Annotated in this window: 110 protein-coding genes and 1 pseudogene (1 of these 111 cut by a window edge); 75 read left to right on the forward strand and 36 right to left on the reverse strand. The window is 56.1% G+C overall.

What is annotated here, in order from left to right:
- Window positions 1-143: 143 nt before the first annotated feature.
- From Q1B21_RS15515 to Q1B21_RS15535, 5 genes are read right to left on the reverse strand one after another with little or no spacing between them, the layout of a single operon-like run.
- Entirely contained in the window at window positions 144-2,774 is a 2,631-nt protein-coding gene (locus tag Q1B21_RS15515) for a phosphoenolpyruvate carboxylase (RefSeq protein WP_298936171.1), read from the reverse strand.
- Complete coding sequence (locus Q1B21_RS15520) at window positions 2,774-3,745, reverse strand: D-glycerate dehydrogenase (RefSeq protein ID WP_299890708.1); 972 nt, start codon at window positions 3,743-3,745, stop codon at window positions 2,774-2,776. The genes Q1B21_RS15515 and Q1B21_RS15520 overlap by 1 nt, the downstream gene beginning before the upstream one ends.
- The gene (gene sucD / locus Q1B21_RS15525) at window positions 3,745-4,635 is read right to left on the reverse strand and encodes a succinate--CoA ligase subunit alpha (RefSeq protein WP_299081796.1); all 891 of its coding nucleotides are present in this window, start codon (window positions 4,633-4,635) and stop codon (window positions 3,745-3,747) included. Before sucD ends, Q1B21_RS15520 begins: the two co-directional genes overlap by 1 nt.
- A complete protein-coding gene (locus tag Q1B21_RS15530; protein WP_299081793.1) occupies window positions 4,635-5,831 on the reverse strand; it encodes a malate--CoA ligase subunit beta in 1,197 nt (398 codons plus the stop codon). The genes sucD and Q1B21_RS15530 overlap by 1 nt, the downstream gene beginning before the upstream one ends.
- Before the next feature lie 28 nt (window positions 5,832-5,859).
- Window positions 5,860-7,101, reverse strand: a complete 1,242-nt coding sequence (locus Q1B21_RS15535; RefSeq protein ID WP_299890711.1) for an aminotransferase class V-fold PLP-dependent enzyme — start codon at window positions 7,099-7,101, stop codon at window positions 5,860-5,862.
- Window positions 7,102-7,321: 220 nt separating this feature from the next.
- On the opposite strand from Q1B21_RS15535, the gene Q1B21_RS15540 reads away from it, so the two are divergent.
- Window positions 7,322-7,951, forward strand: a complete 630-nt coding sequence (locus Q1B21_RS15540) for a response regulator transcription factor (RefSeq protein WP_298936175.1) — start codon at window positions 7,322-7,324, stop codon at window positions 7,949-7,951.
- Window positions 7,952-8,089: 138 nt separating this feature from the next.
- Here the strand turns inward: Q1B21_RS15540 and Q1B21_RS15545 are convergent, their stop codons facing one another.
- Genes Q1B21_RS15545 through Q1B21_RS15560 form a run of 4 tightly spaced genes read right to left on the reverse strand, consistent with a single transcriptional unit; the run spans window position 8,090 to window position 13,213 of the window.
- Window positions 8,090-9,037 carry an ABC transporter substrate-binding protein gene (locus Q1B21_RS15545; RefSeq protein WP_299890713.1) on the reverse strand — a complete coding sequence of 316 codons (948 nt, stop codon included), beginning with the start codon at window positions 9,035-9,037 and terminating at the stop codon, window positions 8,090-8,092.
- A gap of 47 nt (window positions 9,038-9,084) precedes the next feature.
- Window positions 9,085-10,092, reverse strand: a complete 1,008-nt coding sequence (locus tag Q1B21_RS15550) for an ABC transporter permease (protein WP_299890715.1) — start codon at window positions 10,090-10,092, stop codon at window positions 9,085-9,087.
- On the reverse strand, window positions 10,092-11,615 hold the full coding sequence (locus tag Q1B21_RS15555; protein WP_299890717.1) for a sugar ABC transporter ATP-binding protein: 1,524 nt from the start codon (window positions 11,613-11,615) through the stop codon (window positions 10,092-10,094). Before Q1B21_RS15555 ends, Q1B21_RS15550 begins: the two co-directional genes overlap by 1 nt.
- 44 nt (window positions 11,616-11,659) lie before the next feature.
- Complete coding sequence (locus Q1B21_RS15560) at window positions 11,660-13,213, reverse strand: UxaA family hydrolase (protein WP_299890719.1); 1,554 nt, start codon at window positions 13,211-13,213, stop codon at window positions 11,660-11,662.
- Window positions 13,214-13,296: 83 nt separating this feature from the next.
- Between Q1B21_RS15560 and Q1B21_RS15565 the strand changes: the two genes are divergently transcribed.
- From Q1B21_RS15565 to Q1B21_RS15600, 8 genes and pseudogenes are all read left to right on the forward strand, one after another.
- Window positions 13,297-14,034, forward strand: a complete 738-nt coding sequence (locus Q1B21_RS15565) for a GntR family transcriptional regulator (RefSeq protein ID WP_299081781.1) — start codon at window positions 13,297-13,299, stop codon at window positions 14,032-14,034.
- Window positions 14,031-15,083 carry an aldo/keto reductase gene (locus Q1B21_RS15570; RefSeq protein WP_299890722.1) on the forward strand — a complete coding sequence of 351 codons (1,053 nt, stop codon included), beginning with the start codon at window positions 14,031-14,033 and terminating at the stop codon, window positions 15,081-15,083. Before Q1B21_RS15565 ends, Q1B21_RS15570 begins: the two co-directional genes overlap by 4 nt.
- Window positions 15,073-15,501, forward strand: coding sequence for an RbsD/FucU domain-containing protein (locus tag Q1B21_RS15575; RefSeq protein ID WP_299890724.1), 429 nt, complete (start codon window positions 15,073-15,075; stop codon window positions 15,499-15,501). The genes Q1B21_RS15570 and Q1B21_RS15575 overlap by 11 nt, the downstream gene beginning before the upstream one ends.
- On the forward strand, window positions 15,498-16,328 hold the full coding sequence (locus tag Q1B21_RS15580; RefSeq protein ID WP_299890726.1) for an amidohydrolase: 831 nt from the start codon (window positions 15,498-15,500) through the stop codon (window positions 16,326-16,328). Before Q1B21_RS15575 ends, Q1B21_RS15580 begins: the two co-directional genes overlap by 4 nt.
- 4 nt (window positions 16,329-16,332) lie before the next feature.
- Window positions 16,333-17,442 carry a fumarylacetoacetate hydrolase family protein gene (locus tag Q1B21_RS15585; protein WP_299890728.1) on the forward strand — a complete coding sequence of 370 codons (1,110 nt, stop codon included), beginning with the start codon at window positions 16,333-16,335 and terminating at the stop codon, window positions 17,440-17,442.
- 13 nt (window positions 17,443-17,455) lie between these two features.
- A pseudogene (locus Q1B21_RS15590) lies at window positions 17,456-18,040 on the forward strand (aldehyde dehydrogenase family protein); the annotation flags it as partial.
- Window positions 18,041-18,123: 83 nt separating this feature from the next.
- Window positions 18,124-18,879, forward strand: a complete 756-nt coding sequence (locus Q1B21_RS15595) for an SDR family oxidoreductase (protein WP_299890730.1) — start codon at window positions 18,124-18,126, stop codon at window positions 18,877-18,879.
- An 18-nt stretch (window positions 18,880-18,897) separates the two neighbouring features.
- Window positions 18,898-19,740 (forward strand): fumarylacetoacetate hydrolase family protein, encoded by an 843-nt coding sequence (locus tag Q1B21_RS15600; RefSeq protein WP_299890732.1) that lies wholly within the window; start codon window positions 18,898-18,900, stop codon window positions 19,738-19,740.
- Window positions 19,741-19,757: 17 nt separating this feature from the next.
- Here the strand turns inward: Q1B21_RS15600 and Q1B21_RS15605 are convergent, their stop codons facing one another.
- Window positions 19,758-21,104: an aminotransferase class III-fold pyridoxal phosphate-dependent enzyme gene (locus Q1B21_RS15605; RefSeq protein WP_299890734.1), complete on the reverse strand. Its 1,347-nt coding sequence runs from the start codon at window positions 21,102-21,104 to the stop codon at window positions 19,758-19,760.
- The gene (locus Q1B21_RS15610; RefSeq protein WP_299890736.1) at window positions 21,101-21,910 is read right to left on the reverse strand and encodes an IclR family transcriptional regulator; all 810 of its coding nucleotides are present in this window, start codon (window positions 21,908-21,910) and stop codon (window positions 21,101-21,103) included. The genes Q1B21_RS15605 and Q1B21_RS15610 overlap by 4 nt, the downstream gene beginning before the upstream one ends.
- A 112-nt stretch (window positions 21,911-22,022) precedes the next feature.
- Here Q1B21_RS15610 and Q1B21_RS15615 point away from each other — a divergent pair, with 112 nt between their 5' ends.
- From Q1B21_RS15615 to Q1B21_RS15635, 5 genes are all read left to right on the forward strand, one after another.
- Entirely contained in the window at window positions 22,023-22,967 is a 945-nt protein-coding gene (locus tag Q1B21_RS15615) for a tripartite tricarboxylate transporter substrate-binding protein (RefSeq protein ID WP_299081754.1), read from the forward strand.
- 68 nt (window positions 22,968-23,035) lie between these two features.
- On the forward strand, window positions 23,036-23,575 hold the full coding sequence (locus tag Q1B21_RS15620) for a tripartite tricarboxylate transporter TctB family protein (RefSeq protein ID WP_299890739.1): 540 nt from the start codon (window positions 23,036-23,038) through the stop codon (window positions 23,573-23,575).
- A 12-nt stretch (window positions 23,576-23,587) separates the two neighbouring features.
- Window positions 23,588-25,105 carry a tripartite tricarboxylate transporter permease gene (locus Q1B21_RS15625; protein ID WP_299890741.1) on the forward strand — a complete coding sequence of 506 codons (1,518 nt, stop codon included), beginning with the start codon at window positions 23,588-23,590 and terminating at the stop codon, window positions 25,103-25,105.
- Between the two features lie 5 nt (window positions 25,106-25,110).
- Complete coding sequence (locus tag Q1B21_RS15630; protein WP_299890743.1) at window positions 25,111-26,595, forward strand: aldehyde dehydrogenase family protein; 1,485 nt, start codon at window positions 25,111-25,113, stop codon at window positions 26,593-26,595.
- A gap of 10 nt (window positions 26,596-26,605) precedes the next feature.
- The gene (locus Q1B21_RS15635; RefSeq protein ID WP_298936192.1) at window positions 26,606-27,838 is read left to right on the forward strand and encodes a Tm-1-like ATP-binding domain-containing protein; all 1,233 of its coding nucleotides are present in this window, start codon (window positions 26,606-26,608) and stop codon (window positions 27,836-27,838) included.
- Here Q1B21_RS15635 and hpaR read toward each other — a convergent pair.
- On the reverse strand, window positions 27,835-28,272 hold the full coding sequence (hpaR, locus tag Q1B21_RS15640) for a homoprotocatechuate degradation operon regulator HpaR (protein ID WP_299890745.1): 438 nt from the start codon (window positions 28,270-28,272) through the stop codon (window positions 27,835-27,837). The two genes, Q1B21_RS15635 and hpaR, sit on opposite strands and share 4 nt — an antisense overlap.
- A 108-nt stretch (window positions 28,273-28,380) precedes the next feature.
- Between hpaR and Q1B21_RS15645 the strand changes: the two genes are divergently transcribed.
- The 6 genes from Q1B21_RS15645 to Q1B21_RS15670 all read left to right on the forward strand — a co-directional run bounded on the left by Q1B21_RS15645 (window position 28,381) and on the right by Q1B21_RS15670 (window position 33,979).
- A complete protein-coding gene (locus tag Q1B21_RS15645) occupies window positions 28,381-28,770 on the forward strand; it encodes a 5-carboxymethyl-2-hydroxymuconate isomerase (RefSeq protein WP_298936195.1) in 390 nt (129 codons plus the stop codon).
- On the forward strand, window positions 28,767-30,278 hold the full coding sequence (gene hpaE, locus Q1B21_RS15650; RefSeq protein ID WP_299890748.1) for a 5-carboxymethyl-2-hydroxymuconate semialdehyde dehydrogenase: 1,512 nt from the start codon (window positions 28,767-28,769) through the stop codon (window positions 30,276-30,278). The genes Q1B21_RS15645 and hpaE overlap by 4 nt, the downstream gene beginning before the upstream one ends.
- A 149-nt stretch (window positions 30,279-30,427) precedes the next feature.
- Window positions 30,428-31,411, forward strand: a complete 984-nt coding sequence (hpaD, locus tag Q1B21_RS15655) for a 3,4-dihydroxyphenylacetate 2,3-dioxygenase (protein ID WP_299890750.1) — start codon at window positions 30,428-30,430, stop codon at window positions 31,409-31,411.
- Between the two features lie 112 nt (window positions 31,412-31,523).
- Window positions 31,524-32,378 carry a fumarylacetoacetate hydrolase family protein gene (locus tag Q1B21_RS15660; RefSeq protein ID WP_299890752.1) on the forward strand — a complete coding sequence of 285 codons (855 nt, stop codon included), beginning with the start codon at window positions 31,524-31,526 and terminating at the stop codon, window positions 32,376-32,378.
- Window positions 32,375-33,175 carry a 2-oxo-hept-4-ene-1,7-dioate hydratase gene (hpaH, locus tag Q1B21_RS15665; RefSeq protein WP_299890754.1) on the forward strand — a complete coding sequence of 267 codons (801 nt, stop codon included), beginning with the start codon at window positions 32,375-32,377 and terminating at the stop codon, window positions 33,173-33,175. The genes Q1B21_RS15660 and hpaH overlap by 4 nt, the downstream gene beginning before the upstream one ends.
- A 9-nt stretch (window positions 33,176-33,184) precedes the next feature.
- Window positions 33,185-33,979 carry an HpcH/HpaI aldolase/citrate lyase family protein gene (locus Q1B21_RS15670; protein WP_299890756.1) on the forward strand — a complete coding sequence of 265 codons (795 nt, stop codon included), beginning with the start codon at window positions 33,185-33,187 and terminating at the stop codon, window positions 33,977-33,979.
- A gap of 19 nt (window positions 33,980-33,998) precedes the next feature.
- Here Q1B21_RS15670 and Q1B21_RS15675 read toward each other — a convergent pair whose 3' ends face one another.
- Window positions 33,999-35,171: an adenylate/guanylate cyclase domain-containing protein gene (locus Q1B21_RS15675; protein WP_299890758.1), complete on the reverse strand. Its 1,173-nt coding sequence runs from the start codon at window positions 35,169-35,171 to the stop codon at window positions 33,999-34,001.
- A gap of 493 nt (window positions 35,172-35,664) precedes the next feature.
- Between Q1B21_RS15675 and Q1B21_RS15680 the strand changes: the two genes are divergently transcribed.
- The 4 genes from Q1B21_RS15680 (at window position 35,665) to Q1B21_RS15695 (ending at window position 40,351) form a co-directional block, all read left to right on the forward strand.
- Window positions 35,665-36,615, forward strand: a complete 951-nt coding sequence (locus Q1B21_RS15680) for a glycine betaine ABC transporter substrate-binding protein (protein ID WP_298936202.1) — start codon at window positions 35,665-35,667, stop codon at window positions 36,613-36,615.
- 77 nt (window positions 36,616-36,692) lie between these two features.
- Window positions 36,693-37,730 (forward strand): glycine betaine/L-proline ABC transporter ATP-binding protein, encoded by a 1,038-nt coding sequence (locus tag Q1B21_RS15685; protein WP_298936203.1) that lies wholly within the window; start codon window positions 36,693-36,695, stop codon window positions 37,728-37,730.
- Window positions 37,723-39,312: a proline/glycine betaine ABC transporter permease gene (locus Q1B21_RS15690; RefSeq protein ID WP_299890761.1), complete on the forward strand. Its 1,590-nt coding sequence runs from the start codon at window positions 37,723-37,725 to the stop codon at window positions 39,310-39,312. Before Q1B21_RS15685 ends, Q1B21_RS15690 begins: the two co-directional genes overlap by 8 nt.
- Before the next feature lie 58 nt (window positions 39,313-39,370).
- Window positions 39,371-40,351, forward strand: coding sequence for an arginase family protein (locus Q1B21_RS15695; protein WP_299890763.1), 981 nt, complete (start codon window positions 39,371-39,373; stop codon window positions 40,349-40,351).
- On the opposite strand, the gene Q1B21_RS15700 is transcribed toward Q1B21_RS15695, so the two are convergent.
- Both Q1B21_RS15700 and Q1B21_RS15705 read right to left on the reverse strand, forming a co-directional pair.
- A complete protein-coding gene (locus Q1B21_RS15700) occupies window positions 40,344-41,318 on the reverse strand; it encodes an agmatinase (RefSeq protein ID WP_299890765.1) in 975 nt (324 codons plus the stop codon). The two genes, Q1B21_RS15695 and Q1B21_RS15700, sit on opposite strands and share 8 nt — an antisense overlap.
- Before the next feature lie 74 nt (window positions 41,319-41,392).
- On the reverse strand, window positions 41,393-42,913 hold the full coding sequence (locus Q1B21_RS15705) for a trimethylamine methyltransferase family protein (RefSeq protein WP_299890767.1): 1,521 nt from the start codon (window positions 42,911-42,913) through the stop codon (window positions 41,393-41,395).
- 186 nt (window positions 42,914-43,099) lie between these two features.
- Here Q1B21_RS15705 and Q1B21_RS15710 point away from each other — a divergent pair, with 186 nt between their 5' ends.
- The 3 genes from Q1B21_RS15710 (at window position 43,100) to Q1B21_RS15720 (ending at window position 48,414) form a co-directional block, all read left to right on the forward strand.
- Window positions 43,100-45,535 carry an FAD-dependent oxidoreductase gene (locus Q1B21_RS15710; protein WP_299890770.1) on the forward strand — a complete coding sequence of 812 codons (2,436 nt, stop codon included), beginning with the start codon at window positions 43,100-43,102 and terminating at the stop codon, window positions 45,533-45,535.
- A gap of 156 nt (window positions 45,536-45,691) precedes the next feature.
- The gene (locus tag Q1B21_RS15715) at window positions 45,692-46,663 is read left to right on the forward strand and encodes a LysR family transcriptional regulator (RefSeq protein ID WP_298936210.1); all 972 of its coding nucleotides are present in this window, start codon (window positions 45,692-45,694) and stop codon (window positions 46,661-46,663) included.
- 260 nt (window positions 46,664-46,923) lie between these two features.
- Window positions 46,924-48,414: an inorganic phosphate transporter gene (locus Q1B21_RS15720; RefSeq protein ID WP_298936211.1), complete on the forward strand. Its 1,491-nt coding sequence runs from the start codon at window positions 46,924-46,926 to the stop codon at window positions 48,412-48,414.
- Between the two features lie 230 nt (window positions 48,415-48,644).
- Here Q1B21_RS15720 and Q1B21_RS15725 read toward each other — a convergent pair whose 3' ends face one another.
- Together Q1B21_RS15725 and Q1B21_RS15730 are read right to left on the reverse strand one after the other, a co-directional pair.
- Window positions 48,645-49,157 carry a cold-shock protein gene (locus Q1B21_RS15725; RefSeq protein ID WP_298936212.1) on the reverse strand — a complete coding sequence of 171 codons (513 nt, stop codon included), beginning with the start codon at window positions 49,155-49,157 and terminating at the stop codon, window positions 48,645-48,647.
- Window positions 49,158-49,370: 213 nt separating this feature from the next.
- A complete protein-coding gene (locus Q1B21_RS15730) occupies window positions 49,371-49,979 on the reverse strand; it encodes a TetR/AcrR family transcriptional regulator (protein ID WP_299890773.1) in 609 nt (202 codons plus the stop codon).
- A 105-nt stretch (window positions 49,980-50,084) separates the two neighbouring features.
- On the opposite strand from Q1B21_RS15730, the gene Q1B21_RS15735 reads away from it, so the two are divergent.
- The 8 genes from Q1B21_RS15735 (at window position 50,085) to Q1B21_RS15770 (ending at window position 61,615) form a co-directional block, all read left to right on the forward strand.
- Window positions 50,085-51,233 carry an efflux RND transporter periplasmic adaptor subunit gene (locus Q1B21_RS15735; RefSeq protein WP_299890775.1) on the forward strand — a complete coding sequence of 383 codons (1,149 nt, stop codon included), beginning with the start codon at window positions 50,085-50,087 and terminating at the stop codon, window positions 51,231-51,233.
- A 3-nt stretch (window positions 51,234-51,236) separates the two neighbouring features.
- The gene (locus Q1B21_RS15740) at window positions 51,237-54,365 is read left to right on the forward strand and encodes an efflux RND transporter permease subunit (protein ID WP_299890777.1); all 3,129 of its coding nucleotides are present in this window, start codon (window positions 51,237-51,239) and stop codon (window positions 54,363-54,365) included.
- A 662-nt stretch (window positions 54,366-55,027) separates the two neighbouring features.
- Window positions 55,028-56,611, forward strand: coding sequence for an ABC transporter substrate-binding protein (locus tag Q1B21_RS15745; protein ID WP_298936217.1), 1,584 nt, complete (start codon window positions 55,028-55,030; stop codon window positions 56,609-56,611).
- A gap of 65 nt (window positions 56,612-56,676) precedes the next feature.
- Complete coding sequence (locus Q1B21_RS15750) at window positions 56,677-57,771, forward strand: Xaa-Pro peptidase family protein (RefSeq protein WP_299890779.1); 1,095 nt, start codon at window positions 56,677-56,679, stop codon at window positions 57,769-57,771.
- A complete protein-coding gene (locus Q1B21_RS15755) occupies window positions 57,771-58,778 on the forward strand; it encodes an ABC transporter permease subunit (protein ID WP_299890781.1) in 1,008 nt (335 codons plus the stop codon). The genes Q1B21_RS15750 and Q1B21_RS15755 overlap by 1 nt, the downstream gene beginning before the upstream one ends.
- Window positions 58,778-59,680, forward strand: coding sequence for an ABC transporter permease subunit (locus Q1B21_RS15760; protein WP_298936220.1), 903 nt, complete (start codon window positions 58,778-58,780; stop codon window positions 59,678-59,680). Before Q1B21_RS15755 ends, Q1B21_RS15760 begins: the two co-directional genes overlap by 1 nt.
- Window positions 59,681-59,684: 4 nt before the next feature.
- On the forward strand, window positions 59,685-60,662 hold the full coding sequence (locus Q1B21_RS15765) for an ABC transporter ATP-binding protein (protein WP_299890784.1): 978 nt from the start codon (window positions 59,685-59,687) through the stop codon (window positions 60,660-60,662).
- Window positions 60,659-61,615: an ABC transporter ATP-binding protein gene (locus Q1B21_RS15770; RefSeq protein WP_299890786.1), complete on the forward strand. Its 957-nt coding sequence runs from the start codon at window positions 60,659-60,661 to the stop codon at window positions 61,613-61,615. The genes Q1B21_RS15765 and Q1B21_RS15770 overlap by 4 nt, the downstream gene beginning before the upstream one ends.
- Here the strand turns inward: Q1B21_RS15770 and Q1B21_RS15775 are convergent.
- Window positions 61,610-62,299 (reverse strand): GntR family transcriptional regulator, encoded by a 690-nt coding sequence (locus Q1B21_RS15775; RefSeq protein WP_299890788.1) that lies wholly within the window; start codon window positions 62,297-62,299, stop codon window positions 61,610-61,612. The two genes, Q1B21_RS15770 and Q1B21_RS15775, sit on opposite strands and share 6 nt — an antisense overlap.
- A gap of 359 nt (window positions 62,300-62,658) precedes the next feature.
- Between Q1B21_RS15775 and Q1B21_RS15780 the strand changes: the two genes are divergently transcribed.
- The 14 genes from Q1B21_RS15780 to Q1B21_RS15845 all read left to right on the forward strand — a co-directional run bounded on the left by Q1B21_RS15780 (window position 62,659) and on the right by Q1B21_RS15845 (window position 75,610).
- Complete coding sequence (locus tag Q1B21_RS15780) at window positions 62,659-63,141, forward strand: hypothetical protein (protein ID WP_299890790.1); 483 nt, start codon at window positions 62,659-62,661, stop codon at window positions 63,139-63,141.
- Window positions 63,142-63,245: 104 nt separating this feature from the next.
- Window positions 63,246-64,172 carry a hypothetical protein gene (locus tag Q1B21_RS15785; RefSeq protein ID WP_299890792.1) on the forward strand — a complete coding sequence of 309 codons (927 nt, stop codon included), beginning with the start codon at window positions 63,246-63,248 and terminating at the stop codon, window positions 64,170-64,172.
- Window positions 64,173-64,257: 85 nt separating this feature from the next.
- Window positions 64,258-65,214 (forward strand): MoxR family ATPase, encoded by a 957-nt coding sequence (locus tag Q1B21_RS15790; protein ID WP_299890794.1) that lies wholly within the window; start codon window positions 64,258-64,260, stop codon window positions 65,212-65,214.
- Window positions 65,139-66,116: a DUF58 domain-containing protein gene (locus Q1B21_RS15795; RefSeq protein ID WP_299890796.1), complete on the forward strand. Its 978-nt coding sequence runs from the start codon at window positions 65,139-65,141 to the stop codon at window positions 66,114-66,116. Before Q1B21_RS15790 ends, Q1B21_RS15795 begins: the two co-directional genes overlap by 76 nt.
- A complete protein-coding gene (locus Q1B21_RS15800) occupies window positions 66,113-66,484 on the forward strand; it encodes a hypothetical protein (RefSeq protein ID WP_299890798.1) in 372 nt (123 codons plus the stop codon). Before Q1B21_RS15795 ends, Q1B21_RS15800 begins: the two co-directional genes overlap by 4 nt.
- Window positions 66,477-67,439 carry a VWA domain-containing protein gene (locus Q1B21_RS15805; protein WP_299890800.1) on the forward strand — a complete coding sequence of 321 codons (963 nt, stop codon included), beginning with the start codon at window positions 66,477-66,479 and terminating at the stop codon, window positions 67,437-67,439. Before Q1B21_RS15800 ends, Q1B21_RS15805 begins: the two co-directional genes overlap by 8 nt.
- Window positions 67,436-68,335 carry a VWA domain-containing protein gene (locus Q1B21_RS15810; RefSeq protein WP_299890803.1) on the forward strand — a complete coding sequence of 300 codons (900 nt, stop codon included), beginning with the start codon at window positions 67,436-67,438 and terminating at the stop codon, window positions 68,333-68,335. The genes Q1B21_RS15805 and Q1B21_RS15810 overlap by 4 nt, the downstream gene beginning before the upstream one ends.
- Window positions 68,332-69,006: a hypothetical protein gene (locus Q1B21_RS15815; RefSeq protein WP_299890806.1), complete on the forward strand. Its 675-nt coding sequence runs from the start codon at window positions 68,332-68,334 to the stop codon at window positions 69,004-69,006. Before Q1B21_RS15810 ends, Q1B21_RS15815 begins: the two co-directional genes overlap by 4 nt.
- Complete coding sequence (locus Q1B21_RS15820) at window positions 69,003-70,202, forward strand: hypothetical protein (RefSeq protein ID WP_299890808.1); 1,200 nt, start codon at window positions 69,003-69,005, stop codon at window positions 70,200-70,202. Before Q1B21_RS15815 ends, Q1B21_RS15820 begins: the two co-directional genes overlap by 4 nt.
- A gap of 100 nt (window positions 70,203-70,302) precedes the next feature.
- On the forward strand, window positions 70,303-71,022 hold the full coding sequence (locus tag Q1B21_RS15825; RefSeq protein ID WP_299890809.1) for a response regulator transcription factor: 720 nt from the start codon (window positions 70,303-70,305) through the stop codon (window positions 71,020-71,022).
- 9 nt (window positions 71,023-71,031) lie between these two features.
- Window positions 71,032-72,189, forward strand: a complete 1,158-nt coding sequence (locus Q1B21_RS15830) for an FIST N-terminal domain-containing protein (RefSeq protein WP_299890812.1) — start codon at window positions 71,032-71,034, stop codon at window positions 72,187-72,189.
- A 2-nt stretch (window positions 72,190-72,191) separates the two neighbouring features.
- Complete coding sequence (locus Q1B21_RS15835; RefSeq protein WP_299890814.1) at window positions 72,192-74,459, forward strand: PAS-domain containing protein; 2,268 nt, start codon at window positions 72,192-72,194, stop codon at window positions 74,457-74,459.
- A 33-nt stretch (window positions 74,460-74,492) separates the two neighbouring features.
- Window positions 74,493-75,167 (forward strand): hypothetical protein, encoded by a 675-nt coding sequence (locus tag Q1B21_RS15840; RefSeq protein ID WP_299890816.1) that lies wholly within the window; start codon window positions 74,493-74,495, stop codon window positions 75,165-75,167.
- A 116-nt stretch (window positions 75,168-75,283) separates the two neighbouring features.
- Window positions 75,284-75,610: a hypothetical protein gene (locus Q1B21_RS15845; RefSeq protein ID WP_298936342.1), complete on the forward strand. Its 327-nt coding sequence runs from the start codon at window positions 75,284-75,286 to the stop codon at window positions 75,608-75,610.
- Between the two features lie 20 nt (window positions 75,611-75,630).
- Here the strand turns inward: Q1B21_RS15845 and Q1B21_RS15850 are convergent, their stop codons facing one another.
- Window positions 75,631-76,443, reverse strand: a complete 813-nt coding sequence (locus Q1B21_RS15850; protein WP_299081647.1) for a quinoprotein dehydrogenase-associated SoxYZ-like carrier — start codon at window positions 76,441-76,443, stop codon at window positions 75,631-75,633.
- A gap of 122 nt (window positions 76,444-76,565) precedes the next feature.
- On the opposite strand from Q1B21_RS15850, the gene Q1B21_RS15855 reads away from it, so the two are divergent.
- The gene (locus Q1B21_RS15855) at window positions 76,566-77,600 is read left to right on the forward strand and encodes a quinoprotein relay system zinc metallohydrolase 2 (RefSeq protein WP_299890819.1); all 1,035 of its coding nucleotides are present in this window, start codon (window positions 76,566-76,568) and stop codon (window positions 77,598-77,600) included.
- A gap of 10 nt (window positions 77,601-77,610) precedes the next feature.
- Here Q1B21_RS15855 and Q1B21_RS15860 read toward each other — a convergent pair whose 3' ends face one another.
- Window positions 77,611-78,399 carry a pentapeptide repeat-containing protein gene (locus Q1B21_RS15860; protein ID WP_299890821.1) on the reverse strand — a complete coding sequence of 263 codons (789 nt, stop codon included), beginning with the start codon at window positions 78,397-78,399 and terminating at the stop codon, window positions 77,611-77,613.
- Between the two features lie 31 nt (window positions 78,400-78,430).
- Complete coding sequence (locus Q1B21_RS15865) at window positions 78,431-79,045, reverse strand: hypothetical protein (protein ID WP_299890823.1); 615 nt, start codon at window positions 79,043-79,045, stop codon at window positions 78,431-78,433.
- Window positions 79,046-79,208: 163 nt separating this feature from the next.
- On the opposite strand from Q1B21_RS15865, the gene Q1B21_RS15870 reads away from it, so the two are divergent.
- From Q1B21_RS15870 to Q1B21_RS15900, 7 genes are all read left to right on the forward strand, one after another.
- Complete coding sequence (locus tag Q1B21_RS15870) at window positions 79,209-80,321, forward strand: S-(hydroxymethyl)glutathione dehydrogenase/class III alcohol dehydrogenase (RefSeq protein ID WP_299890825.1); 1,113 nt, start codon at window positions 79,209-79,211, stop codon at window positions 80,319-80,321.
- Between the two features lies 1 nt (window position 80,322).
- Complete coding sequence (gene fghA / locus Q1B21_RS15875) at window positions 80,323-81,153, forward strand: S-formylglutathione hydrolase (RefSeq protein ID WP_298936244.1); 831 nt, start codon at window positions 80,323-80,325, stop codon at window positions 81,151-81,153.
- A 58-nt stretch (window positions 81,154-81,211) separates the two neighbouring features.
- Complete coding sequence (locus Q1B21_RS15880) at window positions 81,212-81,568, forward strand: cytochrome c family protein (protein WP_298936245.1); 357 nt, start codon at window positions 81,212-81,214, stop codon at window positions 81,566-81,568.
- Window positions 81,569-81,699: 131 nt separating this feature from the next.
- Entirely contained in the window at window positions 81,700-83,502 is a 1,803-nt protein-coding gene (gene xoxF5 / locus Q1B21_RS15885; protein ID WP_299890827.1) for a lanthanide-dependent methanol dehydrogenase XoxF5, read from the forward strand.
- Between the two features lie 68 nt (window positions 83,503-83,570).
- Window positions 83,571-84,074, forward strand: a complete 504-nt coding sequence (locus Q1B21_RS15890; protein ID WP_298936247.1) for a c-type cytochrome, methanol metabolism-related — start codon at window positions 83,571-83,573, stop codon at window positions 84,072-84,074.
- Window positions 84,058-84,900 (forward strand): substrate-binding domain-containing protein, encoded by an 843-nt coding sequence (locus Q1B21_RS15895; protein WP_299890830.1) that lies wholly within the window; start codon window positions 84,058-84,060, stop codon window positions 84,898-84,900. Before Q1B21_RS15890 ends, Q1B21_RS15895 begins: the two co-directional genes overlap by 17 nt.
- On the forward strand, window positions 84,897-85,451 hold the full coding sequence (locus tag Q1B21_RS15900) for a PQQ-dependent catabolism-associated CXXCW motif protein (RefSeq protein WP_299890832.1): 555 nt from the start codon (window positions 84,897-84,899) through the stop codon (window positions 85,449-85,451). The genes Q1B21_RS15895 and Q1B21_RS15900 overlap by 4 nt, the downstream gene beginning before the upstream one ends.
- A 1-nt stretch (window position 85,452) precedes the next feature.
- Here Q1B21_RS15900 and Q1B21_RS15905 read toward each other — a convergent pair whose 3' ends face one another.
- Genes Q1B21_RS15905 through Q1B21_RS15915 form a run of 3 tightly spaced genes read right to left on the reverse strand, consistent with a single transcriptional unit; the run spans window position 85,453 to window position 87,738 of the window.
- Entirely contained in the window at window positions 85,453-86,271 is an 819-nt protein-coding gene (locus tag Q1B21_RS15905) for a quinoprotein dehydrogenase-associated SoxYZ-like carrier (protein ID WP_299890834.1), read from the reverse strand.
- Window positions 86,268-87,233: a beta-propeller fold lactonase family protein gene (locus tag Q1B21_RS15910; protein ID WP_299890836.1), complete on the reverse strand. Its 966-nt coding sequence runs from the start codon at window positions 87,231-87,233 to the stop codon at window positions 86,268-86,270. The genes Q1B21_RS15905 and Q1B21_RS15910 overlap by 4 nt, the downstream gene beginning before the upstream one ends.
- A complete protein-coding gene (locus tag Q1B21_RS15915; protein ID WP_299890838.1) occupies window positions 87,199-87,738 on the reverse strand; it encodes an SRPBCC family protein in 540 nt (179 codons plus the stop codon). The genes Q1B21_RS15910 and Q1B21_RS15915 overlap by 35 nt, the downstream gene beginning before the upstream one ends.
- A 321-nt stretch (window positions 87,739-88,059) precedes the next feature.
- On the opposite strand from Q1B21_RS15915, the gene Q1B21_RS15920 reads away from it, so the two are divergent.
- Genes Q1B21_RS15920 through Q1B21_RS15950 form a run of 7 tightly spaced genes read left to right on the forward strand, consistent with a single transcriptional unit; the run spans window position 88,060 to window position 93,281 of the window.
- Window positions 88,060-89,232 carry an ABC transporter substrate-binding protein gene (locus tag Q1B21_RS15920; RefSeq protein WP_299890963.1) on the forward strand — a complete coding sequence of 391 codons (1,173 nt, stop codon included), beginning with the start codon at window positions 88,060-88,062 and terminating at the stop codon, window positions 89,230-89,232.
- Between the two features lie 11 nt (window positions 89,233-89,243).
- Complete coding sequence (locus Q1B21_RS15925) at window positions 89,244-90,215, forward strand: YVTN family beta-propeller repeat protein (RefSeq protein ID WP_299081612.1); 972 nt, start codon at window positions 89,244-89,246, stop codon at window positions 90,213-90,215.
- 19 nt (window positions 90,216-90,234) lie between these two features.
- On the forward strand, window positions 90,235-90,672 hold the full coding sequence (locus Q1B21_RS15930; protein WP_298936253.1) for a hypothetical protein: 438 nt from the start codon (window positions 90,235-90,237) through the stop codon (window positions 90,670-90,672).
- A gap of 14 nt (window positions 90,673-90,686) precedes the next feature.
- A complete protein-coding gene (locus Q1B21_RS15935; RefSeq protein WP_298936255.1) occupies window positions 90,687-90,935 on the forward strand; it encodes a PepSY domain-containing protein in 249 nt (82 codons plus the stop codon).
- Between the two features lie 25 nt (window positions 90,936-90,960).
- Entirely contained in the window at window positions 90,961-91,926 is a 966-nt protein-coding gene (locus Q1B21_RS15940) for an ABC transporter substrate-binding protein (protein WP_299890841.1), read from the forward strand.
- A 6-nt stretch (window positions 91,927-91,932) separates the two neighbouring features.
- Entirely contained in the window at window positions 91,933-92,682 is a 750-nt protein-coding gene (locus tag Q1B21_RS15945) for an ABC transporter permease (protein WP_299890843.1), read from the forward strand.
- Window positions 92,679-93,281 carry an ABC transporter ATP-binding protein gene (locus Q1B21_RS15950; RefSeq protein WP_299890845.1) on the forward strand — a complete coding sequence of 201 codons (603 nt, stop codon included), beginning with the start codon at window positions 92,679-92,681 and terminating at the stop codon, window positions 93,279-93,281. The genes Q1B21_RS15945 and Q1B21_RS15950 overlap by 4 nt, the downstream gene beginning before the upstream one ends.
- Before the next feature lie 3 nt (window positions 93,282-93,284).
- Here Q1B21_RS15950 and pqqE read toward each other — a convergent pair whose 3' ends face one another.
- The 9 genes from pqqE to Q1B21_RS15995 all read right to left on the reverse strand — a co-directional run bounded on the left by pqqE (window position 93,285) and on the right by Q1B21_RS15995 (window position 100,366).
- Window positions 93,285-94,397, reverse strand: a complete 1,113-nt coding sequence (gene pqqE, locus Q1B21_RS15955) for a pyrroloquinoline quinone biosynthesis protein PqqE (RefSeq protein WP_299890847.1) — start codon at window positions 94,395-94,397, stop codon at window positions 93,285-93,287.
- The gene (pqqD, locus tag Q1B21_RS15960; protein ID WP_299081591.1) at window positions 94,397-94,669 is read right to left on the reverse strand and encodes a pyrroloquinoline quinone biosynthesis peptide chaperone PqqD; all 273 of its coding nucleotides are present in this window, start codon (window positions 94,667-94,669) and stop codon (window positions 94,397-94,399) included. Before pqqD ends, pqqE begins: the two co-directional genes overlap by 1 nt.
- Complete coding sequence (gene pqqC / locus Q1B21_RS15965; protein ID WP_299890850.1) at window positions 94,669-95,418, reverse strand: pyrroloquinoline-quinone synthase PqqC; 750 nt, start codon at window positions 95,416-95,418, stop codon at window positions 94,669-94,671. Before pqqC ends, pqqD begins: the two co-directional genes overlap by 1 nt.
- On the reverse strand, window positions 95,415-96,311 hold the full coding sequence (pqqB, locus tag Q1B21_RS15970; protein ID WP_298936262.1) for a pyrroloquinoline quinone biosynthesis protein PqqB: 897 nt from the start codon (window positions 96,309-96,311) through the stop codon (window positions 95,415-95,417). Before pqqB ends, pqqC begins: the two co-directional genes overlap by 4 nt.
- 25 nt (window positions 96,312-96,336) lie before the next feature.
- On the reverse strand, window positions 96,337-96,438 hold the full coding sequence (gene pqqA, locus Q1B21_RS15975; protein WP_120634970.1) for a pyrroloquinoline quinone precursor peptide PqqA: 102 nt from the start codon (window positions 96,436-96,438) through the stop codon (window positions 96,337-96,339).
- 102 nt (window positions 96,439-96,540) lie between these two features.
- Window positions 96,541-97,224 carry a response regulator transcription factor gene (locus Q1B21_RS15980; protein WP_298936263.1) on the reverse strand — a complete coding sequence of 228 codons (684 nt, stop codon included), beginning with the start codon at window positions 97,222-97,224 and terminating at the stop codon, window positions 96,541-96,543.
- 9 nt (window positions 97,225-97,233) lie between these two features.
- The gene (locus Q1B21_RS15985; protein ID WP_299890853.1) at window positions 97,234-98,835 is read right to left on the reverse strand and encodes a HAMP domain-containing sensor histidine kinase; all 1,602 of its coding nucleotides are present in this window, start codon (window positions 98,833-98,835) and stop codon (window positions 97,234-97,236) included.
- Window positions 98,832-99,623, reverse strand: a complete 792-nt coding sequence (locus Q1B21_RS15990; RefSeq protein ID WP_299890855.1) for an ABC transporter permease — start codon at window positions 99,621-99,623, stop codon at window positions 98,832-98,834. Before Q1B21_RS15990 ends, Q1B21_RS15985 begins: the two co-directional genes overlap by 4 nt.
- Window positions 99,620-100,366: an ABC transporter ATP-binding protein gene (locus tag Q1B21_RS15995; RefSeq protein ID WP_299890857.1), complete on the reverse strand. Its 747-nt coding sequence runs from the start codon at window positions 100,364-100,366 to the stop codon at window positions 99,620-99,622. Before Q1B21_RS15995 ends, Q1B21_RS15990 begins: the two co-directional genes overlap by 4 nt.
- A 179-nt stretch (window positions 100,367-100,545) precedes the next feature.
- On the opposite strand from Q1B21_RS15995, the gene Q1B21_RS16000 reads away from it, so the two are divergent.
- Entirely contained in the window at window positions 100,546-100,983 is a 438-nt protein-coding gene (locus tag Q1B21_RS16000) for a thiosulfate oxidation carrier protein SoxY (protein ID WP_299890860.1), read from the forward strand.
- A 16-nt stretch (window positions 100,984-100,999) separates the two neighbouring features.
- A complete protein-coding gene (soxZ, locus tag Q1B21_RS16005; RefSeq protein ID WP_299890862.1) occupies window positions 101,000-101,329 on the forward strand; it encodes a thiosulfate oxidation carrier complex protein SoxZ in 330 nt (109 codons plus the stop codon).
- Window positions 101,330-101,831: 502 nt separating this feature from the next.
- Here the strand turns inward: soxZ and Q1B21_RS16010 are convergent.
- The 3 genes from Q1B21_RS16010 to pcaQ all read right to left on the reverse strand — a co-directional run bounded on the left by Q1B21_RS16010 (window position 101,832) and on the right by pcaQ (window position 105,232).
- Window positions 101,832-102,692, reverse strand: a complete 861-nt coding sequence (locus Q1B21_RS16010; RefSeq protein ID WP_299890864.1) for a MipA/OmpV family protein — start codon at window positions 102,690-102,692, stop codon at window positions 101,832-101,834.
- Window positions 102,693-102,990: 298 nt separating this feature from the next.
- Window positions 102,991-104,157, reverse strand: a complete 1,167-nt coding sequence (locus tag Q1B21_RS16015) for an AraC family transcriptional regulator (RefSeq protein ID WP_299890866.1) — start codon at window positions 104,155-104,157, stop codon at window positions 102,991-102,993.
- Between the two features lie 157 nt (window positions 104,158-104,314).
- Window positions 104,315-105,232 (reverse strand): pca operon transcription factor PcaQ, encoded by a 918-nt coding sequence (gene pcaQ / locus Q1B21_RS16020; RefSeq protein WP_299890868.1) that lies wholly within the window; start codon window positions 105,230-105,232, stop codon window positions 104,315-104,317.
- Window positions 105,233-105,328: 96 nt separating this feature from the next.
- Here pcaQ and pobA point away from each other — a divergent pair, with 96 nt between their 5' ends.
- The 9 genes from pobA to Q1B21_RS16065 form a co-directional block, all read left to right on the forward strand.
- On the forward strand, window positions 105,329-106,525 hold the full coding sequence (gene pobA / locus Q1B21_RS16025; RefSeq protein WP_299890870.1) for a 4-hydroxybenzoate 3-monooxygenase: 1,197 nt from the start codon (window positions 105,329-105,331) through the stop codon (window positions 106,523-106,525).
- Window positions 106,522-106,905, forward strand: coding sequence for a 4-carboxymuconolactone decarboxylase (gene pcaC, locus Q1B21_RS16030; RefSeq protein ID WP_299890872.1), 384 nt, complete (start codon window positions 106,522-106,524; stop codon window positions 106,903-106,905). The genes pobA and pcaC overlap by 4 nt, the downstream gene beginning before the upstream one ends.
- Window positions 106,902-107,627, forward strand: a complete 726-nt coding sequence (gene pcaH / locus Q1B21_RS16035; RefSeq protein WP_299890874.1) for a protocatechuate 3,4-dioxygenase subunit beta — start codon at window positions 106,902-106,904, stop codon at window positions 107,625-107,627. The genes pcaC and pcaH overlap by 4 nt, the downstream gene beginning before the upstream one ends.
- Before the next feature lie 2 nt (window positions 107,628-107,629).
- The gene (pcaG, locus tag Q1B21_RS16040; RefSeq protein WP_299890876.1) at window positions 107,630-108,229 is read left to right on the forward strand and encodes a protocatechuate 3,4-dioxygenase subunit alpha; all 600 of its coding nucleotides are present in this window, start codon (window positions 107,630-107,632) and stop codon (window positions 108,227-108,229) included.
- 7 nt (window positions 108,230-108,236) lie between these two features.
- Complete coding sequence (locus tag Q1B21_RS16045) at window positions 108,237-109,070, forward strand: 3-keto-5-aminohexanoate cleavage protein (RefSeq protein WP_299890965.1); 834 nt, start codon at window positions 108,237-108,239, stop codon at window positions 109,068-109,070.
- The gene (gene pcaD / locus Q1B21_RS16050) at window positions 109,070-109,855 is read left to right on the forward strand and encodes a 3-oxoadipate enol-lactonase (protein WP_299890878.1); all 786 of its coding nucleotides are present in this window, start codon (window positions 109,070-109,072) and stop codon (window positions 109,853-109,855) included. Before Q1B21_RS16045 ends, pcaD begins: the two co-directional genes overlap by 1 nt.
- Window positions 109,852-110,913 carry a 3-carboxy-cis,cis-muconate cycloisomerase gene (locus tag Q1B21_RS16055; RefSeq protein ID WP_298936277.1) on the forward strand — a complete coding sequence of 354 codons (1,062 nt, stop codon included), beginning with the start codon at window positions 109,852-109,854 and terminating at the stop codon, window positions 110,911-110,913. The genes pcaD and Q1B21_RS16055 overlap by 4 nt, the downstream gene beginning before the upstream one ends.
- Window positions 110,914-110,987: 74 nt before the next feature.
- A complete protein-coding gene (locus tag Q1B21_RS16060) occupies window positions 110,988-112,022 on the forward strand; it encodes a TRAP transporter substrate-binding protein (protein ID WP_299890880.1) in 1,035 nt (344 codons plus the stop codon).
- Between the two features lie 54 nt (window positions 112,023-112,076).
- A protein-coding gene (locus tag Q1B21_RS16065; RefSeq protein WP_299890882.1) for a TRAP transporter small permease crosses the window boundary here: on the forward strand, window positions 112,077-112,102 show its 5' portion. It continues 472 nt past the right edge of the window; the window shows 26 of its 498 coding nt (coding positions 1-26); its start codon is at window positions 112,077-112,079; its stop codon lies beyond the right edge, outside the window.

A 112,102-nucleotide genomic window follows, 5' to 3' on the forward strand; every position in this document is an offset into this window, starting at 1 on the left:
GCAATCAGTTCGATCTCATCACGCTGGCGACCCAGCTCGGACGTGATCGAGCCATAAAGCTCAGGGTCACGATCAGACAGGGACTGGGTGAAAAAACCGTCATTTCGATGGGGGGCATTCACGTCGAATCTCCTTCGTACAGGTCAACCGGTCCAGCCGAGACCGGCTGAAATGGCGTTCATGGATTGCAACAGTGGAACCGGAACCGTTCCAGCCTGAGGCTCATCACGGGCTTGGCGCAGTAAATCGACCTGCAGCGTGTGAATGCGGGTCAGTTCAGCCCGCTTGCGATCGAACCGTTCGCACAAACGTGGAAAGCGGTGCCCTATGGCCTGACCACCGGTCAGAAACTGCACTGCGGTGGAGGCATTGGTGTATTCTGTAGCAATGATCCCGAAAATCCGGGTGCGAATATCGGCATCCTGCACCAGACCCGCATATTGTTCAGCAAGGTCGAGATCGGTTTGATACAGCGATTTTTCCATTTCATCGACAGCAAGGCGGAACAGGCGCGAGTGCTGAAACAGATCTTGCAACACCTCGTCGCCGCGCGCGCCGCGAAACTTGCGAAAGCTGGCCATAGCAGAGCCGAACCCATACCAACCAGTGATCAAGTGCCGGTTTTGCGACCATGCAAAGACCCATGGAATGGCGCGCAGGTCATCCAGACTAGCCGCCCCGAACCGGCGGGTCGGACGCGATCCGATTTTCAGCCTGGCCAGTTCTTCGACCGGGCTGGCCTGCTGGAAATAATCCAGAAACCCTGGCATTTGCAGCAGTGAGATATAGGCCGTTTGCGATAGTTCGGACAACGCATCCAGCGCGTCATCGAATTCTGGCCGCAGCAGGGGTTCGTTCTGGTCGGCCGTGTGGCGCAGCGTGCTGGACAGCAACAACTCCAGATGCGCAGCTGCCGTTCCGCGATTGGCATATTTGGTCGACACGACTTCGCCCTGTTCAGTGACCCGCAAACGTCCCGAAATGGTTCCGTTGGGCTGCGCGGCGATGGCGCGTCCGGTGGGTGCGCCACCACGGCTGACCGAACCGCCACGCCCATGAAAAAACGCGGCCCGAAAGCCCTGCGACGCCAGCGCGGCGACAATCCGGCGTTGCGCGCGCTCCAGCTCCCATGTCGAGCAGAAATAGCCACCATCTTTGCCGCTGTCGGAATAGCCCAGCATCACCTCGATCACGTTGCCACCGGTTTTGAGGCTGCGGCGGGCAAGGGGCACATTCAGAACATCCAGCAGGATCGACGGGGCGTTGCGCAGGTCGGCGATTGTTTCAAAAAGAGGAACCACAGAAATATCAAGCGTTTCCGACCCAAACCCCGCATAGCGGGCCAACAGATAGACCCCCAGAATATCGTCGGCAGAGCGGGTCATCGACAGGATGAAAGGCCCCACCGCATTTGGATCGGGTCCCGTCCGAACTGAATGCACGAGGGCCAGCAGGGCCAGTAATTCCTGCGCCTGATCGCTCAATCCGTCCCGTTCGTGGTATTGCAGATTTTGATCCGCCAATTCGGCGCGCAGGCGGGCGGACCATTCGGGTGACCCATATTCAGGGGCGGTTCCGGACATAGACCAGATCTCGGCCAAAACGCTGGTTGTGACGGTTGAATTCTGGCGGATATCCAGCGTTGCAGTGCGGAAGCCAAAAACCGCTGCCGCGCGGCACAGTGGCCGGACGTGCCTGCGGGCCAGAATAGCTGCGTCGACGGCGCAAAGTGCGGCATCAAGCGCATCGAGGTCACTGATGAATTGCGAGATGTGGTCATACATCCCGTCTGTTAATTTCTGGCGAATAGCGCTGAGGGCTTGTCTGAATGGTTCGTTGGGGTTTCGAGTGCTGTTCGGCACACAGTCAATGATTGTTTGCAGTCTTGCAGCGTGGGGCTGAGGTAAGGGTAGGATCAGGGCACTGATGCTGAGCCTGCTGGCCGCCTGATCAAGGGCCTGACCATAAAGATCGACCGCAGTCTCTTGTCCGCGTTGTAAGGCAAGCGCCGTCATGTCAGTGGTCACATTCGGATTGCCATCGCGATCTCCGCCAATCCAGCTATGAAAGCGGATTTTGGGGGTCGCATCCACGGTCTGGCCCAGAACGTGCAGGCAGGCCTGATCGAACCGGTCCATGACCTGCGGCACTGCGTCAAAGATTGCGTCGCGGAAGAACTGCAATCCCCACTCGATCTCATCCCGCAGGCTGGGGCGGGACAGGCGTAACTCGCCGGTCAACCACAGCAGATCGATCTCACCTTCGAGATCGTTCAGCAGCCCGGCGCGTTCTGTCGGCGTCCAGCGCTGCGTTTCAAGGCTGACGAGGACGCGGTAGATGCGGCGGTGAATCTCCAGAACGGTAACGCGCTTTGCCTCGGTCGGGTGTGCCGTCAGCGTGGGACCAGCCAAAAGCCTGCTTGCCAACTTTTCGGTTTGCTCGGCGGTCGGGCACACATCAGACAATGCCTGGGCAAACCCACCTTCGACCGCATCAGCGCCATCGTTGGTTTCGGTCAGGCGACGGTTTCGCACATCTGCGTTTTCGTCGATGAGGCGCAGAAGCTGAAACCAGATGGACAGGGCTTGCAGATATGGTGTTGCCGCCGGGCCTGTTGGGATGGGTGCCAGTGTCGTGGCCTCGGCCCAGATGGCCACATGCGGGGCCCGCTTCAGCAGGATGTTCCGCCATAGCATCCGCAATTCGATCCGCAGCCCTTCGGCATAGGTCGAAGAGTCGTGCGAAGGCCGAGTTTCCTGAGCCAAAGCTTGCATCAGATCACCCGGTCACGTGGGGGGCGGCCCTGAAAGAAATCATCCAGATTATCCAGGACACGGAAACCCATCGCCTCTCGGGCTTCGCGGGTTGCGGAGCCGAGATGCGGTAGCATCACCAGGTTGTCGCATTGCAGCAGGTCCGGGCTGATCCGTGGCTCTCCATCAAACACATCCAGTGCGGCACCGCCGATCACGTCAAACATCAGCGCCTGGATCAAAGCAAACTCGTCCACGACCTCGCCGCGTGCGGTATTGATCAGGTAAGCATCCTGCTTCATCAGGTCCAACCGACGTGAGTTGATCAGGTGTCGGTTTGTTGCCCCACCCGGGCAGTGCAGCGAGACGAAATCGCATTGCGGCAACAGCTCATCCACGGTGTCGATTTGCGTGGCGTTACAGCGCCGCAAGACCTCTGGCGATACACGGCTGCGGTTCTGAACTAGGATTTTCATGCCAAACCCGTGATGGGCGCGCCGTGCCATTTCCTGACCGATGCGGCCAAACCCAATAATGCCAAGCGTCTTGCCTGACACTTTGGTGCCAACAAGGTGCGTCGGTCGCCAGCCGGACCATCCACCTGCGCGCAGTTCACGTTCGCCTTCACCCGCGCGGCGGGCCACCATCAACAGCAAGGTCATTGCCAGATCGGCGGTGCATTCCGACAATACATCGGGCGTGTTGGTGACGGTCATCCCCAGATCCCGTGCCGATGGCTCGCAGATATGGCTGTAGCCGACGCCGTAATTGGCCAGGATCCTGGTCTGGGCAGCGGGCACATCCAAGGCTTCTGCGTTCAGCGTGTCAGTCACTGTGGGCAGCACCGCATCATAGCGTTTCAGCGCTTCGCGGATCTCGGCCGGGGACATGGGTTTGTCCCCGGTGTTCAAGACCGCATCATAGTTTTCGGCCAATTGCGCCTCGACGGCGGCGGGCCAACGACGGGTGACAAGAACCGAAGGTTTAACCATTATGCTGCCTTTCTCATGACGCGGGCGATGGTTTCGCCGATGACAGCCGGGTTTTCAGCCACCGTGACACCGGCAGCCGAGAGGATTTCGACCTTTTCCGAGGCGCTTTCGCCAAAGGCCGAGATGATCGCCCCTGCATGGCCCATTGTCCGGCCCTTCGGTGCGGTCAGACCTGCGACATAGGCGACGACGGGTTTTGAGACATGATCGCGAATGTATTCGGCCGCCTCGGCCTCTTGTGGCCCTCCGATCTCGCCGATCATGGCGATGACTTCCGTGTCGGCATCCCATTCAAACCGTTCGAGAATGTCGCGGAACGAGGACCCATTGATCGGATCGCCTCCGATCCCGACGCTGGTCGAGACACCGATGCCGCGCTCTTTCAGCTGCGCCGCAGCCTCATAGCCCAGCGTACCGGATCGGCCGATGATGCCGACATTGCCGGGCAGGTAGATGTGACCCGGCATAATACCCAGCAGGGCCTTGCCTGGGCTGATCGTTCCGGCACAGTTAGGGCCGGTCAGAACCATCCGCTTGTCCTTGGGATAGCGGTACATGTAGCGCTTGACCCGGATCATGTCCTGCGCCGGGATGCCGTCTGTGATGCAAACGCAATAGCGGATGCCTGCGTCTGCGGCCTCCATGATTGAATCCGCTGCAAACGGGGGCGGGACAAATACAAGACTCGCCTCCGCGCCGGTGGCCTCGACGGCCTGTTTGACGGTGTCAAAAACGGGCACGCCTTCGACGGTTTCGCCGCCTTTGCCGGGAACAACACCGCCAACAACATTGGTGCCATAGTCGATCATGTCCTTGGTGTGAAAACGCGCCATACGTCCGGTGATGCCCTGAACAATTACGCGTGTGTCGCGGTCGAGGAGAATGCTCATTACACGGCCCTCATCTTGGTGTTTTGAGTCAGATCGCTTTTCCAGGCGCCAACGGCGCGCTCGGCAGCTTCCATTAAGGTTGTGGCGCGGATGATCGGCAGGCCGGACTGGGCCAGAATTTTCTGACCTTCCTCTACATTCGTGCCTGCGAGACGCACGACCACTGGCAGATCAAGCTGCAGCTCTCGCAGCGCCTGAACAACGCCTTCGGCAACCCAGTCGCAGCGGTTGATACCTGCAAAAATGTTGACCAGAACCGCCTGCACATTGTTGTCCGACAGCACCAGGCGAAAGGCCTTGGCCACACGTTCGGGTGATGCGCCACCGCCGATATCCAGGAAGTTGGCGGGTTCACCTCCGGCCAGTTTGATTGTGTCCATCGTGGCCATCGCCAGACCGGCTCCGTTCACGATGCAGCCGATGTTGCCATCCAGCCCGACATAAGACAGGCCACGATCCGCCGCGCGGCTTTCGCGCGGGTCTTCTTGGCTTTTGTCGCGCAGCTCTGAAATCTGGGGGTGCCGGAACAACGCGTTGTCGTCAAAGCTCATCTTGGCGTCCAGAGCTAGTACGCGGTCGTCTCCCGTCACGACCAGCGGGTTGATTTCCACCATGGTCGCGTCCAGCTCGCTGAAAGCGGAATAGCAGCCCTGTAGGGTCCGGACCATTTGCTGAACCAGACGAGGCTCGAGCCCCAGGTTGAACGCAATCTCGCGTGCCTGGAATTCCTGCAAACCCACTGCAGGTTCCACGATGGACCGCACGATGCTGTCGGGGCGCTCAGCCGAGATATCCTCGATCTCCATCCCGCCTTCCGAGGACGCCACGATCATCACCCTCTGGCTGGAGCGATCCAGAACAAAGCCGAGATAGATCTCTCGGTCGATCGGTACGGCGGATTCGACGTAGACACGGTAGATGCCTTTGCCTTCCGGGCCCGTCTGATGGGTCACCAGCTTGCGGCCGAACATTTCATCACAGGCTTCGTGTATCTCGTTTTCGCTGTTGCACAGCTTGACGCCACCAGCTTTGCCGCGTCCGCCCGCATGGACCTGAGCTTTGACGATCCACTTGTCGCCTCCCAACTCCCGTGCGCGATACGCCGCCTGTTCCGGGCTGTAGGCCAGCGCACCAGATGGGACGGCGACACCAAAATTCGAAAGAACTTCTTTTGCCTGATACTCATGAATGTCCATCTGCATTCCTCCCGTTTATGCAGTGTAATTATGCGGCGATCGACGTGCCGTAGCGGCTTTGGAGCAGTGCATCGATGTCGTCGAAATCAACCTGGCCCCCCAGCTCATGCATGGCTTCGGCAAACAGGCGCACGATCTGGCTGATGGCTTGGCGATTCAGTTGATTGAGGATGCCAATCCGAACCTGAACCGGCGCGCTGAGCGTCGGCCAGATGCCAAAGCCACGGGCGCGGCAGTTCTGAACCAGTTCCATCTCGCGCCCGGCCAGTTCGGCGGGCAGGTTCAGCACCACCAGGCTAGGCATGTCCGACGTCACTTCGCATCCCAGCGCGGTCACTGCATCGCGCAGAACCTTTTCGTGTGTCCGGTACGAGGCTGACCGCTTTGACAACCCGTCCTGCAGCGTCAGGCGCAGAGATTCATGAAAGGCAGCGACCGCATAGCCCGAGTGGGTGCGGTGATAGGCGCCTTTTTCAACGTCCTGACCGTCGACGATACCCCAATGGCGGGCCTCGAAAATCGGGTTGTGGACATAGGTGTAAGCACCGGTTGATTTCAGGCTGTCGATATAGGCGTCGGTAAAGCTGACTGGCGCATAGGTCAGTGGCAGACAGCACAGACCTTTCTGCGGGCAAGACGCCCAACCAGCAATCCCCGGATAGTCGTCGATCCGGAAGTCTTCGACGCCCAGCGAGGAAACCGCATCGATCAGACCCATTGCGCCGTGACGTTCACACGCATCTGAAAAACCGCGCAGATCGTTGATGCGGCCCGAGCCGGTTTCCCAATGCGCCATGAAGGCCCATTTCGGTTTGTGTTCGGCTAATGCGGCTTCGACCGTTTCGCCAGTCACGGTCTGGCCATGCGGAACCTCGATCACCGTCACGCTCGCCGCCGGCGGATCCAGCGGGTTGGCCACGTGTTCCTGTGGTGTTGCGGCCTTGATCCTGAGGGTCAGCGCATCGATGCCTGAAAAGGTGCCGTTTGAGAAGGCAACAACCTTGTCGCCAGGCATGACCGCCGAGAACATGGTGTCCAGCCCGCTCCAGCCAGTGCCGGCAACCGCAAAGGTATATGTGTTAGACGTGCCCCAGATCTGCCGCAGCATGTGCTTGCATTCGATCATGCCGCGCAAGACGTCGCCTTGCATGTGATCGGCCATCCCGGCGCCGGAAAAGGCCTGCAGCACACGGGCGTCGGTGTTGCCCGGTCCTGGCCCTGCTGCCAGGGTCTCGGGGATTTCGAGCGGGGAAAAAATCTGGGCAGTCATTGATGATCCTCCTCAAGCGTCTGGGTGGCAATCCACGCCCAAACTTCGCGTTGAGGGTCAGAAAAGCGATGCTTGCGTCTTTGCGCAACGTAACTTACTACTGCTTTAGGGTATCTAATTGGGTGGTTAATAAACTACCCAATTGGGCAAGAATACCGATGTATACAGTAAATTGACCCACTCTTATGGGTAGTTTGTTTAAATTTTGGGCGTAAAAACAATGGCCGAGTCTTCGCAGCATCCGATTGACGTTATGTTGGCCGACAACAACCCTTTGGTTCTGTCGGCCATGTCGGAAATCTTTGAACGTGATCCGCGATTCTCTTTGATTGCCACTTCGGCAACGGCCGAAGGGTTCCTGGGTGCGGTGATGCGGGTCCCGGTTCAGGTCTGTGTGGTCGCCTGGACTCTTCCTGTTTTGGGGGCCGCCAAATTGATCGAGGTTCTGCGCGAACAGGAAAACGCGCCGCGATTTGTCGTCTACGGTGAAGCCGCCGGCGATGTTCCCAGATTGGCGATGCAGGCCGGGGCTGCCGGGTTTGCGCCGCGTTCAGGTGAGGTCGAAGGCCTGCTGGAAACATGTGCAGACGTGGCAGCTGGTAAAATGGTCTTTCCGTTCATCGACGTGCGCAAGATGCAACAGGATCCAATTCACAACCTGTCGCGAAAAGAACGCGAAATTCTCGAGGCTTTGGCCAAGGGTTTGTCAAACCGGGACCTGTCGAAAGACCTGCAGATTTCAACCAACACGGTGAAGTTCCACCTGTCCAATATCTATGAAAAGCTCTCGGTCAAGAACCGAGCTCAGGCAATTGCATATTACTATTCGTCCAAGACGCCTTTGGAGTAGTTGCGGCAGGCCGCAGGTTTTTTAGGAGGTTTTGCGGTCTGACCAGCTGCATCATCGATACGTCCCTCATGTTTCCAAGTTTATGCCAAAAGAAATGGCCCGCCAAAGAGGCGAGCCATTTGTTGGTGACACCTGATCTTAGTCGTAAAGGACGGCTGCGATCTTGGGATCGTCGATATTCGACGCATCGTAGTAGTAAAACCCCGTGTCGATCAGCGCCGGAACGTCTTCACCATTTACAGCTGAAATCGCCGCTTTAACGGTTTCATATCCGATGCCAACCGGGTTTTGTGTGATTGCACCTGCCATCAGGCCGCTTTTGATGGCGTCTTTCTGGGCCTTGCCGCTGTCATAGCCAATGATCACCAGACCTTCGGTGCCCAGTTCCTGCACACCATTCACAACACCAATGGCCGAGCCTTCGTTGGTGCCGAAGATGCCATTCAGATCGGGATTGGCCGTCAGGATCGCTTTTGTCACCTCGGTGGATTTCAGGTGATCGCCTTGCCCGTATTGAACTGTCACAACCTCGATATCGGGGTATTTCTCGGCCATGCGATTGACGAAACCATCCCGGCGGTCGATGCCGGTTCGGCTGGTCTGGTCATGTGCAACAACGGCTACTTTACCTTTGCCACCAATTTTCTCGGCCATCTTATCCGCTGCCAACCCAGCGGCTGCCAGGTTGTCGGTGGTTGCTGTCGACACCGGGATGTCGCTGTCGACACCGCTGTCAAAGGCGATGATCGGAATACCTGCGTCGTTGGCTTGTTTCAGCAGTGGGATAGCGGCTTGACTGTCCAGAGCTGCAAATCCAATCGCTTTGGGGTTGTTGGCCAGGGCCGCGGCCAGCATGTCGATCTGGCGATCTACCATGGTTTCGTTGTCGGGGCCTTCAAAAGTGATCCTGACACCGTATTCATCTGCCGCCTGCTGAGCGCCGGATTTAACCGCCTGCCAGAACTGATGCTGGAACCCTTTCGAAACCAGCGGGATGTATACTTCGTCCGCAGCCGAGGCCATCGAGGCCGGGGCTGCGAGTGTGGCAGCGCTGAGCGCCCCCAGTATGAAACGACGTGAAAACATGTTTAGTTCCTCCTCTGAAATTGTGATTTTTGTCGTTGTTTATTCGGTCAGCCGGCTTTCTTGCGTCGTGCCATGTCGGCATAAACAGCCAGGATGATGATTGCGCCCGTGACGACCGTTTGCCATTCCTGCGCCACGGACAGAACACGCAGACCGTTGGTCAGAACCGCCATGATCAAGGCGCCAATCAACGTGCCCAGGATGGTCCCGCGGCCGCCGGACAAGGATGTACCGCCGATCACAACCGCAGCGATGGCTTCAAGCTCGTACCCCAGCCCAAGGGCGGGCTGGGCAGAATTCAGGCGCGAGGCGATCAGGATGCCGCCAATCCCGCAGATACCGCCTGCAAGTGCGTAAATGCGCATTTTCCAGATGTCGGTGTTGACGCCTGACAGCCGCACCGCCTCTTCGTTTGAACCCAGTGCAAAGGTGTAGCGCCCCAGAACCGTACGCCCCAAGATATAGGACGCGGCCATGGCCACCAGAAACAGGATCAAGACGCCGTTGGGGATGGGTAAAGCCGGAAAAACCTCTCCGATCAGCGACCCGCGCGAGATCTGATCAAAGCCCGGCGTGTCATTGAAATAGATCGGTCGGGTGCCCGAGATCACAAGCGACAGCCCTTTGAGGATCAGCATCATGCCCAGTGTGGCAATGAAGGGTGGGATTTTCATCTTGGCAACAAAAGTGCCCGAGCACAGACCGCACAGCGCGCCTGCGGCGATGGCGGCGGTGACGCCAAGTAACAGCGGCATTCCCAGATAGGTCAGCACAACGCCAGCAATGACGGCGCAAAAAGTCATCAGCGTACCAACCGACAGGTCGATCCCGCCGGTGATGATCACCAGTGTTGCCGCCACGGCCAGCACGCCATTAACCGAGGTGGCTTGCAAAATGGCGATCATGTTCGAGGTCTGCATGAAATTCGGTGAGACAACCGAGAACCCAATCAGCAAAGCGATCAGACTGGCAAAGGCCAGCAGCTTTTGATACGCGCCGCTATCCGCCAAACCAGCGAGTGGCTTTTTCTTTTCGATATCCGTCGCTGTCGTCATCAGACTGTCCCTGTAACCTGCATCGCCGCCGCCCGTTGCGTGGCCAGATGCATGATGTCTTCCTGTGTGGTGTCTTTGCCGCCGGGTAAAATCCCGGTCAGCCGACCTTCGCACATCACTGCGATGCGATGGCTAAGGCGCATGATCTCGGGCAGTTCGGACGAGATCACGATGATCGTCTTGCCTTGTTCCGCCAGATCTTCGAGCAGTTTGTAGATTTCGGATTTTGCGCCCACGTCAATGCCGCGCGTGGGTTCGTCAAAGATAAGGATGTCGCAGTCGCGCAAAAGCCATTTGGCAATGACCACCTTTTGCTGATTGCCGCCGGACAGCAGCCTGACCTCTTGCCTGTCCGATGGCGTCCGAATGCCAAGCTGCTGGATGTATTGCTGCGCGGTTGAGGCCATCTCGCCATCACTCAATACACCGCCTTTGCTGGCAAACAGATCCATCGAGGCCAGTGCAATATTGTCCCGCACGTTCATTCCAGTAGCGAGGCCGAAATGTTTGCGGTCTTCGGACAGATAGCCAATTCCGGCCTTAACGGCGTCTTTAGGGGATCTGATCGAAACCGTTTTGCCATGCACCCGGATATTGCCACTATCCTTGGGGTCAGCCCCAAAGATCGCCCGGGCAACTTCGGTCCGGCCAGCACCCATTAGCCCTGCAAAACCCAGGATTTCGCCCTTTTGAACCGAGAAACTGACATCGTGTATTTCTTTATTTCGGGTCAGTCCGGATACTTGCAAAGCCACTTCGGCAGCTCCCAGATCAGGCACTTGCAGAGGTTCTTCCTTGACCTCACGGCCCACCATCATGGCGATGATCTTGCTGACCGGGGAATCCGCCGCGTTCACGGTGCCAACATATTCACCATCGCGCATCACGGTCACTCGGTCCGCGATCTGCTTCAACTCGTCCATCTTGTGGCTGATATAGACGATGCCTACGCCTTCGGATTTGAGGCGACGAATGATAACGAACAGCTCGGCAATTTCAGCGTCATTCAGGGCAGCAGTCGGCTCATCCATGACCAGAACTTTGGATCGATGAGATAGGGCCTTGGCGATCTCGACCATCTGCTGTTTTGCGATCGTCAAGCTGCCTGCAAGTGTCTTGGGGTCAAGGTTCAGGTTCATCGAGGTAAAGATTTCGGCGGTTTGCGCATTCAGCGCCGCCTCGTCCAGCCGACCAAATCGTTTTCGCGGTTCGCGGCCAATAAAGATGTTTTGCGCCACGGTCAGATCGTTCATCAGGCTCAGTTCCTGGTGAATGATCCCGATGCCCAGATTCTGCGCCTCGCGCGGGGTAGTAGGGCTGACCTCTTGCCCTTCGATTTTCAGGGTACCACCGTCACGCTGATAAATGCCCGAGAGGATCTTCATCAACGTGCTTTTGCCTGCGCCGTTCTCGCCCATCAGCGCGTGAACTTCGCCCGGAACAAGATCGAACTGCACGGCCTTAAGCGCATGCACGCCGGGGAAGTATTTTTCGATCCCCGTCATATCGACCAGTTTTGACATATTCCCTCCCATTTGCCCCTGACCCCTCCTTGGGCGTTCGCGGACTACATGACCGCGCCGATTTGCCAGGGAACGAATTCGACACCCCCAAAGCCCAGCTCTTCGCTTTTGGTTTTTTCGCCGGAAGCGACGCGGATCAGAATTTCGAACAGTTCCTCGCCTTTGGATTCGATGCTGACGCCATCCGTAACGATGTCTCCGCAGTTCAGATCCATGTCGTCGGCCATGCGTGCGTACATTTCCGAATTCGTCGACAGTTTGATGCAGGGTGTCGGTTGATAGCCGGAAACCGAGCCGCGCCCGGTGGTGAACACGATCAGGTTTGCACCTGACGCCACCTGGCCGGTGACCGAACACGGATCAAACCCGGGGCTATCCATGAAGACAAACCCGTTTTTGTCGATGCGCTCACCGAATTTGTAGACGTCACGCAGAGGTGCTGTGCCCCCTTTGGCGACAGCCCCCAGAGATTTTTCCAGAATGGTCGTCAACCCGCCGCGTTTGTTGCCGGGGCTTGGATTGTTGTCCATCTCACCGCCATTGCGTTCGGTGTAATCTTCCCACCAACGAATGCGATCAATTAGCTTTTTGCCAACGTCCACGGTTTCAGCCCGTCGGGTCAGAAGATGTTCAGCGCCATAAATCTCGGATGTTTCCGACAGGATGGTCGTGCCCCCATGGCGCACCAACAGGTCCGAGGCGTATCCCAGCGCCGGGTTCGCCGTGATCCCGGAATACCCATCCGACCCGCCGCACTGCATCCCTACTGTGATTTGACTGATGGGTGCCGGTTGACGCTGGGCCTGATTGGCCAGTTGGGCGATGCCGCGCAGTTCATCCAGACCACGCTCAATCGTGCGACGTGTGCCGCCTTCGTTCTGAATGGTCATATAACGCAGCGCGCCATCGGACCGGATCGGACGCCCACCGACCAGATCGGCCACTTGCATCACCTCGCATCCCAACCCGATCAGGAGGATGCCTGCAAAATTCGGATGCTGTGCGTATCCGGCGAGTGTGCGGAACAGGGTGGCGTAACCCTCGTCCTTGCCGGACATGCCGCACCCGGTGCCATGGACGATGGGCACGATCCCATCCACATTGGGAAATTCATCCAGAAGACCGGATTTCGCCGCTGCCTCGGCAATAAAGCGTGCAACAGAGCCCGAGCAGTTCACGGTCGTCAGAATGCCGAGATAGTTGCGTGTCCCAACTCTGCCGTCCGCGCGGATGTAGCCTTGAAATGTCCGGCTATCGTCAATGTCGGCCAACGGCGTATTGGCGCTGGCATACGCGTAATCCTGATGGTGATCCCCCATGCCAAGATTGTGCACATGGATATGTTCGCCCGGCGCAATGTCTGACTTGGCCTGACCGATGATCTGCCCATATCGAAGCACGTTTTCGCCCGCTGGAATTGGTGCGATGGCAATCTTGTGGCCGCGGGAAACGGAACCGGGCAGGGGCGTCGGAACACCAGCGGGGTGACCCCCTTTGGGCAGGTCCCGCAACGCAATAACAACGTTGTCAGCCGGGTTCAGTCTGACCACATCGCGTATTGTCGGCATTAAGCCCTTGAAATCGTCGTGTGCTTGCATTGTTTTTCCGCTTGCTTGGCCAAACTGCTAAGCTGAAAACACTTACTTGTCAACTAACATGTTAGTATGCTAGATCGGAACCCATGACCAAACCCCAGGATATTGACGCCACCCTTTTGCAAGACATCTCAACGATTGAGGGGTCGCTGGCGCAGCGCGTCTATCTTGCCATCAAACAGGCCATATTAAATTTGGATTTCCCCCCGGGTGCGATCCTCAGAAAGGCGCCTATCTGCGACCGCCTTGGTGTTTCGCGCGCGCCTGTGTCCGAGGCGATTGCCCGGCTTGCCGCCGAAGGACTTGTTGATGTGGTGCCGCAATCTGGTACGCGCGTTTCCTATTTCTCGATGATCGAGATCCGCGAAGGCGCTTTTCTGCGTGAGGCGTTGGAATTGGCTGCTGTCGCCAAGGTCGCGCGTGACCTGACGGATGAACAACGCAAAAAACTCAGCCGCAATATGCGATTGCAGGAACTGTTGATCGAAGATGAGGATGTTCCCGGCTTCTATCAGGCGGACGAAGAATTCCACGCTTTGTTGATGGAGTTTACCGGTATCTCGAAACTGCCAGATGTGGCGCAGACCGTCTCGCTACAGGTGAACAGGGCGCGGATGCTGCTTTTGCCAACGCCGGGACGTATTGCCGAAACCATTTCCGAGCATCGCGTGATCTTGGATGCAATCAACGCGCAGAATGTACCGAATGCGCAAGAAGCGATGCGCCTTCATCTAGGACAGTTGATGCCACGGATCGAAGTGCTTCAGCAGGAAAAACCAGAACTGTTTAATCTCAGTTCCCAGCACACCCGAGAGGCAGGATGACCGTTTCACAAACTGAGCTTTTGAACAGCCGCACATCCAGGCCGGTTCCTCTGACCCGGATGGGGTTTGGTGGTGCACCGCTGGGAAACCTTTATCGCAAAGTGTCGGACAAGGACGCGCAGGCCGCAATTCAAGCCGCCTTTGATGCCGGTATCCATTTCTTTGACACCGCCCCGCAATACGGTTTGGGTCGGTCGGAACTCAGGGTCGGTGAGGCTGTCAAACGCTTTGGACGCGACAACATCCAGCTCTCAACTAAGATCGGACGCCTGCTACTGGATTGCGCCCCGCATGAGGTCACTCCGGAGGCGTTTGTCGACGTTCCCCGGAAACGGATCGTGTTCGATTACACGTATGACGGCGTCATGCGCTCTTACGAGGCGAGCCGGGAACGCATTGGTGTGGCAAACGCTGATATTTTGCTGGTCCATGATGTCTGCACCTACAGTCAGGGCAGTCAGGAAATGTCCGATGCCAAAGTGCGTGAGCTGTTTGATGGCGGTGGTTATCGCGCGCTGACCGAGCTGCGCGATGCGGGTGAAATCGCGGCTATTGGCGCAGGCGTCAATGAGTGGCAGGTTTGTGAAAAGCTGCTGGGGCTGGGCGATTTTGACGGATTCCTGCTGGCGGGGCGTTATACGCTTTTGGAACAAGAGGCGTTGAACAGCTTTCTGCCTTTGTGCGAAAAGCGTGACGTCGGCATTATTCTTGGCGGGCCCTATAATTCGGGAATTCTGGCCACGGGCGCTGTTCCCGGTGCAAAGTACAATTATGCCGATGCGCCTGCCGAAATCCTTGGCCGGGTCAGTAAGATCGAAGCCGTCTGTGCCGCACATGACACTCCGTTAATAGCGGCAGCACTGCAATTTGTTCTGGGTCATCCCTGCGTCAAAACCGTGGTTCCGGGTGCTGTCAGCGCAAACGAAGTGCAATCCAACGTTGCGCTGATGGAACGGGCAATTCCGGCGGCGCTTTGGTCCGATTTGCGCGGCGAGGGGTTGATCCGCCCTGACGCGCCCTTGCCTGAGGAGGCTGCCAATGCTGCGTAACATCGACCCGATCTTGTCGCCCGATCTGTTGCATGCGTTGCGCGCCATGGGACATGGGGATGACATCGTAATAGCAGATGCTAATTTTCCAGGAACCAGCGTTGGGCCCGAATGCATTCGGGCTGACGGGTCCACCGCCAGTGAGGTGTTGCGCGCTGTGTTATCGGTGATGCCACTGGACAGTTTTGTGCCTAACCCGGCGTTGACGATGCAGGTTGTGGGTGAACCGGATATCGTGCCCGATGCGGTGGCGGATTTTCAAAACATCATAGATGAGGTGGCCGACAACCGGGTGCCTGTGGTGGGGCTGGGACGTTTTGCCTTTTATGAACGCGCAGCCTCGGCCTATGTGATTGTTCAGACCGGAGAACGAAGGCTGTATGGCAATATCATCCTGAAAAAAGGTGTTATCAGTTGAGGCTGGACGCCCATCAGCACTTCTGGTCGGTTGCACGGGGCGACTATGGCTGGCTGACGCCGGATCTGGCCCCGATCTATCGCGATTTTCTGCCAGATGACTTACAGCCACTGCTGCAGCGGGCGGGTATCGACGGAACGGTTCTGGTTCAGGCCGCCCCGACCGTGGCCGAAACCAAATATATGCTATCGCTTGCGGATGAGACTCCGTTTGTTAAAGGCGTTGTCGGATGGGTTGATTTCGAAGCCTCGGATGCCGACGCTCAAATCGCCGTTTTGGCCGAACACCCTGCTTTCGTCGGTTTGCGCCCAATGATTCAGAACATTGCCGATCCGAACTGGATGTTGTGCTCGGCATTGACCCCGGCCTTTGAGGCGGTGCAACGGCTTGATCTGACTTTTGACGCGCTGATCCTGCCGGAGCATCTTGCCCCGCTGCGTCAGCTATTGGAACGGCATCCAAATATGCGGGTCGTAATCGATCATGGCGCGAAACCGGCAATCCGCGATGGTCTGATCGATGACTGGGCGGATGGCATGGCAGCATTGGCGCATCAAACCGACGCCTATTGCAAACTGTCGGGTCTGGTGACCGAGGCCAAGCCTGACTGGCAGACCGGCGATCTACACCCCTATGTGCAGCATCTTCTGGACACGTTCGGCCCATCCCGCTTGATCTGGGGCAGTGACTGGCCGGTTTGCACCCTGGCCAGCACGTATGAACGATGGCTGGATACCACCGACACGCTGTTAAGCGCGTTAACAACAGCCGAGCGCGTTGCCGTCCTTGGAGGGAATGCTGCGCGGGCCTACCACCTCAGGAATTGAACGGATGACTTTGAACCTCGATCCTGCCGGGCTGTGGCTCGGGCGTATTGAACGCTCGGGGATTGGCCCGTGTGTTGTGACCTTCCGCGATGGTCAGGTGCTGGACATCACCTCAAAAACCGCGCCGACGACGCGCGACGTTCTCGAGCGCGATGATGCGGCGGATTACGTCCGCAGCGCGCCGGGTGAAGCCCTAGGTGCAGTTGAGGCAGGGCATCACTGGCTAGCGCCATGTGATTTGCAACCGGTCAAAGCCTGCGGAGTCACCTTCGCCGGTTCGATGGTCGAGCGCGTGATTGAAGAACAGGCCGCAGGTGATCCTGCCAAGGCAGCGGCCATTCGCGAACGCATTGGTAAGCAGGTTGGCGACAGCTTGAATGACATTATCCCCGGTTCGGACGCGGCCACCGATGTGAAGCAGGCGTTGATCGAGGAGGGGCTGTGGAGCCAATATCTGGAAGTTGGCATCGGCCCGGATGCCGAAGTGTTTTCTAAAGCACAGGTGCTGTCTTCTGTGGGTTATGGCGCCGAAGTTGGTCTGCACCCTATCTCAACCTGGAACAACCCCGAGCCCGAAGTGGTTCTGGCGGTCAGTTCGCAGGGCGTGATCAAAGGCGCAACCTTGGGCAACGACGTGAACCTGCGCGATGTCGAAGGGCGATCAGCTCTGTTGTTGAGTAAGGCCAAGGATAACAACGCCTCGTGTGCGATCGGGCCAATGATCCGCCTGTTCGATGACAGCTTCACATTGGACGACGTGCGCAAAGCTGAACTGACTTTGACTGTCACTGGACAGGATGGGTTTGTCCTGAATGGGCGATCATCAATGTCCCAGATCAGTCGCGACCCAACAGATTTGGTGCAGCAAACAATCGGCCGTCATCACCAGTATCCCGACGGGTTGATGCTGTTTCTGGGTACGCTCTTTGCACCGACACAAGACAGGGATACGCCCGGCGGCGGGTTCACCCATAAGCTGGGTGATGTCGTCACGATTGCCAATGATCAATTGGGCGCGCTGACCAATACCGTGCGCCTGTCCACGGAATGCCCCGAATGGCGGTTTGGGGCGTCCCATCTGATGCGAAACCTGGCCCATCGTGGCTTGATTTGAGAGAGATCTTCTAATGTTGACCGGGAAACACCTGATTTCTGGCGATTGGATCGGTTCAGACGCGACCTTTGCGTCGGAACCTGCCCACGGCCCCAGCTATGATTTTGCTTTTCGCACACCGGCACTAGTAGACAAAGCAGTTGACGCAGCCGAAGACGTTTGTGTGACGTTCGGATGGTCCGCGCGGGCGGAACGAGCGGGTTTGCTCCCGTTAATAGCCGATGAGATTGACGCCCGGGGCGACGCGATCACCGAGATCGGTACGCAGGAAACCGGCTTGCCCGAAGCGCGTCTGCAGGGCGAGCTTGGTCGCACTGTAGGCCAGTTGCGCTTTCTTGCCGATCACATCGAACAGGGTGACTATCTGGGCATGCGCCACGACCAGGCGTTGCTGGATCGAGCGCCCTTGCCGCGCCCTGATCTGTGCATGATCCAACGCCCGCTGGGTCCGATCGCGGTGTTTGGCGCATCAAATTTCCCGTTGGCTTTCTCAACTGCGGGCATGGATACCGCCTCGGCGCTGGCCGTAGGCTGCCCGGTTGTGGTCAAAGGTCACCCGGTCCATCCCGGCACGGGCGAGATTGTTGCGCAGGCTGTCGATCCGCCGCTTTCTGCGGCCTGACTGTTATCGGGATATCCCGATCGATTGTTTTTGGAGAAAGTGTGAAGGGCAGAACAGGTATGACACAGTTTACCCCCTCAAATCGCTTGCCCGGCAAGACCGCTTTGATCACGGCGGCTGGGCAAGGCATTGGTCGGGCAACCGCCGCGCTTTTTGCCGCTGAAGGTGCGCGGGTGATCGCCAGCGATATCAACGATGCGTCTCTGGCCGAACTGGACGCAATCGACGGTGTCACCGCGCTGAAATTGGATGTCACCGATGCAGCGGCCGTAGGGACTTCTGTCGAAAGCCTGCCCAATCTGGATATCCTGTTCAATTGCGCGGGCTACGTTGCCGGAGGGTCAATTCTGGACTGTGAGGAAAAGGACTGGGATTTCAGTTTTGATCTGAACGTCAAAGCCATGTACCGGCTGATCCGGCTAACCCTGCCAGGGATGCTTGAACAGGGCGGTGGGTCGATCATCAACATGTCTTCGGTGGCATCGTCCTTGAAAGGTGTGCCAAATCGATTCGCTTACTGCGCGTCCAAAGCGGCTGTTATTGGCCTAACCAAATCAGTTGCTGCTGATTTCGTCACCCAAGGCATCAGGTGCAACGCGATCTGCCCCGGAACGGTCGATAGCCCCAGTCTGCATGACCGTTTGCGGGCGACGGGCGACTATGAACAAGCCATGACCGATTTCATTGCCCGGCAACCCATGGGACGCATTGGAACCGCAGACGAAATTGCGGAACTTGCGCTGTATCTTGGAAGCGATGCAAGCAAATATACATCCGGACAGCCCTTTGCCATCGATGGCGGCTGGACGATCTGAGTTGAAAAGGATCACGATATGAAACTTCTACGCTATGGCGCATCAGGTGCGGAAAAGCCCGGCCTGTTGGACGATGACGGTGCAATTCGGGATCTGTCGGGCGTGATCGATGACCTTTCGGGTGGTGTTCTAAGCGACGAAGGGCTGCAGACGCTGCGCGAGCTTGATCCCAACGGCTTGCCTAAGGTCGATGGACAGCCCCGCATCGGCGCCTGCGTTGGCCACGTGGGCAAGTTCGTCTGCATTGGTTTGAATTACGCCGATCACGCCGCTGAGGCGGGTATGGATCTGCCGGCCGAGCCGGTGATCTTCTTCAAGGCGACCTCGTCGATCATGGGTCCCGATGACACAATTGAAATCCCGCGCGGATCGGTCAAAACCGATTGGGAGGTTGAGCTGGGCGTTGTCATCGGGACAGAGGCAAAATATGTCTCCGAGGCTGATGCTATGGATCATGTCGCGGGGTATTGCGTGATTAATGACCTGTCTGAACGTGACTTTCAGCTGCATCGCTCGGGCCAGTGGGTCAAGGGCAAGTCGGCGGACACGTTCGGCCCGATCGGGCCATGGCTGGTCACACGGGATGAGGTCAAGGACCCGCAAGACTTGCCAATGTATCTTGAGGTGAACGGCCACCGTTATCAGGATGGTTCTACGCGGACGATGCATTTCGGGGTGGCTAATGTGATTTCGCATTTGTCCCAGTTCATGTCCTTGCAGCCGGGCGACGTAATCTCGACCGGGACGCCGCCCGGTGTTGGCATGGGTCAAAACCCGCAGACCTATTTGAAACCCGGCGACAAGGTCGAGCTGGGCATCGCAGGGCTTGGAGTCCAGCGACAGGGTGTTGTGGCAGGCTGAGAGTTTCCGGTTCGCCGTCAGGTAGCCCTAAAGCCAGCATCGAGCGCATTCAGAATGGCACTGGCGTCAGTTTCCGTCAGCACGAGCGGCGGGGAGAGAATTAGGTTAGGTCCCGACACGCGGACCATCGCGCCGTTTTGGTAGGCGGTCTCTTGCACTGTCGACGCGGTAGCTGCATCGATGGGTTTTTTGGAGCCCCGGTCTGATACCATTTCCATGGCGGTCATCAACCCGTATCCGCCGCGCACATCACCGATAATATCATGTTTTTCCATAAGCTTCAGGCACCCCTGATAGAGTTGTGTGCCTCGGTCAGCCGCGTTTTCGATCACGTTCAGTCGTTTGGTTTCGGCCAGACAGGCGAGCGCTGCGGCCGCGCCCACAGGGTGCCCCGAATAAGTGTAGCCATGACCGATTTTGGCATCGGGATTGTCTTCGAATAGCTCGATTAACTTATCGCCCAGCATCACCGCTCCGAACGGAAAATACCCGTTGGTGATGGCCTTGGCCGTGCACATCATGTCAGGTTGAATACCCCAGAGCCGAGCGCCGGACCACGCGCCGGTGCGACCATAGGCCGTGATCACTTCATCAGTGATCAGCAGGATACCGTTCCTGTTGCAAATCTCGCGAACCATCGGGGCGAAGGACTTGTGTGGAGGAATGACCCCACCTGCGCCCAGAATCGGCTCCATAATCATTGCGGCGATGGTGTTGGCGCCTTGAAAGGCGATCTCGTCCTCAAGGGCGGCGGCGCAAAGCTGGGCCAGTCGCTCAGGGTCCGTCTCGTTAAACGGATTGCGGTAAGTATAGGGGGCCGGGATGTGGTAGCAGCCCGGCAAAAGCGGCTCATAGGCATTACGGAAATTGGCGTTGCCGTTCACCGATGCCCCGCCAACATGGGTGCCGTGATAGCCCTTTTTGAGGCTCAGGAATTTTACCCGCCCCGGTTCGCCACGCAATTTGTGGTATTGGCGCGCCAGACGCAGGGAAGTTTCAACGGAATCTGACCCGCCTGACGTGAAAAACGCCCGGCTGAGACCATCGGGTTTGAAAAACTCGCCCAACTCATAGGACAGCTCGATTGCGACGTCGTTGGAGGTGCCGCGAAAGGTCGAATAGTAAGGCAACCGGTCAAGCTGCGTTGTGATCGCGTCCTTCACGGGCCGACATGAATACCCCAGATTGACGTTCCACAATCCACCAACGCCATCCACAACCCGGTGGCCATCAATGTCGGTGATGCTAACGCCATCCGAACCAGTGATAATCTTTGGCGGGTTGTCGATGCTGTCCTTCGGAGATGTCATGGGATGCCACATCAGGCGACCGTTGTTCTCTTTCAGGAAATTTGAATCTTTCATGACGTGGTTTCCATTGAGTGCGGTTGTTTCAAGGAGTTGGCCCAAGCGGCCTCGATATGGCTGGGCAGCGTACCGCCCCAATTGCGGCTGATCTCGCGTGCGGCGACGATAAGTTCAGATTTAGTGACCTGTTCCAACTCGGGCGTGAACCGAGACGCTACGCTGGCGACGGAAACAGCCCCGGCCAGCAACCCGGTGTGATCAAAGACGGGGGCGGCCAATCCAAGGATCTCGACCTCGAAACTTTGGTTCCCGCGGCCAAGACCCGTCTCGCGCGCAGAGCTGATCAACTCGGATAGCTCGTCCTTGGTGTTCGGTGTGGTCTCGGTGAATTTTTCCAACTTAGTGACCGCAAAATCAAAAAGCTCATCTGGTCCAAACGCCAAAGCGCAAATGCCGGATGCCGTCGCATGAAGCGGGAAAACGTTGATGTCGACGACCGCGCGAATACCGTGGCGAGGGGATTCGCAGTCGTCCAGCGCATAGAGCGTTTTGCCGGACAGAACCGTCACATGGGCTGTCTCACCCGTTGCATCAGAAAGGGCCACAAGAGCGGCCCGAGCGCTGGCTTTGCGAGGCACTGTAGCCTCGCGCACATGCGCTAAATGCAACACGACCGGACCGAGGCGGTATTGTTTTGAAAGTGGATTTTGCTCAACAAATCCAGCCATTTCAAGGGCCTGAAGATGCCGGTAGGTCGTCGCTTTATCCCGCCCTGCAAGCCTGCACAGCTGCGACAACCCGATCTCGGGTCGGTCAGTTGTAAAATGGTTCAGAAGCTCGAGTGTTTTGGTTGCTGAGGACATTAGCAGTCAATTCCTGTCATCTTAAAAAAAGTTTGACAGGTATTTATTAACATGGCAACCTTTTTTTCGAAACAACGGTTTAATATATGAACCGATAGCGGGGAGAAGAAAAATGCCTAAATTCACCACATCAATCACCGCCATGGCGCTGGCTTTGACGGCTGTCGCAGGCGTGGCGCAGGCGGAGTATCCGGAAAAACCTGTTGAGTTTGTCGTGCCCTGGCCTCCGGGTGATCTTGAAGACGTCTTGACGCGCATGATCGCCGAGGATTTCTCCGAAGCTTACGGAGTTCCGACAGCGGTCGTGAACAAGCCCGGTGGTGGCGGTGGTCCGTTCCCTGGTGCCATTGAAGTCGCGAATGCACCGGCTGATGGCTATACGGTTGGATCCTTCATTATCGCGATCCCGACTGTTGGTCCCCAGATCGGAATTCCGGAACTGAACCCTGATCCCTTCGTGCCACTTGGCAACTTCCTGACCTATCCGTTTGTTATCGCCGCCGGTGGCAACGCCCCCTATGACGATATGGCGGGTCTAGCGGCACATGCGCAGGAAAACGATGTGGTTCTCGGACATTTCGGAGCGCCGCTTGTTCCGACGCAGGTGACTATGGGGCTGGCCAAGGAGATGGGTTTTTCCTACGCCTCTGATGCAGCATTTGATGCTTTGGACTGCAACACTTTGGCGTCGGGTGATGTGGACGTGATCAACACCACTTTGCAGCTGATCCTACCCTGCCTGAGTGACGTGAAAGTTCTGGCCTCGATCGGGTCTGATCGGATTTCTCTGACACCCGACACGCCGACCGTAGCGGAATTGGCACCGGGTCTTGATGTCTCTCTCTGGAACGGTCTGTTCGTGCACAAAGACACCCCTCAGGATGTTCAGGATAAGATCATTGCGGTGGCAAAAGAGACTGTGATGTCGGATCGTGCACAAGCCTTGGCAGCTGAAACCGGTGCCGCAGTTTATTGGCAGCCTGCTGCAGATGTCGTTGATCAGATCAACAAGGATATCCAAACACTGGGTAACATTGACACGATGCTCTCTGAATAAACCAGACGAAGTGGCCGGGCAGCTAAACCGTCCGGCCATATTGTTTTACGATCACATTGGGGTCGGTCATGTCGCATGTCAAAACACTGCAATCCCTCTTCAAACGCTACCGCCGACCCGGTGATATCGTTTTTGCGTGGATCGCTCTGATCGTTTCCGTCTTTCTGCTTTTGCAACTGGCCGATCAAACCGTCTGGAAGAATGGTGGTAAACTGTTCGCCCAACCACGGTTCTGGCCTGCAGTCTCATTGGCCTGCATGGTGTTTTTTGCAGCCTTCCATCTTTTAGGGTCGGCTTTGTCCGAACGTATCCCTGGCCGGTGGAGAGAGGTTTGGCTGTGGATCACCTCGCTTGAATATGCGGGTTGGTTCATCGCCTACGCGGCCGTCGTTCCTTATGGAGGGTATTTACTGACAACCGTCGTGTTTGCGATCGCGCTGACCCGGCGCGTTGGCTATCGGCGTGCCTCGACCTTGATCGCTGCGGCCGCCGCAGCCGTCGTGATTGTTCTGTTGTTCAAGACGCTGCTGAAAGTGAACCTGCCCGGCGGCCTCATCTACGAGGCGTTGCCGGGCGGATTGCGCCAGTTCATGCTGACCTATTTCTGATCGGACCAAATGATGGAAAACCTATTTGCAGGACTGGAAATGCTCGCCCGTTGGGACGTGATGCTGGCCTTGTTCGTGGGCTCAATCGGCGGCGTGATCATTGGCGCGATACCGGGCGTGGGCCCGGCAGTAGCGATTGCCATCCTGCTGCCTGCTACATTCTCGCTGGACCCGATTGTCGGCCTGACGATGCTTTTGGGAATTTACGGATCGTCAATGTATGGGGGGGCAATCCCTGCTGTATTGATCAACACGCCCGGCACCGCAGTGAATGCGTTGACCTCGTACGACGGCTATCCCATGACCAAAAGAGGCGAAGCGCATCGCGCTGTTTCACTGGCCTATAGCGCTTCTTTCTGGGGAGGGATTTTCGGGATCGGGTGCCTGATCCTCCTCTCGCCTGTGTTGGCTATTATCGCGCCTATGTTTGGCTCACGAGAGATTTTTTTGGCGGCTTTACTGGGCATTATCCTCGTGATCCTGGCCCATCGCGGGCAGATATTTGCGGCCGGAATGCTGGCGATGTTCGGCATCTTTCTGCAAACCGTTGGTCTTGACGCCGTGACCTACACCCAAAGATACACGTTTGGGTTTTCGTTCCTCAGCTCGGGCGTCAACTTGATCGTTGTCGTACTTGGCCTTTTCGCCCTCAGCCAGGCGTTCTTTTTGTTGACGGCGCCGGATAACAGCCCGGACGCCAAGCCGGTGAGCGGCAAGATGACCGCAGGCATCAAAGAGCTGATGAAACACAAACGGGTCGCGACCGTCGCTTCGGGCTTTGGTGTCATTCTTGGGATGATACCCGGCACCGGAGAGTTCACCGCCCAATTCATGAGTTACACCTACGCACAGAAAACCTCCAAAACGCCAGATGACTTTGGTAAAGGCTCGCCCGAGGGGCTGATTGCGTCCGAAGCGGCCAACAATGCGGTGCCCGCTGCTGCGATGATACCACTACTGGCCCTAGGCATCCCGGGAGAAGCGCTGACTGCGATGATGCTGTCAGTGTTTTATGTGCACAACGTCATCCCCGGCCCGCAGCTGTTCCAGAACAATATTGATCTGGTTTATGGGCTCTATTTTGCGCTGATCGCGCTGAACGTCATTGTGATGGTTTTTCTTCTGTTTTCGACGAACCTGCTGACCAAGATCATCCGGATCCCGACACGGTTCCTGGGTGTGCTGATCCTGCTCTTGTCTTTCGTGGGGGTCTATTCGCTGCGAAATTCACTGACCGATTGTATGATTGCGGCAGGTTTTGGGGTGCTGGGCCTGATCCTCAAACGTCTGAACCTGCCGATTGTGCCGATCATCTTGGGAATGGTTCTTGGTGGTATCATGGAGGTCAAGCTGCGGTCCGCGCTGCCCCGCCTCAAGACGCCGTTTGACATGATCGACCGTCCGATCTCCTTCATCCTCTTTGTTATGATCCTACTGGTGCTGGCGCTGCATGTCCGCACGTTGATCAAGGAATGGCGCGCGCACCAGCCCGAGGAAGATCACGACATGCATGACAGCCAATTGAGGTAGTCCTGATGGACCAGAATAAGATCGACACGCTTCGCGCTGAGCTAGTCCCAAGTTTTTCGCATTTGATCGACGGACGGCATTTGCCTGCATCTGACGGCGCGACGATGGATGTTGTGTCGCCGATAAATGGGCAAGTGCTGACAACTATGGCCCGAGGAACAGTGGCGGATATGGAAGCCGCGATAACATCGGCGCGCGCAGCCTTTGAGGATCGCCGTTGGGCAGGGCAGCCACCTGCAGCCCGCAAGAAGGTTCTGATGAAGTGGGCCGACCTGATCGAAGCACATGCGCTGGAACTGGCCGTACTTGGGGTGCGCGACAACGGAACCGAGATTGGCATGGCGTTCAAGGCTGAGCCGGGATCGGCTGCTGGGACAATCCGCTACTACGCCGAGGCGCTGGATAAGATCTATGGCGAAATCGCACCCACGGCGGGTGATATTCTGGGCTTGATCCATAAAGAACCCGTGGGGGTCGTTGGCGCAATTATCCCATGGAATTTCCCGATGATGATCGGAGCCTGGAAGCTGGGCCCCGCTCTGGCGATGGGCAATTCGGTGGTTCTGAAACCTGCCGAAACGGCCTCTCTCTCGTTAATGTGCATGTGCGATCTGGCGCTCGAAGCAGGGTTGCCGCCAGGAGTGCTGAACGCGGTGACCGGTGAAGGAAAGATCGTGGGCGAGGCTATGGGCTTGTCGATGGATGTCGACGTGCTGGTGTTCACTGGTTCGGGTGGGACGGGGCGGCGGTTGATGGAGTATTCCGCGCGCTCGAACATGAAACGCGTCTACTTGGAGCTGGGCGGTAAGTCCCCCAATATCGTTTTCGCAGACGCACCCGATCTTGCAGAAGCAGCGAAGGTCGCAGCAGCCGGTATTTTTCGTAATTCGGGTCAGGTGTGCGTTGCTGCGTCGCGCCTATTGGTTGAGGCGTCAATCCATGATGACTTTGTCGCTGAAGTCGCAAAAGCAGCGGAGGCCATGCGCGTCGGCGATCCCTTGCAACTGGAGACTCATATTGGTGCGGTCAACTCGGAAACGCAGCTGAACGCCAATCTTGGATTTGTCGACACGGCGGTGGCCGAAGGCGGTCAGATTGTCACCGGGGGTCAACGAGTCTTGGCCGAAACCAATGGCTATTACATGGCGCCCACCGTCGTTACCGGTGTCCGGCCAGACGCGTCCCTCGCGCAGAAAGAAGTATTCGGCCCGGTTCTGGGTGTGACGCCATTCGAAGATGACGATGAGGCGGTCGCGATCGCCAATTCAACTGTCTACGGCCTGGCGGGTGGTGTCTGGACATCGAACCTTGGCCGGGCCCACCGCATGGTCCGCGATGTCCGCACCGGCGTCATGCATGTGAACACCTATGGCGGCGCGGACGGAACTGTACCGCTGGGTGGCGTGGGTCAATCCGGCAATGGGCACGACAAATCACTGCATGCCATAGAGAAATACATCAATCTGAAGACGGCTTGGATCAAGTTGTAAGGGGCCTCGTATGACCGACAAAACCATTCTGATTGTAGGAACCTACGATACGAAAGACGATGAGCTGGGCTTCCTTGCAGATGTGATCCGTGAACAGGGCGGTACGGTTGTCACTATGGACGTTTCCGTTCTGGGCGACCCATCACAGCCTACGGACCATTCCAAACACGATGTGGCCGAGGAAGGTGGCAGTTCGATCCAGGCCGCCATTGACAGCGGTGACGAAAATCACGCGATGCAAATCATGGCGGAAGGGGCCAGCCTTCTGACATCGCGGCTTTACTCCGAAGGCGTATTCGATGGCGTGATTGTGCTGGGCGGTACGATGGGCACCGATCTTGCACTGGACGTTTGTTCGGCGCTGCCTTTGGGTGTCCCTAAATACATCGTATCGACCGTGTCGTTTTCCCCGTTAATTCCGGCAGACCGTCTGGCGGCGGACATCCAGATGATCCTGTGGGCGGGTGGCCTCTATGGGTTGAATTCGGTTTGCAAAGCGTCCCTGTCGCAGGCCGCTGGTGCGGTTTTGGGCGCCGCGCGTGCTGTTCAGAAGCCGGACCCCGACAAGCCCCTGATCGGGATGATGTCGCTGGGCACTTCGGCGCTGAAATATGTGATCCCGTTGAAACCAGCGTTGGAAGCGCGTGGGTATGAGGTCGCAGTGTTTCATGCCACCGGTATGGGTGGGCGGGCCTTTGAAAGCCTCGCACGGCAAGGGGCGTTCGCCTGTGTGTTCGATTTCTGCACGCAAGAGCTGGGCAATCACGTGAACGGGTCCAACATTTCAGCTGGCGCAGACCGGCTGACCAATGCGGGGGCCAGCGGAACGCCTCAGATCGTGGCACCGGGCTGCTATGATCTGGTGGATGTTGTGGGCTGGCAGCCCTTGCCGCAGAAATGGTCCGATCATTTAAAACACGAACACAATCGGCTGCTGACCTCGATTGTGTTGAATGTGGATGAACGGAAAGCGGTGGCGCGCGCCCATTCAAGGCAATTGGTAGCAGCAAAGGCACCCGTCGCAATGATTTTGCCCGAGCGCGGCCTCGGCGAATGGGACCGTGAGGGCGCAGACCTCCATGACAAAGAGGGGTTGGCGCAGTTCCTGGATGAGCTTCAGGCGACCCTTCCTTCGAATGTCTTTTCCCACAGGCTCGATTGCCACATCAACGATCCGGAATTCGCCGGAAAGGCGTTGGAGATTTTTGATGCCTGGCGTGATGAGGGCATCATCGCCGATTAGTCTGCAGGACCGGGGTCAAGAAGGGTCAGCAAATCCAACAGAGTTTCATAGTTTTCAGCCCCCAAAGCAGATTTGAACCCGTCCACAATTTGTGCGGCTTGGGTCGCCCGGTCGTCGATTATCTTCTGACCTTCGGGCGTGATTTCGATGAATTGCCGGCGGCGGTCCGCATCGTCTCGGGTTTGTGTGATCAGGCCTTTGTCACGCAGAGTTGCTGCGATCCGTGTCAGGCTGGGAAACAGCAGGCTGGACCGGTCGGCGAGCGTTTTCGCGTCCAACCGGCCGTATTCTGTAAGAACCCGTAGGACACGCCATTGTTGTTCCGTGATCCCCGTTTCGGCCAGCATCTCTCGGATCGGGGCCATCACACCTTCGCGCGCGCGGATCAGTGCGATCGGAAGGGATCGTTTGGTCGGCGGGAGTGTGGATGTCATAGAAACCTCGGGAGTTGTCTGGAATGCCAAATGCACCGTAAACTTAGTCTTGACAACCAAGCATCATATTATTTAACTTAACAATAATTAACATGTTAAGGAAATGATATGCCGCACTTCCACATCGACTATTCTGCAAACCTTGAACAGGTCGTGGACATGGGCGCATTGTGCGAGGTTATCCGTAGCGCTGCGGCTGAAATCGAGACCTTTCCAACACCTGGCATTCGCGTTCGCGCAACTCGTGTTGACCATGTAGCAATGGCTGACGGGGATCCAAAGCATGGGTTCATCGACCTGTCCATCCGTCTGCGCGCTGGCCGTTCCGATGACGTGAAGAAGGATGCCGTTACCCGTATTTTCGCAACGCTCAAGGAATTTGTAGCCCCTGCAATGCGGACCCATTCCATCGCGTTGTCTGCCGAAATCCGGGACATCGACGCCGATCTCTCCCCTAAATTCGGCAACGTCAGAGATCATCTGGAGAACACCGCATGAGCGAGCTAGAACAAAACGTTACCAAGTTGAATGGCTATCTTGAGCGGTTCCAAAAGACCGGCATCCAAAATCGGATCGCCGGTGCGGATGTCGCGGGTGAAGCAGGGGTGTTCCAAACCATCTCGCCCGTAGACAAAAGCGTGATCTGTGATGTAGCCCATGGGACTGGCGACGACATCGACGCAGCGGCCAAGGCTGCCAACGCAGCCTTTGCAGCGTGGCGTGATATGGCGGCGCGTGAACGTAAGGAAATTCTGATCCGAATTGCCGAAGGCATCGAAGCGCAGGCCGAGGAAATCGCGTTGTGCGAGTGCTGGGACACAGGACAAGCGCTGATGTTCATGTCCAAAGCCGCATTGCGCGGGGCGGAGAACTTTCGGTATTTCGCCGATCAGGTCGTGCAAGCGCGAGACGGGCAACACCTGAAATCACCGACTTTGATGAACATCACGACCCGGGTTCCGATAGGCCCCGTGGGGGTCATTACCCCGTGGAACACACCTTTCATGCTGTCCACATGGAAAATCGCACCAGCGCTCGCTGCCGGATGCACAGTGGTCCTTAAACCCGCCGAAGCTTCGCCGTTGACTGCGCGCCTGCTGGTGGAAATCGCCGAAGACGCGGGGCTGCCCCCTGGGGTGCTCAACACCGTAAACGGATTTGGCGAAGGCGCCGGTAAGGCGCTTTGCGAACACCCCCTGATCAAGGCCATCGCCTTTGTGGGTGAAAGCCGTACAGGATCACTAATCACCAAGCAGGGTGCAGATACACTCAAACGCAACCACTTGGAACTGGGCGGCAAAAACCCTGTCATCGTGTTCGAGGATGCCGATTTGGACCGCGCGCTCGATGCGGTGATCTTTATGATCTATTCGATTAACGGCGAGCGGTGCACGTCGTCATCGCGTCTTTTGGTGCAGGATACGATCCGCGCAGAGTTCGAAACCAAGCTGATCGAACGTGTGAACAACATAAAAGTAGGTCACCCTTTGGACCCAAAAACCGAGATTGGCCCGCTGGTTACCCAAGAACACTTTGACAAGGTTACCAACTATTTCGACATTGCCCGCGAAGATGGCGCGACCGTTGCCGCCGGGGGCGTGACTGTCGGGGAAGAAGGATACTTTGTCCGCCCTACACTGTTTACCGACGCCAACAATCAGATGCGGATCGCGCAAGAAGAGATCTTTGGGCCAGTTCTCACGTCGATCCCGTTCTCGACCGAGGAAGAGGCGCTGCAGATTGCCAATGACATTCCTTACGGTCTGACCGGCTATGTTTGGACCAATGACCTGACCCGCGCGCTGCGCTTCACGGACAAATTAGAGGCCGGGATGATCTGGGTGAACTCGGAAAATGTCCGACACTTGCCGACACCCTTTGGTGGCGTCAAAGCCAGCGGTATTGGTCGTGACGGGGGCGATTGGTCCTTTGAGTTTTACATGGAGCAGAAACACATCGGCTTTGCCACGGGGCACCACAAGATCACCAAACTGGGGGCGCTGTGATGGGCAACCAACAGACATTTGTTGATGAGCCGTTTGAGATTGCTCGCCCGTCCAAGCCGCAAAAGACTGGCGCGATCTTGTCTGATCAATTCCCGTCAGTCGGCACTGGCCAGCCCAACACCATCTTCCCAATTCGATAGGAGGCACCGATGCCCGTTCCTGCCCCAAATCTATATCCTGATTTCAATACGATCCGCCTGAGCCATGTGTGCCTGAACGTCAAAGACCTTACGGCGTCAAAGAAGTTCTATACCGAGATCCTTGGTCTTCAGGTCACGGATGAAGATGACCGTTGCATCTACCTACGCGCGATGGAGGAACGCGGGCATCATTGCGTGATCCTGCAGCAATCCGATCAACCCGGTACCGTCGAGGTTATGGGCTTTAAGACTTTTGACGAAGACGATCTGGACCGGGCAAAGGCCTATTTCGATAGCAAGGACCGCCCGACGGAATGGGTCCAGCGCGCATATCAGGGGCGCACGCTTTTGACCTCGGACAACATGGGTATTCCGCTGGAGTTCTACCACCAGATGGATCGGTTGGAGCCAATTCACCAGAAATACGCGCTCTATCGCGGTGTCAAACCGCTGCGCATCGACCATTTCAACTGCTTCAGCCACGACGTTGATGCATCGGTGGAGTTTTACTCGGACTTTGGATTTCGCGTCACCGAATACACCGAGGACGAAGAAAGCAAGAAGCTTTGGGCAGCTTGGCTGCACCGCAAGGGCGGTGTGCACGACATGGCCTTCACAAACGGCACCGGTCCACGGATGCACCACGTAGCGTTTTGGGTGCCGACGCCGCTTAACATCATCGACCTGCTCGATCTAATGTCGACCACCGGCTATGTGGACAACATCGAACGCGGCCCTGGCCGTCACGGCATTTCCAACGCGTTCTTCCTTTATGTTCTGGATCCCGATGGCCACCGGATCGAAATCTATTGTTCGGATTATCAAACGGTCGACCCGGACCTGGAGCCGATTAAGTGGGATCTGAAAGACCCGCAGCGCCAGACGCTTTGGGGCGCCGCAGCACCTGAAAGCTGGTTCAAGCACGGGACGACATTTGTTGGCGTGGAAACCAAAGATTCCGCGCTGAACGCCAGCCCGATTATCGCACCATGAGCTTTTGTGCCGTAAACTCGGCTGTCCAGCGTTCGGGATCGCGTCAAATGCTTGACGGTTTCCTTGAACCCAAATGCAACTACGGTTTCAACGTCGTCGCGGGGGTATGACAATGCGATTTGCAACCTACACATCCCACGGTGAGACTCTGTATGGCGCTGTCACCGACTATGGCATGATCGCCTTGAATGACGCCTTCCCGCAGTGGCGGGGCTTGTTTGACGTTGTGCAAGCGGGCGGCCTCGGTGCGCTTGCCACCGCAGCTGCTGGAAAAACGGTTACCCATACCGATTTTCGATACGAGATGGTTCTGCCCAATGCGCGACGTATCCTCTGCGTTGGGGTGAACTTCCCGGATCGAAACGCCGAATACAAGGACGGCAGCGAACAGCCCAAGTTCATGTCGTTGTTCCCGCGTTTTGCCAGCGGGTTCACCGGTCATGATCGCCCGATGATACGCCCACCCGAGAGCCACCATCTTGATTATGAGGGCGAAGTGGCGATCATCATTGGAAAGAGCGGGCGGCGCATCAAACAGGATGACGCCTATGACCATATTGCAGCCCTGACGCTGTGTAACGAAGGCACCATCCGCGACTGGGTGCGGCATGCGAAATTCAACGTCACACAAGGCAAGAACTGGGACAAGTCCGGCTCGATCGGCCCATGGCTTGTCCCTTTCACCGACGCTGCTCAGTTGGACGACGCCCGCATCGTCACGCGGGTGAATGGAGAAGTCCGGCAAGATGATGTCTTGTCCCGCATGATGCACCCAATCCGGCGCGAGATTGAGTACATTTCGACATTCATGACGCTTGAGCCGGGCGATATCATTGTCACCGGCACTCCGACTGGGTCCGGTGCGCGGCTGGACCCTCCGCAGTATCTAAAACCCGGCGACGTGGTGGAGGTCGAGGTGAACGGCATTGGGACCCTGCGCAACACCATCGAGGACGAAGTGGTATGACGCCCGCAGACCACGCGACCGCCGCCGCGGATCTTTTGCGCGCCGAAGAGACCGGTAAGCAGATTGGGCTGCTTTCTTTACGGCATCCCGAGATGGGTTTGGATGATGCCTACGAGGTGCAAAACGCCATCTACCGCGCCAAGATTGCGCAGGGCCGCAAGGTTGTTGGATGGAAAATAGGGCTGACATCGAAAGCGATGCAATCTGCGTTGAACATCGATATCCCCGACAGTGGGATTTTGTTCGACGACATGGTGTTCGAGAACACCGCGATAGTGCCCAAAGACCGGTTCATCCAGCCGCGGGTCGAGGCCGAGATCGCATTTGTCATGAAATCCGCCATAGGGGGTGCTAACCTGACCCGCCAAGACGTGCTGGCAGCGGTCGAGTATGTCGCCCCTTCGATTGAGATACTGGATACCCGGATCCTGCGCGTCGATGCCGACACCGGGAAAACCCGCAATGTGTGTGACACGATCAGTGACAACGCGGCCAATGCAGGTGTTGTTTTGGGCACCCAGCGGCATGCGGTTGACGCTTTCGATCTGCGCTGGGTCGGGGCGATCACCTCGCGTAATGGCGAGGTCGAGGAAACCGGCCTGGGCGCGGGGGTGCTGAACGATCCGGTGCAGAGCGTTGTGTGGCTCGCCCGGCGCATGGCGCAGTATGGTCAAAGGATCGAGGCCGGACATATCATCCTTTCGGGCAGTTTCATTCGGCCCATTGAGTGCCCTGCCGGTAGCAATATCTTTGCCGATTTCGGTCCCTTCGGCGACGTCGCCATCTCGTTTGCCTGAAGGTTTCCCATGTCTGCGCCGCGCAATTCATTCAAACACTCAATCGCCGAAGGAGAGCTTCAGCTGGGATGCTGGCTTGGCTTCGCCGATCCCTACATCGCGGAAATCAGCGCGGGCGCCGGGTTCGACTGGGTTCTGATCGATGGAGAACACGCTCCAAATGACCTCCGGTCAATTGTGGCGCAGCTGCAGGTCATTTTTGCACGGGACACTCACTCCGTCGTTCGGCCTCCTATCGGAGAGCCATGGATCATCAAGCAATTGCTGGATGCGGGCGCGCAAAGCCTTCTTGTCCCCATGGTGGAAAGCGCCGAACAAGCGCAAGCCCTTGTAGACGCGGTGACTTACCCGCCGCACGGGGTTCGCGGTGTGGGCGCTGCTCTGGCCCGCGCCTCAGACTTCGCGGCGATTCCAGATTACCTTCAGACTGCGGGGGACGAAATCTGTCTCTTGGCGCAGGTTGAGAACCGAAGAGGTCTGGCCGCGCTGGACGATATTCTAGCGACCGAAGGGCTGGATGGAGTATTTATCGGCCCGTCCGATCTTGCCGCCGATATGGGTTTCATAGGTCGGCCCGGCGTGCCCGAAGTGAAGAATGCTGTTCTGCGGGCACTGGAAAAGATCGTTGCGTCGGGCAAGGCGGCTGGAATCCTGACCCTGGACACAGAACTCCAACTTGAATGCCGCGCCGTCGGTGCGAGTTTCATCGCCACTGAAATCGATGTCAGCCTGTTTGCCCGAAATATGCGAAACGCGGCGGCGGTCGCCCGCAGTCGCTTCCGCCTGCCTTACCAACCAGTCTAAAGGAAAGTGGTTTGCACGGTCAGAGACCTCTCTCGATCAGTCCAAACAATTGGACCGGGCAGGCGACGCCGCGTATGTTGTGAAGCCCGCATTCACAAAAAAGATCTGGTGCAGCTTCAGCGACTGCAATTGTCGCCAATACCCGGTGCCCAAGCGATTTGGTTAAACCTTCTATTCGGCTTGCGACGTTGACGGCGCCACCTAGGACTGTGAAATCAAGCCTGCCCGGGCTGCCAATATTGCCATAGCTGACCTGACCTACGTTGATGCCAATACCGATATCCAATGGTGGTTTGTTCTGCTGGTCGCGATCCTTGTTCAGTGCAGAAAGACCGTTGAGCGCGCTTTGCGCAGCGCGCGCCGCCTGGAAACATTGTTGGGTACGATCATCTGGCGTGGCGATGGTGAAAATGGACAAAACTCCGTCACCCATGAACTTGAGGACATCTCCTCCATGGGACTCAACGGACTGCACCACCCTATCGAAATACCCATTCAACGCATCAAATACGTCATCTTCATCTGCCAGATCGGTGAGCGCCGTGAACCCGCGCAGGTCAGAGAACATCACAACCGCTTCCAGAGATGTGCGTTCTCCGCGTTTGATCGTCCCGTTGCACACGGCTTCGGAGGGTCCATTCCCAAGATATGTGCGAAGAAGGCTTTCGGACGATTTGCGCATTGTGATGGGCTCCATCGCCGACGAAAGCGCCGGCAACGCGGCCTCGATCATCTTGAGGTGCTGATCCGAGAACCCATCTTTGGATTGTGTGACGAATGTGCAGCCATGCAGCGAACCGTCTCCGTAAAACAGAAGGGTTGCATAGTAATCCGTGCCGCCCTGATCTGCGAACTCCAAGTATGAGACATGGTCGGTTTCCGAATCCAGCCCGCGCAGACTTTTGTGCAAAGGGTGCCTGTGTTCCAGTACATACTCGAATGCGCTGCCGACATAGCCATCTGTGAGCATACGCTCATGCGTCACGTCGTAGCTTTCCGTGCCGTCAGGTGTCCAGACAACGCCCCAGGCAATCAGCAGGGGGTTCGCAAACCGCTGACCAATATTGACACGCCAAAGTGGAACGCCGGCATCAATAAGTGACGCGCAGAAGTGAGATACGATTTTTACTGGATCGCCCGACCGGCGGCCCTCGTTCATCATCCAATCGGCCAGCTGAGCAATTTGATCCATTGCGGCAGGTTAGCCGCCAGGTGTTGAAGAGCAAAGTCCGATATACGCGGCGTGCAGCAGGGCACGTGCTGCCTCAACGGGTTTGGGTATCCCAAAAGGCGCATACTGATATCTCTCGTTGCTGCTTCAAACCTGCCGATACACCGCTTCAGTCCGATGTGGAGGATTTTGGATTGAGAGGGCCCGGCAATTCATATCAGATTGATATTAATGAAAATTGACGGCCAAAGTTCACCGAATTGCAATTTTCTTCGTCCAGTGAGTTTCATCAAACCGAATATTTGTTTCGGGAATACCGGATATTCGTAAATTCGGGCAAGACACTCTTGATGGCTTTGGCATCCACATGTTTCAATTTCTGTGCTTGGCAGGCAAACGGGCTGCAAGCAACAAACAAAACAGAGAACACAAGTGTTTTCGACATAACCAAAGCGCCCTACGGTTCTGACCGACCGAAAGTGAGCGCTGCACAAGTCCAACGTGGAGAACTCGAATGAACAAAATTTCGATGCTATTGGGTGGCGCATCTGTTGCGATCGCCATGCCGGCATTTGCGGCTGATATTGTAATTGGTGTGCCCAACTGGCCGTCGGTAAATGCAACGGCGCATATCCTCAAGGTCGCGATTGAAGAGAACCTTGGCCTGGAAGTAGAGCTTCAGAACGGTACGAACCCGATTGTTTTCGAAGCTATGGATTCAGGGGCGATGCATGTGCACCCTGAGGTCTGGATGCCAAATCAGCAAAACCTGCACGATACCTACGTCAAAGACAAAGGCACGGTGACGTTCAACGGCAATGGTGTCGAAGCGTTCCAGGGTATGTGTGTGGACAAAGCCACTGCTGAGGCCAACGGGATCACGTCGATTGATGACCTGACAAACCCGGATATTGCGGCTCTGTTCGACAGCAATGGGGACGGTCAGGGTGAATTGTGGATTGGCGCGCCTGGATGGGCGTCAACCAATGTCGAAAAAGTGCGCGCGAAGTCCTACGGCTATGATCAGGTTTTCGAACTCACCGAGATTGATGAAACGGTTGCTTATGCCAATCTCGACAATGCGATCAAGGCTGGGGATGCATGGGTCGGCTTTTGCTACACCCCACACTACGTGTTCGAATTGCATGACCTGCAAGTCTTGGAAGAACCAGCATATGACGCGGCCAAGTGGAATGTGATTCAGCCGACGGATGATCCGGATTGGTTGGCCAAATCTGATGCGGGCGTCGCCTGGGATCTGGCGTATCTGCATCTGCACTATGCGAAGTCGCTTGAAGAAGAGTACCCGCAAGTCGCCACTATGTTGGCAAACATGAAACTTGATACCGATACAGTATCAGCCATGACCTATGCTCTGGTGATCGATGGCAAAGAACCATTGGCATACGCGCAGGAATGGGTCGGAGCAAACGAAGATGCCGTTCTGGGTTGGATGTCTGAGTGATCATACCTGATCAGAACTGAAACAGATTCAGGCCGCCGGACGTAACCGGCGGCCTGTTGTGCATCAAAGGGACAAGTATGACCGAAACAGTCGTGAAGCTCACCGATGTCTGGAAGATATTCGGGGCGCGCACCGAAGAAGCCATGGCCGCCGTTCGAAGTGAAGGCATTGGAAAGCCCGAAGTTCTGGAAAGATTCAACTGTGTCGTCGGCGTTCAGGGCGCCACGTTCGAAGTGCCAAGGGGCGAGATTTTCTGTATCATGGGGTTGTCGGGCTCTGGCAAGTCCACTCTGGTCCGACATGTGAACCGGCTGATCGAGCCGACAGCGGGGAAGATCGAAATTCTCGGCCATGATGTCTCGAAAATATCAGAGGCAGAGCTTCGACGTATTCGTGCCCAGCAGATCGGAATGGTTTTTCAACACATGGCATTGATGCCGCATCGCTCGGTGCGGGATAATGTGGCGTATCCGCTTGAAATTCGTAAGGTTCCGAAATCAAAAAGATGGGCCGTTTCTGATCATGCGTTGGGATTGGTTGATCTGACGGGTTATGAAGATCGGCTGCCCAAGGAATTGTCTGGTGGGATGCAGCAACGTGTGGGGATTGCACGCGCGCTGGCATCGGACCCTGAAATTCTATTGATGGATGAGCCCTTCTCGGCGCTTGATCCGTTGATCCGATTGCAACTGCAGGATCAGTTCAAGGCTCTGGTCGCTCAGCTAAAGAAGACAACGCTGTTTATCACGCACGATCTGGACGAAGCCATTCGCATTGGACACCGGATTGCGATCATGAAGGACGGTGTCATTGTGCAGATCGGCACGCCGGAAGATATCGTGATGAATCCGGCGGACGACTATGTTCGCGAATTTGTGCAGGGAATATCGAAGCTGAAGCTTGTTAAGGCGCATTCGATCATGGCGCCGATGGACAGTTATTCCGGCTCGCTGGATGGTGCGCCCAGGGCAGATGAAGGGGCCGATCTGGACCAGCTTATCGACCTTGCGGTTGATACGGATATGCCGGTGGTCATAACCGATGCAGGCCAGGACGTAGGTGTTGTGACCAAACCACGACTGTTGCGCGGAATCCAAGGGGGCAAAAATGACTGATACAACAAGTGAAATCCAGGTCACAGCTGCCTCGGATATCGAAGTCGATCGCGAAGCGCTGGACCGTTCTATCCATGAATTTGCAGGTCCCAACGGGGACTATTACGTCAATGCGTTTCACAAGATTCATGATGCCACCAGTGCAGTTCCCAATACTTTCAACAAATGGGCTGCGGTCCTCGGTCCGTTTTGGTCTGCGTCTCGGGCGATTTGGGGAATGTTCTGGACGTTCCTGATCCTTGAAATCATCGCGTGGGTTCAGATTGGGCGTGGTGCCTGGGGAAATCCCGGAGCCGATTTTGCAGAACGGGCGGCGCGTCAGCAGGAGCGGGCAGATGAGCTGTTGGCGCGAGCCGCTGAAGCCACCGAGAAAGCAGATATAGATCGTTTTTCCAAACTGGCAGAAAACATCCAGAAGGCCGCGGATTCCAGCATGGAAAAAGCGCTGTCCGCACAATCCGAAGCGGTTGGAATCCTGGTTACAGGGCTTCTGATGCTCTTGGTCTTCAAGCTGGTTCAGGGTTTTTATTCTGATCGGGTGTACGAAAAGCAATATTCCAACTGGCGAACTGATCCCCAAAGTACTGAAAGCGGCCGCTCTATGCACAACACGGTTCTTGGTGCTGTTTTGGTCGCCGCAATTGGCCCGCTGATCGTGTACAAATTCACCGTCAATTCTTCCATGGCCATGCTGGATGCCTTTCCCGAACTGGCAGTGTCAGAGCTGATCTTGGGTGAAGGGAATGGTACGTTATTCTCGGCGCTGGCCTCTTGGATGGAAGCCCAGATTGATGCCGCCGCCGCCGCTGGCGGGGATGTCTTCGATGGGATCGTGGCAGGTGTTCGATCGGTTCTTGATGCGCTGACCATTGCCTTGATCGGATCACCATGGCCGGTTGTCATGCTTGTTATCTGCGTGACAGCATGGCGGGCGGCGGGTCCACGCGTGGCAATCTTCACAGCCTCTTCCTTGGCCTACATCGCACTGCTGGGATATTGGGAAGTCGCCATGGAGACGGTCGCCCTGGTCGGAGCCGCGGTATTTTTATGTGTTGTCTTCGGGATCCCGCTGGGGATCTGGTTTGGGAAATCCAAACGCGCGTACCGAGCGGCGGAACCGGTATTGGATCTGATGCAGACGCTTCCGGCCTTTGTGTATCTGATCCCGATTATCGCGTTTTTCGGAACCGGAAACCCGCCGGGAATTTTGGCCACGATCATCTTCGGTATGCCACCGGTCATACGATTGACCGCGTTGGGTATGCGCGGGGTGCCAGACAGTATCAAAGAGGCGGCCGTAGCCTTTGGCGCATCCAAGTGGCAGTTACTGAAAGATGTTGAAATACCGCTTGCCCTGCCATCGATCATGACCGGCGTGAATCAGACCATTCTAATGTGTCTGTCTATGGTCGTTATCATCTCGCTGATCGGCGGCGGAGGACTTGGCAAGGAAATCCTTGAAGCGCTGCAATATGCGGCCAAGGGACCCGGCTTGCTGGGTGGTTTTGCAATCCTGTTCCTCGCCATGGTGATGGACCGGATCGTGCAAGGCGCATTCAGGCGCGAAGACGAAAAAATCTAAAATGCTCTGCGCCTCCGGACTTCTCCGGGGGCGCATTTGATTTCTGCTGAGACCAATCATGACTGATCGTTACGAAAAATCCATGATGGACAATCTTTATTGGTGGGGTGTGCCCACCTTGTTCAGATGCCCTCATGTAGGCCCTGAAGATCAGCACATTGCGCTGGTCGGGGTTCCACACTCAACTGGAAACGGCACGACCGAGCGCGACCAGCATTTGGGGCCCAGGGCTTTACGCCATGTCTCTGCCGTACAGCGCAGGGTTCACTCGCTGTTCCGAATCGATCCTTGGAACAATGCCCGGATTGCGGATGTGGGGGATGTCCCTTTTCCGCGTGCCAATGACAACGAAGACTGCATCGAACGTATCACAGCCTTCTACAAGGATATCGACGCGGCGGGCGCGCGCCCTGTTTCCATCGGTGGGGATCACTCGATTACGGGCGGGATTGTTCAGGCGCTTGGAGGGGGCAGTCTTGCCGGTGGCGAGCCGGTCAGCTTTCTGCATTTTGACGCCCATACGGATGTGTTTACCAAGGTCGACCACTTCCTGGGTGCCAAAAAGTCTGCGGCGCATTGGGGGGCTTACTTGGCCGACCAAGGCCAGGTTGATCCAACCCGTTCCATGCAGATTGGATTACGAGGTCACCCGCGCAGTTTGGATTGGCTGCAACCGTCATATGACTACGGATACAACATCGTGACTATGCGGGAATTCCGTCAGCGCGGTTTGGAAGATGTCATCGCGCAAACGCGCGAGGTTCTGGGCGACCGACCCGTGTACATTACGTTTGATCTGGATTGCCTTGATCCGACGGTGGCGCCAGCGGTGTCAAATCTGGAGCCCGGCGAGAAAGGCTTTGATATCGATGAAGCGGTTGGTTTGCTGCGCGCGGCGCGGGGCCTGAACATCGTCGGAGGAGACGTTGTGTGTATGATGCCCACCAAGGACAGCCCCAACAATATCACGGCGCTGACCGCTGCCGCCGTCATGTTCGAGATGATTTCGATGATCGCCGAAAATGTAAGCGCTAATTAGGGCGGCGAGTATCCACGGACTGCGCCAGCACGCATAGCAATTCGAACATCAACGAGATACCAAGCCACGCTGTGCTACCGCTGGGATCAAACGGGGGGGACACCTCAACCAGGTCTGCACCGACCAGATTCAGCCCGGACATCTTGCGAATAACCTGCTGGGCCTGAAAACTGTTGGGCCCGCCAATCTCTGGCGTTCCGGTGCCCGGAGCGTAGGTCGGGTCGACAAAATCGATATCATAGGTGCAGTAGCAAGGCGCGGACCCGACAATGCGCCGTACTTCGGCCATGACGTCGTCGATGCCCCTGTCAAACAGTTCTTCTATACGGATGATGCGAATACCTTGGGCCTCACCCCATTCGATATCTTCGGTATTGTAGGCGGTTCCGCGAATGCCAACCTGCACAAAGCGTTTGGGGTCAACCAGCCCTTCTTCAACCGCGCGCCTGAACGGTGTCCCGTGGGTGAATTTGTGCCCGCCAAAGTAGCTGTCAAACAGGTCTGTGTGACTGTCGAACTGGATCAGCCCCAATGGTCCCGACGCCGCCAGAGCGCGCAGAACGGGCAGGGTTGTCAGATGATCACCACCAGCGGTCAGCGGAGTGATACCCTTGTCGCACAGCCCGGCATAGAATTCCGTTACGCGCCCAAGTGTATCGTCGATGTCCACCGGGTTGGGTGCGACGTCACCCAAATCTGCGCAGTTGATCAGGTCGAACGGGCTAACACCTGTGACGGGGTTCATGGCCCGGATCATTGTTGAAAAATCGCGCAATTGCCGTGGTCCGTGGCGCGCGCCGGGCCGGTTGGTCGTGCCCCCATCCCAGGGGATTCCGACAATCCCCAGATCGACCTCGTTGAACCGCTCATGATCCGGTGTCAGGACGGGCAGGCGCATAAATGTTGGGACACCAGCAAACCGGGCAAGCTCCATCGCCGATACCGGTTGAAAGAAGGAATTGGCCATGCGTATCTCGTGCCCCTTTTTGCTTCGGCCGACCCTATCGGGTGAACTCCGCAAAGGGAATGATTTTGCGGGCGTCAGATCAGAATGCGATACTTGCTGCGGATTTCGGCATCTTGCGAGGGGGTCAGATATTCGGGGCGATGGGTATCCAAAATTTCGCGCGCCCGGTCGCGTGCAGTGGTCCAGGCATCCTTGGCGCCGTCCATTTCCCATGTCCTGGGTTCACGGCGGTCCGCTAAGGACGGATAGAAATAGTCCCGCTCCATCGCAGTGTATGTATGCGGGCTGCCCAGAAAATGCCCGTCTCCCAAAACTGATTGGCAGATAGCTTCAAACCCCAGGTTTTCGGTGTTTACCTCGATCCCGCGCAATGCGCGATAAGTGTGGGAATGCATCTCATCATCCAGAACAAAGGCTTCGAAACTTGCCCCCAAAAGCGATGCGGTCATACCCGAGCTTTCATAGATCAGATTACCGCCGGCCAGTGCTGCCGCCAGCGAGGTCATGGCTTTTTCCACGCCGTATTGCGCGTCGATCGCCTTGGCGTCGGTCATCGATGATGCGACGCCAGATGGCAGACCAAGCCAATTGATGATCTGTGCCGAAGCCGCGTTCAGAATAGCGGTTTCACCACTGCCCCCTGCAAAAGACCCGGTGCGCAGGTCCACGATGAACGGCCAGTTTGAGAAAACCATCGGAAAACCGGGTTTGATGGCGTTGACCATTACTAGGCTGGCCAGCGTCTCGGCCAGGGATTGCGCCAGGAAACCAGCCAGCGTTGCTGGTGCGGTCGCGCCGGCCTGAGCCGCGGTGATACAGGACATCGGGATGTTGTGTCTGACACATTCATAAACAACGTCCACCGCATCTTCCCCATACCGCAAGGGTGAGATGACCGGGCTGATGTGGGCTTTCAGAAAGGGGCGTTCCGAGAACTTGCCCGGACCTCCGGCGGCGATGTCCAGCATGTCCACGATGGGGGCGACGTGCTCCGCCAGCGTGAAGGATGTTGCGATAGGCTTGGTGGTGTTTCTGACCAACGCGTATACAGTATTCACATCAAGATCGAAAACGTCGGGCACATCGGTGGCAACACAGCATCTGGTGAACCAGCTTACATTGCTAAGCGTGTCTTGCAGGCGTGTGAAATCGTGCAGATCCGCCAGCATTGAAGGTCGATAAAGGCCGGTATCAAGATCCAGCGTTTGCACGGCAGCCCCACCTGTTCCAAAAAACACACGATCACCACCAACCTCAATCGAACGACTTTCGTCCCGGCCATGCAGCACAAAGGTCTTCGCCGCCATGCGAACGGTGTCTTCGACCATGGCCCGCGGAAAAGTGACTCGGTCCTGTTTGCCACCAAGCGCGCCTGCCGCCAGCAGGTCTTTGCGCAGCCTCTCGGGTACTTCGCCCATCCCCAGAGTTTCAAGTAGTCTCAACGCTGTGTCGTAGATCAGACCAATCTCGGCCTCGGTCAAAGGCTTGAAGGCTCCACCGATCTGGCCGGGCGAGCATGGGTCAACTTCCGGCTTTGCCGCGCGCTGCACCAATCGGGCTTTCCGCCCGCTTCTTCGGTTGTTGTCCGACGGCATTCTGTGGCCTCTCCTGCCTCGTTTCTGCCAGTACGATAGGCACGACGTTGCCCGACCGGCAAAAGCAGCTGTGAAAATTTCGAAATCTAAAATCGCAGTTTCGATTTTCCGAAACCGGCAATTGCCGCGTTGCCGAAGGGTAAGGTTTGTTCCCAAGACTAAGCAAAACGAACGGGGACGGTTTAGATGAAAACGCGCACTAAAGTTGTTGTCATCGGTGGCGGCATCGCCGGGTGTTCTACTTTGTACCACCTGACACAAGAAGGGTGGACAGATGTGGTTTTGGTTGAACGCAACGAACTGACATCGGGTACCACTTGGCATTCTGCTGCGCAGGTCACCAATTTCGGCATGAACCAAACGATGGTCGGCCTAAAAACACACTCGATCCAACTGTACAAAGCACTGGCCGACGACCCGGACTATCCGATCAACTACCATCATGGCGATGGCGGAATTCGTTTGGCCAATACCGAGGCGCAGATGCGAGGCTACCATCATTTCGCGTCCATGGCGCGTGGAATGGATGTGCATTTCGAAGTGATCGACGCCGAGGAATGCGCCCGCCGTCATCCGCTGATTTCTAGTGAGAACCTGATTGGCGGACTATGGGACCCGTTGGACGGTGACATTGATCCGGCGCAGCTGTGTCAGGCGCTGGCACGGCGCGCGCGAAAGGCCGGGGCGGAAGTATATCGCAACACTCCGGTCACTGGGCTGACGCAGCACAACGACGACACGTGGACGGTGCGGACCGAGCATGGTAACATCGATTGTGACATTGTCGTCAATGCGGGCGGATACCGGGTGAATGAAGTGGGCGCGATGATGGGTGTGCATCATCCGGTCGCATCAATGGAACACCAGTATTTCCTGACCGAAGACATCCCCGCCATTCGTGATGCGGGCCACCGGATGCCGCTGCTGAGATGCCCCATCAGCGACTATTATTGCCGTCAGGAAAAGAACGGGTTGCTGCTGGGGTTCTATGAGCAGGATTGTAAAACCTGGGGTATGGACGGGATCGATCCGAACTTCGTCAACGCTTTGTGCCCAGATGATCTGGATAGGGTGACAGATGTTTTGGAAGGGGCATTTGCCCGGATGCCCGCGTTGATGGAGGTTGGCATACACACGGTGGTCAACGGACCCATTACCTACACAATCGACGGGGCGCCCCTGATTGGTCCGATCCCAGGCAAGCGCAACGCGTTTTGCATCATTGGATTGCGCGCGGGGCTTGGTGAAGGCGGTGGGCATGGATGGTTGTTGGCGCAGCAGATCGTACACGGTGAAGCCTGCTATGACACCTGGTGCCTCGATCCCCGACGGTTCGCCGGGCATTGCAATGTTGAGCTAACGGCACTGAAAGCTATCGAAGACTACCAAAACGAGTTTCGGTTCCACTTCCCGCATGAGCATCGGCCCGCTGGTCGGCCAGCAAAGACGACACCTTTGACACCGGTTCTGGCTGCAAAAGGCGCGGAATTCACTGTCGTCAACGGTTGGGAGCGGGTCGAATACATCAAACCCGATCCGGATTTCACAACCTCTCTGAGTTTCGATTTTGACGAAGCTTTCGATCTTGTGGCCGCCGAAGTGAAGAACGTGCAGACAAATGTTGCGCTTGCTGAGGTCAATGGATTCAACCGGATCGAAATCACCGGTTCGGATCGTCACAGTTTTCTGGATCGGTTGATGTGCGGAACCGTTGCCAAACGCGATGGGCGGATGGGGCTGGGATATCTGCTGAACCACCATGGCATGGTCAAATCCGAGGCGACAGTTGCCAACATACTGGCCAGCGATCGGGGTCAAGCGCGGGTCTGGTACGGCTCGGCAGCGGCAAGCGAAGCCCATGATATGGATTGGCTGTCATACCACCTGAACCCTGACGAAGACGTACAAATCCAAAGCCTGACAAATGATCAGACGATCCTTGTTCTGGCAGGTCCCCGCGCCCGAAAAGTGTTGTCCGCGTGCGCGCGCGGTGACTGGTCGCGCGAAGCGTTCCCGTGGCTTAGCGTTCGGGAGTGTTTCGTGGGTATCGCCCCAGCCACAGTGATGAATGTCAGCTTTTCTGGTGAGCTGGCTTATGAAATCCATGTTCCAAATGCGTCGCTTTACGCGGCCTATCTGGCGCTGGAAAAGGCTGGTGAGGTGTTTGAAATGGGCTTATTCGGCGCTCGCGCGGTCGAATCCATGCGGATGGAGAAAGGGTTTCTGCATTGGAAAGCGGATCTGATCACCGAGTTTGATCCGTTTGAAACGGGTTTGGATAGGTTTGTAAAACTGGACAAGGGTGAATTTGTTGGTCGACAGGCTCTGCTCGAAAGGCAGGAAAGCGGGCCGCAAAAGCGTTTGGTTACCTTGCAAATTGATGCCGCACACGCGCCTGCCCATCCTGGGGCATCACTGATGAATGGGTCTGATGTCGTTGGCACAGTGACGTCGGGCGATTGGGGCCACCGAACCGGATTGAACCTAGCCTATGCTTTTGTCGATACGCCCTTCGCGGCCATAGGAAATGCGTTGGAGATAGACATGTGCGGGCGGCTTATGCGTGCTGAGGTTATCGAGCCGTCGCCGTATGATCCGAAGATGGCCAATGCACAAAGCTAGTACTTACAGAAGGTGTCCGCTCCTCTATGGCAAATACAGCTAGATTGAGGTCTAAATTTGGGGCGTGGCGAGTGGTTCTGTAGATTTATCATTGCCGCACCGAAGATAATCTGTTTCGATTTTTTCGAATAAGTCGAAACATCAGGAACCAAGAAATTGCCAAAATCCCTGAGCCTCCGTTGGCTGGAAGTGTTCCAATTGATTGCCAAGTCCGGATCCATCCAAAAGGTCGCCTCCGAGACGGGCTTGTCGATCAGCACCGTATCCAATCACATGCGCAGTCTGGAAACCGCCCTGGGTGTTGAATTGGTGGATCATAGTCGCCGTCCCATGGGGCTGACCCCGGCGGGTGAAGTGTTTTCGCGGTACGTGAGAGAGGGGCTGACAGCGCTGAAACGCGGCGAAGCGGAAATTCGATCTGGGAACTGGCAACATGCGACCGCCCTCAGGCTGGCATTGATCGATGAGTTCGACAATCAGGTCGCCCCCGAGCTGTTTCGATTTCTGGCGCATGCTTTGCCGCGCTGCAATTTCCGTCACTTTACCCGCCCAAGCCATGAAATTACGGCCAAACTACAAGAACACAAACTAGATGCCGGAGTGGCCTCACGACCCGCTGGGAAAACGGATGGGTTGGTCGAATATCCGTTATTGCGCGATCCGTTTATCGTCATCCTGCCCGAAAGCTTCCAAGGTGGTGCCGAAGATGTGTTGGCGCCTGAGTCGGACCTGCCGTTCCTGCGCTACTCGCGCGATTACACAATCGGCAAGCAGATTGAGATACAGCTGACACGCAGCAAGTTCAGCCTGCCAAACCGGTTCGAACTGGAATGCAATCATTCGATTGTTGGACTTGTCGCCGAGGGCAGCGGTTGGGCAATAACCACGGCCGCCAGCTATAGGCGCGCTGAGCGGTTCCATCGCAACGTAAAGGCCCTGCCGTTTCCGGGACGAAACTTTGTACGCACAGTGTCGCTGTTCACAACGGATGTTTACCCGGCTTCCACTTCTCTATTGATTCACAAGGTACTGAGCCGCTTGATAAAGCAGAACTTTTGCGATCCAATGAACGCAAAGCTCCCTTGGCTGGAAAACGACTTCCGTACATTGGAAAGTGGGCTGACGTGATTTTGGTCCGTCACTCGGGTTCGCTGGCCTTCTGTGTGACCGACCAGTGAAGCCCCTTTCTGACGCGCATGAGGAGGCCAGTAAAAGGCCGAATAAATTCGATGATCAATGATAGTGCGGGCCGAGGCTTTTGTGACTGAGGAACCAAAGCATCGACAAATTCTCCGCAGTCGGGGCTTTTGATCAAAAACATCAAAGCTAGTGATTGATTTTCTTTCCCCGCGACGGGTAAACACGCGCAAATCTTTTTGGGGAAGTAGATGACTGAACAACAAGGCGATCCACGTCACCTTGAAACGCTGGATCGCGATCTCGCCCGCTTTTCCAATCTCGAGACGGCAACAAGTTACGTTGGCAGGCCAATGGTCGGCCCAGGAATTTCGCTGGTCTTTGTGGTTCTAGCCGGTCTCGCCGCCGCTTTGTTCTTTGGGCAAACCAACAACGCCATGATCGTCATCGTCGCCGCTTGTTTTGGTGCCTACATGGCACTGAACATTGGCGCGAATGATGTTGCCAACAACATGGGTCCGGCTGTTGGAGCAAATGCGCTGAGCATGGGTGGCGCCATTGCCATTGCCATCGTCTTTGAAAGCGCCGGGGCGCTGATTGCTGGCGGAGATGTGGTTTCTACCATCGCCAAGGGCATCATCGCACCAGAAAGTATGGGCACCGCCGAGATTTTCATATGGGCCATGATGGCCGCCCTTTTGTCGGCTGCCCTTTGGGTCAATCTTGCAACTTGGGTCGGGGCACCGGTTTCGACCACGCATTCCGTCGTTGGCGGCGTGATGGGGGCTGGGATTGCAGCGGCTGGCTTTGCCGCAGTGAACTGGCCAACCATGGGCAAAATCGCAGCCAGCTGGGTGATTTCGCCTGTATTGGGTGGCGCGGTTGCCGCTCTGTTTCTATGGCTGATCAAATCCCGGATCATCTATCGCGAAGACAAGATCGCGGCCGCGCGCACCTGGGTGCCGGTGCTGGTCGGGATCATGGCCGGGGCTTTTGCCTCTTATCTGGCGCTGAAGGGGCTGAAGAAGATCATCAAGATTGACCTGCCAACAGCGCTTTTGATCGGTGCGGCTATTGGGGCCTTGGTGTGGGTGACGATGATCCCGGTCATTCGCAAGCAATCCGAAGGGCTGGAAAACCGCAACAAATCATTGAAGGTTCTGTTTGGTATTCCGTTGGTTGTCTCTGCTGCACTGCTCAGTTTTGCCCATGGTGCCAACGATGTCGCCAATGCTGTCGGCCCGCTTGCTGCGATCGTGCAAGCGTCGCAGTCTGGCAACTTTACCGAGGCTGTCAGCATTCCGTTCTGGGTCATGGTGATCGGGGCCTTCGGGATATCATTTGGTTTGTTCCTGTTTGGACCCAAACTGATCCGCATGGTCGGGAGTCAGATTACCAAACTGAACCCGATGCGTGCCTATTGCGTGGCTCTGTCCGCTGCGATCACGGTGATTGTAGCAAGTTGGCTGGGGCTGCCCGTCAGTTCAACTCACATCGCGGTCGGAGGTGTGTTCGGTGTCGGGTTCTTCCGTGAATGGGATGCTGAACGCCGCATTCGAAATGCGCGTCTTACGATGCCGGAAAGGCCCAATTATGCCCCGGAAGAACGTAGACGTCGCAAGCTCGTACGTCGCTCTCACTTTATGACCATCATCGCAGCTTGGGTGATTACGGTGCCGGCAGCTGCCATTCTGTCCGCGACGGTGTTTTTCCTGATCACACTGGCGATGGGATCCGTTTAGACGGGTACGCGCTTTGATGATGCCGAGGAAACTCGTCACGATGCCTTGGTTACCAAAAGCTGCCAGCATTTTGTCGAAGTGTTTTGCGCACAAATCGGGTGATCTGCAGAGGTCTCTTTCTCTGGCGCATGCAGGGTAAACGGCGAAGATCCGGTTTGGTTTTGGTCGCTAGATACGCTGTGATATCTTGCTGGCCGGAAAATGCCCGCTCGGTGCAAGCTCGGCCCTAGTCAGATCCAAGACTTCACGGCCACAACGACACGACCGTTTGATCTTTCGCTAAGCTCTACACCCAGTGCTTCACCGACGTTCACAGATCCGAGCCCGGCATCTTCCAGGATGTTGGCATGCAGGAAGCAATCTCGTTTATCGTCAAATACATTTACAAAGCCGTATCGTTTTTCCAACGAGAACCATTTGACCCGTGCGGGTTCAAAGGTTTTTGAGATATCGGGTTTCCGATCAATGACGATACTTGTTTCGCATTTCGCGGGGGGCTTTGCATTCAAGCTCAAAACCTCGACGACCTGTAGTCCTTTAGGCGTTATGCATGTGGTTGCGTCAACAGAGCATCCAGCAGCAATCGAGTTTTGTCCAAAGTCATATACTGCGTTTTGATGCAGCAACGCTTCTTTGCCTGTGGTGTTGCAAACAACAAATCCGTATCCGCGCTCAGGTGAGAACCATTTGAGTGTTCCGGAAATGTAACCCTGAACATCACCGTTGATTGTTGAACCGTCCATTACCCAGCTTACCTACTACTACAAAAGCACTAATCCTAAAACTGACATCTAGAATGTGTTATTTTTTGGCTCGAGTTTTGACAAATATATGAGCAGGACTTTTAGAAGGCCATAGTGCCCTGGTCTTAGTTCCCGGCGTAAGGTCCCGATATGCAAACCTCAAAGGCGTCGAAGGACATACTGGACCAGAACGCGTCATGCTGTGTGAATGTGTCATTGCGGTTGTAGCGCCGCTGATACGAAATCCCGCACGCTTCCAACGATTTTTCGCATCGGAGTATTTGAGAACACGCTGCGTTCTGCACTGCTTTCCAGTATCTCGATGATCAAATGCGAGACTTGGTTGGCGTTCGGGACAGATCTGAAGTCACCTTCTGCGATGCCGCGTTCGACCAGGGTAACTAATGTTGCGATCAGGTTTTCGCGGGTATCCAGAAACAGCCTTGCGATATCCGGTTGGCGAATGGCTTCGCTGGTGATTTCCAGGCTTAAGATCACGTTCTCAGGCGCAGACAGGTATTTCGCGTAGGCACCTATGAACCCGTCTAGAACCTTGGGTGCTGGTGAAGGCTTCATCAGCACTTCAAGGAATGGGCCCACTTCTTTCCGTTCCAGCTGTGCGATTTCGACCAATACATCGTGTTTGCCGGGGAAGTGGTTATAGAGGTTTCCCAGGCTAACACCTGCGCGGGCCGCGATGTCGCGCACACCAGTCTGGTGATAGCCCTTTTCCAAGAAGCACATGACCGCGGCTTCCAGAATCTGATTTCGGCGCTTGGCTGTCGCTTTGTCTCGATTTGTTGCGGCCTTGGAGTCGGGCATTATTTTACCAGCATTATTGAACGAACGATCGTTCATACTATATAGCGGAAACCCATTATCTGCAAGGCGGTGGGCAATTTCGTCTGGAATAGTAAAGGCAACTCAATGTCCGCAGATTCAGTTGAACCGAAAGCAAAACCGGTTGTGCGATGGCTTTGGATAGCGGGCGCGGCCATGATTTTGATTGGCGTCATTTTGGTGCTTCTGGAAGTCGAAGACACAGTCGATGTCGAGAAATCCAATTTGCCGCCGCGACCTCCGGCAGTTTCCGTTCTCATGGTTGATCAGGCAACAGTACGTGCCGAGATCACAGCATTTGCCGAAGTGCGGCCCAGGTGGGATGCTGAGCTGCGATCTGCTGTGACAGGTCGAATAGTTGCGGTTCATGAAAGCGCGTTAGCAGGATCAAAGGTTGCCAAGGGTGATCCTTTGTTCACGATCGAAAAAGCTCAATACGAAAGCGCGGTTGCATCGGCAGAAAGGGAAGTTGAAGAGGCGCAGCTTGGTTTATTGCGCGCGCAAAACGATGTCACGGTTGCGCGCCGACAGTTCCAAAGGGATGGAATAGACCCGCCGACCGAGCTTTCCCTGCGGCTTCCTCAGTTGCGTATCCAGGAAAAGACGGTTGCTTCGGCACAATCAAAACTAGAGGCGGCCCGAAAGGAATTGTTGGACACAGAAGTCACGGCTCCGTTTTCGGGTTTTGTGACACGTCGGGCTGCTAGCCTCGGTCAAACCGTGGCGCCGGGCGAAGCGCTGCTCCACCTTTCAGATGATCGTCAGTTTGAGCTTGTCGCAGAGTTCAGCCAGGCGGACTGGAAGCTATTGGAACACCCGATTTCGGGCAAGCTGGCCGCGCTTTATGATCGCGATGGCGCGGCTGTGGGGCAGGCGCAAATTCGACGCGGGGGTGGCTTCCTGGACCAGAACACGCGTCAGATGCGGGTCTTTCTGGAAGTAACGGAACCAAACGATCAAATCCTGGCTGGGGACTATCTACGCGTGTCTATTCCCGGCCGTCTGATCGACGAGACGTTGACCATTCCCGACAGTGCAATGACTCGCGCAGGTTATGTGTGGTTAGTCGATGCCGATTATATGCTGCGCCGGATCACGCCCAGTATTCTGTTTCGTTCAGACGGTACTGTGACAATTCCAGCCCCGGATGGGGGAGGGCCATGGCGTGTTGCACGGACGCCTTTGGCCTCGTTTTTGCCGGGTCAGCATGTGACGCCGTTGGACGTCGAGGGTTGATCAATGCACGCTCTTGTCTCCTGGTTCATTCGCAACCCCGTCGCCGCCAACCTTATGATGGCGTTGATTTTGTTCCTTGGTGTTCAGACCCTGATGAATATCCGTATCGAAGGGTTTCCACGGATTCCGCCTGAAAGCGTTACGATATCGATCGAATATCCAGATTCTACCGCCCAACAGGTAGATGAGTTGGTGACGCAGAAGGTCGAGCAAGCGCTGGAGGGGCTGGAAGGTGTCCGCAGCATTACATCGCAGTCTGAAAATGGCCTGAGCACGATTTCGGTGCGCCGCGCTGGCGGGGCAAAACTTCAGGCGGTTTTGGATCGGGTTCGTATTAGAATTGATGGGCTGACTGATCTGCCGGAAAAGGCGCGGCGTCCTGTGATCGAGGCATCAGGCTTTGATTTCCCGGCCCTCTACGTGAACCTGCACGGCGATGCCGACCCGGCTACGTTGCAGACCTTGGCGCAACGGCTCAAGGAAGACTTACTGGCGCAACCCGAGTTATCACGCTTGAATATTTGGGGGCTGATCCCGCGTGAATTGCGGATCGAAATCGATCCAGAGCAATTGCGGCACTATGGTTTGACAGTCGCGGACGTTACCCGTGCTATTCGCGAAAACTCGTTGCCGTTTCAGGCCGGTCGTTTGCGCACCGAAGGCGGCACGATCTTTCTGCGGGCGGATAGCCGGGCCAAATACGCCCCGGAATATGCCGCCTTGCCGGTGATAGAGCGAGATGACGGATCGAACGTGCCGCTTGGTGACGTGGCCACGATCGAAGACGGCTTTCTGGATGATGATTTTCTGTTTCGATTGGACGGCAATCCAACAGTCGGCATGGAAGTGTTGATTGGTCAAAAGGAAAACCTGCTGGACATAAGCCGTGTGGTGCGCAGTACAGTTGAAGATTTCAGCCGTCAGTTACCTCCGCAAATTGAGGCTGAAATCTGGGGCGACAGCGCTGGTTACATTGCGGACCGGTTGGCACTTTTGCGGTCAAATGGCGTGCAGGGTTTGATACTGGTCATCTTGATGCTGTCAGTGTTCCTGAATGTCCGGCTGGCCTTCTGGGTGGCGATGGGTATTCCGATTTCTGTCATGGGGGCAATCGCTGTCTCGGGTTCGAAATGGCTGGACTATTCGCTCAACGATGTCACGACCTTTGGCCTTATCATTGCCTTGGGGATTTTGGTGGATGATGCCGTTGTCGTTGGCGAAAGCGTTTTTGAAGAGAGACGCAAGGAAAAAGACCCGATCAAAGGCACTGAGCGTGGCGTACATCGCGTGGCCGTCGCCACAGTGTTTGGTATTCTGACCACAATTGCCGCCTTCTTCCCGATGCTGCTGATCGACAATCCGCTGGGAAAAGTGCTGGCAGGGTTTTCAGGTATCGTCATTCTGACGCTGATCTTTTCCCTGATTGAAAGCAAATTCATCTTGCCGGCCCATCTGGCGCATATCACGTTGGATCAGGAGAGGCGGTATCTGGTGACGCGGATCTGGGGCCGCATTCAGGACGGGGCGCAAGGCGGTCTGATCTGGTTTAGGGATCGCATTTACTACCCGGTCCTCGTGGCGTCGGTTCGCCAACGTTATGCGGTATTGATCCTGTTTGTCGCGGCTGCACTGCTTGGCATCGGGCTGATGGTCAAAGGTAAAGTCAAAACAGTTTTCTTCCCCGATGTGCCCGGACAGGTGATTACCGTGAACCTAGAAATGGATGCACGTGCGCCCTTTGCGCTGACCCGATCTAATGTTAACCGGATCGAAGCGACGATCGAGCAGTTGAACATCGAGCTGGCGGACCGCGCTGGCATGCGAGAACCTCCCATTCAAACTATTTTCACGATCATCAGCAGCGCCGGTAGCGCCCAGATATTTGCGGAAATGCTGCCCGTGGCTGAGCGTCCCAACGTGCAAATTCTTGATGTCGTGCGTGAATGGCAGAAACGCGTCGGAGACGTTGAAGGCGCAACAGAACTTGAGTTTACCGGTTCGGAAGCCTTGGCCGGAGGGTTCCAGATCAGGCTGGTATCGAAGGATGATGACCTGCTGCGAAGGGCCAGTGCGGATATGAAGACGTTTCTGTCCGAGATCGACGGAGTGACGAACCTAAGGGACGGGCTTGTGGGCGGACAGCCCGAGCTAAAACTGCGCCTGCGTCCAGACGCGCGCAACTTGGGTTTCAATGCCGAAACTCTGGCCAGCCAGATCGGTTATGGATTTGGCGGGTCTGAGGTCTCCAAGGTTCGGCGCGAGGGGTCCGAAGTGCGTGTTGTTGTCCAGAATGCCCGTGAAAACCGGGACACGCTGGCGGATCTGATGCAGGCGCGGTTGCGCAGTAAAACCGGCGCGTGGGTGCCTTTGGAAACGGTGGCGGACATCGAGGGCAGTTATGTGTCAGGGGCGATCAATCGTCGGGATGGTCGGCGCATGAACCTTGTTTCCGCATCGGTCGACCGGTCAATTGTTGCACCAGAAGAGGTAGGGCAGGCCGTGTTCCAGCAATTGGTTCCAGAGTTGCAAGCGAGTTATCCAAGCGTGAAAGTTCTGGCCGCGGGTGAGCTGGAGGAAATAGCGGAAATTAGTGGTGGGTTAAAGCGCGCGTTGCTGCTGGCAGCCGTGTTGATCTATGTCTTGATGGCCGTGCCGCTAAAAAGCTACTGGCAGCCCTTTGTCATCCTCGCCATCGTGCCATTCGGTTTTGTTGCCGCAGCGGTCGGGCACCTGATTATGGGTGTGACGCTGTCGATCTTTTCCTTCTTCGGAATGCTGGCGCTGACCGGGGTCGTGGTAAACGACAGTTTGGTGATGATCACACGCTACAATCAAGCGCGCGCGGAGGGCGAGAGCGTGGATCGCTCATTGCACAGTGCAGGCGTTGGTCGCTTTCGTGCGATTTTCCTGACCACAGCGACGACAGTCATCGGATTGCTTCCCCTGATGACAGAAACTTCGGAACAAGCGCAGTATCTTATCCCAGCCGCGGTTTCTTTGGCCTTCGGTGAATTGTTCGGAACGGCCCTGATGCTGGTTCTTGTGCCCGTACTGATCGCAATCGCGGAAGATGTCATTTCCCTGCTGCGTCCGGGGTCACGCCAGAGCCAACTTCGCAAGGCTTCGACATGATCCTCAAACCCGTCTGCACTATTCAAAGCCTGAGAACGCGTCTTTGTCGCGCGGTTTTCATCCCAAGTGATCCGATGCGCTGAGTTCTGTTGGTGAACTACGCCGTGTCGGATCGCCACAGCTTTCGATTCAATCTGATAGGCGTCATTAACAACCATGCGCCAACTATTTTCAGTGCGCGGAAAGACTTACCTTTTCTGATCCTGCAAGCTTTGAAATACGGGAATTCAAAAGCATCAGTTCTGGGTACATGATTATGCGGCGATCCAGATTGGTAAATCAGGGCGCAGTGCGTAAGCCGAAAGCGCATCTAAACAACGCATGAATTCCTGCGGATTGGTGCCGCAACACTTGGCGAAATTTTATGTGCCCTACAGGCTTTGGCGGCGGGTTTTGTGAGGTCTTCGTGCGCTGTAATCGGCCACAGACTACGTGGCTGAACTGACAGCAGCGGGACAGCAAGCTCCGAATTCTGAGGGGTACCTCGTGCAGGCGAAGGACATTGGTAAACACCCAAGGCGTGCAGTAAACGAGTTGACAATGGATAACGTATTTTGGATACAAAACGCAGAGTCCGAACTGAATCATCGCCCGCATACACCGCAAGGACCGTATGAAACGGTCATGGGTCAGGGCATGGACTATTGAAACGGGAGGAAGCAATGAAGTTTACAATGTTGGCTGCCACGGCAGTTGCAGCACTCACCGGTTTTGCGGCACAGGCAAATACGCTGGTGTATTGTTCAGAAGGGTCGCCGGAAGGCTTTGACCCCGCGCTGTTCACCGCAGGTACGACCTTCGATGCGTCTTCGCATCCGATCTACAATCGTCTGCTGGAGTTTGAGACCGGAACCACCAACGTGGTCCCCGGACTGGCGGAAAGTGTAGAAGCCAGCGATGATGGTCTGGAATACACGTTCAAGCTGCGTCAGGGTGTCAAATTCCATTCCAACGACGAGTTCACCCCAACCCGTGATTTCAACGCGGACGACGTGATCTTCTCGTTCATGCGTCAGAAAGACGAAACCCATCCCTATAATCAGGTGTCGGGTGGAACCTGGGAATACTTCCAGAGCATGGGCATGCCTGATCTGGTCGAATCCATCGAGAAAGTCGACGACTACACGGTGAAGTTCACCCTGTCCAAGCCCGAAGCCCCTTTCGTGGCCAATATGGCGATGGATTTTGCCTCGATCCTGTCGGCGGAATACGCCGATGCGATGATGACAGCGGGTACGCCTGAAAAGTTGAACACTGCGCCGATCGGGACGGGCCCGTTCTCATTCCTGGCCTATCAGAAGGACGCCGTGATCCGGTATGCCAACAATGGTGACTACTGGAAAGCGCCTGCCGATGTGGACAATCTGATCTTCGCGATCACGCCAGACGCGTCTGTTCGTTATCAAAAGTTGAAAGCGGGCGAATGCCACATCATGCCGTATCCGAACCCAGCCGATATTCAGGCGATGAAGGATGACGCAGACATCAACATGATGGAGCAGGAAGGCCTGAATGTTGGCTACCTTGCGTATAACACCACCATCGCGCCGTTCGACAATCCGAAAGTGCGTAAAGCGCTGAACATGGCGATCGACAAAAACGCGATCATCGATGTGGTTTTCCAGGGTTCGGGCCAAGTTGCCAAGAACCCCATCCCGCCAACCATGTGGGGCTATAACGACGCAATCGTTGATGACGCCTATGATCCAGAAGCAGCCAAAGCGATGTTGGAAGCCGAAGGTGTCAAAGACCTGAAGATGAAGGTCTGGGCGATGCCGGTGCAGCGTCCGTATAACCCTAATGCGCGTCGTATGGCGGAACTGATCCAGGCTGACTATGCAAAGGTTGGCGTCGATGTTGAAATCGTGTCGTACGAATGGGGCGAATACCTGTCACGTTCGAAAGACCTGGACCGGGATGGTGCGGTACTACTGGGCTGGACAGGTGACAACGGCGATCCGGACAACTTCCTGGCGGTTTTGCTGGGCTGTGACGGTCGCGAAGCATCGAACCGCGCACAGTGGTGCCATCAGCCGTTCGAGGACCTGATCCTCGAGGCCAAGCAGTCTACTGATCAGGCCGAACGCACCAGGCTGTATGAAGACGCTCAGGTTGTCTTTAAGGATCAGGCGCCTTGGGCAACGATCGCCCACTCGGTCGTCTATATGCCGATGAGCAACAAGGTCCAGGGCTACAAGGTTCATCCCTTGGGTGGTCACATCTTCTACGGTGTAAGCGTCGAATAACCCACCACTCACTGACCGGAGCCGCCCCAACTGGCGGCTCCGGTTTCTTTTGGAGAACAGTCTGAATGCCAGATTTGTCCGAGTACCGCCAACTGGCAAAGGACATGTCAGTCGATGCTGTGGCCCTTGTGCCCGGCCCGAATTTCACCCGCGCTATCGGCCACGCTTTCATGAGTCACGAGCGACCCCTTGTGGTCGTCGTCCCCGCTTCGGGCAAACCAGCCGCAATTGTTCCCAATCTTGAACTGGGGTCCTGGGATCTGGTCGGCTTTGACGGCGCGGTCTTCGATTGGCGTGACCAAACGGGGTATGATAGCGCGTTTGCAGAGCTTGCGGCGCACCTGCCGATGGCAACACTGGCCGTCGAAGGGCAAGTCATGCGCGTGTTCGTGTCCAAGGCGCTGACAAAGGCACTTCCGAACTTGCAGATCGTCGATGCCGAACGCGAGATTTCCGGTCTTAGGATCATCAAAACTGAAGACGATATCGCGTCTTTGCAAGCTGCCATCGATATCTCAGAACGCGCGTTGGAGCGGGTCATTGCTGATGTGCGTATCGGCCAAACGGAAAAACAGATTGAGCAGGCGCTGATACAGGCTCTGTTCGCCGAAGGGGCTTCCTCACTGGCCTTTTCGCCGATTGTCGCGGCTGGCGATAACTCAGCCCAACCGCATGGCAAAGCAAGGGCTGACTACAAGATACAGTCCGGAGATGCGCTGCTGTTTGATTTTGGCGCGCGTAAGCGCGGGTTTGCGGCGGATATCACCCGAACATTTTTTGTAGGCGAAGTCTCGGATGAAGGGAGGGCGGTCTATGATACTGTATTGAGGGCCAATCAGACTGGGTTCGAGGCTTGCCAACCCGGCGTGACCGCTCATGACATTGATGACGCTGTGATCAATGTCCTTGAAGCATCGCCTTACTCCGATCGCATTCGAACCAAAACAGGCCACGGGCTGGGCCGCGATGTACACGAGGCCCCCTATATCATGCGCGGGAACGACCAGGTGATCCGAGCTGGCATGGTCTGGACGAACGAACCGGGTCTTTATGATCTTGGAAACTTCGGCGTTCGCATCGAAGATGATGTATTGGTGACTGAGGATGGTTGCCGGTCTCTGACCAGCTTTCCCAAAGACCTCAGAATCATAGGTCGCTGATGTTTGGCTATTTCATATCCCGATTGGGCATGTTCATTCCAACCTTCCTTGGGGTGACTTTGATTTCCTTCATGTTCATCCGTGTGCTGCCCGGTGACCCGATCATCGTGATGGCCGGTGAACGTGGCATGACCGAAGAACGCTATCAGGAAATGGTAGAGAAGCTGGGCTTCGACAAACCCGTTTTGCGACAATACTGGGACTATCTGACCGGCATCATGCAGGGTGATCTGGGCGAAAGCTTTGTCACCAAGAAACCGGTTTGGGACGAATTCTTCGCTTTGTTCCCCGCAACACTGGAACTGTCTATTTGTGCGATGATTTTCGCGGTGGTTTTGGGACTGCCCGCCGGGGTGATCGCGGCGGTGAATCGCGGCAAGTTTTTTGACCGCGCGCTGATGTCGTCGGCGCTGGTTGGATATTCGATGCCGATCTTCTGGTGGGCGCTGCTGCTGATCATCGTGTTTTCCGGCAATCTGGGCTGGACACCGGTCTCAGGTCGCATTGATCTGCTTTACTATTTTCCAAGTGTCACCGGCTTTATGCTGATCGACAGTTTGTTGTCAGGTCAGGCTGGTGCATTTCAATCTGCCGTTCGGCACTTGATCTTGCCCACGATTGTTCTTGGCACCATTCCTCTGGCCGTCATTGCGCGTCAGACCCGATCCGCCATGCTTGAAGTTTTGGGCGAGGATTACATCCGAACAGCCCGTGCCAAGGGCCTGTCGCCAACGCGGATCAATGGGCTGCATGCGCTTCGCAATGCCCTGATCCCTGTGATTACGGTCATTGGCCTGTCGGTCGGCACTTTGCTGGCCGGGGCAATCCTGACCGAGACCATCTTTAGCTGGCCGGGGATCGGCAAGTGGATGGTCGACAGTATTTTCCGCCGGGACTATCCGGTGGTGCAGGGCGGTCTGCTGATGATTGCGGTGATCGTCATGCTGGTGAACCTGCTGGTCGATGTTCTTTACGGCATCATCAACCCGAAAATCCGGAGGCGGTGATGGCAGAGCTTTCCGCAACCCCGACCAAGACCGAAAACCGCCCCAGCGCGCTGCGCGAGTTTTGGTATTACTTCAGCGAAAACCGTGGCGCCGTGATTGGCCTGTGGGTCTTTGCGGCGTTCGTCTTCTGCGCGGCCTTTGCCCCTTTATTGGCCCCATACGACCCAACCGAGCAGTTCCGGAACCACATCCTGCAACCCCCGGCGTGGCAAGAAGGCGGCAGCTGGGCGTTCCCGTTGGGCACCGATCCGTTGGGTCGGGACATGCTGTCTCGTCTGATCATGGGCTCGCGCTATTCCTTCTTTGTCGGGATCGTTGTGGTGGTTGTGGCCGTGTCGGGTGGTGTGATCATCGGCTTGCTGTCCGGCTTTGCGCCCAAATGGGTCGATACGCTGATCATGCGTGTCATGGACATCATTCTGGCCTTTCCATCGCTGCTTTTGGCGCTGGTGTTGGTCGCCATTCTTGGCCCGTCGCTGACCAATGCGATGATCGCCATCGCGATCGTATTTCAACCGCACTACGTGCGTCTGACCCGCGCGTCGGTTCTGGCGGAACGGCAGAAGGACTATGTCACCTCTGCGCGGGTTGCAGGTGCTGGAAGATCGCGGTTGATGTTCATCACGGTTTTGCCGAATTGTCTGGCGCCGATCATCGTGCAGGCGGCTTTGTCCTTTTCGACGGCTATTCTGGATGCGGCCGCACTTGGCTTTCTGGGTATGGGCGCGCAACCGCCCACACCTGAATGGGGCACCATGTTGGCCGAAGCACGCGAGTTTATTCTGCGCGCCTGGTGGGTGGTAACGTTCCCCGGTCTGGCCATTCTAGTCACGGTGCTTGCCATCAATCTGATGGGCGACGGGCTGCGCGATGCGCTGGACCCGAAACTGAAGCGGAGCTGATTGCATGAGCCTTTTGGAGATCCGAAACCTTTCGGTGGAATTTGCTACCGCATCCGGGGAATTCCGTGCAGTGGATGGGGTCGAGCTGTCCGTTAACAAAGGCGAGTTACTGGCCATCGTGGGTGAAAGCGGCTCGGGTAAATCCGTGTCGATGTTGGCTATGATGGGTCTATTGCCCTGGACCGCCACTATCACCGCAGATGAGATGAGTTTTGAAGGGCGCGACCTGTCGCAAATCTCAGCGAAGGAACGACGCAAGATTATCGGCAAGGATATGGCGATGATCTTTCAGGAACCGATGTCCTCGCTCAATCCCTGTTTCACGGTTGGGTTCCAAATCAAGGAAGCTCTGCGCATTCATTTGGGTCTGAACCGAAAAGATCGGCATCAACGTGCCATTGAGTTGTTCGATCAGGTGGGAATTCCGGCGCCGGAAAGTCGCCTGAACACGTTTCCGCATCAGATGTCGGGCGGCATGAACCAGCGTGTGATGATCGCTATGGCAATTGCCTGCAAGCCCAAGCTGTTGATCGCGGATGAACCGACAACGGCGCTGGATGTGACCATTCAGGCGCAGATTCTGGACCTGCTGGTTCGGCTGCGCGATGAACAGGGTATGGGGTTGGTTCTGATCACCCACGACATGGGCGTGGTTGCTGAAACGGCCGAACGGGTACAGGTCCAATATGCAGGTCAAAAGGTCGAGGAACAGACAGTCAGCGACCTGTTCCGCACGCCACGCCATCCCTATACATCCGCGTTGCTCAGCGCATTGCCGGAACGGGCCACGTCAAAGCTGTTGCCGACCATTCCGGGCGTTGTACCGGGTCAGTTTGACCGGCCCAAAGGTTGCCTGTTCGGACCACGATGCAGGTTCGCCGACGAAACCTGTGTAGAAACGCCGCCTGTTCCGCATGGCGAAGACTTTGGCAAGGCGCGCTGCCACCATGTCGAAAAGATAGCAGCCGGAGAATTGGCATGACTGCACCCATCGTACAGGCAACCGCCCTCGCCCGGTACTATTCGGTCAAGGGTAGGTTGTTGTCGAAACCGGCCACCGTAAAGGCGTTGTCAGGCGTCGATTTCGATCTGCAGCCAGGCAAAACACTGGCGATCGTTGGAGAATCCGGCTGTGGTAAATCCACGCTTGCGCGGTTGGTGACAATGATCGAAGAGCCGACTTCGGGCAGTCTGACGATAGATGGCGTCGACATCACGCCATCAAAGTGGCGCGATATGCGCGAAACCGTGCAGATCGTGTTTCAGGACCCTTATGGTTCACTGAACCCGCGCCAACGGATCGGGCAGATTCTGCAAGAACCGTTGATCATCAACCGCCCAGAGATGACAGCAGATGGTCGTGAGGCGCGCGCGCGTGAGATGTTGGATTTGGTTGGCCTGCGCCCAGAACACTATGACCGCTATCCACATATGTTCTCGGGTGGTCAGCGCCAGCGGATCGCCATCGCGCGCGCGTTGATGCTGAATCCAAAAGTTTTGGTTCTGGACGAACCTGTCTCGGCATTGGATGTGTCAATCCAGTCTCAGATTCTGAACTTGTTGGTGGAATTGCAGGAACGGCTGAACCTGGCCTACCTGTTCATTTCTCACGACCTGTCTGTGGTGAAGCATTTCGCCGATGATGTGATCGTCATGTATCTGGGCCGCGCGGTAGAAAAGGCCGCAAAAGAAGATCTGTTTACGACCCCTCGACATCCGTATTCCAAGGCGCTTTTGTCCACCACTCCACGGGCTGACCCCGAAGCTAAGAAAGACCGGATCAAGCTGGAGGGTGAATTGCCGTCGCCGATGAACGTTCCAAAAGGCTGTGCCTTTGCCCAAAGGTGCTGGCTGGCCACGGATGAGTGCCAATCGGCACCGCCCGAGCTAAGTGGCACGGCGCATCAGGTTGCCTGCCTGTATCCCTTGTCATAGGGAAACAGGTTCCCGGACGCCACGTTTTGCGACAACCATTTCCAGCAGTTGATCTTTGGTGCGTTGGATGTGCCGGGTCAGCAGATCACATGCTTCTTCGACGCGTCCGGCTTGTGCCAGTGACAAAAGCTGACGATGATCCGCTTTGGCGGGCTCTCGTTGCTCCATCACACTGAGGTGCATCCGGACATAGCGGTCGGATTGAAGGTTGATCCGCTGCAGAATTTCGTTGGTCAAACTTCGGTCAGCGGCAGCATAAAGCGCCGAGTGGTATTCATAGTTCGAGGCGCCCCAGCGCCCGACATCGTCAGCGTCATAGGAGCGTTCCATTTCGTCCAAAAGATGCGCACAGCTGTCGAAATCGTGCGTCGTCATGTTTGGGATTGCGTATTTGAACAAATCCACTTCCAACAAAACGCGCAGGTCAAAAATCTCCCCGATCTCGGACAAAGATCTTTTGATCACCGATGCGCCGCGATTGTTGGTCAGTTGTACCAGACCCTCCGCATCCAGCCGTTTCAACGCTTCGCGAATGGGCATGCGGGATACATCGTACTCAACGGCCAGCGCTTCTTGCCTGATTGTTTCGCCTTCGATCAATTCACCGGCCAGAATCCGTTCGCGAAGATCGTTGGCAATGACATCGGGCAGGCTTTGTCTGGGAATTGCGCGTTTACTTAACATTTTGACGTTCAGGGACCTGCTTTAATTTATATCCAGAATACAAATTTTAGCTTCGTTTTCCAAGACATTTGCCAACACGTCGACCGGCGGTTTGCAGGGTAGGTTCCGTTCCGGTCTACGGCGGCAGTGTCCCGTCTGGCCGTCGCGGACATGACTTTTTTGTTCTTGCCGGCGGGAAGAGACAGTCAATTCCGGAAATACGCGTAGTGCTGAAGTGGTCATGCAGGTGACGACATAAAGACTGAATTGAGCAAAAAGGTTTTGAACAAATGCTAAAGAGTCAAAACAACAGACAATTGATTTTTAGGCGCAGAAAGCTGCGCACCAGCTTTGATACGACTTCAAGAAAGGCGTTGTTGTTGTTTCTGGCGATGCTTCTGGCGTTTGGTATTGCGTCCGCGCAAAGCGCTTCCGCTGCCGACATCGTACCGCAGACCGGCACGTGGCAAGGGCATTCTCAGGTCCGCGGGGTTTCCGGCTGTACTGCTGAAATTCGCGCTGAAATAGAAGCAGAGCCACAGGAGGAAGTCCTATATTCCCGGCCTGTTGCGCTGACGGCACCGTTCGACCTTCGACAATTCAACACCGTCTGGGAAACCGATGTAAACTGGGCCAGGCGGGGGTTGAACTTTTGGACCGGAACCCTGGTCGAAACAGAACGCTCTCCGTTCGGAAGCGTGACCAGCACGACGGAAGTTGAAACCTTCGTATTGAATGAAGTGAAAATCCTGCAGAAAGCCATCGTAACAGTGTCTTTTTCAAGCGCACTGGCCAAGCAGTTGGGCACCTCAACGCCCTGTGTTATTGATGCCGACATCACGCATCAACGGGTCGGACCGTAGCGGATCGGAAGCCTGTTCGGGCCAGCGCCGAAATCAACCGTACAGCCTTTGTGAATGGACGTCCTTGAGCATGCGCGCTAGCTTGCCTGTCCAAGAGGATTTGCATGCGGCGTATTATTGTCTTTTTGTTCGTCACACTCGCTCTGGCCGGGGCAGGTCGCGCGGAAAAGCGCGACTATATTGAGCTTGCGCAGCGCGGATGGGGGTACGAGCTTCGGTCCACTATGGTAGGCCGCGATATGGCAATTCCGGTTCATATCAATGGCCGGGATCTTGCTGGTGCCTCATTGTGCCTGGTGGGTGAACCGCCGCATCCGCAGACATTGGCCATTCTGAACGCATTTCGCGCGTTGCTGAAGCACAGCTTTGGATACCCCGCGCCTATGCGATATGCGGGTCAGACAGCACGAAACTGTGGAACAGGTAGAACTGTGGTTCTGCGTTTGTATTCCGGATATCCACCGAACCGAGAGTTGTCGTTGGATCTGGACTGGCTCAGCGAAATTCATCAGCTCGGCCTGCCCAGCGGACGCAGCTATGTGGTGACGTCACCCGCCATGGCACAGACCTTTTTCGGTCGCCGGGGGCAGGGAACGCATATTGTGGTCAAACAACCTGCTCATGGTCGTCCCAACCTGTTGGAGACCGCGTTTCACAAGTCGATCCTTATCGAAGAATTGTTCCAGTCCTACACGTTTGGAATGGACATACTCCTTTACGACAAGGCCGCCGTATATCTGTCAAAATTGCAGGAAACACCAGTAAACCTGCAAAGATTTGCGTGGAGTTCGCATGATTTCATGCGGGCCTTGTTGAATTCAAACCCAGAAGGTCTGTGCGCCTTTGACGTGTTCATGTTGCACGCTGTCGCGCAGGCGCCCGTAGACCAGACCATTGAACCGGGCTTCATAGAGTACATCGACCGCCAGTACGATCATTTGTGGGCCCAGACCGATGCAACGCTGGCGGATCCCCAGTTTTCTGTTCTTCTCGACGAGGGCTGCACAAAGTCCGTTCAGGTTCAAAGATAATACCATCGGGTATATTTTGCTGGATGGACGCTCCGGTTAGCCTGATCATGGGAACGCGACCCATTTCGGGCCGCAGGGAGGACAAATGGACACCAGACCAGAAAACCCGCCGCGCGCTGTCGCGGGGTTGTCCGGATACCTTTCACAAGGGCTCGTCGGGCATGAACATTTGGTCGAATGCCTGCTGATCGCTCTGCTGGAAGGCGGCCATTTGCTGGTCGAAGGCCCGCCGGGGCTGGCCAAGACCCGAGCAGTGAAGTGGTTGTCAAATGCCGTAGAGGGCAGCTTTGCCCGTATCCAATGTACGCCCGATCTGATGCCGTCCGACGTGACCGGCACGCCGGTGTATCAACCGCAGGATGGTCGGTTTGAATTTATTTCGGGGCCGGTCTTTCACACTCTGGTTTTGGTTGATGAGATCAACCGGGCTCCGCCCAAAGTGCAATCGGCCTTGTTGGAGGCCATGGCTGAACATCAGGTCACAGTTGGCAACCAAACACATCCGCTGCCAGATCCTTTTCTGGTCATCGCCACGCAGAATCCGATCGAGCATGACGGAACATTCCCCCTACCAGAGGCACAGCTGGACCGGTTCCTGTTGCACGTGGTCCTAAGCTTGCCGGATCTGGAGACCGAGCGTCAGATTCTGGATCTGGTGATTGCCGAGACTCAGGATGGCCCACCGGACATTCAGCGAATGACGCTGGACCAGCTTCGCCTGGCACAGGCAGAAGCCCGCGCCGTGCATCTGGCACCTGAATTGCGGGACTATATCGTGCGGCTTGTCTCCGCGACACGTGAAGGTTCATTTGCCGTTCATGTCGAGCATGCTGTTTCTCCGCGTGGATCGCTGGCACTGGCCTCAGCAGCACGGGCACGAGCGTATCTAAGAGGCCGTGACTTTGCGTTGCCCGAAGATGTAGCGGCCGTCGCACCGGATGCGTTGGCGCACAGGATGGTTCTGACATGGCGGGCGGTTGCGGATGGTCGCAAACCGCGCGAATTGGTAGCGGACATCCTGAAAACGGTCGAACCGTTGTGACCGAGGCACTGTCACACGCGGGAGTGAGCCTGTCGTCTGAGGCCTTGATTGGGCTGCGGCGCGTGGCGTTGTCGGCCTATGCAAAGCCGCCTGTCGCGGCCTTGCCCGGAGGGTTCCTGACCCGCAAACGCGGGCAGGGTGTCGAGGTTGCAGATGTCAGAGAATACGTGGCGGGTGACGACATACGTCATCTCGATCGTGGCACCACCGCGCGCACCGGGCGCCTGCATATCCGCCAGTTTCAAGAGGAGCGGGACAGGGTATCCCTGCTGGTCGCGGACTTTCGCGCGCCGATGTTTTGGGGGATGCAACGCGCCTTTCTGTCCGTCGCGGCCGCCGAAGCGTTGGTTCTGATCGGCTGGCATCTGATCGAAAGCGGCGGGCGTGTCGGGTTGTTGGCAATCACTGCGGACACGCCTGTCATCATTCCACCTCGTGGTAGAACCCGTGGCATGCTGGACGTAATAGGCGGTTTGGTTCAGGCCCATGCCAGCAGCCTGACAGCCATACAAGCTGGGCAGGACGAAGGCCGCACACTAGCACAGGCGCTGACCAGTGCTGAACGTCTAACACCACCCGGTTCCGAAATCATCATCGCTTCGGGGTTTGATCAGCCTGGCGACGCTCTTGCCGACCGTTTGGATCAGCTGGCGCATCGCCGCAGCCCGCGGCTTGTTCTGATCACTGAGCGCAAGACCCGCGAAATGCCGCGGGGTTGGTATCCGATACGATTTTCCGATGGTCAGCAAAAACGCGTTTATCTGGATGGGACCGAGTCGGAAGACAGCGACATCTACCAAAAAATCGATGCACATCCGGCCTTGGTTCTGAATGCAAGCGATCCCATTGATACAACGGGGCGTCGCATCTCGGCGGCGTTCTCGGAAAAATATGCGGCATGAGCGAAACAGCACTGTCCGAAGCCACAATGCTGGCAAGCCTCAGGGACATTCGCTTGCCTCCCGACGCCGCCGGCGGGGTTCTGGCTGAACTGGCCTTGTCAGCGGGTGTGGCAGCATTAGCCGCCTTTTGTGTCGTGGCCTTATTGCGTTTGCTGAGCGTCCAGCGCAGCCGGGACCGATCTGCTGACAGCAATGAGGCAAGCCCGGACATGTCTGAATGGACCCAGGCGCGTCGCAGGGTCGCCCTTTTGCACCAGTTGCGGCATCAGGATGCTGCGCGTTATGCTGCGCTTAAAGGCGACTTGTACCGCCCTGATGGTGGACCAAATCTGCACCAGCTAGAGGAGGAGGTCGCGCGCCGTGTATGAACTTGCCGATCCGCTGATGCTGGTCTTGCTGCCATTGCCTTGGTTGATCGCGCGTATTCTGACACGACGCCCTGTATTGGAACGCGGTTTCCCGGTGCCTGATCGCATCGGCGGGACGCTGATGAACGCCAGCCCAAGGCGAGACCCGCGCCGCGCCGTTGTTCTGGACAGGTTGATGCTTTGGGGCATTTGGGCTCTGATTGTGTTCGCCTTGTCCGGCCCGCGTGAATTGACGCCGGTCAGCGCCCTGAAGGTGTCGGGTCGGGATCTGGCCATCGTGCTTGATTTGTCCGGGTCGATGGTGCGAGACGACTTTTTCCTGGATGGGCAGCCGATTACCCGGCTTGAGGCTGTAACAACGATAGGTGCTGATTTTGCCCGGCGCAGAGGCGGCGACCGGGTAGCGCTGATCGTGTTCGGCTCCGAGGCTTACTATGCCACGCCATTCACCTTTGACAACGAAGCCGTCGCGCGCCGGATCGAAGAGGCCAGCATCGGTATTTCGGGGCGGGCAACGAATATCTCGGATGGGCTGGGTCTGGCACTGAAACGATTGGACGACAGTCAAGCGGCGTCTCGGGTCGTGATCCTGCTATCGGACGGGGTCAACAATGCAGGTGCGACCAACCCCCGTGGCGTGGCAGAATTGGCTGCCAACATGGGCGTGCGCGTTCACACCATCGCGCTGGGGCCAAAGGATTTGGAAAGCGCCGAGGTCGGGGAACGCGGCGTTGTGGACGCCACAACCTTGCGGGCAATCGCCCAGGTGTCCGGCGGCGAGAGTTTTAGGGTGAAGACAACCGACGATCTGGTCGCGGTAACGCAAGCGCTGGATCGGTTGGAAGCCACCGACAGTGCTGGCCTGTCTGCTGAAATCTACCGTGACTATTGGGTTTGGCCTGCGGCGTTGGCCGCCGCACTGGCTTTGTTGGCGACATGGAGGCAGGTGGCATGAGCGATTGGGATGTCACTCTGCTGCGACCATTGTGGCTAGGCTTGTTGCCTGGGCTGGCCGTCTTGGCGTGGTGGGTCCTGACCCGCGTCCCAAGTTTTGGGAATTGGGATAAAGTGACAGACCCGGTGCTTATGAAGGCCATGGTCGCTATCGGTCGGGTCGAAGGGTCCTCGATATCATTGGCTCCGATTGCCTTTTTGGCGGCGGCAGGGATTTGTCTGGTCGCGCTTGCAGGGCCAGCTTTTGAGCGGCGCGACGCTCAGACCTATCGCAATCTGGATGGCGTTTTGTTTTTAGTAGACGCATCCGCAAGTGTGACAGATGACGAACGCTGGCCGCAGATGTTGACCATGGGCCGGTTTGGGGTGGGTGCACTGGGGTCCCGACCCGGTGGGATCATTGTCTTCGGTGGTGACGCCTATGTAGCAACCGACATGACAACGGATCACCGCCAACTGGGTCAGACCTTTTCACTGATCAGCGCGGAAACGGTGCCCGACAAAGGCTCACGCCCCGAGCGGGCCCTGGCCCTGGCCCGGCAACGGATCGAAGAGGCAGGCATACTGGCCGGTGATGTGGTGCTGTTCACCGATGGTGCAGGTTTGGGGCCCGCATCGCTGCAACAAACAGCCGCGCTGGCTGAGCGCGGCGCACGGGTGTCTTTGGTCGTTCTTAGCGAAAACGATGCGCAGGCAGATACCCATTCCAAAGCGGGTGGCGGAGCCGTTTTCACCTTAGATCAGACGGATGATCTGGGGTGGTGGCTGTCCGATGATGCCTCGACACGGCTTGAGAAAGCCGACTATCCGGTTCTGTTCTGGTACGATTTGGGGCGGTATCTGCTTGTACTGGCACTGTTCCCGCTGTTGTTTTTGTTCTGGAGGGACCAGCCATGAAATGGTGCGCCATCTTTGCCGTTGCGTTGATCTCGCTGGCCTACGCTTTGGGTGGCGCGGCGCCTTTCGGACGGGTTGCGCTGGCGCTTGGGTTCAACACGTTTTCTGCGCGGGTGTTTCAGGACCCAGACTGGCGAGGCGTGGCGTTGTATCGTGCCCAGGACTTCAATGCTGCTGCGCTGGCTTTCAAAGAAGCAGGCGATCTGTACAACTTCGGCAATGCCGAGGTGTTTGGCGGTCGTATTGCCGCCGGGCTTGAAGCTTACGATCAGGCCATACAATCAGGTGACCCTGACGCGCAGGCAAATTTCGACGTGGTGGCCGCATATTTTGCAGGTCTGCAGATCGATCCGGCGGCACTTGGGTTGTTTCCTGAGCGCAAGGAAGGCCCCAAGGCCGACAGTTTCATTGCGCGCGGGGATGCGCGCGCGGCGGGGACGGGCAGCGAAGTGACCAACTCAAACACGATGCTGGGACTGGCCGAACTGGACAGTCGCGGGCGCCTGGGTGTTCGCCGGATTTTTGATGACAAGTTCATGGTCGCGGATGAGCGTTGGCTTAATCAATTATCCGACGTGCCCGGCGAATTCATGGTCGCCAGGATTGCGCAGGAACATAAGCGCCGTGAGAAACTGGGTTTAACACCCCCTGAACCGGAGGATCCGCTATGAAATGGCTGGTCCTGCTCTGTCTGACGATGCCCTTGCAGGTGCTGGCGCAGTCAAAAACGGTGCTTCCATCCGATCTTTCGATTGAAGTGTCGGTCGAAGACGGTACAGAAGCCCGTTTCACGCATGAGATGATCTTGTTGACCATCCGCGGCGTCTACCGCCGACACATCACAAGAGAACAGCTGATCCAGCCGGATTTTGATGGGTTTAGCTGGGCGCAGCTAGGTCCGGACCGCTGGTCCGAAGAACGGATCAGTGGTCGAAAGTTCAAAGTGCTCACCAGACGCATGGCAATCTATCCAGCGCGGCCCGGAGCGCTGACGATAGGGCGGTTCACGCACCGGCTGACTTTGACAGATGAAAGTGATGATTGGTTCGAACATGAAATCCAATCGGAACCTTTAACCATCGACGTGGCCGAAGCCCCGGCAACAACAGATTGGTGGTTTCCGGTGCGCAACCTGAAGATCTCGGATCAATGGTCCAATGCGCCGGATCAGCTGTCACCCGGCGAAGGCGTGTTGCGCGTCATCCGGCTCGAGGCATTGGGCGCGACGCCCGAGATGATCCCACCCATGCCTGACTTGCGGTCGCCTTCCGCCATGATCTTTGCGCATCCCGAGAAACGGTTGGTAGAGTTGACCCCGGAAGGTCCTGTTACCTACGCTTTCTGGCGGTGGACGATACGGCCAACCAATGACGTGTCCGGTATCGTAGAGCCTTTGCAATTCAGTTACTTTGACACGGTTGCGCGTGAAGAAAGGGCGGTCACCATTTCCGCGCAACGGATTGCCTATGGGTCGGTCAGCGGAAAGGCGAAAAGTGCGGTGTCTCAGCTGGCACCTCTGCCGTCCGCAGCCAGGTTACCCAGCTGGCCGGCCGCGGTGCTGGCGGTTTTGGTATTTGTCGCGGTTGTTGGGTTGGGTTTGTCTGGCCGCAGGTTGACTGGCTTAGGCGCGTTGCAACGCTTTGGCATGTTCGATCCCCTCGCGCGTCGTTTGCGGCGATTTGCGAGAAAAGGTCAGGCAGCTGGGTTACGTCAGGCAGCGACCGCGATGGCCCGGCGCGATGGCCTGACACAACAGCGCCTGGATTTGATCAGGGATTTCGACCGTCGCTATTTCGACCCTAAATCCGATGAACCTAATCTGATGCGCTTTGCGCGGCTGTTCCTGCGCGCTGGGTTGAAACAGTAAACAAGTTTTGAAGTTACAACGACATGTTGGCATCCGGTTTCTTCTTGAAACAGTTGAAACGGCACAGAATTGCTGTACCTTTCCCTGCGGAGGAGAAGAAATGTATACGGTGGGAGACCCCAAAACGGTGGACAACGTGTCCAGCGTTTTGATCGTGGATGATCATCCACTTTATGGCGACGCCCTTGCGGCCGCGCTGCAGTTGAGTTTTGAGAATTGCCGCATCGAAAAAGCCAAAACGCTAAAACAAACTTTCGAAGTGCTAAGCAGCGGTTTCAAACCCGACCTGATTATGTTCGATCTGAAGCTGCCTGACGTGACGGGCATTTCCGGGTTTCAACAGTTGCGGGAACGGTGGCCTGCTGCACCGGTTTTGGTGATCTCTTCCCTTGCCTCGAGCGAGCTGGTGCGTTCGCTGATTGACCATGGTGCGATGGGGTTCTTGCCTAAGGACGCTTCGGCGCAGACGTTAAAATTTGTCGTTGGCGAGATCGCAGCCGGGCGCAAATATGTCCCCCCCGAATACAGCCGCGTGGATGAGGTGCCGGCACCGGAAAGCAACGTGTATCAATCAAGCCCGGAACTCTCGACACTGACGCCGCAACAAGTGCGTATCCTGAAGCTTATCTGCGTTGGCAAATCGAACAAACAGATCGCTTATGAGCTGACTCTGGCCGAAGCTACCGTAAAGGCGCATATCACGGCGTTGCTGCGCCGCCTTGGTGTTCGCAACAGAACTCAGGCTGCTGTTTTAGTCGACTCAGTTCTGGCACGGCAGACACGACATGAACCGGAGGTGAAAACCTTTCTGCAACACTAAGGGCTGCCAATGCGAGATCTGAAGCATGGACCAAAAAGTATCGGCATCGGCCGCTCTCAGGCCTCGGATACGAGTGCTGCTGTCAATGAAGCATGCTCAGATTTTAACAGCGATTTGTCCTGTTTCGTGCTGGCTTTCATTCCCAACGGGCTTGATCCGGCGGAAGTAACTCAGTGTTTGACCCGAAAACTGGCCGGAGTACCGGTTTTCGGGTGCACCACCGCAGGCCAGATTACGGAAAACGGATATGAATCTGATGCACTGTTATTGCTTTCTTTTCCGAAGGCAAATTTTCGGTGCTCATCAATTCTTTTTGAGAACATTAAGCCCCTGAACTCTACCGAGATTGCAGCGCAGGCACAGCGGCAAGCGGAAAAATTCCGCCATACCGCTGGATGGAACCGACTGGCCCTGATGTTTTCGGACGGGTTGTCCAAACAAGAGGATTTGCTTGTATCCACGCTGGAAACCGTTCTCGACGGATTGCCGATTTTTGGTGGCTCTGCCGGTGACGGCTTGCAATATGAAGAGACGTTTGTGTTGCATGGCGGCAAAGCGCGTACCAATGCTGCGGTGCTCCTGCTGATCGAAACAAACCTGCATTTTCAAGGCATTGGGTTTGATCATTTCTTACCAATCGGATCGGAGATCATCATTACGGATGCCGACCCGGAAGAGCGGCTGGTCTATGAGATCAACGGTGCGCCCGCTGCATTGGAATACGCGCGGCTTGTTGGATGTCCGGCGGACCAGTTGTCGCCGCAGGTCTTTGCGGAAAACCCGATGTTGCTGCGTCAGAACTTGAACTACTACGTGCGGGCGATCCGCGAAGTGACAGATGGGTGCGCCCTGTCCTTCATGGCCGCAATTGATGACGGTCTGATCATGACACTGGGGCGCGGCAAAGAGATTATTGAGACGCTTGAGGCGGGGCTGAACATTCATGATCCTGCCGGGAACTCACCTGATTTTATCCTGGGCTTCGATTGTGTGCTGCGCAAACTGGAGATCGAACAGAAACAGCTGAGCAGGCAGGTGTCTGACGTCTTGCAGTCCAGACGCGTGATCGGGTTCAACACATATGGCGAACAGCAAACCGGTGTTCATATGAACCAGACATTTGTCGGGGTCGCCTTTTTCGAACCGGAAAAGCGGGATCTGAGTTGACCATGCTGAACCCGGAAGATCCTGCAGAACTTCAAATTGCCAAGCAGGCCAAGATCATTGATGCGCTGGTGCGACGGGCCAACCGCCAGAAAGATGTCGGCCCGTCAGCGTTCCGTGCCTTTCAGTCCGCCATCGAATTGCGGCAACGGGTTATGGAGCAAAGCCGGGATCTGGAACGGGCGACGACCGAGCTGGAAAGCGCGCGGTATGAGCGGGAGCAGACGCGCAAAAGCCTGGTCAAAGCGCTGTCTTCAATGGAAGAAGGGTTTGCGCTGTTCACTGACGGTCAGTTAAATCTGTGCAACGATCTGTTCCAAACAATCTTTCCCGACGTTCCCGAGCTTGTGTCACCTGGTCTGGATCTGGCGCAGTTTTTCACCTTGGTTCAAAACAGCGGGCAGTTTGTATCGTCAGACCGGGGTGTGTCGGACATGCTGGATACGTTGCTCAGCAATTGCCACACAGGCCTTGTGTCCAGCGAGGTGATCGAGCTGTTGGGCGACCGTTGGTATAAGCTGAGTGCCCAATACACATCGACCGAAAACGTTGTTATTCTGTTGACCGATATTACTTCGGTTGTACGTCGCAATCGCGACGAAAAAGAAACCCTGATCGACCGTCAGGAAGACTATCTGCAGGCGGTTTTTCAGAACATGAGTTCGGGCCTTTGCACATTTTCTGCTGACACTGAGATCATGATGCACAATGCGCGGTTTCGCGAGATTTTGAACTTGCCGCACCCGTTACTCCGCCCTCGCATGCCGGTGCAAAACCTTCTGGATCTCATGCGGGCCCGTGGCCTGATCAAGGCAGATGACGAACTGAAGGTTGGGAAATGGCAGCACGAGCTCAAAAGCAGAGGCTGGTTGCGCAAACGGGTTCGCGACGGGGCTGATCGCGTTCTGGACATTCAGGCCAACCAGCTGCCGGATGGTGGTTTTCTTGTTGAATTGAAGGATGTCACACTAGAAGCGCGGGCAACCGAGACACTGGAAAACCGTGTGATGGAACGGACAGCCGAGTTGACGCGGGCGAATGAAAAACTGATCCGCGAGTATGAAGAAAAGGCACGTGTCGAAGAAGCTTTGAGGGTCGCCAAAGAACGAGCGGAGGCAGCGGTTTCATCAAAAACTAGGTTTCTGGCGGCGGCCAGCCATGATCTTTTGCAGCCGATCAATGCCGCGAAGCTGATGATCTCGACACTTATGGAGATCACACGCGACACCGATCTGCATGAAATGATGGATCGTCTGGATGGCGCCTTTGGATCGGCCGAACAGCTATTGCATTCGCTGCTTGATATCTCGCGTCTGGAAACGGCCGATCCGGATACGGTTTCTCCAACCAGTGTCAGCCTTGCATCGATAATCGCAGGCATTCATGGCGACCAGGCGCTGGTCGCCGAGAAAAACAACGTGCGGCTGGATGTGGTGTCGTGCTCGGAATTTGTGCATTCAGATTCCGTTTATCTGCTGCGGTCCATTCAGAATCTGGTGGTGAACGCGATTCAGTATACCGAGCCCGGCGGTAGGGTGCTTGTGGGGTGTCGCCGTCGTGGTAGCAAGATTGTTGTTCAGGTTTGGGATACTGGCATTGGTATCGCCCGAAAAGATCAGGCCCGGGTGTTTGAAGAATTCACCCGGGCCGACAACGTAACGTTTGGGTCCGGTATGGGGCTTGGGCTTTCCGTTGTGGATCGGGCGTGCCGCCTGCTGGGTCACAAACTGTCGCTGCGGTCAAAACCGGGCGTTGGGTCGGTGTTCAGTATTGAAATGGACAGGGTAGAGGCGGATCGCGGCGCGATCGAGCCGCTGGATCTGCTGCCGCATACAGATGACATGTCACTGGATCACATCGTTCTTGTCATTGAAAATGACAAAGACGTGCTTTTTGGTACGACGCTCTGGCTGGAACAAAACGGTGCAAGCGTTCTGCCGGCCCGATCCACTGAAGAAGCGATGCGATTTGTGACCGACATGGGTATGCCGCCGGATATTATTCTTGCCGATTATCAGCTTGATGATGGTGATACAGGCGTCAACGCTATTCGTCAGATCCGAGAGATGACCCAGACCCACGTTCCGGCCATTCTGATCACTGCGGATCGGAGCGAAAGCCTGCGCCATGCGGGACTAAGGCATGATGTGTCGGTCATGACCAAACCGGTTAAACTGTCGCGATTGCGGTCGCTGATCGTGTGGAAAGTGCATCGTGACCTGACAGGCATGGCTTCGACACCGACAAAAGTCGGCGGTGACTCAGGTGGTTAAGGACGTACTCTCAAAACAGGGAGGTGAAGACTCATGAGGACATTACTATTTGGGCTGATCATATCCGCCCTGAGTTGTTATCCGGTCTTTGCGGCCTCGGTAGATGGCGAGCAGGCTTATGACTTGTTGTTTCAGGAAGGCGTTCTGGACAAGATAGACCGGGACAAAGAGCTGGTTTATCAGCGCACGGTCACAAACAACTTAAAACCTGAAGCTGCCCAACGGGACACCGGCGATATTGCGCTGAGTTTTGCCGATGATGGCAGCGAGATGGCCCGCTTGGAGTTTCGGCAGGATGAAAAACACCGCGCCATGGGTGTGTTTCCGGCCAGTGTCGGCAATCCGATGATCATGGTGTTTTATGAAAGCACCATTCGCGACATGGCCGAGGCGGCCGGAGGCAGCCCATTCTACATTCGCAACCGTGTGAAGGATGCGTTGGTCCAACCCGCCGAAGTGGAGGCTGGTGAAGCAGTTATTGACGGGGAAACCGTGCCTGTCCGAACCATCCGCATGCGCCCCTTTGCAGAGGATCCAAACCGGGATCGGATGCAGGGATTTGGTGATCTGGTGCTGAGCGTGACGGTGTCAGAGGAGGTTCCCGGCTGGTATCTGCGGCTGGTGGCGGAAACAGGGCCCGAGGGTGCCGACGATGCTGTCTACCGCTCGGAGATGACATTTGAGGGTTTGCAGGAGGGTCAGGAATGACTCAGGCAACGTCTTTCAGCCGGAACACACTTGAGACGCGCCGTAAAAGATCGCGTAATGCCAGCTCGCTGCTGGTCTCCAACCTGTTTCAAAAAGGTGTATGTGCCCTTGCGATTATGTGCGCTGGATGGCCGATCGCGGCGCAAGCCCAAAGTGTGGCCGAACGGTTAAACGATTACCCAACGGCCGCCCGCGCGGATTACGTTTTTGCCTGCATGGTCACCAATGGTCAGACCCGCGAAATGCTGGACCGGTGTTCCTGTTCAATTGATCTGATCGCCTCGATCCTGCCCTATGAAAGATATGAACAAGCAGAAACGGTTCTTTCCATGCGGCGGGTTGGCGGTGAACGCATGGCGTTCTTTAAAAGTGCGGTACTGGCCGAAAACATGGTGGCAGACCTGCGCCGCGCGCAGGCCGAGGCCGAGGTAGTTTGTTTCTGAACAAGACTCAGGCTGTAGCGTCAGCTTGAGGCTGATTTAGGCAGATCGGTTTCGAAACTGTTTCCTTCGGTGTCTGTGGCCTTTACCGTGAACATCGTTGTTCCGTTGTCGTTGTAGGCAAAGCGAAACGCCGGGTTTTCAGAAATCGAAATCCCACCATCCATTGTGAACAGCAGCTCTTCACCCTGCCAGACTTCGATGTGGTCGATGAAATGCGCTGGAATAAACAACTGTGTCACCTGATCACGTTGCAAGCCCGAGTAGTTCGGGTGGCGGATCATGATCTGGGCCTCACGACGGGGCGTCGAGATTTGCGCTGCTTCGCCGAAACTGCGCAACTTCATCTTTCCCATCGACGCCAGCGCAACTTCGGGGTCTTTGCTGGCCGGGGCTGAACATCCGCCCGACGCTTTGACAAACCGGCCGGTCATATGCAGACCATCCGGCGTTTCTGCGATGACGCGAATGTTGGAATACTGGTTTACGCGGACCCGCATTTCAAAATCCAACTCGCCCATGGCTGGCGAAAATGAAAACACGCCAGCAACGGGGGCCGGGTTCTCGTCGATCACAACCGTTGCCGCAGTGATCTGCGCATCGGGATCAAGTTGTTTCAGAACAATTGGCACGGTGGCTGCATCATGGGCCCGGTAGGGGGCGTCCAGCGTCAAAAGCGCGTCGGCTTCGCCAATTTGCGCGTCTCCTACGACGTCATATTGCAGGTCCTGCCAGGTCTCGCTTTCTGTGAGAGGGTTCTTGACCGACTGCTCCGCCCAAACGGGCAGGGACAGTGTCAATGAAAGCACCACAGCGGGTGCAAAAAGTCTGGCCATGTTGTTTCCTCCGGCAACCGGTTCGGGGAATATGCCACAAAACCCCAATAAAATATACGCCGACCAAAGGCTGTGTGGTGTTCACGATTGAGTGTGCCAAGGTCCAAAGCGGAGGATGAGCCATGTTTGAAGCCGTGATTGCGGTGTGCCTTGAGGTCACCGCCGGGCCCTGTCGAGAGCAACTTTTGCCGGGTTATGAGGCTGAAACGCAGTCAATATGCGAACAAGGCCTTGCGGCTGATCCGCCTTTGTTAAACCTGGATCAGACTAAGGGCAGTGCGCGGTGCCAACCCGTTGGCAAAGCTTTGGTTTTTTCTGAGGTTGCTCCGGGCGTTTACGTGCATCGTGGGCGCATCGAAGAGCCGAACACAGCCAATCTTGGGGATGTTTCAAATATAGGGTTTGTGATTGGCGACGACAGCGTCGCGGTGATTGACACAGGCACCGCCCCCTGGATGGGCGAGGGGATCTGGCGCGCCATCCGGGAAAGAACGGAAAAACCAGTCAGCCATGTGATCTTGACGCATATGCACCCCGATCATGTGCTGGGCACAGCACCTTTGGCGCAAGCAGGCGCATTGGTTGTGGCCCATCCCGGGCTGGAGCGCGCATTACTGGATCGGCGTCTCAACTATGTTGAAAGCCTGAGCAGTTTGATAGGCGCCAGTGAATTGATCGGAGTGGGATCAATCACGGTCGACCAATCGGTGGACGCAGAAGACGAGATTGATCTGGGGAATCGAATTTTGACGCTCCGCACTTGGCCCACAGCGCATACCGGAACCGATCTGACCGTATTGGATCAAGGTTCCGGCATTTTGTTCACTGGCGATCTGGTTTTTCATGAACACACCCCGGCACTGGATGGGCGGTTAATCGGTTGGAAAGAGGTTCTGACCGAAATGACCGAGATGCGGGTGAAGCAGATTGTTCCCGGACATGGCGGCCCGGTTTTGGACTGGCCAGACGGGGCAACGGATATGTTGCGTTACCTCAACGTGCTCGAAACAGATACCCGCGCTGCCCTTGATCAGGGTCAACGGCTGGGCGACGCGGTGGAAACGATTGCCGAAAGCGAGGCGGAACACTGGGATCTTTTTGACACTTATAACCCACGCAACGCGACCGTTGCGTTTACCGAACTTGAGTGGGAATAGCACTCCGCTCTCACTGCAAAGCGCGATCCAGATTCTTAGCGGCATCCAGATTGGTTTGGTCCAAGCCTTGCGCATCAACTAGCCGGGTGGCTGTCAGGTCCGCATCTGTGAAATCGGCCCCTGTCAGAATTGCGCCGGATAGGTCAGCGCCGCCCAGTGTGGTCATCGACATGTCGGCGTCGGTAAAATTCGCTCCGGGCAGTTTGGCAAATTCCAGATCGGCCCGAGACATAAGGGCGCCGGTGAAATCAACATTACTGCCACGCGCCGATGTCAGGACGCCGCGCATCAGGCCCATTGATTGATTTCGCATATCAGCCGAGAAATCAGCTCCACGAAAAATCGCACCTGTCAGGTTGGCTTTGGTAAAGTCGGCGGCAGTTCTGGCATTGGTGAAATCCGTGTTGCTCAGATCTGCCCGGCCAAGCTGTGTCTGAAACAGTTCCGCCCCGACAAGTGAGGCACCCGTCAGGTTTGCGCCGATCATCCACGCCTGGCTAAGGACCGCGCCATCAAAGTTCGACCCAGACAGGTTTGTACCGTTCATCGACGTTGCGCGCAGAACTGCATTGCCGAAATCCAACTCGGAAAGATCCAGATTGTTCAGCCAAACGCGGGTGAAATCAGCGGGGCTATCCAGTGTTGCTGCGTCCAGCTGTGAGATTACGTCGGCGCGGGTCAATTGCGCTTGCGTCATTTTGGGCAGGGTCATGTCAACGCCGCTCAGCACGCTTTGGCCAAGGGTTGGTAAGGGCAAGAGCGCGAATAAGGCCGCCTGAAGAACGATCAAGGATTTCATCTATGTTCTCCTTCTTGTGGCCGACTATGTTCTACCCCTGATCCGCCGCAAGTTGTTGCAACATCTGGGAAATGGAAAACAGACGGCGTTCGATGATCTGGGGGGTTTCGCACAAATAGGTTATTGATCGCTGGCGGTCCGTGTAGATCAGCTGATCCCAATCCAGTTGTTCCTCAAGCGCGTCGACCGTGTCGTAGTCGGGCGGTTCAGCGGTTAGTGCCTGATCCATTTCGGCGCGAGCCAGGTCAATCTGGCTGGCCAGATCAATCTGCTTCAGCGAGAACTCTCCTATTCCGCCGATGATCCGTTTACGTCGGTCCGAAAGGGTGTCGAAAACCTGTTGAAACACCAGCCCAAGAACATCAGGGTTACCCTTATGGCGTGCCGCAAACGCAGCCACCTGCGGCTGTAACTCGTCCAGTTCAATGCGGCGCAGGGCCAGTAGACCAGCGATTTCGTCAATCTCGGGCCGAAGCTCAGGTGTATCAGTGCCGTTGACTGGGTGCGGCCACATCAGCCCCATCGACAAATCCTCGACCTTGCGTTGCACGCAAGGCCAGGTTGGGTCGGAAAAATCCGCAGCAAAGCCGGGATTTGCCACGCTGAACCAAGCCAACGCCATCACGATATGCTTGCAGATCGACATCGCGGGTCTCCTCCACACTGACACTATGCCCGAAACCTGCGCGTTTAGTCCATTCAACCCAATACACACCATTGTCTTAATTGTTTGAACGGCGTGCCAGCCGCCATACTCGGCTTAAACACCCGGATTCTATTTGTGTTCGGGAATGGGAGGACAGATTAACATGAGAACACGCGCGGCAGTTGCTGTGGCGGCAGGCCAGCCTCTTGAAATTATGGAGGTTGAGTTGCAAGGCCCCAAGGCTGGTGAGGTCCTGATCGAGGTCAAGGCGACTGGCCTTTGTCATACTGACGAATTTACCCGTTCGGGCGATGACCCCGAAGGTATTTTTCCCGCGATTTTGGGCCATGAAGGCGCAGGTGTTGTGCTTGAGGTTGGCGAGGGTGTCACCAGCCTTGAGGTTGGCGATCATGTCATTCCGCTTTACACGCCTGAGTGTCGGGAATGCGAATACTGTCTGAATCCAAAGACAAACCTGTGTCAGAAAGTGCGCGCTACACAAGGTGCGGGACTGCTTCCGGACGGGACCACCCGGTTCAGCATGTTGGACGGAACGCCGATCCATCACTACATGGGATGCTCGACCTTCGCCAACCACACCGTGGTGCCCGAGATCGCGTTGGCAAAGGTGCGCAAGGATGCGCCGTTTGACAAAATTTGCTATATTGGGTGTGGCGTCACGACCGGCATCGGCGCGGTGATCAACACCGCAAAAGTCGAAATCGGGTCGCGCTGTGTGGTCTTTGGTTTAGGCGGAATTGGCCTGAACGTTATTCAGGGCTGCCGCATGGCTGGCAGTGATCAGGTCGTCGGAGTTGACCTGAACGACGGCAAAGCTGAGATGGCGGAGCATTTCGGCATGACCGATTTCGTGAACCCTTCGGCCATTGACGGTGATCTGGTTGCGCATCTTGTCGAGCTGACGGGCGGCGGCGCGGACTACACGTTTGATGCGACGGGCAATGTCGGCGTGATGCGGACGGCCTTGGAATGCGCCCATAAAGGGTGGGGTGAAAGCATCATCATTGGTGTTGCACCAGCTGGAGCCGAAATCTCGACCCGTCCCTTCCAACTGGTGACAGGGCGCTCTTGGCGCGGAACAGCTTTTGGCGGGGCGAAGGGTCGTACCGATGTTCCAAAGATCGTCGATTGGTACATGGACGGCAAGATCGAGATCGACCCGATGATCACCCACAAGCTGAGTCTTGATGAGATTAACCACGGGTTTGACCTGATGCATGAGGGCAAATCGATCCGCGCGGTCGTGGAGTACTGATATGGATCTGAAGGTCATCACACAAAATCGCAGTTTCGGGGGGGAACAGACCGTCTATTCCCACCAGTCGGAGACCTGCGATTGTGAGATGACCTTTGCAATTTATCTGCCCCCGCAGGCCAAGCAAGGGCCTGTTCCGCTGTTGTGGTATTTGTCTGGTCTGACCTGCACCCACGAAAACGCAATGACCAAAGGTGGTTTCCAAGAGGCAGCTGCAGATTATGGCGTTGCGGTGATCTTCCCGGACACGTCCCCGCGCGGAAGCACCGTGGCAGATGATGACGCCTATGACCTTGGGCAAGGGGCCGGGTTTTATGTCAATGCGACGCGCGAACCCTGGAAGTCGCATTTCCGCATGTATGATTACATTGTCGAGGAACTGCGTGAGATTGTTCTGAAGACCTTTCCTGTACAGGATCAGCAAGGCATTACTGGTCATTCCATGGGCGGGCACGGTGCGTTGACGATCGCCATGCGCAACGCGGATTTGTTCGGATCGCTTTCGGCCTTTGCTCCAATCGCGCATCCGACGCAATCTGATTGGGGCCGAAAGCAACTCAGCAGTTATCTCGGGGATGATGAAAGCACCTGGTCCGAGCACGACTCGACCTTGCTGCTGGAAGAGCACGGTTGGAAGGGTGACTTGTTAATCGACCAGGGTGCGGACGACCAATTCCTGGATCTGCTTAAACCCGAAGCGTTGGCCAATATGATGGCCAAGCGCCGCCAGCCCGGACAGATCAGAATTCAACAGGGCTATGACCATTCGTACTTCTTCGTGAACAGTTTTGCGCGGGACCATGTCGCATGGCACGCCGAGCGTCTCAGCTAATGAAAACAGCAAGGAAAGATCGAGAGTGTTAAGAACAGTAATATCAGCAGCATGTCTGATGCTTGCACCGGTAATTGCAAGCGCCGAAGGAGATGTCGAGGCAGGCAAAAAGGTGTTTCGCAAGTGCAAAGCTTGCCACGCCGTTGGTGAGGGTGCCGAAAACAAGGTTGGGCCTATGCTGAACGGGATTGTGGGCCGTCAGGCGGCCACCGTCGAAGGCTTTGGGTACTCTCCGGTATTGATGACGCTGTCCGAGGAAGGGCTTGTCTGGACGCCGGAAGAACTGGACGTGTTTCTGACCAAGCCGCGCGACTATGCCAAAGGCATCAAGATGACCTTTGCTGGTCTGCGCAAGGAAGACGACCGGGTCAACATAATCGCATATCTTGCGACCTTTGAAGACGAAGGCTCGTGAGACACTGAGTTGCTCGCCCGTCGTTTAGCCCAAGGAGGGGCTTGACGGACGAGCAAGTAAAGACACCGCAATCCGGCAAGGGTGAGGTGTGTCATAGCGGCGAAGACGCCGCACCAAAGGGAGGAAAATGAATGAAAAAGCTATCGCTTTTGACCTCCGGGATCGCCATCTGTCTGGCCTCTGCGGCTTTTGCAAATGACGACCTGGTTTCCCAGATGGAGAACTCAAAACAATGGGCGATCCAGACCGGTGACTACAAGAACCAACGCTATTCCGCACTGGACCAGATTACATCCGATAACGTCGGGGATCTGCAGGTTGCGTGGACATTCTCGACCGGTGTTCTGCGCGGGCACGAAGGTTCTCCGCTGGTGATCGGTGACATGATGTATGTCCATACACCGTTCCCGAACATCGTCTATGCGTTGGATCTGGCCAATGACGGCAAGATCGTTTGGAAGTATGAACCAAAGCAGGACCCGGACGTTATCCCGGTGATGTGCTGTGACACCGTGAACCGCGGTGTGGCGTATGCAGATGGTAAGATTTTCCTGCATCAGGCTGACACCAAGCTTGTTGCTCTGGATGCCAATACCGGCGACGTCGTTTGGGAAGTGCAAAATGGTGACCCGGCAATTGGGGAAACCAACACTGCAACCGTGCTGCCTATTAAAGATAAGGTCATCGTCGGTATCTCTGGTGGTGAGTTCGGTGTGCGTGGGTCGGTTACAGCCTACGACATGAGCTCGGGCGAGCAGGTCTGGCGTGCCTATTCCATGGGTCCGGATTCAGACATCCTGGTTGATCCGGAAAACACCACCCATCTAGGTACCCCAGTGGGTACGGATTCCGGAACCAACACATGGGAAGGCGACCAGTGGAAGATCGGTGGCGGCACCACCTGGGGCTGGTATTCAGCCGATCTGGAAGAAAACCTGATGTACTATGGTACCGGGAACCCATCGACATGGAACCCGGCGCAGCGGCCCGGCGACAATCGCTGGTCGATGACTGTCATGGCGCGCGATATCGACACCGGTATGGCCAAGTGGTTCTATCAAATGACGCCGCATGATGAATGGGACTATGACGGCATCAATGAAATGATCCTGACGGAACAGGAAATTGATGGCGAGCAACGCAAGTTGCTGACCCATTTTGACCGGAATGGTCTTGGGTACACCATGGACCGTGTCACGGGTGAACTGCTTGTGGCCGAGAAATTCGATCCGGTGGTCAACTGGACCACGGGTGTCGATATGGACCCCAACAGCGAAACCTATGGTCGTCCGGCGGTGGTCGCTCAGTACTCGACGGAACAGAACGGCGAGGACGTAAACTCGACCGGTATCTGCCCGGCGGCTTTGGGTACCAAAGACCAACAGCCTGCTGCCTATTCGCCTAAGACCGAGCTTATGTACGTGCCGACAAACCACGTCTGCATGGACTATGAGCCGTTCCGCGTGTCTTACACCGCTGGTCAGCCCTATGTGGGTGCGACGCTGGCAATGTATCCGGCACCGGATAGCCATGGCGGTATGGGGAACTTCATAGCCTGGGATAACACCGACGGTTCCATCAAGTGGTCGATCCCCGAGCAGTTCTCGGTTTGGTCGGGTGCTCTGGCGACTGCAGGTGATGTTGTGTTCTACGGCACGCTCGAAGGGTATCTGAAGGCTGTTCATGCCGAGACTGGTGAAGAACTCTACAAGTTCAAGACACCATCGGGTATCATCGGCAACGTGATGACCTATGAACATGGCGGTAAGCAGTACATTGGCATCCTGTCAGGTGTTGGTGGCTGGGCCGGCATTGGTCTTGCGGCTGGTCTGACCAATCCGAATGACGGTCTGGGCGCCGTGGGTGGCTATGCCGCTCTTAGCGACTACACCGCGCTTGGTGGTCAGCTAACTGTGTTCGCACTGCCGAACTAAGCCAAATAGTGTCTGGCGCGGCCCGCGATGGTTGCGCCAGACTTTCAGCTACAGCAAACGAGAATTTCATGATCCTAGCAGTACGTCTTTTGGCCCCTTTTGCGATTATCTGTCTTCCTCTGGCCGCAGCGGCTGACAATCTAGCCGTCGAGTACACCGAGGACGGTCGATCTTTCACGGATGACGATGTCCCTACGTTCAATGTCGCAGAAGATGGAACGGTGGACTGGCCGACGTTTTCAGGATTTCGTCGCTATCATGCGGAATGCCATGTGTGTCATGGTCCAGACGGAGAAGGTTCGACCTACGCGCCTGCGCTGAAGCAATCCGCGCTGGATATGGATTATTACGACTTCGTTGATGTCGTCACCAATGGTCGGCAGGTGATCAACGCGGCCGAAAACTCGGTGATGCCCGGATTTGGCGACAACCCGAATGTGATGTGCTTTCTGGACGACATTTATGTTTATCTGAAAGCCCATGGTTCCGGTACGATCCCACGCGGTCGGCCCCCGAAGAAAGAAGCAAAATCGGATGTGATCCGCGAGGATGAAGATGCGTGCATGGGCTAATGCCTTTCTGACAGTGTTGGGGCTCACGGTTTGGATCAGCCAGGCGCAGCCCGCTATCGCGCAAACATCCGATCTGGTTTCAAAAAACGCGTTTCGCGTCTGCGCAGACCCGGCAAATTTCCCCGTCTCCTCCAAAGATGGGTCAGGATATGAAAACAAACTGGCCGAGCTGATCGCAGCAAAACTGGAGCTTCCGGTACAATACACATGGTTTCCTCAGGCCACCGGCTTCATTCGGAACACCTTGGCTGCCAAGCGCTGTGATGTTGTGATCGGATACGCGCAAGGGCACGAGTTGGTACAAAACACCAATCATTATTACACGTCCGCCTATTCGTTGATCGTCCCTAAAAACGGTGAACTTGCAGAGGTCGACACTCTGAATGATCCCGCGCTCAAGGGGCGGCGGATCGGGATCATTGCGGGTACACCCCCGGCTGCCCACATGGCGCGCAATGGTTTGATCGGACAGGCCAAACCTTATAATTTGTTTGTAGATCGTCGTGTCGAAAGCCCTGCAATTGACATGTTGAATGACTTGCAATCCGGTGAAATCGAAGCTGCTGTTCTATGGGGTCCTTTGGGCGGACCGCTAGTCAAAAGCGACTATCCGGACTTCAAAGTGGTCCCCTTGGTTAAGGAAGAGCTGCCGCCGCGCCTGTTCTATCGTATTACCATGGGTGTGCGTCAGGGTGAGAAAGTGTGGCAGCGGCAGCTGAATTCCCTGATCCGTCGCAATCAGGACGAAATCAACGGGGTGCTGGCCGAGGCGGGTGTTCCGCTGGTCAACGATCTGGGAACCGAGGTTTTGGAGCTGTCACAATGATCCGCGCCCTTGCGGCGTTTGTTCTAATGGCCACCGCTGCGACCGCGCAAACCGTCCCGGAACCCTCAGATTATCGAATGGATCACTATCGGGCGCCGGTGCCCGACCAGATAACCGGCGGTGCAGCCATCGGCCCGGAAGAGGCGCATGCTTTGTGGCAGGAGCAAAGCGCGGTCTTTATCGACGTCCTGCCGCAAGCCCCGAAACCGGCCAACCTGCCCAAAGGCACGATCTGGCGGGACAAGCCTCGTAACAGTATTCCGGGTGCAATCTGGTTGCCGAACGTAGGCTATGGGGCCATTGCCGATGTCACCGCTGACTATTTCCGCAAGGGTTTGGAAGAGGTGACCGACGGTGACACCAGCCGAGCAGTTGTCTTCTTCTGCCTGGAGGATTGCTGGATGAGCTGGAACGCTGCCCGGCGCGCCATCGAATGGGGCTATGGCAGCGTCTATTGGCTGCCCGAAGGCACCGATGGTTGGGCTTTGTGGGGCTACCCTCTCGAACGGGTGAAACCGGAACCGGGTCAGCCAGTGGCCGAAGGCGGGTAGTCTAGAACCCCGCCAGATCCTTATGCAGGTGACTGACCGTGCCGTCTGTATCTGTCATGGTAACATCCACCGACTGCGCTTTGCTTGGCACCGAAATGCCGACACGCGGGTTCTCGGATAGGGAAATCGATCCGGTCATCTCGATATAGCCGGCACCATCAAGGTCGATATCTACGGTTTCCACGTAGCGCATTGGAATGAACAGCAGGGAAATCTGGTCCATTTGCATTCCGGAATGCGAGGGGTGGTCGATGTTCAGATCCATCTTGTTGGCTCGGTTCGCACCAAGGTTCGAAAGCCGGGTACGTGTATCGAGCGCGGGGACACGGCCGACCAGTTCAGCCTCCATCGTACCCAAGTTCGCTATGGCCAGTTCCGGATCGGTTCCCGGAGGTGCAGAACACGCACCCAAACCGGATGTTTTGACAAAGGTTTCCGAAACCCAAAGTCGCCCGTCTGTGGTTTCCGCAATGACATGCATGGGTGTTGGGCCGTTTACTCGCATCGTCACGTCAAAGTAGAAACTGGGCAGCGGCTTTTCCAACTCGAACACGGCAGAGACCGGCATCGGGTTTTCATCCAAGACCAGAGTTACTTTGGCGACATTTACCCCCTTGGGGGCTACAATCTGCGCGGCCAATTCAGCACGGGCATCATCCGGCGTGCGATAGGGGGCATCAATGGCGATCAGATCATCGCCGTTCAGCATGGCCCGGTCGCCGTATAGCAACGCCCGCACATTCTCCCATGCTTCGTTCGACGCCCAGGCCGGCAGAGCCAATAGGCAAAGCAGGGACGCGATCAGGCAAGAAGTTCTCATTGTCTTCCTCCTTCCAAAAATCTGCCGAAAGCGCGGGGCCCATCGCAGGTTTCCAATGTTCTTACCACGGACATAGTATCCGGGTCCACGAAACTGACGGTGTTGTCGAACCAGTTGGCGATGACCAACAGGTCACCTTTAGCTGTGACATCGATGCCTTCGGGATACTCTCCGACATCAATCGTTGCCTCGGGTTCGAGCGTGTCCAGTGAGATCGCGGTGAGCGTGTTGGAATACTGGTTGGTCACAAAAGCGTGGTTGTTGGCGAAGGCAATGCCATAGGGTCGTTCCCCAACTGGAACGGTAGCAAGTCTTTTACCGCTTTCGGCATCCAGGACACTGACGTCATTGCTGCCCACATTGCCCACAAACAGCCGTCCATCCGGAGCAAAGCCCAACCCAAAGGGACGGGTTCCTACGGGAATACGGTGCAGCGGCTGTAGGGTTCCAGCATCGAAAACCGATACCTGATCGGCATCTTTGTCAGCCGAGGCCACAAAGCGCCCATCGCCCGAAAGGGCTATGCCAGCCGGAGCCTCTCCCGTAGTTATTTCCGTTTGTGTTTCCAAAGTCTTGTCATCCAAGACCCACAGCCGGGCGTTGTACCAATCCGACACGAACAGTCGTCCCTGCCGAGGGTCCTGCGCGATGCCGATCGGGCCGCCGTCCAGCACGATCTGCGACAATATCTCGCCGGTTTTTGTGGAAAGGCGTTGGATCGTCTTGCTGCCGGCCGACACCGTGAACAGGTCGCCGTGTGCACCGACCGCAACACCAGCTGGTTTGCCGGGCAGGGGCCAGCGGTCGGTTTCGTGCATCTCGGTCACGTCGATGCGGCTTAGTTCCTCACCGTTCTGGCAAGTCACAAAGGCAGTGTCTGCAGGCGCAGCGCTAGCGGTCGCAGCTAGAAACAATGCCAAACCGAGCTCAGCTTGCGGCGCCAAAGCGTTCGACCAAAGCATCCAGACCGGCCTGATAGACGCCCGTCACGGCAGCCACAGCTGCTTCGTCATTCAGTTCGGCGGGTGGATCGTTATTGGGGTATCCACGATAAAACGCGCCGCGCCATTCGATGATCGATCCGCCTCCGTCACGGGGCTTTACGGTCAGATGTGACGAGTAGTTGGTTACCGGCAGAACTTCGACCTCGACCGCCGTTATCCGGTAGGAATAGCTCATCTTCTCGGCGCTGTGTTTATACAGAACCTCTGCAATCGTGGGTCCGCCGTCTTGCCCAAGCGTCAGTAACCGTGTCGCGTCAATCTCGTTCTCACCTTCGCCTTCCGTAGAAAACACCGCAGGGTGCCAGGACATGTCGTCAAAATTTCCGATGGCTGCCCAGACGTCTTCTGGGGGGGCTGCGACTTCGGCCGTCAGGGTAACTTTTTGGCGGGTCGGGCCATGTGCCCAGACAGCGCCAGGCGCCGAAGCCGCCGCGATAGTTGCAACAAAGGTTCGTCGATTCATTCTGTTTCCTCCCAGAAAGCGCTAACGCTGACCCGCTTCTGTCACTGATACGTGATCCTCTGACGTTGCCGCGGGGGTCCGTCGGTGCAAACCTTTAAGGCCAGTCTTCGCGATCAGGCGAAAGCTGCGAGAAACAGAAGCAAGATCAATTGCCTACGCACATTCTTAAAAAATAAGAATCGAGCTTCATGATGAAGCTGATAGGCTTGGATTTACAACACGGCCAAAAGTATCGGTTCCGTTTTGTAAGGCGGTCCGCCTTTGTTAGGGACCCGCTCTCAACCACGCGGGCCATGGGAGGAGATCTTGAACAATCGCTTGATACCGCTTTTCGCGGCATTGATCTGGTGCGTCTCGGCAGTTTCGGCTGTGGCGATTGACGTTAAGGCTGCGGTTCTGAGGATCGACTATCCAACGCTACTTCCGATTTCGCGATATGACCTGAAACCAGATGACTTGGGTTTTGCAGGGGCCGTTCTGGGTGATGAGGATAACGGCACAACCGGTAGCTTTCTGGGCCACACATATGAAACCGCTCATCTTGCTGTTCCGCCTGAGCAGGCAGATGACGCGATGGATCAGCTATTGGCCGAAGGGGTTCGCCTGTTTGTTGTTTTGGCCGACGCCCCGGATGTCTTACGCCTGACAGATAAGGCGGCCGAAGCTGGAGCGCTGGTATTCAACGCATCCGCGCCTGAAGTTGACCTGCGCGACGCAAATTGTCGGCGCAACCTGCTGCACATTGCGCCGTCGCGCGCGATGAACACGGATGCTGTCGCGCAGTTTGCGGTCTGGAAGAAATGGGGCGATTGGTTCTTGCTGGCGGGATCGAACCCGGATGATGTGAAGCTGGCTGATGCCTATCGCCGTTCGGCAACCAAGTTTGGTGCAAAAATCTCCGAAGATCGTACTTTTGAAGACACCGGTGGATCGCGACGGACAGATTCTGGCCACGTATTGGTGCAGCGTCAGCTGCCCATTGATACGCAAGGTGCGCGTGATCATGATGTGGTGATAGCGGCCGACGAAAGCGACTATTTCGGCCGATACCTGTCCTATCACCTTTGGACACCGCGCCCGGTTATGGGGTCCGGTGGCTTGCGCCCTGTGACATTCCATGGCGCGCATGAGGCTTGGGGTGCAACGCAATATCAAACCCGGTTCGAAGAGTTGACTGGACGATATGTCAGACCTGAAGACTACAATGTCTGGTTGGCATTGCGCGTGATTGGCGAGGCGGTGACGCGTGCGAATACGTCAGACCCGGACGGTGTGCACGACTATGCAGTGTCGGATGAGTTCGAACTGGCGGCCTTCAAAGGGCAAAAGGTGACGTTTCGCGAGTGGAACGGACAATTGCGCCAGCCGATCCTGCTGTATGATGGGTCAATCACTGTCAGCGTCAGCCCTCAGGACGGGTTTCTGCACCAGAGCTCCCCGCTCGATACGATGGGTCTGGATCGGGCGGAATCCAAATGCACGGCTTTTGATTAACCGGAGATGCTATGAAACACATATTGTTATCCACCGCTCTTGCCGCATTGATTGCGGGTCCGGTTTTCGCCGGGAAGGCCTTTGTCTCGAATGAACGAGGCAACACAATCACCGTCGTCGATACCGATACGTGGGAGGTCATTACCGAGTTTCCGGGCGGGAACAGACCCCGCGGCATCACGGTCAGCCCGGATGGAAGCAAGCTGTATGTCTGTGCCTCGGATGACAATATCATTCGAGTGTTCGATACCGAGACATACGAAGAGCTACCGAGCCTGCCATCAGGGCCTGACCCTGAGCTGTTCATTCTCGAGCCGTCGGGAAAACGACTGTACATCGCCAATGAGGACGACAACCTTGTGACGGTCACGGACACGGAAACGCGTACCGTTCTGGCCGAGGTGCCGGTTGGTGTCGAACCCGAAGGCATGGGGATGAGCCCGGATGCGAAATTCGTGGTGAACACGTCTGAGACCACCAATATGGCGCATTTCATCTCGACCGAGGATTATACAATCAAACACAATATTCTGGTCGATCAGCGCCCGCGCTACGCGCAATACTCGGCAGATGGGTCGCGTTTGTTTGTAACGTCAGAGATTGGCGGAACGGTGTCCGTCATGGACATCGCTGAAGACGGGACACCCACGGTTGTCGGCAAGATCAGCTTTGAAGTGGCAGGTGTTCAGCCCGAATGGTTGCAGCCTGTCGGTGCCAAAGTCACGTCAGATGGCAAGCGTCTATTTGTTGCGTTGGGTCCGGCAAATCGCGTAGCCGTTGTCGACGCGCAAAGCCTTGAGGTTCTGGACTACATCCTTGTGGGGCAGCGCGTCTGGCAGTTGGATTTCACGCCCGACGAGAAGTACCTGCTGACAACGAACGGCAATTCCAACGACATAACCATAATCGATGTCGCGACAGAAAAAGCGATCAAATCCGTACAGGTCGGCCAACAGCCTTGGGGCGTTGTGACGATTGACTGATGTTCTGGGAGGAACGGGAATGAAGAAGCTATTGACCGCAGCCCTGGTTGCGACACTGGGCGGGCCGGTATCGGCGGCGCCACTTTGCGATGATCTGGGGTTTGCAGGGCTCCTGGCAAAGTGCAATCGCGGGGAAACCATCCAGCTGACGCTCGCCTCGGGGCAACCGTTGGGTGAGGATGTCGTGCTGCAATCCGGTGCGTATTACAAGCTGGAGATCACCGCAGACGGATCGGCTGAGCTGGCCATCGAAGGCCCTTCGTTCTTTCGGGCAATCTGGATGAATGAGATTGTCATCAACAAGATCGAAATTCGCCCGATGGCCGTGGACAGTATCGAGTTTGATAAGGCCGGCGTTGCCGAGCTGTCGTTCATAGCGATCAAACCTGGCAGTCACGAAATTCGTATCCCCGGGTCCACTGGCGAAACTCAGAAAGTGACCATCAGTATTCAATGATGAAAGGACAAAGTATGAAAAAGATTGGTGTATTGGCCCTTCTGGCTTGTGTTGCCTCGCCGGCGCTGGCGGATGAGGTAGACGTGGAAACTGTCGGCAAGATCGAGGCATATCTGGCGTCTGTCGAGTGCCAGATGGACCCCGATGATATTGAGGTGGAAGACGACGGTTATGACCTTGATGACGTGATCTGCAAAGGCGGCAATCAGTTCGATATCAAGTTGGACAAAGACCTCAATGAGGTCAGCCGCAAGGCCGAATAGCGTGATTTGAAATCAGGATAAGGCAATGAAAGCACTATACGCCTTTTGCACAGCGCTCGTCTTTGCGGCGGGCGTTGTGTCAGCCGACACACTGCCAACAGTTCGCGCCGCTGTGCTGAAGATTGGCACTGTGAATTGGGAATTGGAGACCATCCGGCTGAACGGGTTGGACAAGAAACACGGGTTTACGCTTGAGGTTCAGCCCTTTGCCGACAACGGCGCGACACGTATCGCGGTCGAAGGCGGCGAGGCTGATCTGGCAGTAGCGGATTGGATCTGGGTGGCGCGCCAAAGGGCGGCTGGCAAAGACTATGTGTTCATTCCATATTCCAAGGCGGTCGGCGGTGTTGTGGTGCCAGCTGACAGCGCTGCCAGCAGCCTGAAAGATCTGGCTGGTGGGAAGATTGGCATAGCGGGCGGACCGCTGGACAAATCCTGGCTGATCCTGAGGGCCTATGCGGCGCAGGAATACGATATGGACCTCAAGGCGGACACCGAACAGGTGTTCGGGGCACCGCCGCTGATCTTCAAATCAGCATTGGGCGGCGATTATGCCGGGGCAATCAATTTCTGGCATTTTCTGGCCAAAATGAAAGCGTCTGGCATGAAAGAGCTGATCTCGGTCGAGCAGGCAGGGGAGGCGTTGGGATTGGACACAGACACACCCTTGCTGGGGTATTATCTGAAAGAGAGCTTTCTGAACGACAATCCCGGTCTGGCGCAGGGCTTGTTTGCGGCAAGCCGAGACGCCAAGCAGCTTTTGGCAACCTCACCAGACGCGTGGGAGGCGATCAGGCCAAGGATGAACGCAAAGGCTGATGCGCAGTTTGAACAGCTTAAATCCGACTGGATTGCGGGCATCCCTGATCGGGGTCCGGTTGACGAAGATGCCGCCAACACGATGCTGGCGTTGATGGCAGAATTAGGTGGCGCCGAGCTGGTTGGTCAGGCCACAACGGTTCCGCAGGGTCTGTTTGCGGACGTGGAATAGGTCTGGATGCAAGACACGCGCCTAACGCCTGTTCTGTCCATCGGCGGCCTCGTGATTTTGTGGATCGTTGCGGGCTTTCTAACCGATGATCCGCAAATCCTGCCGCAGCCATGGGATCTGGTGCCGCGGTTTCAGCAAGAGCTGGCCTCGGGCGAATTGCTGCGCAACCTTGGCGCGACGCTGCTGCGCGTGATCTGGGCGTTTGCTTTAGCGATGACGTTGGGCACGATTATCGGCCTCGCCATGGGGCGTTCGCCAGCCATCAATCGATGGTTGGACCCGTGGCTTGTGATCTTTCTGAACCTGCCGGCGTTGGTCCTGATTGTGCTGTGCTATCTGTGGATCGGCTTGACAGAGGCCGCCGCGATTACGGCCGTCACACTGAACAAAATCCCCAATGTTGCTACGATCCTGCGGGAGGGGGGTAGGGCGCTGAACCCTGATTTGGATGCCATGGCGCATGTCTATCGGATCCCGTGGTTTACCCGTATGCGCCACGTCATCATTCCCCAGTTGGCACCATTCATCGCCGCAGCATCAAGGTCTGGCATATCATTGATTTGGAAAATCGTTCTGGTGGTCGAATTCCTTGGGCGTTCGTCGGGTGTTGGATTTCAAATTCACCTTTATTTCCAGCTGTTTGATGTGGCAATGGTGCTGGTTTATGCGTTTTCGTTCATCGCGGTGATGCTGATGGTCGAATGGCTGGTCCTGCAACCTTCAGAACGCAAGGCCCGCCGGTGGAGGGCTGCATGATCCACATTCATATCCGGCAAAAGCAATTCGGGGACGTGTCTGTTCTGGGTCCAATTGTGTTTGATATTGCCCAGGGCGAAACGGTCGCCCTGACCGGGCCTTCGGGAGTTGGAAAAACCACCTTATTGCGTTTGGTTGCAGGGATCGATGATGCGTTTGACGGGCAGATTACACGCCCCGAGCGACTGGCGATTGTATTTCAAGAGCCGACATTGCTACCCTGGCGGTCTGCGCTCGAAAATTTGACGCTAGTGCATCCGGGACTAAAGAGTGCCGCGGCTGAAGCAGCCCTCAATTCCGTTGGGTTGTCAGGCAAAGGAGAGTTGTTTCCAGGCCAGCTGTCGCTGGGCCAACAAAGGCGATTGTCTCTGGCGCGGGCCTTTGCCGGACGACCTGAATTCTTGATTATGGATGAGCCGTTTGTTTCGCTGGATCGCGACACGGCCGAAATCATGTTGGCGTTGACCGAAGATTTGATCTCGCAGCACCGGCCTTCTACGCTTTTCGTCACGCATTCTGCGTCCGAGGCGGAACGCCTCGCAGATCGCATCCTGAGCCTGCAAGCGGGGCCGCGTGGGGCCGTATTGGACCAGGTTTAGTCTTTATTCGGCTGGTTCGCGTGTTTTGCCGGGGGCCGTGCGATAGACAAACGGCGCGTCTATACTTGCGGCATGCTGGTTCGCCTGCGATTGCAAGTCCTTGTGATGCGGAGATTTGATGCAAACCGGGTCTGTGGCGTTTGCGTCGCCAACAATGGCCATCGCCTGACAGCGACATCCGCCAAAATCGATTGTCTTGCGGTCGCAGCTTTGGCATGGCTCAGACATCCATTCCGTTCCGCGATAGGCGTTGAAGGCGGAATTGTTGTACCAGATCTCGGCCAGAGGTTTGTCTTGCACACGGTCAAACTGAAGGTGCGGAATGGACTGGGCGGCGTGGCACGGTAAAACCTGCCCGTCGGGTGTCACATTCAAACCCGTTGTCCCCCAACCGCCCATACAGCGTTTTGGATAGTCATCGTGATAGTCCGCAGGAACATAGTCGATGACCAGCTCACCCTTCAGAGCCTGCCGCGCCTCGATGACATGTTGGGTGACTTGCTGGGCCTGGTCCCGCGTCGGCATCAAGGCATCACGGTTTTGCAGGGCCCAACCATGGAACTGCACCGTCGCCACCTCAATCCGTCTGGCGCCCATTTCTTGCGCCAACTCAAGTGCGCGCAGCAGTTGGTGGGCATTGTGACGGTGCAGGACGAAGTTAAGCGTTAAAGGAAAGCCGATAGCCTTGATCCACTCAACCGCTTTCATCTTGCGATCAAACCCACCCCGATAGCCGCCGACTTTGTCGGCCATCACAGCATCGGTCCCCTGAAGAGACAGTTGGATATGATCAAGACCGGCCTCATCCAGCTCGTGCAAACGACGCTCGGACAGCCCAATGGCAGATGTGATCAGGTTGGTGTAAAGCCCAGCTTGCCGGGCAGCTTTCACAAGCGTGACCAGATCGCGCCGCGATGCCGGTTCACCGCCGGATAGATGAAGTTGTAAGACACCCAGCGCAGCAGCTTCTTCGAACACGCGGGTCCAGATGTCGGTGTCCATTTCACTGTCCTGTTTGGCCATTTCGACCGGATTTGAACAGTATGGGCAGGACAGAGGACAGCGATGCGTCAGCTCCGCCAACATGGCGATAGGGGGAGGAACACCTCTATTCATTAAGTCACATCCAAAAATCGCCGGGCGCGCAGGGCGTCCAGGAAACCGCCACTGTCTTCGGCGATCTGATCCTGAGGGGCGTTGTATTTTTCGGACAGTGCGGTGGTGATCTGTCCAAAACTGCGCTGGCCGTCCACCTCGTTTAAAATCGCGTGCCCGATCTGGTCTAAAGTCACCGCGCGTTCAGGTGCAAGCAACACCCATTTGCCACGCACTTTGTCATAGTGCAGGCGCACGCCCCGGGGCAGTGTGGGGATCTCTTGGGCCAACATCACGATGCCTGCCGCATCAGAACGCCGGTGCCGGGCTGCCAGGCACCGGGTGGAATCCGTGCAGGGTCGACATAAGCGGCCCACAAGGCGTCCAGCTGCGACCACAGAACATCGGTTTTGAAAATCAGAGCTTTAGCGGCCGCATCCTGCTTTTCTGCGGTGTCAGCATTGTCCAGAACCCAGGCAAGGCCAAAAGCCACATCCTTTGGCGCCTCTTTCAACCGGTTTTTGAAATAAGACAAGGAACTGTCATCGGCGAAGTCATAGTGTTGAAGCAGCCCTTCGATCCGATTTGCGTGAATCTTGGGTGCAAAGAGTTCGGTCAGAGATGCGGCCACCGCCTCAAGCAGAGTCTTTTCGCGCACGAACCGCACATATGCATCAACGGCAAACTTTGTAGCGGGCAGCACACCTTCGCACGAGGCTACATAATCGGGGTCAAGCCCAACGGCCTCGGCCAGCCGCAACCAACGGCGGATACCGCCTTCGTTGTTGTCTGTTCCGTCATGGTCTTCGATGCGCGATCGCCATTGCCGACGCAGCGCGGGGTCTTCGACGCGCGACATGAAGGCTGCGTCTTTCATGGGGATCGAGTGCTGGTAATAGTAACGGTTGATGACCCAGGCGCGAACTTCGTCTGCAGTGCATTCGCCGCCGTGCAGGCGGTGGTGAAACGGGTGGAGATCATGATAGCGTTCGGCACCGATCTGGCGCAGGCGGGCTTCGAAGGCGTCGCGGCTTTGGGTCATAACGTGATCTCCATTCCGTCTTGTCCGATTGTCCATCCCGCGGCCTGCGCCTGGGACTTTTCGGCGCTGTCGGGACGTAAGACAGGGTTGGTATTGTTCATGTGAACAAAGACTTTTTGCCCGATACTCATATCAGCAAAACTCGCGATAGAACCGTCGGGCCCGTCCATTGACATATGTCCCATTCGTTTTCCGGTCTTCTGACCTAGACCGGCGCGCACCATCTCATCATCTTGCCAAAGCGTGCCGTCAAAAAACACCAAATCTGCGCCCTCTAGCTGCGTCCGCAAATCGGGCGTCAAAGCCGCGCAACCGGGAATGTAGTAGACCGTTTTCCCATCGGCGCTCAGCGCAACGCCCACTGTTTGCTCACCGATCAGATCGGTTTGAACGTTTTCGCCTTCCAGGTACAATGGGACTTTCCCCGGCACGGGGAACAACGTCGCCTGAAGGCCAGGAACCAACTCGAACGGCTGGTCCAATGAAATCGAAGATCGGGTCACCACGGACGCATTCAATGCATCGAAAATCGGGTTCTGGGCAAGCACGTCATGTATGCTGCCGGTTGCAAACAGGGTAAAGGGCTGCATTTCCCGCAATGTCAGCAATCCGGCCACATGATCGATATCGCCGTTGGTCACCAGAACGGACTGAATTGGCATCTGTCGAAGCCCTGTGGGGAACAGGGCGTGAGTGTTCGACAGCTGCGCGCGTATGTCCGGAGACGCGTTTAGGACGGCCCAGTTCAGGCCGTCCGGGGAGATAGCAAGCGAAGACTGCGTCTGAGCAGGAATGTCTCCGCAACGTGCTAGATTGCAATTTTCACACCCGCAATTCCATTGCGGCAGGCCGCCTCCAGCAGCAGCCCCTAGAATGATTGCGCGCAACGTCATTTGAAAGTTGGCGCGCGGGCCGTGATCAGATCAGGCCGCCGCCGCGCTCATCATCATGATCGGGGCCATACATGTTGATTTCCATGCCGCATTCAATCTCGCGGATCACCGGTTTGTTCCATGCCATATCGGGGTCCTCCTCCAAAAGTGTCCTTGGCTTCAATTTGGCAGGTATCCGGCACCAGAGCGAATCTTAATTTATAAGAGCGTCTTAGACTTTGGTCGGTAGTCAGTTGTCATCGGATTGCGGCGCACGGCCCTGCAAGCAGAAGCCTTGGTTGCGCAATGTTTTGATTTCAAAACCAAAATCGTCTTCGCTAAGTTTCTTCCGCAGATAACCTATATAGACATCGACCACATTCTCGTTACTAGAGCCTTCCTGCGACCACAGCGTGTCAAACAGATCGCCGCGCGAGATTGGTGTTCCGACGCTGCTGTTGAGCAAGACCAGCAAATCAAATTCCCGCTCGGTCAGGGCAACGGCTGTATCGCGGATGCTGATGGTTCGGTCTTCGTGTGAAAGTCGAGCGGGTTCGGGATGTTGTGCCTGGGCCCGTTGTTCCTGAACCTGCAGCCGCGCGACAAGCTCGTCAAAGCTGAAGGGTTTGACGACATAGTCATCGGCCCCGGCCTCAAGCCCTGCGGCGCGATGATCTACATCTGACAGGGCCGAAAGCATCAGAATAGGGATGGTAACACCGACTGACCGGGCGGACCTGACCAGTTCGATACCACTGTCAGCCCCCAGCATGACGTCTACAATCGCGCCTGAAAACGCACCGCTTTGCAACCGCTCCAACCCCAGATCCGCGCGGTTCTCGGCCTCGGCCACATAGCCATGCAACGACAGCCCGCGCACAAGGGCCGAAGCAATCTTTGGGTCGTCATCTATGATCAACAATCGGGAGGTCATACGTTCACTCTAAGCCTGTGCAACGGGTAAACGAATGCAGACATTTGTACCGTTTGATAGCCCGATTGCCTGATCCTTTGGAACGGGGCTGGTCAATGAGATTGCGCCGCGATGCGCTTCGATCACCCAGCGCGCCAATGCCAGACCGACACCAAAGCCCTGGCTGTTGGCCGATCCGCCCTGGACAAACCGTCCAAAGATATCGCCCTGCGCGTCAACCGGGACGCCAGGCCCATTATCAACAATTGAGATTTCGATTGTGTCGGCGGTCAGTTTGGTCGTCATGGCGACCGTCTTACCGTCACGGGCGTGCCGGATTGCGTTCCGGATCAGGCTTAGCAGCACCTGCCGGATCCAGTTCGGATCGCAATTCAGTTCACAATCGGGGATTGGCCCGATGGTCAGCGTCATATTCGCACTGTCGATGTCCGGTTGGATGTCCCGTGCCACGGTGTTCAATAGATCAGCCAGCTTAACCGGTTGCGGTTCCAACGCCAGCTCGCCGTTTTCCGACCGCGCCACACGAAGCAAGTCGTCGATGCGCTGGTTCAGTTTGATCGCGCTGGTTTCGATGGCCTGTAACGCCTCAGGTGCGCTTTGTTTGTCTTGCTGTCCGATTTGAGATTCCATCATGATCACGGTGAGCGGCGTGCGAAGCTCGTGACTGATATCCGCAAAAAAGCGACGCCTGTTTTCATCGATTTTAGACAGGGTTTTGTTGGCCGCGCTTAGTTCCTTTGTTCGCCGGGCAATTGTTTCATTGAGTCTCGCCCATTCTGCCTCGACCTCCGACTGGCGCTGTTTCAGGGCCGCTGCCATGCGATTTGTTTCGCTATAGAGCTGACCTATCTCATCCCTTTGGGTGGTCGGCAGTTCGAGCGAGAATTCCGCCTGTCCAATCTGCAAAGCGGCCCCTCGCAAACGATCCAGCCGTTCGAATTGTGGGCGGATTAGCCAGAAATAGAACCAGATGGTACTGAGGATCGCGAAGGCCGCGAATCCTAACGCAATCCACGTCAGGGTAAGACGCGTTTCCTCGATCCCTGACAGAATGGTGTTGCGAAACAAGATTTCGGTATTCACGGCTTGGCTAAGCAAGGGATCAAACCCCGAGGCGAAACTGTCGATATGGGCCCTTAACCGCGCCTGATCCGCTTCGGGATTTGCAAGCCCGTCCAGCGTGTTTCCCAGCAACGCCTCCATCCGGGCAAGGCCAAGTGACTGCGTGCCATAGCGCGATTGCTCGTCTATCCCGAAGCCCTGCGCCGCCGTGACCGCATCAGCGACGTCGGCGTGCAGCTTGCCGAAAGTGTCGCCGATTTGCCCCTGTATCGGGGCGAGGCGGTCGATCCGAATGGCCGCAGTCTGTCCCGTCTGTACGGACTCAGTCGCTATCACCAGAAACGTGGCTATCTGAGTGGACAGTGTCGCATATCGCGCCATGCGCATTTCCGATGCCAGCGCAGTCTCCAACCGCGAGGCAACCATTTGCATCCCCAGATAAAGGATCGCTGCCGTCAACAACGTGCCCGACCCCAAAACAACAGCCCCCAGACCCAGACGGGTTTTCAGTAGCAAATGGCGCTTTGGTTTGTCGGCGGATACGTTCATGTTTTTCGTTTCATCAGGCCGCGCGCCGGATCGTATCCCCAGACCGCGGCGCCACACAACGCGGCCGTCCACACCAGCACCCAGAACAGCGCGATCCAGTTGATCTGCAGATACAGCAGAAACCGGATCAGTTCGACTACGTGGGTAAACGGGTTCACGGCGCAGATGTCACGCAAGAGCGGTGAGCTTTCGGCCATTTTCCATAGCGGGTAGAGGGCCGAAGACAGAAAGAACATCGGGAAGATGACAAAGTTCATCACCCCCGCAAAATTTTCCAGCTGTTTGATAAAACTGGATAGGACCAATCCCAAGGCACCCAACATCAGCCCACCCAGAACCAGCCCCGGAAGAACCGCAAAATAGCCGGGCATCGGTAACACAATCCCGAACAATGCCGCCAGCGCCAGGAATGTATAGACCTGCAGGATGGAAATCGCGGTTGAGCCGAGCAACCTGCAAAACAAAAGCCACCAACGCGGGAACGAACTGGTTAGCAGCAGGCGCATAGATCCCATTTCGCGGTCGTATACGAGGCTGAGAGAGCTCTGCATCCCGTTGAAAAGAAGGACCATCGCGCACAGACCTGGCACGATATAGGTCTCATAGGTGATGTAGGTTTGGTAGGGCGGGATGATGGACAAGCCAAGTGCTGCCCGGAACCCCGCAGCAAAGATCAGCAACCAGACCATCGGGCGCACGAGTGCCGCCAGAAAGCGTTCGCGTTGATGAATAAAGCGCAGAAACTCGCGTCCGATGATGGCTCGTGCGACACCCCAAAAACCAGTCATGCCGAAACCTCGGTCTGCGACAGGAACCAATTGGACAGCGTTTCGTTGCCGCGCAACACTCCGGTCTGCCCTGCGGCGAGAATCTTACCATGATGCAGCACCAGCATTTGGTCGTTGTCGCGCACTTCATCGGTCAGATGTGTCGCCCATAATATGCAAAGCCCTTGGTCGGCCAGATCGTGAACATGATCGGTGATCGAGTGCCGTGCGGCAGCGTCCAAGCCGACGGTCGGTTCGTCCAATAGCAAAACCTTTGGGTCGTGCAGCAAGGCGCGGGCCAGCTCCATCCGGCGGCGGTGCCCGCCATTTAACGCCCGGACCTTTTCGCCAGCGCGTTCTCTCATCCCCAGCCGGTCCAGCGCCGCATCAATGCGTTGAGGTGTTTCCTTCCTGGGCAGCCCGTGCAGCGCTGCAAAATAGGCCATGTTCTGCTTGACAGTCAGGCTGAGGTCCAAAGTTGGTTGCTGAAACACGACGCCAAGATCCCCAAGCGCTTTGCGTGGCGATTTCCTGAGATTGTGGCCAGCAACAGCGATCTCGCCATCAGGGGCAACCAAGAGGCGCGTCAGCAGCGAAACCAAAGTGGATTTCCCGGCCCCGTTGGGCCCAAGCAATGCGCAGAAAGTCCCGGGTTCAACGTCGAATGAGACGGAATCCAGTGCCGTTTTAGGACCGTAGTGAAAGCTCAGATTGCGGACGGTCAGGCCCCGCTTGGTCTCGTCCCGCAACTGCGCATCAGGCATCTATTCCTCCGCCCGGATTCCCGTACTGACGGTCAGCTTGCCCGTTCGGCGCGCGTTTCTCAACCATGCAGAAAATCGCCCGACTGCGACTTAAGTCTACGTAACCTCGCAGATTTGTTATGCGGAGAACACGATAAAGCGGGGCTATGGTCCTCATGTCTAGGATGGAGAGATCCGCCATGAGCATCGGCCGACGTGGCGCCATGCAAGTCAGCCTGGGTGCGTTGTTGTGTCTGGCAACACCGCTGCGGGCGCAGGATATTTTGGCACCACCAAACTCTGCGACGTTGGAGGATGTGATTGCGGCTTTCTCTGATGGAAGCTCGATCCGTGATGGAAGCGTAACTGTGACGTTGCCTGAAATCGCTGAAGATGGATATCGCGTTTCGGTGCAGGTCGCCGCGCCAGAGGCCACGGAAATTCTACTTGTGGCGCCGGGCAACCCGGTGATGCCGGTGCTCAGGGCCAAATTTGGCCCAATGGCGGGTGCTGCAAGAGTGTCTACTCGTATGCGGTTGGCCCAAACTCAGGACGTTCTGGTATTGGCGCGAATGCCGGATGGAAGCATTCAAAAAGGTCTTAAACCTGTGTCGGTTATCGTAGGCGGATGCGCCTAATCCAAAGGAGGGGAAGATGGCGACAGGTGTCAAAACCCGGATCAAACTGCCCAGAGAGGTCAGGGCAGGTGATATGATCACGATCAAAACCCTGATCACACATCGCATGGAATCCGGGCAGCGGATCGATCCTGTTGGCATGCCGATACCGCGCTCGATCATCCACCGATTTCTTTGTACATTTGACGGCGAAACTGTTGTCGATCTTGAGATCGGACCCGGAGTTTCGACGAACCCGTTTTTCGAGTTTGAGGCAACCATCCCAGGCTCTGGGGTGTTCACCTTTGCATGGTTCGACGATGACGGCGCGATTTACACTGACAGCAAGGCGGTCGTGGTTGCCTAGTCGAGTTCCGAAAGTGACAAGGGAGGTCGTAGGTCAACATTGCCCCGGTTCATCACCTATTCAAAGAGCCTTTCAGCGGAAAACCATGTCTCTCAACATACGAGTTGGAGTTTCTGAGAGCAGCCACATGTCTGCCGCCCACTGTTCCACTTTTGCTGAAGCTAAGGCTAAACGAACCTCATCTTCAGCCGCACGGGAAAGATCGATTTCAGCGCTTTAGATTCAGAGCGTAGGGCGCCGCCCAGCGACAAGTTTGTTGGCTTTGTTGGATTGGGCATTCATTGGGTAGCCCTCCTAATTGGCAAGGATATGGGCAGTAGCTACCAGCATAAATTTTGCACACGAAGTGTGCCCACGATGTATTTTCCTTGTAATTCTGTTGCTGGTCAATTTCGTATTATATACGAAAAAGCCAAGTGCATTGTACGGCACCCGGCCGATGTATAGGCCGGGTTCGTTCACTAGAAACAGCGCTGCGATGGCAAGGATCGACCAGTGTAAGCTAGAACCGGTAACCTATCGCAAGCACCGCCGCATAGTTCCCTTCGGATTTCACGACCGGGCTGTCTTTGGCATCGCCGAGCAATCTGGAATACTGCACGATTCCCGTCAGGCCCCAGTTGTCGCCAAGTGTTTGGCTGAACCCGATCTCGGCGTTAACGGATTTCAAGCCAGAACCGGCACTGTATTGCCGCAAGCCTGACGAGGAGGATTGTGCAGCCGACACACCGAAGAAGCTCTGGTTGTAGTTGTCGTTGGCCCAGTCAATCGACACGCCGCCGATCAATGCCAACCCTTGCTGACCGGCCACATCGTCATATCGGTTGCCCGTTGGCGACAATGCGCCGCGTACGACCCCGAACGGCACCTGGCTTTGCAATCCAAGCGATACGACCGTGCCCTTGGAACCTTTGAGAAAGGTGTTCACATCTGCTGTGGCCGTGACGCGTGGGGCCAGATCGAGCTGTGCGCCCAGCGAGACAACGGCGCCGTCATCTATATCTCCCAGCCCTCGAAGATGGACGCTGTCACTTTCTTCGCGGCCACCACCGTATCCAAGGGCGGCTGAAACCCGAAGGCCATTTCTGTCATAGACAAATGCCCCTATTCCTTTCCCGGAAACAACCAACGTGTCGCGCCATACAGCTTCGAACGCAGGGAACGCGGACGTTTCTTGTTTGTCTGACCCTTCGTATTCTGGCGCATATGCGACCCCAGCACCTAGGTAGAAATCCCAGTCGTTCCAGCCTCCTGTGCCGCTGGCGCCATTGCCTGCGCTCTGGGCTGCTGCCTGACCGGCAAAAACCGCCAGACATGTTCCAACAACGGCCAAAGCCGAGTGATTGAGAGATTTCGATTTCATAAAAGTCCTCGGTTCTTTCGTTATTTTCGTAGCCGCCATGGGCCAGTTTCTTGCTGCCAAATCTGTCTGTTTGGATCCTCGGCGGCAGAAATGTTCTGCCTGAAACGCCTGATCAAACCCTGCGTAATCTAGTGGCGAATTTTGCTGTAATGTTCCTAGCTGGCCGTCGCGGACGGCCGTTTGCTGTTGTCGCCGATTGGAAGAGACGCCTCGGGCGGTCTTGAAGCCCTTGTGCTGAGGCAGCCGGGTTCCAAGGTTTCTCTGACCCACCAGCAAAACAAGTTTGACAAAGCGTCTTTCAACTTTGAGCACGCAGCTTAGTACGCAGCTCCGACGGAGTTGTCGCCATTTCTCGTTTGAAGGCCTTGTAGAAAGATGATCGAGAGTTGAAGCCGACATCATAAGTGATCACCAATATCGTCTCGTCGGAATTCTGCAGTTGCTCGACGGCATCGCGAACGCGCCAACTGTTGATATAGTCAAAGAAGTTTGACCCAATCGTCGTGTTCAGTGTTTGCGAGACATAGGCGGAAGTGACGCCAATATGCTTTGCCAGATCCCAAAGCGACAGATTTGGATCCCGGTAAACAAGATCGTTGGACATGGCACGCTCGATCTTGGAGGCGATCCTTTTTGCGCGATCTTCCGTCAACGCCGAGCGTTCATACTTTGGGCCCGAGGCTTCTTCTTTTTCAGCAATGGCTTCAAAAGTCGGCTGTTCTCGGATCAGCCCAGGTTGCTGACGCAGGCCCCACAGTGCGATGATCCAGACAATGGCAAAACTTGCCAGACTATTTGCGTAGTCGCTTTCAAAGATCGGATGGATCGAGTTTTCGAGGGCAAAAAATGACGCGAGTGTCCCAACCACACCCAGAACAAGGTAAATTCCGACGACGAAAGCAATCCACCAGACCCACAGCAGTTCACGGTCTTCAGTTGTGGCGAAAAGATCCTTGAGGCGGTTGGTGTATGTTCTGAGTTGATTGATAATCAGCCAAAGGTAGATCAACACCATGATTTGAAAGAAAAAGTCCAAGAACTCCAGAAACAGAATTGGAAGAAGCTGAAGCAGGTTCAGCGACTCGATATCAATGTCGGGCGTTTCAAACAGCACGTTGGGAAGAGAAAAAACTGATAAAACCGTTAGAACAGCAAGAATGAACGGCAAGTAGTGCCACCCACGCGGTCTTAATTTTTCAACGCCGTTTTCAGATGTCAAAACCTTCACGTAGCTCCAAAACAGAAACGGCTCGCAAACCGATGCTGAGGCAGCGAGGCCGATCCATAGTAATTCGCGCTTCGTTAACTGGTCGCTGCCGGTAAATTCAATCAGCAGATCGGTCGCGCCGACGATGGATTCAGCAACAAAAAACAAGGCGAGCGGCAAAAACAGAGCTCGGTGGTTTCGGTTGAGCAGCAAGAGATTTGCGCAAAACATCGTGACCCCGAGCTGGAACAGCGTCAACGAGATTTCAAACGAGTTTTCGGGCAATGCGGCGTCTCCGAGTTGGGTTCTGAACTAGAGGGCTTAACAGGAAAACTCCAGCGGGAACGAGCGAAGGCTTGTTTCAGTGTCCTTTCCGTCTGGGAAAGACAGGCCCGGACGTTTTTGGCTTGAGAGTTCAGGTGAGCTGCAAGTGCTCTACCGCCCGAACAGACGCCTGCCGAAACAAGTTGGCCATTGGCGAAAGCTCGCTTTCCGACCGGGCCATGATGCCAATCGGGCCTGCCGTCAGACCTGTATCTATTGGCAACGCTTTTAACTGCCCGCTCGCGATATCTCCGGCGACAACACCTGTCGAGATTACCCAAAGTGCGTCACTTGCCAATGCCAGACCACGCCCGAACGTGGCCGAGACTGACTCGATCTGTCTTGGGAAGCTGGTCATGCCATTGGCAATCATCATGCGATCGACCAGCGGGCGTATGGCGGATTCCTGTGGTGGATAAATGACCGGATAACTTGCCACCTCGGACAGGTTTGACGCGTCAGCCAGCGGATGGCCGGGGGCACATACGATAGCAACGTTTTCGATGTAGAGCTGTGTGAAAGAAACATCTTGCATCGTGTCGGGTTTGCCCAGCCGACCTATCACAAGGTCCAGCTGACCCGATTTTAGCCGATCGATCAGATACCCATGCGGGCCATCCTCGATCCGGGTAATGGTGTCGGGTGCAAGGTCCGAAAATATCGCAACGGCGCGCGGTAAAATGCGCGCGGCGACACTTGGCAATGCACCTATGGAAACTGATCCGACCTCGCCTTTGCGAACAGCAGCCACGCTGTTCATGGCCATATCCAGGGCGTTCATGCCGCTGGTGGCGTGTCTCAGAAAGACATCACCGGCAACGGTCATGGTCACGCCGCCCCGGTTGCGTTCCAGCAGAGTGGCTCCGGCAATCTCTTCCAACTCTTTCAGGGTTTTGGAAATCGCGGGCTGAGTCAGATTCAAGGCCTCAGCCGCACGCTTCAGGCTTTTCTGTCGCGCGATTTCGACAAAGGCTTCGACATGTCGAACTTTTAGTCTGCGATCAATCATTACTTTCCATTTTCGGAAACTAACCAACGAAAAACATCATTTTACATAACGGAATTGACAATGCAATCATGCGGCGCAACACTGAAGGAGGATCAGATGCGAACACAAGTCGTCGTGATCGGCGGTGGGCCGTCAGGTTTGCTTTTGTCGCAGCTGCTTCACGTCCATGGAATTGACAGCGTCGTTCTAGAGAGAAAAACCAAAGACTATGTTCTTAGCCGCATTCGCGCCGGTGTTCTGGAACAGGGTTTTGTGAACCTGATGGAGCAGGCAGGGGTCGCGAACCGTCTGCGCTCGGAAGGGTTCAAACATGACGGGACGCTGATCGCGTTCGAAGACGAGAGTTTTCGCATCGATTTTCGCGAACACACCGGTACGCCGGTCTTGGTTTATGGCCAGACAGAAGTCACCCGTGATCTGTACGAGGCCCGAGAGGCTACAGGTGGTAAGATCATCTTCAACACGGATGACGTCGCAATCCATGACGCGGATACTGATACACCCTGTGTGACCTTTACCGTGGACGGGCAGCAACAGCGCATCGATACCGATTTTGTGGCCGGTTGCGATGGGTTTCATGGGATCAGCCGTCAAACCATTCCCCTGAGCGTGAGGCGAGAATACGAAAAAGTGTACCCTTTTGGCTGGCTCGGGCTGCTGTCTGAGACGCCTCCGGTTCATGAGGAACTGATCTATTCGTTGTCGCGACGTGGGTTTGCTCTGTGTTCAATGCGCAATGAGAACCTTAGCCGTTACTATATCCAGTGTTCGCTGTCGGATAATCCTGACGACTGGACCGACAGTGCATTTTGGAATGAATTGAAGCGCAGAATTCCACAGGAGTTTGCAGATCGCATCGTAACCGGGCCATCTATCGAAAAATCGATCGCGCCGCTTCGGTCATTTGTGACCGAACCGATGCATTGGGGGAGGCTCTTTTTGTGTGGTGATGCTGCGCATATTGTCCCACCGACCGGGGCCAAGGGGCTGAATACGGCCGCCTCTGATGTGCATTACCTTCACAACGCATTGCGCGAATTTTACGAAACGGGATCAAGTGAAGGGATCGATAGCTATTCACAAAACGCTCTCGCCCGAATCTGGAAAGCCGAACGGTTTAGTTGGTGGTTTTCGTCTTTGCTGCATCGGTTTCCGGATCAGTCCGACTTTGACCTAAAGATGCAACGCGCCGAGATCGACTTTTTGCGCACGAACAAGGCTGCACAAAAAGCGATGGCTGAAAACTATGTAGGATTGCCGTATTGCTGGGTGGAACCAAGGAGATACCGATGATTGATCGTCATGCGACGGGAATGTCAGTCCGGCGCCGCGTTTTGGGTGACGCCCATGTGGATCGTGCCGAAGCGCAGAAATCCGCATTCGATGCGCCATTTCAGGAGATGATCACAGAAACCGCATGGGGCACCTTGTGGGCAAGCGACGCGATCACGCCACGGGAACGGTCGATGATCACGTTGGCTTTGTTGGCGGCCACCCGGAACTTCGATGAAATCCCGATGCACCTGAAAGCCTGCGCCAACACGGGAACATCAAAGGAGGATGTCATGCAGGCATTCATGCATGCGGCGGTTTATGCTGGTGTCCCTTGTGCAAATCATGCTGTGAAACTGGCCAGACAGACATATGCGGAAATGGAAGGCGAGGCCGAATGACTCAGCCGCCGGATCTGTATCAGCGGGACCGCGACTGGCATCCGCCAGCCTATACGCAGAACTATAAAACCAGCGTATCGCGGTCACCAAAGAATGCTCTGCTGTCTCTTGAATCCACACTCAGCGAGCTGTCGGGCCCAACCTTCGGCCACAGTGATGTCGACCCGTTAGATAATGACCTGATCCGAAACTATGCAAAAACAGGCGATCCGATTGGCGAACGTATTATTTTGCATGGCCGGGTGCTGGATGAAAACGGCAAGCCGGTGCCCAATACACTGGTAGAGATTTGGCAGGCCAATGCAGGGGGCCGATACCGCCATAAGAAAGACACCTATCTGGCGGCCATCGATCCAAATTTCGGGGGCTGTGGGCGTACGCTAACGGATGAGCACGGCTGTTACAGGTTCAGAACGATCAAGCCCGGAGCATACCCCTGGCGCAACTGGATCAACAGTTGGCGGCCTGCCCATATCCACGTATCGGTTTTCGGGCCTAGCTTTGCACAACGGCTGATCACACAGCTATATTTCGAAGGGGATCCACTGATTGCCAAATGCCCGATCGTCAACACCATCCCGGATCAGCGCGCGATCGACCAACTGGTCGCTGCGCTTGATCTGAACGCGACGGTTCCGCTGGACAGTATCGCGTACAAGTTCGACATCGTCCTTCGCGGACATCGCTCGACTTACTTCGAAAACCGGCCCGAGGGGAACTGATCATGGTTCAAAAACTCGACTACCGGAAAGAAACCCCATCCCAGACCGCCGGACCTTATGTGCATATTGGTCTCGCACCGGGGGATGCTGGGTTCGACATCTACCGACAGGAGCTTGGCCGGGATATTGCAGGTCCAAGGGCGCAAGGTGAGCGGATCGAAATTCAGGGTCAGGTATCGGATGGGGCAGGCGCACCTATAAAAGACGTTTTGATCGAAGCTTGGCAAGCGAATGCAGCAGGCATTTATCCGGGCTGTGGCGATGTCGAACCCGGATTTCGCGGTTGGGGTCGGGTCATTCCTGACTTCGAAACGGGTGAATGGTCGATTTCAACCGTGAAACCCGGACGTGTGAAAGGTCGCGGGCCAGGTCTAATGGCGCCTCACATCAGTTTTTGGATGGTTGCGCGCGGGATCAATGTCGGCTTGAACACGCGCCTGTATTTTTCTGATGAAGCCGAGGCCAACAAAGCAGACCCGATCTTGAACCTGATCGAGCAGGCGGACAGGCGAGACACTCTTGTCGCGCGTCGGGATGGGGACGTGTACCGCTTTGACATTCGGTTACAGGGCGACAAAGAAACGGTGTTCTTCGATGTCTGAGGAAACAATGACTACACCCTGCATCATTTGCGTGGCCATCACCGGGTCTGTCCCGACCAAAGTCGACAATCCAGCTGTTCCGATCAGTGTCTCTGAACAGGTAGAAAGCACGCACGAGGCATTTGAGGCCGGAGCGACGATTGCCCACTGCCATGTGCGCGACGACGACGGGAAACCAACTTCGGATCCGACACGATTTGCCAATCTGAAACAAGGCATTGAAACCCATTGCCCTGGCATGATCGTTCAATTGTCGACCGGAGGGCGTTCCGGCGCTGGCTTGGCGCGCGGCGGCATGTTGCCTTTGGCACCGGATATGGCGTCTTTGTCGGTGGGGTCGAACAATTTTCCGACCCGCGTCTATGAAAACCCCCCCGAGTTGATCGATTGGCTGGCCAGCGAGATGGTTAAATACGATGTGAAACCCGAGATCGAGGCCTTCGATCTGTCCCATATCTTCCGGGCAGTTGACATGTATCGCAATGGGCAGATTAAGGATACTCCATACGTTCAGTTCGTTATGGGTGTGAAGAATGCGATGCCGGTTGATCGCGAGGTTTTTGATTTCTACGTGCATACGGTTCAAAGACTGCTGGGGGATGTGCCTTGGTGCGCGGCAGGGATTGGCGCAAACCAGATCGTTTTGAACGAATGGTCGGTTACAGCAGGGGGGCATGTCCGGACAGGTCTTGAGGACAATGTGCGTCTGGATCACGATACGCTGGCCCCATCCAATGCAGCTCTGGTCAAGCGCGCCGTCGAGGTTTGCAACAGGCATAGCCGTCCGGTGGCCACCGTCGCCGATGCGCGCTCGATCCTCGGGCTGCGGAAAGCCGCCTGATGCAACGCTTTGCCAGCATCAATGAGACCCTCATTCACTACGAGGTTAAGTCCGGCAGCACTGGCAAAACACCTGTCGTGTTCCTGAATTCACTGGGGACGGATCTGCGGATTTGGCAAGAGGTCGCCGATGCGCTTGACGCTACGACTTGTTTGTTGATTGACAAACGCGGGCACGGTCTATCGGATTGTGGTGCGACATCTATCGCCATGCTTGCCGACGATGTTTCGGGCCTGATGGACCATTTGGGATGGCAAAGGTCGATCATCTGTGGGGTATCGGTCGGAGGTATGATTGCGCAATCGCTGGCTCATCGGCGACCCGACCTCGTGGCGGGTCTGGTTCTTTGCAATACAGGGTCTAAAATTGGGAACGCGCAGGCTTGGAACCAACGGATCGACATGGTGTCTGACACTGGGATTGAGGCCATAGCGGAAACCGTGATTGAGCGCTGGTTTTCGAACAACTTCCGTACCAAAATGCCGATCACGGTTGCCGGGTACCGCAATATGCTGACGCGGACACCTGCCCAAGGTTACGCGGCCACATGCGCGGCCATTCGCGATACAGATTTAACCGACACAACGAAACACATTCGGGTACCTGCCATATGTATTGGAGGTACGGACGATTTGTCGACGCCGCCTGCATGCATACGTGCGCTGTCAGCCCTCATTGAACAATCGCAGTGCCACGTTCTGCCTGGCGTGGGGCACCTCCCGTGCATTGAAGCTCCGGAGTTTGTTGCTTCGCAAATCCGGTCCTTGCAGGATGCGCTGTCATGAGCGACGTATTCGAGCATCCCTGGTTATCCGGTTTGTTTGGCGACTGTGACGCCGACGCGATCTGGTCGGCACCGCAATCACTGGCCCATATGCTGACATTCGAGGCGGCCTATTCCCGCGGGTTGGGGGCCATTGGCATCGTGTCATTGCGAGATGCACAAATGGCGGCACAGCGCATAGAATCCGCAAACCCCGATCTTGAGATTTTGCGGTCGGGAACAGTGCAGGACGGGTTACCTGTGCCCGCGCTGGTTCGGTTTCTAAAGTTGGAAGCGGGGCAATTCAAAAATGCGATCCACACCGGAGCGACCTCACAGGATGTGATGGACACTGCGCTGGCGCTCACGTTACGCGAAAACTCGGATTTGTTGGCGGATCGCTTGTCCGAAGTGGTCGATATGTTGGGCCAGGTCTCAAAAAGATTTGGGTCAAACATGATCATGGGGCGCACACGAATGCAGGCGGCCCTGCCGGTCACGGTTGGGCACCGGCTTGAGACATGGAGCGCACCCTTGGCAGAACATCTGCGCCGGCTGGAGCAGATGCGTCCGCGTGCCGAATGTGTCCAGCTTGGCGGTGCCGTCGGCGATGGTCAGGCCATCGGCATAAAGTATCGCGAATTGGCCGAGTTTCTGGCCAGTGCACTAGAGCTGCATCTGCCGAACCGAAGCTGGCACGCCACCCGCGAGGGCATCACCGAATATGCCAGCTTTCTGTCTCTGATCTCGGGCTCATTGGGCAAAATGGGCCAGGACATCTGCTTGATGGCGCAGCAGGGCGTGGATGAGATCAAGCTGTCTGGCGGTGGCGGATCATCGGCAATGCCTCACAAGAAAAACCCTGTTTTGGCCGAGCTGCTGATCACGCTTGCCCGCTTTAACGCGACACGCGTTTCCGGGATGCATCAGGCGCTTGTGCATGAACAGGAAAGGTCGGGCAGCGCCTGGTCACTAGAGTGGATGATTTTGCCAAGCATGGCAAAGGCAACGGCAAGATCACTGTCGGCGGCCATCACCCTGTGCACCCAAATTGAATCAATAGGTGAGGCGCGGACATGATCAGGCCGCTCTCACTGTCCAAAAACGCTGAAACCCAAACAGTTTCGGTGCGATACATCGGAGGAGGAAAATCTATGTCTATCAGGAAATCCCTGCTGGGTTCGCTGGCCGCCATGGCCCTTTCGGCAACGGCCGGTCTGGCTCAGGACGTGACGCTCACAATGCATCATTTTCTGCCACCCGTTGCAGCCGCTCATAAAGGCATGTTGCAGCCATGGGCGGACAAGGTCACTGCAGATAGTGATGGTCGCATTGCGATCGAAATCTTCCCCGCCATGTCAATGGGAGGGAAGCCGCCCGAGCTATACAGCCAGGTTCGCGATGGCTCGGCAGATATTGTCTGGACGGTATTGGGCTACACACCCGGGGTATTCCCGCGCAGCGAAGTGTTCGAACTGCCGTTGGTTCATGCGGGTTCTGCCACCGACACAACCATCGCTATGAACGCCTCTATGGATCTGCTGGCCGAGGACTTCGATGATGTCCATGTCATCTTCCTGCATAGCCATGATGGCAACGTGATCCACTCTGCGACAGATCCAATTCGCAGCTTTGAAGATGCGAAAGGCATGAAGCTCAGGACGCCCAGCCGTACCGGTGCCTGGATCATCGAAGGAATGGGGGCCGAGCCTGTTGGTATGCCGGTCCCGGCCTTGCCCGAGGCCATGTCAAAAGGGGTTGTTGATGGCGCTTTGATCCCGCTCGAGATTGTTCCGCCACTGAAGCTGCAGGAACTGGATAAATCCGTCACCGAATTGCCTAATGGTGATCGCTTTGGAACGGCCGTCTTCATGGTGGCTATGAACCAGGATGCGTATGACGCATTGCCCGACGACCTGAAGGCCGTGATTGATGCCAATTCGGGTGCGAATGTCGCCGCGAATGTTGGTGCGATGTGGGAAGGCTTTGAAGCGGGCGGTGAAAAGGCGCTTGAGGCGGCTGGCGTCGAGCGTATCGTCCTGTCTGAAGAAGAAACGGCCAAGTTCAACGCCGCGAATGAGAAAATTGTTCAACGTTGGATTGATGAGGTCAATGACAAAGGTATTGATGGGGTTGCCCTTGTTGAAAGCGCCAGGGCGGCTATTGCGGCAGCCAACGCTGGCAACTGATCGGCTTTAGGAGAGGGGTACCTTTGCCCCTCTCAACTTCTTAGGGAAACAACGATGAGCATGGTTCTCAGGCGCCTCGC

The sequence above is a fragment of the uncultured Ruegeria sp. genome (assembly GCF_947504215.1).
GTDB lineage: Bacteria > Pseudomonadota > Alphaproteobacteria > Rhodobacterales > Rhodobacteraceae > Ruegeria.

What these genes read in the sequence shown, in the direction of transcription:
- Q1B21_RS15515 (WP_298936171.1), bottom strand. Translation starts at nt 2,774, where the DNA reads ATGCAAGCTTTGGCTCAGGAAACTCGGCCTTCGCACGACTCTTCGACC.
- Q1B21_RS15520 (WP_299890708.1), bottom strand. Translation starts at nt 3,745, where the DNA reads ATGGTTAAACCTTCGGTTCTTGTCACCCGTCGTTGGCCCGCCGCCGTC.
- sucD (WP_299081796.1), bottom strand. Translation starts at nt 4,635, where the DNA reads ATGAGCATTCTCCTCGACCGCGACACACGCGTAATTGTTCAGGGCATC.
- Q1B21_RS15530 (WP_299081793.1), bottom strand. Translation starts at nt 5,831, where the DNA reads ATGGACATTCATGAGTATCAGGCAAAAGAAGTTCTTTCGAATTTTGGT.
- Q1B21_RS15535 (WP_299890711.1), bottom strand. Translation starts at nt 7,101, where the DNA reads ATGACTGCCCAGATTTTTTCCCCGCTCGAAATCCCCGAGACCCTGGCA.
- Q1B21_RS15540 (WP_298936175.1), top strand. Translation starts at nt 7,322, where the DNA reads ATGGCCGAGTCTTCGCAGCATCCGATTGACGTTATGTTGGCCGACAAC.
- Q1B21_RS15545 (WP_299890713.1), bottom strand. Translation starts at nt 9,037, where the DNA reads ATGTTTTCACGTCGTTTCATACTGGGGGCGCTCAGCGCTGCCACACTC.
- Q1B21_RS15550 (WP_299890715.1), bottom strand. Translation starts at nt 10,092, where the DNA reads ATGACGACAGCGACGGATATCGAAAAGAAAAAGCCACTCGCTGGTTTG.
- Q1B21_RS15555 (WP_299890717.1), bottom strand. Translation starts at nt 11,615, where the DNA reads ATGTCAAAACTGGTCGATATGACGGGGATCGAAAAATACTTCCCCGGC.
- Q1B21_RS15560 (WP_299890719.1), bottom strand. Translation starts at nt 13,213, where the DNA reads ATGCAAGCACACGACGATTTCAAGGGCTTAATGCCGACAATACGCGAT.
- Q1B21_RS15565 (WP_299081781.1), top strand. Translation starts at nt 13,297, where the DNA reads ATGACCAAACCCCAGGATATTGACGCCACCCTTTTGCAAGACATCTCA.
- Q1B21_RS15570 (WP_299890722.1), top strand. Translation starts at nt 14,031, where the DNA reads ATGACCGTTTCACAAACTGAGCTTTTGAACAGCCGCACATCCAGGCCG.
- Q1B21_RS15575 (WP_299890724.1), top strand. Translation starts at nt 15,073, where the DNA reads ATGCTGCGTAACATCGACCCGATCTTGTCGCCCGATCTGTTGCATGCG.
- Q1B21_RS15585 (WP_299890728.1), top strand. Translation starts at nt 16,333, where the DNA reads ATGACTTTGAACCTCGATCCTGCCGGGCTGTGGCTCGGGCGTATTGAA.
- Q1B21_RS15595 (WP_299890730.1), top strand. Translation starts at nt 18,124, where the DNA reads ATGACACAGTTTACCCCCTCAAATCGCTTGCCCGGCAAGACCGCTTTG.
- Q1B21_RS15600 (WP_299890732.1), top strand. Translation starts at nt 18,898, where the DNA reads ATGAAACTTCTACGCTATGGCGCATCAGGTGCGGAAAAGCCCGGCCTG.
- Q1B21_RS15605 (WP_299890734.1), bottom strand. Translation starts at nt 21,104, where the DNA reads ATGAAAGATTCAAATTTCCTGAAAGAGAACAACGGTCGCCTGATGTGG.
- Q1B21_RS15610 (WP_299890736.1), bottom strand. Translation starts at nt 21,910, where the DNA reads ATGTCCTCAGCAACCAAAACACTCGAGCTTCTGAACCATTTTACAACT.
- Q1B21_RS15615 (WP_299081754.1), top strand. Translation starts at nt 22,023, where the DNA reads ATGCCTAAATTCACCACATCAATCACCGCCATGGCGCTGGCTTTGACG.
- Q1B21_RS15620 (WP_299890739.1), top strand. Translation starts at nt 23,036, where the DNA reads ATGTCGCATGTCAAAACACTGCAATCCCTCTTCAAACGCTACCGCCGA.
- Q1B21_RS15625 (WP_299890741.1), top strand. Translation starts at nt 23,588, where the DNA reads ATGGAAAACCTATTTGCAGGACTGGAAATGCTCGCCCGTTGGGACGTG.
- Q1B21_RS15630 (WP_299890743.1), top strand. Translation starts at nt 25,111, where the DNA reads ATGGACCAGAATAAGATCGACACGCTTCGCGCTGAGCTAGTCCCAAGT.
- Q1B21_RS15635 (WP_298936192.1), top strand. Translation starts at nt 26,606, where the DNA reads ATGACCGACAAAACCATTCTGATTGTAGGAACCTACGATACGAAAGAC.
- hpaR (WP_299890745.1), bottom strand. Translation starts at nt 28,272, where the DNA reads ATGACATCCACACTCCCGCCGACCAAACGATCCCTTCCGATCGCACTG.
- Q1B21_RS15645 (WP_298936195.1), top strand. Translation starts at nt 28,381, where the DNA reads ATGCCGCACTTCCACATCGACTATTCTGCAAACCTTGAACAGGTCGTG.
- hpaE (WP_299890748.1), top strand. Translation starts at nt 28,767, where the DNA reads ATGAGCGAGCTAGAACAAAACGTTACCAAGTTGAATGGCTATCTTGAG.
- hpaD (WP_299890750.1), top strand. Translation starts at nt 30,428, where the DNA reads ATGCCCGTTCCTGCCCCAAATCTATATCCTGATTTCAATACGATCCGC.
- Q1B21_RS15660 (WP_299890752.1), top strand. Translation starts at nt 31,524, where the DNA reads ATGCGATTTGCAACCTACACATCCCACGGTGAGACTCTGTATGGCGCT.
- hpaH (WP_299890754.1), top strand. Translation starts at nt 32,375, where the DNA reads ATGACGCCCGCAGACCACGCGACCGCCGCCGCGGATCTTTTGCGCGCC.
- Q1B21_RS15670 (WP_299890756.1), top strand. Translation starts at nt 33,185, where the DNA reads ATGTCTGCGCCGCGCAATTCATTCAAACACTCAATCGCCGAAGGAGAG.
- Q1B21_RS15675 (WP_299890758.1), bottom strand. Translation starts at nt 35,171, where the DNA reads ATGGATCAAATTGCTCAGCTGGCCGATTGGATGATGAACGAGGGCCGC.
- Q1B21_RS15680 (WP_298936202.1), top strand. Translation starts at nt 35,665, where the DNA reads ATGAACAAAATTTCGATGCTATTGGGTGGCGCATCTGTTGCGATCGCC.
- Q1B21_RS15685 (WP_298936203.1), top strand. Translation starts at nt 36,693, where the DNA reads ATGACCGAAACAGTCGTGAAGCTCACCGATGTCTGGAAGATATTCGGG.
- Q1B21_RS15690 (WP_299890761.1), top strand. Translation starts at nt 37,723, where the DNA reads ATGACTGATACAACAAGTGAAATCCAGGTCACAGCTGCCTCGGATATC.
- Q1B21_RS15695 (WP_299890763.1), top strand. Translation starts at nt 39,371, where the DNA reads ATGACTGATCGTTACGAAAAATCCATGATGGACAATCTTTATTGGTGG.
- Q1B21_RS15700 (WP_299890765.1), bottom strand. Translation starts at nt 41,318, where the DNA reads ATGGCCAATTCCTTCTTTCAACCGGTATCGGCGATGGAGCTTGCCCGG.
- Q1B21_RS15705 (WP_299890767.1), bottom strand. Translation starts at nt 42,913, where the DNA reads ATGCCGTCGGACAACAACCGAAGAAGCGGGCGGAAAGCCCGATTGGTG.
- Q1B21_RS15710 (WP_299890770.1), top strand. Translation starts at nt 43,100, where the DNA reads ATGAAAACGCGCACTAAAGTTGTTGTCATCGGTGGCGGCATCGCCGGG.
- Q1B21_RS15720 (WP_298936211.1), top strand. Translation starts at nt 46,924, where the DNA reads ATGACTGAACAACAAGGCGATCCACGTCACCTTGAAACGCTGGATCGC.
- Q1B21_RS15725 (WP_298936212.1), bottom strand. Translation starts at nt 49,157, where the DNA reads ATGGACGGTTCAACAATCAACGGTGATGTTCAGGGTTACATTTCCGGA.
- Q1B21_RS15730 (WP_299890773.1), bottom strand. Translation starts at nt 49,979, where the DNA reads ATGCCCGACTCCAAGGCCGCAACAAATCGAGACAAAGCGACAGCCAAG.
- Q1B21_RS15735 (WP_299890775.1), top strand. Translation starts at nt 50,085, where the DNA reads ATGTCCGCAGATTCAGTTGAACCGAAAGCAAAACCGGTTGTGCGATGG.
- Q1B21_RS15740 (WP_299890777.1), top strand. Translation starts at nt 51,237, where the DNA reads ATGCACGCTCTTGTCTCCTGGTTCATTCGCAACCCCGTCGCCGCCAAC.
- Q1B21_RS15745 (WP_298936217.1), top strand. Translation starts at nt 55,028, where the DNA reads ATGAAGTTTACAATGTTGGCTGCCACGGCAGTTGCAGCACTCACCGGT.
- Q1B21_RS15750 (WP_299890779.1), top strand. Translation starts at nt 56,677, where the DNA reads ATGCCAGATTTGTCCGAGTACCGCCAACTGGCAAAGGACATGTCAGTC.
- Q1B21_RS15755 (WP_299890781.1), top strand. Translation starts at nt 57,771, where the DNA reads ATGTTTGGCTATTTCATATCCCGATTGGGCATGTTCATTCCAACCTTC.
- Q1B21_RS15760 (WP_298936220.1), top strand. Translation starts at nt 58,778, where the DNA reads ATGGCAGAGCTTTCCGCAACCCCGACCAAGACCGAAAACCGCCCCAGC.
- Q1B21_RS15765 (WP_299890784.1), top strand. Translation starts at nt 59,685, where the DNA reads ATGAGCCTTTTGGAGATCCGAAACCTTTCGGTGGAATTTGCTACCGCA.
- Q1B21_RS15770 (WP_299890786.1), top strand. Translation starts at nt 60,659, where the DNA reads ATGACTGCACCCATCGTACAGGCAACCGCCCTCGCCCGGTACTATTCG.
- Q1B21_RS15775 (WP_299890788.1), bottom strand. Translation starts at nt 62,299, where the DNA reads ATGTTAAGTAAACGCGCAATTCCCAGACAAAGCCTGCCCGATGTCATT.
- Q1B21_RS15785 (WP_299890792.1), top strand. Translation starts at nt 63,246, where the DNA reads ATGCGGCGTATTATTGTCTTTTTGTTCGTCACACTCGCTCTGGCCGGG.
- Q1B21_RS15790 (WP_299890794.1), top strand. Translation starts at nt 64,258, where the DNA reads ATGGACACCAGACCAGAAAACCCGCCGCGCGCTGTCGCGGGGTTGTCC.
- Q1B21_RS15795 (WP_299890796.1), top strand. Translation starts at nt 65,139, where the DNA reads ATGGCGGGCGGTTGCGGATGGTCGCAAACCGCGCGAATTGGTAGCGGA.
- Q1B21_RS15800 (WP_299890798.1), top strand. Translation starts at nt 66,113, where the DNA reads ATGAGCGAAACAGCACTGTCCGAAGCCACAATGCTGGCAAGCCTCAGG.
- Q1B21_RS15810 (WP_299890803.1), top strand. Translation starts at nt 67,436, where the DNA reads ATGAGCGATTGGGATGTCACTCTGCTGCGACCATTGTGGCTAGGCTTG.
- Q1B21_RS15815 (WP_299890806.1), top strand. Translation starts at nt 68,332, where the DNA reads ATGAAATGGTGCGCCATCTTTGCCGTTGCGTTGATCTCGCTGGCCTAC.
- Q1B21_RS15820 (WP_299890808.1), top strand. Translation starts at nt 69,003, where the DNA reads ATGAAATGGCTGGTCCTGCTCTGTCTGACGATGCCCTTGCAGGTGCTG.
- Q1B21_RS15825 (WP_299890809.1), top strand. Translation starts at nt 70,303, where the DNA reads ATGTATACGGTGGGAGACCCCAAAACGGTGGACAACGTGTCCAGCGTT.
- Q1B21_RS15830 (WP_299890812.1), top strand. Translation starts at nt 71,032, where the DNA reads ATGCGAGATCTGAAGCATGGACCAAAAAGTATCGGCATCGGCCGCTCT.
- Q1B21_RS15835 (WP_299890814.1), top strand. Translation starts at nt 72,192, where the DNA reads ATGCTGAACCCGGAAGATCCTGCAGAACTTCAAATTGCCAAGCAGGCC.
- Q1B21_RS15840 (WP_299890816.1), top strand. Translation starts at nt 74,493, where the DNA reads ATGAGGACATTACTATTTGGGCTGATCATATCCGCCCTGAGTTGTTAT.
- Q1B21_RS15845 (WP_298936342.1), top strand. Translation starts at nt 75,284, where the DNA reads ATGTGCGCTGGATGGCCGATCGCGGCGCAAGCCCAAAGTGTGGCCGAA.
- Q1B21_RS15850 (WP_299081647.1), bottom strand. Translation starts at nt 76,443, where the DNA reads ATGGCCAGACTTTTTGCACCCGCTGTGGTGCTTTCATTGACACTGTCC.
- Q1B21_RS15855 (WP_299890819.1), top strand. Translation starts at nt 76,566, where the DNA reads ATGTTTGAAGCCGTGATTGCGGTGTGCCTTGAGGTCACCGCCGGGCCC.
- Q1B21_RS15860 (WP_299890821.1), bottom strand. Translation starts at nt 78,399, where the DNA reads ATGAAATCCTTGATCGTTCTTCAGGCGGCCTTATTCGCGCTCTTGCCC.
- Q1B21_RS15865 (WP_299890823.1), bottom strand. Translation starts at nt 79,045, where the DNA reads ATGTCGATCTGCAAGCATATCGTGATGGCGTTGGCTTGGTTCAGCGTG.
- Q1B21_RS15870 (WP_299890825.1), top strand. Translation starts at nt 79,209, where the DNA reads ATGAGAACACGCGCGGCAGTTGCTGTGGCGGCAGGCCAGCCTCTTGAA.
- fghA (WP_298936244.1), top strand. Translation starts at nt 80,323, where the DNA reads ATGGATCTGAAGGTCATCACACAAAATCGCAGTTTCGGGGGGGAACAG.
- Q1B21_RS15880 (WP_298936245.1), top strand. Translation starts at nt 81,212, where the DNA reads ATGCTTGCACCGGTAATTGCAAGCGCCGAAGGAGATGTCGAGGCAGGC.
- xoxF5 (WP_299890827.1), top strand. Translation starts at nt 81,700, where the DNA reads ATGAAAAAGCTATCGCTTTTGACCTCCGGGATCGCCATCTGTCTGGCC.
- Q1B21_RS15890 (WP_298936247.1), top strand. Translation starts at nt 83,571, where the DNA reads ATGATCCTAGCAGTACGTCTTTTGGCCCCTTTTGCGATTATCTGTCTT.
- Q1B21_RS15895 (WP_299890830.1), top strand. Translation starts at nt 84,058, where the DNA reads ATGCGTGCATGGGCTAATGCCTTTCTGACAGTGTTGGGGCTCACGGTT.
- Q1B21_RS15900 (WP_299890832.1), top strand. Translation starts at nt 84,897, where the DNA reads ATGATCCGCGCCCTTGCGGCGTTTGTTCTAATGGCCACCGCTGCGACC.
- Q1B21_RS15905 (WP_299890834.1), bottom strand. Translation starts at nt 86,271, where the DNA reads ATGAGAACTTCTTGCCTGATCGCGTCCCTGCTTTGCCTATTGGCTCTG.
- Q1B21_RS15910 (WP_299890836.1), bottom strand. Translation starts at nt 87,233, where the DNA reads ATGCTTTGGTCGAACGCTTTGGCGCCGCAAGCTGAGCTCGGTTTGGCA.
- Q1B21_RS15915 (WP_299890838.1), bottom strand. Translation starts at nt 87,738, where the DNA reads ATGAATCGACGAACCTTTGTTGCAACTATCGCGGCGGCTTCGGCGCCT.
- Q1B21_RS15925 (WP_299081612.1), top strand. Translation starts at nt 89,244, where the DNA reads ATGAAACACATATTGTTATCCACCGCTCTTGCCGCATTGATTGCGGGT.
- Q1B21_RS15930 (WP_298936253.1), top strand. Translation starts at nt 90,235, where the DNA reads ATGAAGAAGCTATTGACCGCAGCCCTGGTTGCGACACTGGGCGGGCCG.
- Q1B21_RS15935 (WP_298936255.1), top strand. Translation starts at nt 90,687, where the DNA reads ATGAAAAAGATTGGTGTATTGGCCCTTCTGGCTTGTGTTGCCTCGCCG.
- Q1B21_RS15940 (WP_299890841.1), top strand. Translation starts at nt 90,961, where the DNA reads ATGAAAGCACTATACGCCTTTTGCACAGCGCTCGTCTTTGCGGCGGGC.
- Q1B21_RS15945 (WP_299890843.1), top strand. Translation starts at nt 91,933, where the DNA reads ATGCAAGACACGCGCCTAACGCCTGTTCTGTCCATCGGCGGCCTCGTG.
- Q1B21_RS15950 (WP_299890845.1), top strand. Translation starts at nt 92,679, where the DNA reads ATGATCCACATTCATATCCGGCAAAAGCAATTCGGGGACGTGTCTGTT.
- pqqE (WP_299890847.1), bottom strand. Translation starts at nt 94,397, where the DNA reads ATGAATAGAGGTGTTCCTCCCCCTATCGCCATGTTGGCGGAGCTGACG.
- pqqD (WP_299081591.1), bottom strand. Translation starts at nt 94,669, where the DNA reads ATGTTGGCCCAAGAGATCCCCACACTGCCCCGGGGCGTGCGCCTGCAC.
- pqqC (WP_299890850.1), bottom strand. Translation starts at nt 95,418, where the DNA reads ATGACCCAAAGCCGCGACGCCTTCGAAGCCCGCCTGCGCCAGATCGGT.
- pqqB (WP_298936262.1), bottom strand. Translation starts at nt 96,311, where the DNA reads ATGACGTTGCGCGCAATCATTCTAGGGGCTGCTGCTGGAGGCGGCCTG.
- pqqA (WP_120634970.1), bottom strand. Translation starts at nt 96,438, where the DNA reads ATGGCATGGAACAAACCGGTGATCCGCGAGATTGAATGCGGCATGGAA.
- Q1B21_RS15980 (WP_298936263.1), bottom strand. Translation starts at nt 97,224, where the DNA reads ATGACCTCCCGATTGTTGATCATAGATGACGACCCAAAGATTGCTTCG.
- Q1B21_RS15985 (WP_299890853.1), bottom strand. Translation starts at nt 98,835, where the DNA reads ATGAACGTATCCGCCGACAAACCAAAGCGCCATTTGCTACTGAAAACC.
- Q1B21_RS15990 (WP_299890855.1), bottom strand. Translation starts at nt 99,623, where the DNA reads ATGACTGGTTTTTGGGGTGTCGCACGAGCCATCATCGGACGCGAGTTT.
- Q1B21_RS15995 (WP_299890857.1), bottom strand. Translation starts at nt 100,366, where the DNA reads ATGCCTGATGCGCAGTTGCGGGACGAGACCAAGCGGGGCCTGACCGTC.
- Q1B21_RS16000 (WP_299890860.1), top strand. Translation starts at nt 100,546, where the DNA reads ATGAGCATCGGCCGACGTGGCGCCATGCAAGTCAGCCTGGGTGCGTTG.
- soxZ (WP_299890862.1), top strand. Translation starts at nt 101,000, where the DNA reads ATGGCGACAGGTGTCAAAACCCGGATCAAACTGCCCAGAGAGGTCAGG.
- Q1B21_RS16010 (WP_299890864.1), bottom strand. Translation starts at nt 102,692, where the DNA reads ATGAAATCGAAATCTCTCAATCACTCGGCTTTGGCCGTTGTTGGAACA.
- pcaQ (WP_299890868.1), bottom strand. Translation starts at nt 105,232, where the DNA reads ATGATTGATCGCAGACTAAAAGTTCGACATGTCGAAGCCTTTGTCGAA.
- pobA (WP_299890870.1), top strand. Translation starts at nt 105,329, where the DNA reads ATGCGAACACAAGTCGTCGTGATCGGCGGTGGGCCGTCAGGTTTGCTT.
- pcaC (WP_299890872.1), top strand. Translation starts at nt 106,522, where the DNA reads ATGATTGATCGTCATGCGACGGGAATGTCAGTCCGGCGCCGCGTTTTG.
- pcaH (WP_299890874.1), top strand. Translation starts at nt 106,902, where the DNA reads ATGACTCAGCCGCCGGATCTGTATCAGCGGGACCGCGACTGGCATCCG.
- pcaG (WP_299890876.1), top strand. Translation starts at nt 107,630, where the DNA reads ATGGTTCAAAAACTCGACTACCGGAAAGAAACCCCATCCCAGACCGCC.
- Q1B21_RS16045 (WP_299890965.1), top strand. Translation starts at nt 108,237, where the DNA reads ATGACTACACCCTGCATCATTTGCGTGGCCATCACCGGGTCTGTCCCG.
- pcaD (WP_299890878.1), top strand. Translation starts at nt 109,070, where the DNA reads ATGCAACGCTTTGCCAGCATCAATGAGACCCTCATTCACTACGAGGTT.
- Q1B21_RS16055 (WP_298936277.1), top strand. Translation starts at nt 109,852, where the DNA reads ATGAGCGACGTATTCGAGCATCCCTGGTTATCCGGTTTGTTTGGCGAC.
- Q1B21_RS16060 (WP_299890880.1), top strand. Translation starts at nt 110,988, where the DNA reads ATGTCTATCAGGAAATCCCTGCTGGGTTCGCTGGCCGCCATGGCCCTT.